Here is a 112,606-nt window from a genome sequence, read left to right as displayed (position 1 = left end):
TATACATGCCGGGCCTTTTGCGGACCGCATCCAACCCTTTGAGAACCTTGATAGAATCCGCGCCATATTCCTCGGGGATCTGTGCGTTGTCGGACATTCCGGAAATCCTTCTTTATTCTCGGATTTTATACGAAACCTTGGGGGGAATGTCACGCAGTTGCCCCAGATTTTGCGTCATATCAGCGGGATTGCGACCCCAACCAGACAGAGCAACACACCAGCCACGATATTGACCCGCTTCAACGCCGCAGGAGAAGTCAGAAGCTGGCGCGCACGATCCACACAAAGCGCCATCAGCAGGTTACCCATAAGTGGGATCGTGCATGAAATCGCAAGGATAGCCGCGATGTCCAGTGCCGTGATCCGTGTCAGATCGAAAAAGCCGGGCAGGACGCCCATATAGAACAAGACAGCCTTTGGGTTACCTACTATCACGGCCACACCCGCCAGAAACCCTGCCAGCCGTCCCGGACGTGTCAAACGGCTGTCGGTGCCTATCGTGGCTCCAGCGTGGCGGAACAGCATTACGCCCATGAACAGGAACATTCCCGCAGCAACATAGCGCATCACGGTCATGAACCCATCAAAGACAGATACGATCCAGGCCACGCCCATTATCGCCAGCATCGGCCACAGGATGTCGCCCAGCACAACACCCACGGCCAGTGGCCAGGCCGAGGAAAAGCCCCCCGACAGCGCGCGCGCTGTCAACGCCACCCAAACCGGACCAGGCGTCAGGAACAGGATCAGGATGGCGCCCGCATAGAGCAGCAGATCTGTTGCAGATACAGTCATGGATGGGGCTTTCAATACGGTCCGGGGTCGCACCACACCGACTTATTGCGCCGAAATCACCGAGGTTCCAGCCTCTTCTGTCACTTCGAACATTTGCGCCCGAGTGGTGATTGTGTCGAATAACTCCGGTCCGGTTCCGGTCATCCACGCTTGCGCCTTCAGCGCACAAATCTCGTCATAAAGCGCGGCACGCCGCCCCGCATCCAGATGCGCCGCAACCTCGTCCAGCAACAGCAGGGGCGGCGCACCGAAATCCTGCGCCAAAGCCCGTGCATTGGCGAGGATCAGCGACACCAGAAGGGCCTTCTGTTCGCCTGTCGAACAGTTACTCGCAGGCACGCCCTTGGCCGCATAAACCGCATAGAGATCGCTGCGATGTGGCCCGACCAGTGAGCGCCCCGCTGCCAGGTCGCGGAACCGGCTTTCGCGTAGGGCATCAAGAAAATTTGCCTCTGTCGCAGGCATCGTGCCTTCGGTCTGTTGCAGGTCCAGTTCAGCCACGGGAAAGGCTGTCGCTGCCTGCGCCTGCGCTGCACGCAGCATGTCAAGCGCGGCCTGCCGGTTGGACTGGATCACCGCGCCGGATCGCGCCATCTGCGCCTCCAATGCGGAATACCAATGGGCGTCGCGCACTTGATCTTTCAGCAGACGGTTGCGCTCTCGCATAGCCTTTTCATAGATCAGACTCGATTCCGCATGGTCGGGGATGAAGCTCATCGTCATGCGGTCCAGAAACCGTCGCCGCCCCTCGGCACCTTCGATCCAGAGCCTGTCCATCGCAGGGATCAACCACAGGACGCGCGCGATACGGCCCAAGGCAAGTTGCGTTGAGGCCTTTCCGTCAATCTTGACCTGGCGCGCTGCGTCATTCTCGGCCCAGATCTCGACTTCGTGCATCTGGTGCAGGCTGCGCAGAACGCCGGTGACCTTCCAGCCCAGCGCCTCGGGACGGCGGGTCATATCAGCGGCACTGGCACGGCGCAGGCCACGGCCGGGCGAGAACAGGGAAACAGCTTCAAGCAGATTGGTCTTGCCCGCCCCGTTCGGGCCAAACACTGCCACCGGACGCCCGTCAAGTTCCACTCGTCCGGCACGATGCGAGCGGAAATGCGACAGGGTCAGTTCGGTCAGAAAAAGGCCAGACACATCCCGGCCTTTCGTTGCTCAGGACAGGGTTGCGTGCGGGTCAAACCCGCATCGGCATGACGACGTAAACCGCCGACAGATCGTTGCCTTCACGCATCAAGGTCGGGTCGCCTGCCGAATTGAACAGGAACACGGCATTCTCACGATCAACCTGACTGGCGATTTCCAGCAGATATTTCGCGTTGAACCCGATTTCCAGACGCTCGTCACCATAAGCGACAGCCAGTTCCTCCTCGGCAGCTCCGCTGTCGGGTGCGTTGACGGACAGAACCAGGCGGTCTTCATCCAGCGACAGTTTCACAGCGCGCGAGCGTTCCGAGGAGACAGTCGCCACACGGTCCACGGCCGCCGCGAAATCGCGGGCATCCACCTCAAGACGACGGGTGTTGCCCTGTGGAATCACGCGGGTATAGTCGGGGAATGTGCCGTCGATCACCTTTGACGTCAGTGTGATATCAGGGGTCGCAAAGCGCACCTTGGTCTCCGACACCGACACAGCAATTTTCATATCGTCATCGTCCAGCAGCTTGCGCAACTCGCCCACGGTTTTGCGCGGCACGATCACACCGGGCATATCCTCCGCGCCCATCGGCAGTTCCGCATCAATCCGCGCCAGACGGTGACCATCCGTCGCCACGCAGCGCAGCACCTTGCCACCTTCGGATTCTGCGACATGCATGTACACGCCGTTCAGATAATAGCGCGTCTCTTCTGTAGAGATGGCGAATTTCGACTTGTCGAACAGACGTCGCAAAACACCTGCAGGCGCGCTAAAATTGCTGGAGTAATCCGACGATGCCATGACGGGGAAGTCTTCTTTGGGCAGGGTTGTCAGATTGAAATGCGACCGTCCCGCCTGCACCGTCAGCCGCCCCGCCGCGCTGTCATCCGACAGTGTCACAAGCGACCCGTCCGGCAGTTTGCGAACAATCTCGTGCAGCATCACCGCGGACACAGTTGTTGAACCTGCCCGTTCAACCTGAGCAGGGGCCTTGTCCAGCACCTCGATATCCAGATCGGTCGCGCGGAAATTCACCGTGTTACCCTCGGCTTCGATCAGAACATTCGCAAGGATCGGGATTGTATTGCGCCGCTCGACAACCGACTGTGCCTGAGACACGGCTTTCAGAAGCGTTCCACGTTCGATGCTGAGTTTCATTCCATCGCTCCTATCCGTTACCGGCCTTCTGCCCTGCCGCCAGCGGCAAACACGTCGCATGTCGGGATGGGCAAGGTATCCCAAATACCTGCCCACTCAAGGCTTTTCTGCTTCTTCAACTGGAAAATCAAACCCGTCAAGGCCGTCCTGCCGCGCAAAAGGCACAGGGACGGCCCGACATTGCCATATGCCGCGCCTTAGGCTTCCAGCGTACGGCGCAGCATCTCGATATCTTCGGCGATCTGGCCATCCTGCACGCGCAATTCTTCGATCCGGCGCACGCCATGCATTACGGTTGTGTGATCACGACCACCAAAACGCCGCCCGATTTCCGGCAACGACCGGCTGGTCAGCTGTTTGCACAGATACATCGCCACCTGACGCGGGCGGGCATAACTGCGGACACGCTTGGGACCGATCATGTCGGACAGGCGGATATTGTAATGCTCGGACACCCGACGCTGGATTTCCTCGATCGTGATCTTGCGCTCCGAAGCGCGCAGCACATCAGCCAGACAGTCTTGTGTCAGTTCCATCGTGATTTCGCGACCGACAAGGCTTGCGAAAGCATAAAGACGGGTCAGCGCGCCTTCCAGAACCCTGACATTGGTGCTGATGCGGTGTGCCAGAAACTCTAGAACCGAGTTCGATATCTCCAAACCCGGATACTGGCTGCGGTAGTAGTCCACTTTGGACTGCAGGATGCCCAAACGCAGTTCGTAATCGGTCGGGTGCAAATCTACGACCAGCCCGCATTGCAGACGCGACTTGATGCGGTCCTCAAGATCCTTGATCTCGCCGGGGGCACGGTCTGCCGAAATGATGATTTGCTTGTGACCATCGACCAGCGCATTGAACGTGTGGAAGAACTCTTCCTGTGTGCTGTCCTTGCCGGCGATGAACTGGACATCATCGACCATCAGAACATCGACAGCACGAAAAATCTGTTTGAAATCCATCATCTTGCGGTCGCGCAAGGCCTGCACGAACCGGTACATGAACTGTTCTGCCGAAAGGTAGACCACGTTCAGATCGGGGCGCTTGGTCTGCAATTCCCATGCGATAGCATGCATCAGGTGCGTCTTGCCCAAGCCGACACCACCGTAGAGGAACAGCGGGTTGAACGTCACCGGGCCGCCTTCGGCGACGCGGCGAGCGGCGGCATGGGCCAATTCGTTCGGCTTGCCCACAACGAAACTGTCAAAGGTAAAGCGCTTGTCCAGCGGCGCGCCAGGCAGTTGGTCTACTGCGGGGGCCGGACTGGCCGCAGGTTCTGGCGCAGCGACAGCTTGTACCTCAGACAAAGGGCGTTCAGCAGACGCAGCCGGAACCCTGAAATGGACACGCCGCACAGACTGCCCCGATTGCGCGAGCTGATGGAGGATCAGATCCCCGAAATTCTGTGAGACGTAGTTACCAAGAAAATTTGTCGGTACATGGAAAGTAGCAACTCCTTCCGAGATATCCGCAAACTCCAGTGGCTCGATCCAGTTGGCGTAGTTGTTTTTCCCCACAGTGCTGAGAAGTTTCCGCTGCAGCTGTCCCCATTGTTCTTGTGTCATTCGTCCCCAAGTCCCGCCTGTTCATATTCACCGAACCCACCTCACCCGGATGCATCAAGCATACCAATCCATTGCATTGCCGCAGCGGCAATGACACGGGGTCGGCAAACTCATGACCAATCGGTACAGTTTTCATCCCCCATGTTCGCGGCCCGTCCCAAAAAGGCAGCTTCCATCGTCAGGCACAAAAACTGCACAAATAGAAAGACATGGTTCACCGCTCAAACGGTGATTCCGCAAATACAGAACTGACATGCCCAATCATGCCTGAACCCGTACTCTGCGTTGCCTTCGAGCCTTTTGTATAAGGCCTGTCAGCACCCCTGTCCCTCCAAGGCGAAGTGACTCGCTAACTGAAATTACCAATTGCCGCGAAGGCTAGGCAACCGAACTATGACCTTGACTCATGCTTTTCGAAAAAGAATCTCTCGCGCCGATCAAACCGGACACAAAACAAAAAAAGCGCCGCTCGAAGCGACGCTTTTTTCTTCAATCATTTAGGCGATTCAGCCTAGTGCTTTGACCCGCGCTGCCAAGCGGGACATCTTCCGCGCGACGGTGTTTTTGTGCAACACACCTTTGGTGACGCCGCGCATCATTTCCGGCTGGGCAGCCTGAAGCGCCGCTGCTGCAACGGCTTTGTCGCCGGAAGCAATCGCCTCCTCGACTTTGCGGATGAATGTGCGGATACGCGAACGGCGTGCTTTGTTTACTTCGAAACGTGCTTCGTTCTGACGGGCGCGTTTTTTTGCCTGAGGCGAGTTAGCCATGTTTTTCCCACTTTCCGGGTCAGTTGAATATCAATAGCGCAACGAGCCCGGACCGGGTTTATTAACCGGCTGATTCTGACCAGAGCGGGTCTCACGCGCATGTAAGGGTGCCTCTTACGGCAAACCGCTCTGTTTGAAAACCCGAAAATGTCTGCACGCATCCGGCGGGCTCTGAACCCGCCGAATGCCGAGACAGGCCCGAGCCTTACCGGTCGCGGAACTGGGGCGTGCGCTTTTCAAGGAAAGCCGCCATGCCCTCTTTCTGGTCCTCGCTGGCGAACAGCGAGTGGAAAACCCTGCGCTCGAATAGCAGACCCTCGCGCAGCGATGTCTCGAAGGAACGGTTGACCGCTTCCTTGACGACCATCACCGTCACCATGCTTTTTTCGGCGATTTTCTGCGCCGCTGCCATTGTTTCTTCCATCAGCTTTTTCACAGGCACCACGCGGGACACCAGCCCCGAGCGCTCTGCCTCTTCGGCATCCATGAAACGACCCGTCAGGTTCATGTCCATCGCCTTGGCCTTGCCAATGGCGCGGGTCAGGCGCTGTGTGCCGCCAAGGCCCGCGACTACACCAAGGTTGATTTCGGGCTGGCCGAATTTCGCTGTGTCAGACGCAATGATGAAATCGCACATCATGGCCAACTCGCATCCGCCGCCCAGCGCATAGCCGGAAACAGCCGCAATGATTGGCTTGCGAACCCGCAGGATCTGTTCGGATTCGGGTGTGAAAAGATCTCCGGCGAACACATCGACGAATGTTTTTTCGGCCATCATCTTGATATCCGCACCGGCGGCAAAAGCCTTCTCCGATCCGGTGATCACGATGCAGCGCACCTTTTCGTTGTTCTGGCACCCTGTCAGTGCATCCGCAAGTTCGCCCAACAACTGGTCATTCAGCGCGTTCAGGGCATTCGGTCGGTTCAGCGTGATGAGTGCGACGTGGTCTTCAACATCAACGATGATCGTCTCATAAGCCATACATTTTGCTTTCGCTTGTTATCACCACAGCTGATTGAGTATCACCTTGCGCGCGTCGATCAAGTCATCTTTGGCAAACCGGGCAATAGAAGGATGACCGCCCCGATTGCACGATCCGCGCAATTGTCCCGTTGCAGTCCGGCCCGCGACAGGGCTCGTTCTCGCGTCCATAGGCATCGAAACGATGCTGGAAATAGCCAAGCTCGCCATCGGCTTGCCGGAAATCACGCAGGGACGAACCGCCTGCCTCGATCGCCTCGATCAGGACCTGACGGATGACCGGCACCAGCCCTGCAACTCTTGATACGGTAATCTGCCCGGCTTTGCGTTTTGGCGAGATTCCTGCCCGAAACAGGGTTTCGCAGACATAGATGTTGCCCAGTCCCGCAATGATGCGCTGATCCAGAAGCGCCGATTTGACGGGCGTGTTACGACCCTTGAACGCTGCCACAAGATGCGGTTCGCTGAAATCATTGCCCAAAGGTTCCGGCCCGATCCCCGACAGCAGTTTATGCTGATCGGCCGTGGCGGTTTCAAGCAGATCCATCGCGCCAAAACGGCGAGGATCGTTGAATGTGATGCGTGCCCCGTTCTCCATCGTCAACACGACATGGTCATGTTTTGCAGGCGCGGGATGGTCATGCACAAAGCGTCCCAACGGGTCGCCGGACACCAGCATCCGGCCTGACATGCCCAGATGAATCAGCAAAGACTCACCGCTATCCAAATCTGCGAGGATGTATTTTGACCTGCGTCGCAAGGCCAGCACACGCCGCCCCGTCAGCCTGGCCGCCATATTGGCGGGGAACGGCCATCGCAGGTCAGGACGGTTCACAAGCGCCCCTGCGATCACCTGCTCTTCCATGACAGGCGCAAGGCCGCGACGGACGGTTTCAACCTCGGGCAATTCGGGCATGGGGATTCCTGCGGATCAAGACTTTGGCACGGGCAGCGACAAGGGGCGCATTGCAGCCCCCTGCCCGCGCCCTATAAGAAGGAGTGAAACAAGGAACGGCAAGACCAGATGGACGAGCAAGATAACAGAACCACGCATTTCGGGTTTCAGGACGTACCGGAGTCGGAAAAAGCCGGTCGCGTGCGCGGGGTCTTCGGGTCTGTCGCGTCCAAATACGATGTCATGAACGATGTGATGTCGATGGGCATCCACCGCATCTGGAAAGATGCGATGATGGATTGGCTTGCCCCGCGCGCTGGCACAAGGCTACTGGACGTGGCGGGCGGCACCGGCGACATCAGTTTCCGTTATCTGAAGCGCGCGGGCTATGCCCATGCGACGGTTCTGGACCTCACCGAACCAATGCTGGTCGAAGGGCGCAAGCGCGCCGAAGCCGAACAGATGGCCGGCATGCTCGATTGGGTCGTAGGCGACGCAATGTCGCTGCCCTTCGAGGATAATAGTTTCGACGTCTACACGATCTCGTTTGGCATCCGGAACGTGACACGCCCGCAAGAAGCCCTGAACGAGGCGTACCGTGTTCTGAAACCCGGTGGTCGTCTGATGGTGCTAGAATTCAGCCAGCTCCCCAATCCCGGGATGCAATGGGCCTATGACCGCTATTCGTTCAACGTAATCCCGACGATGGGCCAAATTATCGCCAACGATCGGGACAGCTATCAATACCTTGTTGAATCCATACGTAAATTTCCGGATCAGGAGACATTTCTAGGCATGGTGCGTGACGCCGGATTCGAGCAGGCCAAATACCGCAACCTGAGCCTTGGTATTGCCGCACTGCATTCGGGCTGGAAAATCTGAAATGCGCGGACCCCACAACATCTGGCGACTGATCCGCACGGGCGCCACGTTCGAGCGGACAGGCGCAATGGAAGTGGTGCTGGACGCCCTCAGCGCGCCGCCGCTTTTGCGCGTGGTCCTGCGCGGACTGGTCTGGCCCTTCCGTTGGTTGGGGATCAAGGGCGACGTGACAATGCCCCCCGCCACCCGTGCGCTGACGGCACTGGGACCTGCCTATATCAAATTCGGTCAGGTCCTTTCGACCCGCCCCGATGTGGTGGGCGACGAGCTTGCGGTTCAACTCAGGGTTTTGCAGGACAAGCTCCCGCCCTTTTCGATCGGGCAGGCCAAAGCCAGTATCGAGGCGGAATTAGGCCTGTCTGTAGATGAGATTTTCTCTGAATTCGGGCCACCCGTCGCCGCTGCGTCTATCGCTCAAGTGCACCGCGCAAGACTGCGCGACACAGGCGAAGACGTTGCTGTCAAAGTGCTGCGTCCAGGCATCGAAAAGGCGTTCCGCAAGGATATCGACGCCTTCTATTTTGCGGCCAACGTGATCGAATCCCTGTCACCTGCATCACGCCGGCTGCGCCCCAATGATGTGATCGCCCATTTCGAAGGAGTCGTTCTGGGCGAATTGGACCTGAGACTCGAATCCTCCTCTGCCTCCGAATTTGCAGCCAATACAGCACAGGACAAAGGATTCGGGCTACCCAGCATCCAGTGGATGTTCTCTGCCCGCCGTGTGATGACCATGAGTTGGGTCGAAGGCCAGCCCCTGGGTGACAACGACGCCATCGACGCCGCGGGGCATAACCGGCGCGAGTTGGGTGAACGGGTGTTGCAACTGTTCCTGAACCACGCGCTGCGCGACGGTTTTTTCCATGCCGACATGCATCAGGGGAACCTGAAAGTCGCTGCGAATGGCGATATCATCGCCTATGATTTCGGGATCATGGGGCATATCGACGAATATACCCGCCGCGTCTACGCCGAGATCCTCTATGGATTCATCCGCAAGGACTACAAACGTGTTGCTGAAGTCCATTTTGAAGCCGGCTATGTTCCTGCAGATCGGGATGTGGATGAATTTGCCCGCGCGTTGCGCGCTGTCGGCGAACCGATCTTCGGGATGGATGCCACTCAGATTTCGATGGGACGGCTGCTCAGCTATCTCTTCGATGTGACCGAGCGGTTCGGCATGGAAACACGGACCGAGTTGATCTTGCTACAGCGTACCATGGTCGTGGTCGAAGGCGTCGCCCGGAGCCTCTATCCCCAGATCAACATCTGGGAAGTCGCAAAACCCATTGTCGAGGACTACATCAAGCAAAGTATTGGCCCACGTGCGGTTCTGCGTGATCTAGGCAAGACAGCGCAGGTCTTGGCCCGTTTCGGACCCCGCTTGCCGGGACTGGTCGAGGCTGCATTGATCCGACAGGCCAGTGCAGGTGATCCTCCGCCACGACAGAATCCGTGGTGGACGATCCTTTGGTTGGTTTTGGGCGCAACTGCAGGTGCTGGCGGGACAATTCTGGCCGTGATGTTGGTCTGACTGCTTAGGCGTGGACGTGTTTCAACGCCGCAAGTTCTGCTTCTAGCGCAGCGGCATAGGCGTGATCGGGTTTATCCCTTGTGATCTTCCAAAGGCAGTAAGCCGCCATGCGCCAATGGAGAAAAGGTAGCAATGCCTTGAGACGGGCTTCGGTTGCCCGATCGTTATAGGCGTCAAGAAAGCGGCGGCACTCTTGCTCCGACAGGGCTGTGCCCCGCGTGACATGTTGCATTGCAGGTGACAGAAACAAGGCCAGATCCAGAACCGGATCGCCCAGCGCCGGACATTGCCAGTCAATCAGAACGGGGACGGACAGGGCATCACGTGGTGAACAGACAAAATTGTCCGGAACCGGATCACCGTGCAAAATCTGGCGAATTCCGGAGGGTGGAACACTCCCGACGGGGCGCAGTTTCTGAATGTCGGCGGCAAGATCGACAGGTATCATCTTCAATATGGCAAACGTCTGATCCAGTAACGCCCGGGAGCCATCCGGTGCACCTGGAAGAGTCCGCAATCCGGATGGCACCGAGAGTTGATGCAGGGTCTTCAACACCTTAGCCGGCTGTTCCGGTCCTGCCCGCCAGTTCAACCCATCCTGATAGGCGTAGATCAGGATGGAACCCGAGGACAGGCTTCCATTATGGACGGGCGCAGGAGCAAGGCCTGTGTCTTTCAAATGCGCCAGGACCTTTGCTTCGGCGCCGGCATCATTCGCGAATAGCGGCGTTGCCGTCCCAGCGATATAGAGTTTGACGACAATATCCCCGGACGATCTTTGAACCCGCCAAAGCCTGTTGGAACGCCCGCCTTCCAGAGGGGTCCATTCCGCGCATTCCGGAACAAGACGCATCTCGACAAGCTGTCGCTTCAATGCAGGCAGAGGACCACTGTTCAAGATATCTCGCACAGGTTCGATGTCTCAGCCTCCTTATTTGGCAAAGCGACCGTAGCACCGGCTTTTCCCTATGGACATGACATATTGTCAGCGTCCACAGCCCTGTTCGTCACAGTCGCTGACGAACCTCATTGCAGTCGTTTTGTTCTCTGCTACCGCACGGCAGTGACTTTATCCGCAGCGATAACCGCGCCGCCCTCCATAAGCAGAACGGTTGCCCCATTTTCAATACGTGCCTCTATCACGCGCCCGTAGACTTCAGGAATAGATGTTTGTTGAAGTGTATCCTGAAGATAACTTTCCACCTCGAACTGGTAGAGACCTGACGGAAGGCTTTGCCCGGCGCCGTCCCGTCCGCTCCACTCGGCACTGTCATCAGTCAGGGAAAGGGGTCGGCTATCGACGACCTCGCCCCTGTCATTCCGAACAACCAAAATCGCCGAATCTGCAGTCGGCTCCGGCCTGACTTGAAGTGTCACGGGAAATCCGTCGAATCGCGCCGGCATGGGCGCCCGCGCATCCATACCGACCCAAGGCGCAAGCTGCGCCATACCGGCCTGCCCCATCTGCGTAGAAAGACCCTTGAGAAGATCATTCGTCAAAACTTGCTGCTCTACCGAGGAGAACGTTGCGAGTTGAACGGCAAAGTCCGAAGAATCCATGGGATTCAAAGGGTCCTGATTCTTCATTTGCGTGGTGAGCATTTTCAGAAACGTCTCGAAATCCGAATCGATCACTGGTTTCTGTGCTGCATTCACTGGTCGTGCTGCAACATTCGCACCCACTGCCTCCACAGTTGTCATTCTCTTTTCCTCTAGACTCGAATATCCAGACCGGCGTCCCGCTGGTTTGCGCCCTGCCCCTCTTGTGACGGCACACCAACCACGGTTGATGCGGCGACCTCAGGCGCGCCGGTCCATGCCTGCGCGCTATCGCGACCCCGATTGTGTTGCCCGAAAGTGAAACCGATTGTGCCATATCCGATCTGGCGCAGTTCATGCGCCAAATGGTCTATGTGGCGACGGATAAGGTCCAGCGTTTCCGGTCGCTCAGCGAGAATACTGATCGTGATTCCATTCTCGGCCATCACCATACTGATACGAACCTTTCCCAACTCTTGCGGGTCCAGAATCAGGTCAACCGGACGCTCGACTGCACGCAGCGTCGCATCGAATATCTGGTGCACAATCATTCGGGGCATCACGGAAGGGTTGGCTGAGAATTCACCACGCATTGCTGGCGCGGATTGCCCGCCCACAACCTCCAAAGCCGCCTCGGCAGCCATACCCAACGGTTCAACAGAGGAGGCGTCCAAGGCCGGAGTGGTAGAGGCAAGTTTCTCGGCCAGCCCGACTATGTCTGCTGGCACAGGGGTTATTGTCACAGGCAGCGCCAATCGCGCGTTTTGCGCTGGGGGCAAAACTGCCTGCTCAAACGTCTTGCCGGAATGGTCCACGACCGGTTCAGTTGCTTCAACTTGGACTACTGGCTGGGCTTCCAGACCTTTAGGGAACGGCAAAGGGATGACCTGAGGCAAGGCAATTGGGCCCGAAACAGGCAGTTGCACGACACCTGCCTTTCGTGTGGTGGCTGGCAAATCCTTGCCTGTCTCCATTTCAGGTGTGTTCCGCAAAACCGAACCATTTGATCGCGCCATTTGCGAAACATCCTCAAGAACTAATGTACCGTGTTTTGCTGTGTTACTTGTATGGGACGTCTTGTCCGGTTCAAAGGATACAAACCGCCCGACATCAGCCAATAAATCGCCTGCTCCCCGCGCAAGAGAGTTCGTATCCCGGGTCACTTGAATGTCAGAGGCTATGGATATTTGCTTTGCCCGATTTGTAGACGCAGACAACACAGGCCCGACCCTCAGGTTTTCAGTTATAAAACCATCGACCAACACAGAACCATCGACCAAACTGCTCTGCTGTTCAGGTAGCGGTGACGAAACAGGGACTGCTTCGGCCCGATCCGGCAAAAAGACAGCCTTGTCAGACCCCGTCATCATATTCGGGGAGGGGAAATCCGGAAGAGGTCGTGAACCGTTAGGCAAACGGACCAGTGTCCTATCATCCGGGTGACCAACGGTCCGCACGACATCCTGTTCCAAAGCAAAATCGGTGACGGGGGTCGCACCCGTGACCGTGGAACGAACAGTTTCACCAGAGACCCACGCAATTTGATCCGTGAACGAACTTTCGTCCTCCGTCCGGTTCAATGAACCAGAATCCGTTTCGGAACCAAATTCGACGCTAACAGATGCAAGCCCAATATCGGGCGCCTCTTCAATCCGGAGCACATCATTCTGCCCCGCAGGCACCGATTGAGCGGGTAGGATCACCACCTGCGCCGCTTCAAGGACATCGGAGAAATCGATCCTTTCGACCACGATTTCATGTTCGCCCACCTTGTGTCGCCCGCCAGCCGGAAGCTGACCCAAGGACAATCCCGAAATGCCCGGATGGGAACCACGCGAAGAAAGCATTTGTGGTGACAGGAACACTTTTTGACCTCCGAACGTCTCGTCTCCTTCAATATGCAGGTATCTGGTTACCGGTTCTTTACCGCTGTGTTGGCAAGATCCATAAAATTTCACAAAAGGAGCAATCCAATGTCAGACGGGCTTTCACCCTTCACCCTCAATGTTGATCCGCCTCAGAAGACGGGCAAACCTGCCAAAGATCCATTGCGGGAGACAGCAGAAAAGCTCGAAGCTAGTTTTCTTTCGGAGATGCTCAAACACGCAGGGTTGGGGAAAACCAGGCAGGAATTTGGCGGCGGCGCAGGCGAAGATCAGTTTGCGTCACTCCTGCGTGATACGCAGGCAAACGAGATGGTGAAATCGGGTGGAATCGGTTTGGCCGAGACCATTTATCTGGCTTTGAAGGATCAGCAGAATGGATGAAATACGGCCCACGAAGACTTCGCCTGCCCTGGTCAATACGCTGCTTTGTGCCTTGGGCGACCTGCTGGATCAAGAGCGAGAATCACTGCTGGCTGGCGATCTCGACGCGATTTCCCATAGCCTTCATGAAAAAGAGCGGCTGATTGAAGTCTTGAACGCCAAGGGAATGGAGCGGAGTCTGGAATTGTCGCGGTTGAGCGAAAAACTGGCGCGAAATCAGGCGCTTCTGGACGGGGCCCTGGAAGGGATCCGCACAGTGGCAGAGCGTATTTCAACCTTGCGCCGGATCCGGTCCACGCTTGAAACTTATGACAAAAGTGGTCGGAAAATGACAATCGAAGCCACGCGTGCGACGCAAGTCGAGAAACGGGCATGAGACCGGATTTGGTTCAAATCCCGCGTAATTCAAAGGGTCAGATTAGGAAACATTTAGGAGTTGGACTGCAATTGTCCTGAGGCATCCGGAAGGGTGGCGCGAAACACCGGCACGGGTCGGAATTTGCACATGTCAGAAGGCAGAGAGTCGACCCTGATTGGGCGACATCATCACTTGGCGCAAAAGCGTCGCGCATGTCAAAAGGAACACAGACCATGTCCAGCATTCTGACCAACAACGGCGCCATGGTGGCGCTGCAAACACTGAAATCCATCAATACCAATCTCGGCAAGACACAAGATATGATCTCGACAGGCAAGTCTGTCGGAAACGCTAAGGACAATGCCGCACTATGGGCCATCTCGAAGGTGATGGAGTCTGATCTGAGAGGGTTCAAGGCTATCAGTTCAAGCCTTGCATTGGGTCAGTCGACCGTTTCAGTCGCGCGGCAGGCTTCCGAGCGCGTGACCGATTTGCTGACCCAGATGAAAGAAAAGATCGTTGCGTCGCAAGAAGACAATGTAGACCGCGTCAAAATCCAGTCGGATATCGATGCCTTGCGCGAGCAGATCACCGGCATCACGACGGCTTCACAGTTCAACGGCCTTAATCTTCTATCGAACCGGAGCACGACTGCGGGTTCGGGCAGCGTAGACATACTTGCTTCTCTCGACCGTTCCGGCAGCGGTGTCTCGGCAAGCGATATTTCTGTCCGCAAACAGGATCTTGGTACGACAGCAAGCGCTATCAACGGTGCCACATGGACCATTGGAACCGCAGTCGACAGCGGGACGCTGAATGGCACGCAGACCGATACACTCACGCTTGCAGCACCTTCGGCAGCAGGACAGGTCTTTGGCCTCAGCATTTTCGGGACGGACGCCGACGACAGCGCTTTCGTGCAGGCTGACTATCGCACCGGTGCGGCCGCGACACCTGCGTCCATCGCGGAAGCAACCGAGATCCGCTACATCTCCAGAGAAGGCGATACTGCAGCAGATGTGGCGAAAGGGCTGGCAAACGCCTTCAAAATCTATGCCGCTGCAAATGATCTGGACGCGGACGTCCTGAGCATTGACGCCAGTGGAGGAACACTTGCTGTCGCATCGACTGTAACAAGCGCGACCGATACGATCTCGGTCGGGATTTTCAATCCGCAAGCAGGAGCAGGGTCGTCCGCAACAATTGGGGGAGGTCTTGAAGCGCTCAACCAGATCAATGTCGGTAGCGCCTCTGGGGCAGCATCTGCCTTGACCTCTATCGAGTTCATGATCGAGACAGCGATTACATCTGCCGCAGCTTTCGGTTCTGCACAGGGACGGGTCGACACGCAAGCTGCATTCGTCAGCCAGATCAGTGACGCATTGCGTTCGGGGATCGGCACACTCGTGGATGCCGATATGGAAGAGGCGTCCGCACGCCTGCAGGCCCTGCAGGTACAGCAGCAGTTGGGTATCCAGTCTTTGTCGATTGCCAATCAGGCCCCGCAGTCGATCCTCTCGCTGTTCCGGTAAGCACGTCCGGCACGGAAGCGTTCGCGGACGCCTCCGTGCCGTCTTTCTGACCTTCAAAAACCTGGAAAGGAAACGACGTGAGCACATCAAGCCTCGCACAGACCGCTTATCAGCAAATCGCAGCCCCGATAAGAACAGCACGCGGCACCGAATACGAGATTCTGGCACGTATCACACATAGTCTGAAGAAGGCGAACCTGTCCGGCAAAGCTGGGTTTCCCGATCTGGTTTCGGCGCTTCATGACAACAGACAGCTATGGTCGACCTTTGCTGTGGACGTTGCCGACCCCCAGAATGGGCTGCCGCAGGACTTACGGGCCAAGATCTTCTTTCTCGCGGAGTTCACCATCGCCCATACAAGCAAAATACTGTCCGGATCCGCCAAAGTGGCACCGCTGATTGAAATCAATACCGCGATCATGGCTGGATTGCGTGGGCAGGGTCAGGGGCACAAACCATGAGCGGTCTCGTTCTCAAGTTGAGTCCCAAAGAACGTGTGTTGATCAATGGTGCTGTGATCGAGAACGGCGATCGGCGCAGTCGGTTGTCGATTATGACGCCGAATGCCCATGTACTCAGGCTTCGTGATGCCATCCATCCGGACGAAGTGACAACTCCGGTCCGCCGTGTTTGCTTTGTTGCGCAACTGGTCCTGTCAGGCGACGCAGATCCCGCAGACCAGCGCTTGCCAATGCTACGGCGGATTGAAGAATTGAGCAGGATCATGACGGACACAGATAGCCGCAACCATCTTGCCGCGGCTACTGATGCGATCATTGCGGGTCAGTACTATACCTGCCTTAAAGCTTTGCGATCTCTTATTCCAAGAGAAGAGCGCTTACTGGCCGTTGCACGGATATGAGTTTTCAGCCGGTCATCCCGCAAACCGGTCTGGCCGGTTGGCGCTTTCTTGAAAGGACGATCGAACGTCAGACAGGTGTATTCGATACCAAACCCGAATTGATCCGCGATACGGCCTATTTTGAGGCGAATATAGGCAAGATATCATCGCCAGAGCAGCTTGTCGCCGACAGACGTCTCTTACGGGTAGCACTTGGGGCGTTCGGCTTGCAGGACGATATCAACAACCGGTTCTTCATTCGAAAGGTGTTGGAAGGCGGGGTTCTGAACGAGACATCATTGGCAAACAGACTCGGCGATGAAAGGTACCGCGAACTCACACGCGCTTTCGGTTTTGGCGATCTCGCGATCCCCAGCAGTAAACTGTCTGACTTTGGGCCGAAGATCACAGAACGGTTCCGTCGTCAGCAATTTGAACTTGCGGTTGGCGAACAGAACGAAGCGCTGCGATTGGCTTTGAACGCTGCGCGCGAATTACCGTCGCTTGCGGCAAGTCCCGACAGTGACAAGACAAAGTGGTTCCGCGTGATGGGACGCCCGCCCCTGCGAACCTTGTTCGAAACGGCCCTTGGTCTTCCCAAAAGCTTCGGGACTCTGGATCTGGATCGGCAGCTATCTGTCTTTCAGGATCGCGCCCGTAGCCAGCTTGGACTTTCGGGTTTGAGCGAACTCGGCGACCAGAAAATGCAGGACAAACTGATACAGCGCTTTCTTCTGCGTGCCGATGGCGGGAACGCATTTTCGAACAGTTCTGCCTCTGTTGCTCTTGATTTGTTGATGGCGAAGCGCCGTTAGCGGACCGCGTGCCCTACCAATCATGCCGATAATGACCTTAGGGCAAAGCCCGTGGTCGCGGGTCTGCAACTCCGCCGCTCTTGGATGCCACACGTGAAAGCTGGGCAGGCAAGACTGGTGCTGCGGGATGCACGACATTGCTATGCAACGGTTTCGCACGACGCAGGATCAAACCCAAACGCGCAAAGCTGTTCGCGGAGTCGAACCGCTCCTCCTCCGCCAGAAATGAATCGATATCTGACCACACCCCGATTGCCCTATCCAGAAGCGGATCGCTGCCTTCGACATACAACCCTGCGCGTATCATCAATTCCGATTGCTGATAGGCTCCAAGCAAACGGCGCACATCTGCAATCAGGCCGTTTTCACCATCCGAAGCCGCGGCAGGCAAACTTCTGGAAATGGAGCGCAACACGTCAATTGCAGGATAGCGCCCGCGTTCTGCAATTTTCCGGTCCAGAACCACATGCCCGTCAAGAACGCCGCGCAGGATATCCGCAACAGGCTCGTCCATATCTGATCCGGCCACCAAAACGCTGAAGACAGCGGTTATATCTCCGCTTTCGTCGGCTCCGGGACCCGCGCGTTCACACAAGGACATAATTGAATGGGCCAATGACGCGGGATATCCGCGCAGCGTTGCGGGTTCCCCAACTGCTACCGCAACCTCACGATGAGCTTCGGCAAATCGTGTGATGGAATCCGCCAGCATCAAGACATGCAGCCCCTGATCACGAAAATGCTCTGCCACAGCCATCGCTGTCCACGCACAGCGGCGTCGCACAGCAGCAGATCTGTCGGATGTTGCCGCCACAACAACGCTGCGCGCCATACCTTCGACGCCAAGCACGTTCTGAACAAACTCGCGCAGTTCCCGTCCACGCTCGCCGATCAAGGCAACGACAACGACATCAGCTTGCACATGGCGCGCGAGATGTCCCAGCAAACTGGATTTACCAACACCAGAGCCCGCAAAAAGCCCGATCCTCTGACCGCGCACGATGGGCAACAGCGTGTTCAGAACCGCCATCCCTGTCTCAAGCCGCTCACCGAAACCGCGCCGGCGCCCCGGCGGCGGCGGGTCCGCCAAAAGGGGGCGACCATGCAAGCCGGGCCAAAGTGGTCGCCCGTCAAGCGGGGCACCCAAAGGGTCGATCACACGTCCCAACCATGCGTTAGTCGGCGCGATGTCGGCAGCGTCCAGAAGAAGAACGCGATCATTCAGTGCTACTCCGTCTGTTCCACTGTCGGGCAACATCAACAGATCTTCGCGAGTCAATTGGACAACCTCGCCTTCCAGCGGCGCATATGCCCCGCGCAAGACATGCAATCTGTCACCAATCCGTGCCATACGGCCCAAACCTGTGACCCGCAGATGCGCAGCCCCGACAGCACTGACCCGTCCTATGTGACGCATCGCCTTCAGGCGCGCAATCTGGACGCGCAGGTTTTCCAGTTCAATGTTGCTCATCTGCGATTCCGATTTTGCTTCTGAAAACAATTTCTAAAGGAATCAGGGTTAAGCCTTGGTTTCAGAAACCCGAGGGAGAAGCCCGGATGCACCAAAAAATCACTCTTTTCCGAATGGCGCACGCTATGGCAAGCCATGCTGGTGCAAGACAAGCCGTGATCGCGCAGAACATCGCAAATGCGGACACACCAGGATATCGGCCGCGTGATTTAGTCCCTTTCGCCGATATGGTCACCGGCCGCGGTGATCTGGCGCCGCGCGCGACCCGCGCCAAACATTTTGATGCAGAAACCCAGCGCAACGGTCCGAAGATCATTAATTCCAAAGTGACAGGACAAACCAATCCAAACGGCAACGGGGTCTCGCTTGAGGAACAGATGCTTCATGCCGTCGATGTGAAACGTCAGCATGATCGCGCTCTTGCGATCTACAAATTCTCCCTTGGCGTGCTGCGCAGCAGCATTGGCCAACGCTAGAAAGACGCACGATGACGGAATTCAATCACTCTCTTGCCGTATCTGCCAGCGGACTGAAAGCTCAGGCCGCGCGGTTGCGCCACCTGTCCGAGAATATCGCAAACGCCGACACGCCAGGCTACCGGCGCAAGACGATCCCTTTCCAGACCGCTTTTACACCGCGTGACGGGGTTAATCGCGTCACCACAGGTCAGGTAAAACTTGACCCCACGAAGCTGGAGCAGATTTTCGACCCCTCCCATCCGCTTGCGGATGAAACGGGTCACTTTGATGGATCAAACGTCAATCTCGTGGTCGAGATTGCAGACGCCCGCGAAGCACAGCGCAGCTATGAGGCGAATCTCAAAATGTTTGATCAGGCACGCGAGATGTCCTCGGGCCTGATGGACCTGCTGCGTCGCTAACCTCTCATTGATCAAGGAGAAACCTGATGGATATCAAAACCGGATTTGCCGCATCCCAATACGCAGCCTTGCGCCCCGCAACCGAACCAGCGCCTGATATGTCGGCATCGGCCTTCGGGCTGGCGCGGGATTTTGCAGCAACCCTAAAGGAAGGCGAAACCGTCGCGCGCGCCGCGATGACAGGAAATGCGGACCCGCATGCCTTGGTGCAGGCTCTGGCACAAACGGAACTCGCCGTGGAAACGGCTGTCACTCTGCGCAACAAGGTTGTCGAAGCCTATCAGGAAATCCTGAGGATGCCGGTCTAAGACATATGGACGAGTCTGTTTTCTTTGACACCCTGCGGCAAGGCCTCTGGATTGCGCTGGTCATCTCTGTCCCGATCCTGGCGGTTGCCCTGATTGCCGGCCTAACAATCGGCCTGTTTCAGGCGCTGACATCCATTCAGGAAATGACCCTGACTTTCGTTCCAAAACTGGCTGCGATCGTTGCGGTGTTCTGGGTCTCAATGGGGTTCATGTCCCAGACCCTAGTCTCGTTCTTTCAGGACCAGATCATTCCCTTAATCGTCGGAGGCTAGAATGGACAATGCGATCTACACAAACCTGACGCGCCAGACAGGCCTTCTGCGGGAAATGCAGGTTGTTGCGAACAACATCGCGAATACGGCAACCACCGGCTTTCGCCAAGACAATCTGATTTTCTCGGAACACGTCAAGCACATTGACGGCGGGGCGTCCCTCTCGATGGCAACGGCCTCTGTGCGGAATACGTCCTTCCTGCAGGGCGCTCTGACACAAACCAGTGGACCTCTCGATCTGGCTATCGAAGGGGACGGGTTCTTTCTGATCGAGACACCGCAAGGACAAAGACTGACACGGTCCGGACATTTCTCCTCTTCCCCGCAGGGAGAGTTGGTCACCTCCGACGGGAACCGCGTTCTGGACACTGGCGGCGCACCTGTGTTCCTGCCGCCCGATGCCATAGATGTTGCGGTTGCGGCAGACGGAACTCTCAGCGCCGCCGGTGTTCCCCTGGCACAGATTGGTCTGATGCAACCAGTGGATCCCGAGAACATGCTCAGGGAAACGGGTGTTCTGTTCCGTGCGGATGCGGGCTTCGAGCCTGCGGATTCAGGGCGTATCGTTCAGGGCTTTCTTGAATCTTCCAATGTAGACCCGATCAATCAGATCGCCCGGATGATCGAAGTTCAACGCGCCTATGAAATGGGTCAAAGCCTGCTTGAACGCGAAGACGAGCGTATCCGAGCTGCTCTTAATACCTTCATCCGATAGCGGATTTCCCGCTGAATTAACCGGCACAGGAGTTGCAGAATGCGCGCCCTCAAAATTGCTGCTACTGGAATGGCGGCCCAACAGATGCGGGTCGAAACGATTTCGAACAACCTCGCGAATATGTCCACCACCGGCTACAACGCACGGCGCGCCGAATTCTCGGACCTGCATTACCAGCAGATGACGCGTGCTGGAACGATCAATGCCGCAGACGGAACCGTTTTGCCAACCGGGGTGCAGCTTGGACTTGGAGTCCGGCCAGCTTCCGTGTCGATGCAGATGGCGCAGGGCGCGCTTTCGGAAACCGGCGGTGATCTTGACCTCGCAATCGAAGGGCGCGGCTATCTTGAAGTATCGCTACCGTCCGGTCAGGCCGCCTTTACCCGCGACGGCGGACTGAAGCGATCAGCCGAGGGTCTGATCGTTACGTCGGACGGCTTTCCTGTCGTACCGGAAATCGTTGTGCCCGAGGACGCGCGAAGTCTGTCCATCAACGCGTCGGGCGAAGTATACGCCTATTTTGCTGAAGCCACAGAAGCACAGTTGCTTGGACAGCTCACTCTTGCGAGCTTCACGAACCCCAAGGGGCTTGAAGCGATCGGCGGCAATTTGTTCGTGGAAACCGAAGCCTCGGGGCCTTCTCTCGTCGCAGAGCCGGGTCTGGATGGTCTGGGCACATTGCGCCAAGGCTATCTTGAGGACAGTTCCGTCGATCCGGTGCGCGAGATTACCGAACTTATCGAAGCACAACGCGGCTATGAACTAAACGCCAAGGTGATCTCGGCGGCCGATCAGATGCTTGGCGCGACGACACAGGTGCGATGATGCGAACAATCGCAGCTCTTTTCTTCATGGCGGTTTATTCGCCTACGCTCGCTGACACCGTGGTTGCGACAAGGGCGATCCGCGCCCAGACAATTCTGACGGAACAGGATCTCGCCATCCGGCCGCTTGAAACCGCCGGGGCCTATACAGACCCAGGCCTGCTGGTCGGATTGGAAACCAGACTGGCGCTGTATCCTGACAAACCTGTTCGACCGGGCGACGTGGGGCCGGCCGCGATCGTTGATCGAAACCAGACCGTTCTGTTGGTCTATACCTCCGGCGGGCTCAAGATCACCACCGAGGCCCGTGCCCTTGGGCGTGGGGGGGTAGGCGAGCATCTGCGCGTTCTCAATCTTGCGTCGCGCATGACAGTCGCAGGCAAGATCCAACCTGACGGCAGCGTTCTGGTTAAGTAAAGAGGAAAAACCCATGTTCCGCCTGATCAGTGTCTGCTGTTGTGTCGCCATTCTTGCTGCCGCCTGTGGCCGTGAAGCGCATATGGGTAGGGTTCCGCCATTCACACCCAGCATCAGCAGCATCGAGCACAGCGCCATGCTATCACCGGGTTTGCCCCTCTTGACTGTTGTCGAAGCACCAGTGTCGCGGGCTTCGCTTTGGACAGGCGGCAGACAGTCACTGCTGGGCGACCGTCGCGCTATGCAGCGTGGTGATATCCTGACCGTTGTCGTCGAAATCGACGAAAAGGCCGAAATTTCCAACACAAGTGCAAGATCCAGAAGCGGGTCTGAAAGCCTCGGAATACCGCAATTGTTCGGTATCCCCCAACGCCTGAACGAAAGACTGCCCGACGGGGCCACAATGGCAGGGGCAGTATCAATTGATTCTGACAGCGACTCGCGCGGAACAGGGTCGGTTCGCCGCAACGAAAAGCTGACATTGCGGATCGCGGCCACAATCCTCGATGTGCTGCCGAACGGCGTGCTATCGATCCAGGGATCGCAAGAGGTCAGGGTCAATTTCGAGATGCGCGAGCTCTTTGTGACAGGCTTTGTGCGTCCTGCTGACATAAGCCGACAGAATGAGATTACATATGACAAGATCGCTTCGGCCCGCGTGTCTTATGGTGGCAGGGGGCAGATCAGCGACATGCAGCAGCCCCGATACGGACAACAGTTATTGGACGCGCTTTTGCCGTTTTAAGGAACTCCGATGAAAAAGTTACTGCCGGTTTTTCTTGCCATGTTCGGAATTGGCGCGGGTATCGCCGCCGGAGTTGTCTTGAAGCCTGATCTACCGGCTGACACCGTTGCTTTGGAGGAGGGAAACCCCTGCGGGCAAATCCCAACCGAGCCCGAAAGCATTTTTGAATCAATATCGTACCGCGATCCGGCAAACCAGGAATATGTGAAGATGAACAACCAGTTCATCATCCCTGTCGTTGTTGAAGAACGGGTCCGTGCTCTTGTTATTCTGTCTTTAAGTGTCGACATCGAGAAGGGGCATTCCCAAACCGTTTTTGATCGCGAACCAAAGCTGCGTGACGCTTTTCTGCAGGTTTTGTTCAATCACGCCAATATCGGTGGATTTCAGGGTTCTTTTACGGAAAACGCAAACATGGCCATTTTGCGCCGCGCCTTAAAAGACGCAGGGCAGAGTGTTTTGGGTAAGGTTGTAAACGATGTTCTGATTACCGACCTTGCGCGTCAGGATGTATGATCGGAACATTCGGTCAGTTTGCGTTGTCACGCCTCTGGCGGTTCAGCTTTGCTTCTACCTGAAACTGATCCCTGATTGCATCCGCTGCCTGTGACCGCCCGAAAGCCTTGCGCAACGCGGTCGAGGATATCTCCTTTCTTGCAAGTACATTTGCGAGCCGCGTGTTCATTTCGATCTTATGGCGGGTCAGCCAGGCTTGCCACAACAGATCCGCGCCGACCGCGCGCATGCCGTGATGCTCTGTTTTGCATGATGTGTTGGCAAAATCTGCATTGCCCAAACGCACCAAAGCGTGGCGAAGCGTGGCTTCTTCTTGGACGAGTTTCTGGTTGAATGAAAGCCTCTGCTGAAAAACCAAGTCCATAAGCTGCGCGATCTCATCTGGTTGTTTCTCTATCATTTCGATCTTTTAACCTTCCGCCTCATGGTTTCAGCAAAGCGGACCGCAGCAGCAACAGCCTTGTAGTGTTCGGGTGCGATTTCCGATCCGATCTCTGTCATCGCGAAAAGGGCGCGGGCCGTCGCAGGATCACGATGCAAAGGGACGCCGTGCTCTGCTGCAAGTTCACGAATTCTGGCCGCAATCTCGTCGGCACCCTTTGCGACGCAAACCGGTGCCTCACCCTTTTTGCGGCTCCAGTGCAGGGCAACGGCGTAGTGGGTCGGGTTCACGATCACCACATCAGCCTTGGGCACGTCCAGCAGCATCCGGTTGCTTGCGATGTCATTCGCACGGCGCCGCCGTTCCTGCTTAAGGTGCGGATCGCCTTCCGATTCCCTGGCTTCATCACGCATCTCCTGAAAAGACATCCGGTTCTTGCGGATGTGATCCTGTCGCTGCCAGATCAAATCTCCCAACCCGATAGCGAGGGCGACCAGAACAACGACAGTCACGAAAGCCACCAGAAGATCGGACAAGGTAATCATTGCGATCTTTGGCTCTGTCCAGATGGATAGAGCCATCTTTTCCAAGTTTGCCTGAACAAGGAACCATAGCGCACCCGCATAGATCGACAGTTTGAGCAGACTTTTTGCAAACTCGAACAACCCGCTTCGGCCCAGTTTCTGTGCGGCATTTGCAATGGGCGAAACGCGTGACATCTTGGGAACAAGGCGCGACGGGGTAAAAACAAACCCGTTCTGTACAAAAACACTGGCGAGTGAAAAGGCCGCTGGCAAAAGCACCCAAGGCGCCAGAAAATACAGAACGCCCTCCAAAAGCCGGTTCACGGAAGAGGCCCCTGACGCGTCGAACATCAGGGGCGCCAACTGGTCTGGCCATTCCAAAAAGGAGGACAGCAAAGCACCCAAGTCTGAAAACGAACCGGCTGATACAACAAGGCATGCGATCAAGAAACCGGCATAGCCCGCTGCAGTCGTCAGGTCGTTGGACCGCGCAACGTCCCCTTTGCTGCGGGCCTGTTCCAGTTTTCGTTGGGTTGGTTCCAGTGATTTTTCGCTGGCGTCTTCTGTGGATGCGGCCATTGGCTTGACCTACAACGACGCGCTGAATGGATTGGTGGCAAATACCTGCAACGCCCTGATCCAAACTGCCAGCATCAAGGGCACGAACAACAACAAAAGTATCAAGCCGACCAATGTAATGGCGGGCGCGCCAATGAAGGTGACCATGAGCTGCGGCATCGCGCGATTTATGACACCGAGCGTCAGATTGTACAAAACTGAAATGATCAGAAAAGGTGCGGCAAGGCTGAAGGCAAGGGCGGTGCTGTGGGCGATCTGATCGAGACCCCAACGCGCCAGATCCGACGGCACTGGTAGCTGCCCCGCAGGCAGAGCGTCATAAGACAAGATCAATGCTTCTGCAACCTGTACGTGCAATCCCGACATCGTGGCCAAGGCAAGACCGGCCACAAGCAGGACCTGACCCACGGCGGGCATCGGGTCTACACCCGCCCCCCCAAGGATCTGCGAAAGCGACAGCGCCTGCGCCGCAATCACGCCGGCCATCTGCAGAGCCATGACAAAAAGGCGAAACCCAATACCGAGGATCAAGCCGTTGACTGGCTCGGCCACAAGATAGGGAATAAAAGAGGTCATCAAGCGATCGGCTGGCAGGTTCTCGATTGGCATAGCTGCAGCAACGATCATTGTGAAACACAGCCCCACAGCCAGTTTGACCCGTACCGGCACGGTCTGTTCCCCGAACGCGGGAAGCACCATCACTACACTCCCGACGCGTAAGAACACTAAAAACCCGTACCACAATGCCAACTGGCCATTCGCGAGCAGCAATGGAAGATGACTTGTCACGCCGCGACCACGCCGACCAAAGAGGGTCGCGCCTCCAGACCGATTTCCTCAAAGGACAGCACAGGATTGGAGATACCGCGCGCTTTCAAGACAGTTCGCAAGAAGCGCCGGCGTTGTGTCGAAGTGACCAAAGCGGGAAAGATACCACGATCTACCGCTGCGTTTACCTGATCACTTACAGCCGAAGCCAATCGGTTGAAAACTTCCGGCGGCAGCGCAATATCCACGGCACCTCTCTCACCGTCTATCTGATAGGTCGCGAATACATCCTCCCATTCAGATGCCAGTTGAAGCAAGGGGATACTACCATCCTCGCGACGCAGTTCAGCCACCAGTTGAAATCCGAGGCGGGCGCGCACATGGTCACATATCGAGCCGGCAGTCGAAGACTGTCGCCGACCCTCTGCTGTGGCCTCAAGAATGAGCGGCAGATTCCGGATGGATACCTGCTCTTCCAACAGCAACCGCAATACGGCGTGTAGCATATCGATAGAAACATGGTCGGGTATCATTTCGTCCAAAAGCCTGCGGTTCGCCTCGGCACGGATGGGATCGGATAAACGGGTCATCTCGTCCAGAATACGCCGGAGGGACTTCAGGCTAAGCAGTCTGCCAAGGTTCCGCTTTATTACCTCCAGAAGATGTGTAGCAAGGACCTCTGCAGGAGTCACAACTGTGATGCCTGACAACGCCATCGCGTCTTGCGCGTCGGAGGCAATCCACCTTGCCGGCGCATTATAGACAGGTTCGCGGACATCTTTCCCGACTGGCAACAGGTCAATACCTCCATGATGCAAGGCAAGAACCTCCTCGGGATAGATACGTGCGCGCACCACCTCAACACCTTGCAACCGGATCACATAGTAGCCAGGCGGAATGGTGTGGTCGTCAGTCAACCGTATCTCAGAAAGGATGAGGCCAAAGGTTTTGGCGACGTGCAGTCGCATATTTGTAATACGCGCATCAAGACCTGTTCCCGGGTCAAGCACCATACTGACCAGATCGGGCGCAAACTCGACATGGATGTCGTCGACATCAAGAACATCACCCATGGCGGAGACAGGACTTTGGGTTTGGTGTGGTTCAGGTAAATCGGCCTGCTTGCGACCATCTATCTTGTTGCGTTGGATAAAAACCGCGCTAAGTCCCAAGATTACGCTTCCAACTATGAAAGGGCCAAACGGGAGCCCAGGAAGAAACGCAAAAAGCCCCAGCAGAAGACAAACCGTGCCTAAAGCGGCCGGATGACGCCCCAATTGAGCCGTAAGCGCCAGATCGGTGGAGCCCGAGGCTCCGCCACGCGCCAAAAGCAAGGCAGCCGCGATCGAAATGATAACGGCCGGGATTTGCGTGACCAGACCATCGCCGACTGTAAGGATCGCATAGGTTTCAAATGCCGTTGACACGGGCATATCGTGAATGACGGTACCCATGACCAACCCCATGACCAAGTTCAAAATAGTGATCAGAAGCCCTGCAATGGCATCACCCTTCACGAATTTTGACGCACCATCAAGCGATCCGAAAAATGTTGTCTCTTGTTGCTCGCGCTCACGTCTAGCTTTCGCCTCTGTATGGTCGATGGCACCAGCGGCCAGATCGCTATCTATGGCCATTTGCTTTCCGGGCATCGCATCAAGTGCAAAGCGGGCACCCACTTCAGCCATACGGGCTGCCCCTTTGGTAATGACCAGAAAGTTCACAATCAACAGAACGCAAAATACCACTAGGCCCAGAAAGATACTGCCGCCCATGATAAAATTGGCAAAACCTTCTATGACATCCCCGGCCGCGTCTGTTCCCGTGTGTCCTTCCCCAATAATCAGCTTTGTTGAGGAAATGTTCAGCGACAGCCGCAACATCAAAGTCGCCAACAGGACGGTTGGAAAAGCCGAAAAATCCAGAGGGCGCTCTATGAACAACGTGACTGTGAATATTAGGACAGCCAGTGCGAAAGAAAGCGCGAGGCCGATGTCCAGAATTATCGAGGGAACAGGCAAGATCATCATGATGATGATCCCCATAAGCGCGAGCGCTAAAAGAACGGTAGGTCGCACCAAGACCTCAACCCACATAGGCTTATCCCTCGGGCAAGGACTGCAGATTGATGACAGGTGTCACAGCAGTCGCATTTGGAAGCGGCACAAGGGAAGCCAGACCAGAAATCGGGCCATCTTGAATTAACGGAAAACGGTTCTGGCGCGGCTCACGCGCAGTCGGTAGAGAAGGAACGAATACAGGAGACTTGCTTGAGTCAACTTCGGCAAACGACGACCGAAATTTGACCATATACCGGTCCGCATATTCCTTCGTTCTTGAGTGATACGCACCAACGGCCTTTGTCCAGTCCCCACTCTTGGCATAAAGGGATTTGAGAAAGGAGGCTGCGTAGCGGGCATTTTCTATAGGATCAAACATCTGTTCAATCGAAGTAAAGGCCGCGCCGTGCCACCTGTAACTGATCTGGAAGCAACCTACATCGAAATTTCTTGATCCGGTTTTGAAATGGTCAAACACAAATGTCAGCGCTTCGTTTTCAGTATCAAACCATAAGCTGCGACCCTCCATGTTCACTGCCCACGGCCACGGGTATGTATTACCCTGTGCGCTACGCCCTGTTTCTGTTCGCGCAATTGCCAGCAAAACTCGCTCAGGAATACCAAAATCTTTCGAAGCTATCCTAGAAGCTTCATCGCAAAGATTGGATACGTGGCTGTTGTGTGGTCCGATTGTTTTGCTTTGCAGAGCCGACGGCGTAAAGACCAAGAAAACGGAAGCATTTACCAAGCTTCCGAAAACTACGGCTAAAGCCAGTTGAATTTTACAATATCGTCGAATTCGAAGCAATACGATACTCACTATTTATTCTTCATTCTGGGAAGCAGCTACAACTCTCTAAAGTTCTTCTTTCTCTTACCAAATGAGCAATACACTTAATGTCTTAACGATAGGTCACTGTAATTTACTCTTCGCGGGCATACTAACGTGATTTTTTTCTACTGGACTATTTGAAAATTATCCAAAAACTCCTTAAGTTTTTGCCGCGTTGAGTTACTTTCAGTAATAAGGTCTTTGGCTTGACCAAGGGTGACAAGCTGCCTTCGCTTGTTTTCATCAGAATCCAACCCTTCTGACGGTTCCGTCTGTCCAAACATCAATTCAGCAAGTTCCGAGACATTCGCGACACCAAGCTCACGAGATCCATCACTCTGATTTATTACGGGTAGAAAACGTTGCTCGTCTTCGAAAGCCCTAGAATGAAAACTCTCGAGGGTTTTATTCTCAGCAGTGGTCAAACCAAGATCGCCCCTCCGATCACGAGAAAAGGTGTTGCCTTCATTTTGTAAAGGAAGTTCCACCTGTTCATTTACTAGATACCTGGAAGCTGAATTAGCTAAATCATGGGAAAATTCTTGATTTACCTCTATTGTTGATTCTCCAGAAAGTAAATCGTCTCGCTGTGCTAAGTCTTTAAATCCCAATGACAGCAACCTTTCCACTAATACACTTCGAGCCTGAATTGACATATCAGGTAAGCCCGCCTGCGCTGCTATAGCCAGAAAATCTACGTCTGATGCGTGACTAACCAGTCGCTCAATAACTTGTGACATCGCTTCAAGTCGGCCTTGATGCGATATAGTATCTTTTGTTTCAATCAGATAATCTATAGCGGTCTGAAATTGATCGGAATATGCAAGAGCAATTATGTGAGTATAATTGAGATCCTTCTCGATGTCTGTACCTCTATACTCAAAGATATATGACTCGAGAACTTCTATTAGTTCTCTCTCAACACTGTGACTCTGATTTATTTTTGATTTAATCAGGTCGATAAGGGCGATCGGAGCTAGCTCTGAGTTTAGTCGAGAAACTTGCTCCAAACGAATTTGAGCCTCGGGCTGATTAGACAAATCCAGACTTAGCTTTGCTTTGGACAACTCAATATAAGGTGAAATTTCAGAATTGTTACTAGATATGCTGGCAAGTATAGCATCAGCTGCTACTGTCTCTCCAGCTTTCGAAAGTCGTGCGGCAAGTTGGGGGCCGATATTTTCTTTCAGATTTCGTGGCAACGCCTCGAATGCCAGACGAACAGCACGCGTATTTATCCCTGACGCTTTGGGTAAAAATTCTAGGGACATGGCTGACCAAAGGGAAGCTGGACCCTCACATTGGAGCATCCCTTGGAAAGTTGTATTCTCGGCATCCCAACCCTGGTCCAAAATCTGCGACAAGCTGAAGATAACTGGGGAGGCCTGTTTAAGATCCGGCACCAACGACAAGGCGGCCATAGCTTCAACTCCAAATCCAAAATAAATATAGTGCCTAGCCAAGGCCAAAACGCTCGCTGAATCCAGCTTGTCTAAATCTTGAACTAAACTGCGGTTCCAAAGGGCTAATCCATCGGAAAAATTTTGACTTGCAGACCACTCACCAATGTTCAGATCGCTTTCTGCCAAACAATTGGTATCTTCGCCCGCAGAGCGGTCTATTGCTCGACCATCAGGATTTTGACCTTCATCCATATGTGTTTGGATGTTTTCGACCCGCTTCAGGCGGTGAATGACGTCAGGTTTTTTTGCGTCCGCATTACCTACCTGGTCAACATTCAGAATGCCACGTCTTGTAGCTAGTTTGATCGCGTTCAATAATGAAACATCTACACCTTCTACGCGACTATCCATGTCACTTTGATTTGACCGTTCTTGAAGGTTCTCTCGAAAAATTGCTGCACTGGTAGGTGCGCTGAGCGATGCTTCAGTTCGATTATCAAAGAATTGCGATAATTCTGGATCATCCTGCTGACTGATGAAAAAGAGTGGTAATATCTGTGATGTTTGCAAGGGTTCACTCCTGCGTATTCCAGTCATTATCCGATCGGATACATCCGCAGTAAGTTCAAATGGGAAAGTTTCTCCAACATCGATCACAAGAAATTCTCTGTCTTGTGTGAAGGTTCGAAACCCGCATTCACATGCAAATTCCACGCGAATAGTTCTTTGATCTGACTGAATCGAAATATTCGCGATGCGTTCACGATCAATCCGTGCAAAAGTATTTGTAACATCGATTTCGTCAGGCTCTGTTGGAAACTGGATTTCCAACCCATAAGCCGTGGGTATGACCCTTGGGCTCATGTCATCTGGAAGGTTGGCTACAATTCTCGTGAACTCACCGTGTTCTCCTGTTCGTACAATTAGCGTTTGTGCCGTTGCAACATCCGCAGCCGCCAACAGGAAGAAGAGCGAAGCAATCAACCGGATCATGCTGCTTCCTGTTTGATAGTTTTGAGAGCTTCTTCAAGGTCATTGAAGCTGGGCCGACAGTGAGATGGCGTATTCTGACGTCCGACTTCGATGCAAATGTTAGTTGGATGATTGTAAAGATTGGCGACAAGAACCTCTCGGATCAGTTGATAGAAATGGGCGTCTTCCTCGACTACATTCTTCAACTTTGAGGCGAATGGGTCAACCAACCCGTAGGCTAGGAATACGCCAAGAAAAGTTCCAACAAGAGCGCCGCCGATCATCTTTCCCAGCACCTCAGGTGGCTGGTCAATTGAACCCATTGTTTTAATCACACCAAGCACTGCAGCCACAATACCAAGCGCTGGAAGACCGTCTGCCACGGTCTGAAGTGCGTGACTTGAATGCATCGCGTGATGGAGGTTTTCATCTATTCTTTTTTCAAGCACCTCTTCGACCTGATGCGGGTCATCATAGCTCAGCGACGCTGACCGCAATGTGTCACAGATAAGGTGCACAGCTTCCCTATCCGCAAGAATTCGGGGATATCTCAAGAAGATTGCGGAGATTTCCGGGGCTTCAGTATGCTCTTCAATCGCGACCGGACTTTGCCTTGCAAGGCGGATAAGTTCATAGAGCAGGCACAACAAATCGCGGTAGTCTTGCGATGACCATTTCGGCCCTTTGAACACTTTACCCAGATCTTTCAAAGTGTGTTTCACTGCGGATGAATCATTGCTGATCAGGAACGCTCCTACAGCCGCGCCCCCAATCATCATCATTTCGAAGGGCAGGGATTTCAGGATGATTCCCAACTTTCCTCCAGCCAGAAGGTAGCCCCCAAAAACCATCACAAAAATCAGAACAACACCGACAATCCCCAACATCTTAGAATCTCCGATCAGGTCACTTTTCGAAAACTAAAGACCTCAGGTTAATTTTCTCCGAAATGTACTGGTCAATCCTGAGGGACCAAGGCATTTCGGCCCGCAAGTCTGATGCTAAGGGCATAGGCGACCTCGGGGCTCAAGCCACTCAGAACGCCCGCCGCCGATTCAGGCCGCATGCGGGCCAGAAAGCCAGCCGCAAATTCCGGCGCCATCTCCTCGAAAAGCAGTGCTGCATCTTTGGGTTTCATCGCTTCGTAAACTGAAACAAGCCGCGAAATGTCGTCCTCCGCAGCGGAATCGGCCAGCGCAATCGTATTGCGAAGTTTTTCCTCAACATCCGTCAAGCGTGCCAGTTTGGCCTCGACTTCCTGGTCGGCGAAAGCAAGCGCCTGCAAGCGTGCCCGCATCTGATCTTCTTTCTCGACAAGCGCTTGTTCACGGCTTTGAAATGCCGCCAGCAACCCCGCGAGCTCGGGTCGGGACGTGCATTCCTGCTCGGAAGGTTCACTGCCCAACTCTATGCCATCCGCATTTGCAAATGCCTTGCCCGCGCCAATACTGAAACGCATGAGTGCCGAGCTGATCAAAAGCACAGCAATAATTGAAAGAACTCCAAGCGTTCGATGGCCGAGACTTTCTTTTCTTGAAACAGGCTTCACAATCATCACCCGCGGCTTACGCTTCCATGGCGCATGAATACTGGCTCCGGCGCCCGCACAGGTTTCGAGGATCTCTCAAACTCAGATATTGTCGGTTCTGGGGATGGGTCCGTTGGTAAATCATGCATTGTTGCGACCAAAAGCTCCAGCTTCCGAGCAACGTTATCGGCACGCTCCGTCAAACTCTCCAATGTGCCTGAAGAAGCCGTCGCCGTTTTTTGCGCCATCGAAAGTGCGCGAGTCAAATCATCGACCTGCGCGGACAAGGTGGCCACCGCCCCACCCATTCCGTTCTCAAGGTCATTGAAGCGGGCAAGGCGTCGCGCAAGAACAAAGCAATAGAAACCTGCCCCCAAGGCACCAGCAACGAGCAAGATATCCGCGATCATTTCCATAAGGCTTTCCAGTCAGTTGAGAACAAATTCCATGATCAACAAATCGCGGACGCGCCCTTCGCCAGTGACGATCTGGATCCGTCGCAGCATTTGCGCGCGCAGTTTCGAAAGGATTGCGGGATTTTCAATATCCCCAGTTTCGACAGCACGAAGGTAGCTGTTCAGCACATCTACGACCCTTGGCAGGATCTTCTGAACTTCGGATAGCGATGCACTTGGCACTTCCAACTGCGCCGTAAAACGCAGATGCCTGTTGTTCGATTTTGGACCCAGAGAAATCAACATGGGGTCAAGGGCCACAAATCGCACATCCGGTAAAGAAGGGTCCGAGGCAGCTTTCGCTACCGGCTTTGATTCGCCGTTCAAAATCAGTCCTGCCGACACCAGATAAAACCCACCTGCGGCACCCGCCAAGGCCAGCAGAACACCAACTATCAAAGGCCAACGTGCGGATTTCCCGTCAACTGCATCGGCCGAGGCTTCTGCGCTTGCCATTGTTGCAACTCCCCATTTTCGACTGCTCTCTTCTAACCGCTGAGGAGCTAACCGATTGTTAATTAGGGTCACCCTATAAGGGCGGGAGAGAGTGAAATTCTCCGATAGCCTGGAGGTGTGAATGCCACAAATACTGAATGTTTGGTCTGCTCTGGATCTCCGAAAGCGCATTGTCGTCGGTATTGTGTCTTTGATCATGTTCTTGGCGATTCTAGGGCTGGGCAAACTGGCCTCGGCGCCGTCGATGTCTTTGTTATACGCCGGACTGGACGCACGAGCTGCAGGTGAAGTATTGCAAGCACTGGAGCAGCGCAGCGTTGTGCATGATGTCCGCGGCGCTGCGATTTATGTGGACGCGCTTCAGCGCGACAGTTTGCGGATGTCGCTCGCGGGTGAAGGTCTACCGGCCATCAATGCTCAAGGCTATGAATTACTGGATTCCCTCACTGGCTTCGGCACGACAGCACAGATGTTCGATGCCACCTATTGGCGCGCCAAAGAAGGTGAACTGGGTCGTACCATCATTACCAGCCCAGCAATCCAGTCAGCGCGCGTCCACATAGCCCGCGCGGGCAGCACACCATTTCTGCGCGAGACAAAACCCTCTGCCTCGGTCACGGTCACCACATTGAATGGTGCTCTCACGCAGGAACAGGCTCAAGCCATCAGATACCTTGTTTCAGCCGCAGTCGCTTCACTGAAGCCCGATGATGTTGCAATCATCGACAGTGTATCAGGCCTGATCACACCTCTTGACCCCAACGGATCAACCCTGCGTGGCGATGAGCGCATCAACTTGATCCGTGAGCGCGTAACCCGCCTTCTTGAGGCGAGAGTTGGTCTTGGAAACGCAATGGTCGAGGTGAATATAACAGCTGAAACAGACACCGAAACGATACGAGAGCGGTCATTCGATCCCAACAGCCGCGTTGCTATTAGTACGGACACCGAAGAGGAGAACAACAGTTCCACAAATATGGCTGGTGGCACGGTGACTGTCGCCTCCAATCTTCCCGACGGCGATGCGCAAGCCGGTAGTGGCGCGCGGAGTTCGAACAACCAATCCCGCGAGAGAGTTAACTACGAAGTCTCGGAAACCTCCCGCGAACTGATGAAGCTACCAGGAGCAATCAAAAGGATGACTGTTGCGGTCCTTGTGAACGGCGTCGCTTTTGCTGAACCCGGCGGTGAAGCAAGGTTTGAGCCAAGGTCTGACGAAGAACTGGAAACCCTCCGCGATCTTGTGGCATCTGCGGTCGGCTTTGATGAAAGTCGCGGCGATGTCATCACGTTGAAATCTATGGAGTTCCTTCAGAATGAACCATTAGGAACAGAGTCGTCATCGACCTTACTAGGAGGTCTTCAACTGGATGCGATTTCACTGATTCAGTTTACAGTACTGACCGTGGTTATTCTCATACTCGGATTGTTCGTTTTGCGGCCGATCCTACGTGGCAATGGTCTCCGCGATGAGATGACCGCTCCAAGTTTCGCTACAACCAAGGAAGTCGAGAACTCCGATAGTCTAACGCCTCTAACCGGCGAGATAGCAGATGATGATTTCAATCCCATTGGTCTACAAATGGCACCCACTCCGGCAAAATTCGAATCCAAGGATGTTTCGGTGGTCGGCGACTCGGTCGAGCGCCTCCGTTTCCTGATTGCCGAACGTCAGGACGAAACCGTCGAAATTCTTCGTGGCTGGCTTGAAGACAGAAGAGGGCAAGTGTGATGGCCATAGCCCGACTTCTTGAAGATTTTGAACACGCTCAAACCGATCAAACGCATATCTATCTTTCTGAAGACATGGTTGAGGATGCACGTCTTGGCGCCTTCGAGAAAGGATATCAAGCTGGTTGGGACGATGCGAGTAGTGCCCTTTTGACCGAGCAAACGCATATTTCATCAGAGTTTGCGAGAAACCTCCAAGAAATGACTATCACCTATCAAGATGCATACAGCCATGTACTAGAGGTGATGAAGCCGTTACTCACAACGCTTGTCAAATCCACACTGCCTTCTTTAGCTGCTGACACAATAGGAAGTAGAGTAGTAGAAGAAATTATCAGTATAATGCAAAAATATAATGACGCTCGAATTTTATTAATTACTTCGCCGGCCAATCGACCAAAAATAGAGCCGCTTGTTGAGTCGAGTATTCGTAATTGTGTTGATTTTATTGAAGACCCGTCTCTAGGCGATGGACAGGTTTATCTTCGTTTTTCTGAAGAAGAACGCAGTATTAACCTTGAGTCCCTCTTTTCTGAAATGACCCTATCACTTGCAGGATTTTACGCAAGCAGCAGGAAAGAAAATGTATATGATTGATTCGAACGCCTTCAACGAAAATGTAAAAAACACGACACTGCTTGCACATGTTCCAATCGAGATAACAGTGTCAGTTGGTCGCGCAAATCCCCTAATTCGGGATCTGTTATTAATGGGCTCCGATACCGTTCTGCCATTAGATCGAGGGGTCAATGATCCAGTAGAGCTCTACATCGGCGATACGTTAATCGCGCGTGGAGAGTTGGAGGAGTTGGATGGCGAGAACAAGGGCCAACTTGCGGTAAGGCTTACACATGTGTCTGACCTGCAAAGTGACTTTAGTTGAACTTGACGTCGGGTGCGGGAATGCAACAGCTATTCTATTCAGTAGTTTTAGTGTTTCTTTCAGTTGATCCGGCTGTCGCCCAAGACCTCCCGTTTTCAATTGTAAATGAAGAGGCTTTGACAGCTAGAACCATACAATTGATTGCACTTGTGACACTGCTAAGCTTGGCGCCTGGCATAGCGATCATGGTGACTTGCTTTCCTTTTCTAGTGACTGTGTTCTCTATCCTGCGTCAGGCATTGGGAATGCAACAATCTCCACCAAATATGCTTATCATCAGCCTGGCTCTGTTCCTGACCTATTTCATAATGGATCCCGTTTTCACTGCTGCATGGGAGAACGGCCTACAACCATTGCTGAACGACAGTATGGAACTCGAAGAGGGTGTTGAAAGAACACTTCTACCGTTTCGGAACTTTATGGCGGTGCAAGTGGATGTCGATACGTTCATGTCAATGGCATCCATGCGACCGGACACTATTCCCATTCCGCCAGGACCTGATGCACCATTGTCTCTGCTGATCCCAAGTTTTCTTCTTTCCGAGATTTCACGCGCCTTCCAGATAGGTTTTTTGATATTCCTGCCGTTTTTGATCATCGATCTTGTTGTTGCTGCGGTGTTGATGTCCATGGGAATGATGATGGTACCTCCAGCAATCGTATCACTGCCATTCAAGCTAGCGTTCTTCGTGGTTGCAGACGGATGGTCTCTGATCTCAGGGGCACTTGTGCGAAGCTATATTTGAAGTACGAATGCTGGTATTATCCAGATTTAAGTTTCGAAACGCGTATTTACAATTCGGACATACACCCAGGTCAAATTTCTCAAAATCAGATCGGCCATTGATCCGTTGGCGCAACCGCGCCAATCTCAAGCTCCGAACCTGGTCTCAGCCAGATGAGCATCTGAGGTCACAGCACATGAACCACAGAGGCTACTGCCATTATGTCAACTCGATTTAATGTTGTTTGCTTAAAAGCAGTATATACGCACCTATCGGACAATAAATTCTGCATGTAGGGCACCTGCGGCTTTTATACTTTTTAGTATGTCGATCATGTCACGCGGAGCGACGCCCAGCGCGTTCAAGCCGGCAATGACCTCGGAAAGCGAAGTTCCGGACGGTATCTCTGCCAAGCCTGTTCCTACGTCTTCTTCCATGCTGACATTCGTGCGGGGTACGATGACAGTCTCTCCCGGCGAGAATGGATTGGGCTGTATTGCCAATGGCTCTTCCTGTATCCGAAGTGTCAGATTTCCCTGCGAAACGGCGACCCTTGCTATACGGACGTCTTCGCCCATGACAATCGTTCCGGACCTCTGGTCAATCACCACACGCGCTTTGCCCGCAGGCTCGACGATGATGTTTTCAATGCGACCAAGCGCGTGTGCTGTTGAGGCCATTCGAGTTGAAGATACGTCGATCTGCACAGTACCGGAATCGAGCATAACGGCGACAGATCGTCTGAAATTCTCGTTGATTGCTTTCTCGATCCGTCCGGCTGTCGTGAAGTCAGGTTCACGCAAGGCCAACCTAAGCGAAGAAAGACTGGATAGCTGAAAGTCGATCTCGCGCTCGACATTTGCACCCGCCGGAATTGATCCTGATGTCGGCACACCTTTGATAATGGTGCCCCCTTCACCCTCTGCTGCCGCACCGCCAGCAATCACGGTACCTTGCGCAACCGCATAGATTTGCCCGTCGGCGGCAGTCAGCGGCGTCATTATCAATGTACCACCAAGCAGGCTTTTGGCATCACCAATTGCGGAAACCGTGACATCAATCCGCCCCCCCGCCCGCGAGAAGGGTGGCAAGCTGGCAGTCACAAATACGGCTGCAACATTTTTCGGGCGAATCTGTTCTCCCGCCATATTGGCGCCCAAACGCTCAAGAACATTTGACATGATCTCTTCTGTGAAAGGGGCATTGCGAATGCCGTCGCCGGTTCCATTGAGGCCAACAATAAGTCCGTATCCGATAAGATCGTTGTTTCTGACACCGTCGAACTCCACAAGGTCCTTTATTCTGACAGGATTGGCGCCGGCCAAGTCGGGCAGCAACAAGGTTGCCAAAAGCAAGATTGGGGCGGGCACAAGCCGGAACAACTTCATCGCATGAAATCCGAAAGCGAAAGGCGCGAGAGACGGACGGTTACGGCGTAGAGGCTTTCCAGACGCGTCTGTGCATCTTCAAGTTTCGTCGCTGACTCGTAGGAATCTACCGACAGGAGAGTGTTTCGTGTCAATTCAAGTGACGTTTTCTCGCTTGCTTGCCGGACCTGACCTTCCTCAATCCGCGCTTGTGCAAAGCCGAGATCTGCCCGCAAACCCGTCAAGCCCGCTTGCGCATTCATCAGTTCAATCGCGCTGGACCGAGCCATTGCCTGACGGTCTGTAGCAGAAATTGGTGTTGTCGGATCGGTCACCACCGCAGCCAATGCAATTTGTTTGAGGACAGAGCGCAACGCAGCGGAATCGGCACGCAGATCCAGATCCACGCTGACTCCGTGATCCAGCCTATAGGGCGAAAGACCGGTAGAAGAACCCAGATAGGCAGTTTCTTCGAACCCAGCCGATGGAGAATCAAACCAAGCCGCCACAGCCAATTGGATGTCGGACACCGAGTCGAGACCCGAAATCGCCATTCTGATTTCAGACATGATGTTGTCTGCACTGGCCAAAGCGGGACGATCTGTAGCATCCCCAGCAAAAAGACTGCGCCCCGCGATCCGAATATTCAGCAGAGCTACCATCTGATCCAAGGCGTCTGAACCGGTATTCGACAGCCCCGAGCTCTGTATCGGCAGGCCGCTGTCAGCCAAACTCAAAATGTTGGTTGAGAGATCAGTGCTGATATCTTGTACTTGCCCCAGTACCTTTTGCATTCCGTCCGTGAAAAGGCCCGCTTCGGCAATAGAAGTCTTGAAGCCTTTCAGCACCTCGAGACCACGCTCGATATCAGACAGCAATGAAAAGTCACCTGATAGATGGCTCGATAGTGTTGATGTTCGTCCGGTTGCAACTTCTTCCGCCAAACGCGTGATGTCCTGCCGAATTTGCAGGTTTTGGCGGCGCATCACCAATGATTGCGCGAGGTCGCCCAATGAAACCATAGACATGTTCAGATCCTCAACAAACTGTCGATCATGTCATTCACCGTCTGAATGACGCGGGCATTGGCCGAGTATGCCTGCTCGATAAGCATTAGCCTTTGGAGTTGATCGTCGGTATCAACTCCGTTCTCGAGTTCAGCGATTTGGAGCGCCGAAACCCGAATACTCGCCGAACTTTGATGCTGCTCGGCTTGCTGGCGCAGAGAACCGACATTGGACAGGACCCGCGCAGTCAATTCGGAAAAAGATAAAGAGCCCGCATTGAACATCTCAGAAGACGGGGCGCGCGCTGTAGCCAAAGTGTCCAGCATACGGTTCAACAGAGCGCCATCACCGGCATTTCCCGACGCAGATGCGGCAATTCCTTCTTTCAGACGCCAAAGCGCGCCACCTTGTGACGGGTCTACGCTTGCGTTCAAGGAGATGCGTCCAGAAAGTCCGACTTCTTGTGCTGGATCGAATGGAGTGCCGGCATCGGTGAACAACCCCGCCTGTCCGACGACCAACGTTGGATCAAGGCTTGGCGAAGCAAATCGCTCCAAAAGATCGCGCGCAGTAGCATCCAGTTGGGTTTGGGCCTCCGTTGCCACCTCGTCCCGTATCTGGAATGCGGCACCAAGGCTTCCACCCTGCATTGGACCAAGCCTTCGGTCAGTGCTGATTGGTACGGAATTCAGGGTCAATCCCGAGAGAAACCCCGCTGACTGCGTCATATGTGGAGCCACTTGGTTCGCAGGCTCGAAGGCGATCCGCGCTGCGGGACCGTCAAGCAAGACGGAACCGCCCGGGGTGAACAAAGCAATCGCCCCGCGGTCGCGGGGCACTTCAATCACAGGGACGATCTGTCCGATCCGGTTGATAAGAGTTTGCCGCTCGTCAAGAAGCGGGGCCGTCTCAACGCCTTGCGCTTCGAAAGACACAATCCTTTGATTGATCTGTTGCACCTGTTCAAGATCGCGGTTCAACCGCGCCACCTGATCGGCAATGCTGCGGTCTGCTTCCGTTCTGATTGATTGCAGGCCATCGGATATCTCGTTCATCTTCTGAACAAGAGCGGTTGCATTAAACACTACACCGGCAAGTCTCTCAGGAGACTCAGGGCGACTCGCTGCCTCGACCAGTGACGTTTCCAAAACAGCCGCTCGCATGACGAGCGACGAATCCTCAAGCGGGGAACCAAAAAGCGCCGCGACCCTTTTGAAAGTCTGAGACAGTGCCTTGCTGTGTTCATGGTCTGCATCGGCTAGCCGGCGTTCCGCGAGAAGGGCCTTATCTACGAAACGCTGGATATCGTCTATCCGGACCCCGCCGGTCGTGCCTTGACGGGATGAAAGCGAAACGGAGCGTGTAGCGTATCCTTCGGTAGCAGCGTTGGCTATGTTGGACGCGACCACCTCCGCAGATCGCGAAGCCGCTGTAAGACCGCTGAGCGCATTGGAAAGGGCACCGGAAATGCTCATCTTCTATCTTCCTCGACTGTTTGAGGTATTCTTCGATCAAACCTGCGGTCAACGTTTGATGTTTGTCGTCTCCTGCAACATCTCGTCCACAGTCTGAATAACTTTCGCATTCGAGGAGTAGGCGCGCTGCGTTTGGATCATATCGGTCAATTCTCCGGCAACGTCGGTGGCGGATTCCTCTCGCGCAAAGGCGACGATATCTCCGGTCGGTCCATCCCCTGCATCCCAGAGAAAATAGGTTCCGCTTTCGGGCGAGGGCAGATATGTTTGTTCGTCCAATGCGACCATCCCGTTCGGGTTCGGCATGTCGACCAGCGGGATCTGGTAGATGCGCCGCGTTATCCCGGTGTCGAAAAAGGCGTGGACGAAACCATTCGCATCCACTTGAACCGATGTCATATTGCCGACGGGCGAGCCGTCTTTCGAGATCGAGACCGGCGCGAAACTGTTGGATAGTTGTGTGATCCCGTCAGAGGCGCCGATCCGCCCGATATTCACCTCCATCGGGCCCCCGGCGACGTTGACGATCAATGAGCCAAGTGCCGGATCATAAGCACCGCCTGACACTGTCGTGACAGCCGATAGCGTGCCACCCGCACTTCGCCCATCATTGAAGTCCAAGATGTATTCGCCAATCACGACCCCCGGTGAAGCGGTGTCGCGGATCAGCATTGTCCATTGATTCGAGGAGCCTGTCGTTGGAACGGTCGGAGCATATTCGATCAGAAGGCTTTCTGATGTTCCAAGGTTGCCGAAGTATTCGACTGACAACTCCCGCGATGCCCCTGTCTCACCCGCACCTGTTTCCGTAGCCGGCAGGTTGACGCCAAGGCTCATGCGTGTCGTCGGATCGCCGGTGAACTGGTTGACATTGATCTGGACGGGCTGCAGCCCTGCACTTGTGTCGCGCGGATAGGTGGGGATGCTGCCATCCGGCAAAGCAGGCCAGCCAAGAAGAACAAGATTGGATTCCGTGCGAAGATAGCCATCAGCATCAGTCCGGAATGACCCTGTTGTAGTCAGCATCATCTGCTTGCCATTTCCGACCGTGACTTCGGACGCGGCCGCCACCGGAAGGAACCCCCGCCCCCGCACGGCAAGATCGGTCGGATTGCTTGTGGACACCAATGGCCCGCGTTGATCGATCAAGCGGTGAGAGGTCACCCTGACACCGCCAGCAGAATAGGTGCCACCGTTCGGCGAAATGACCATCGAGTGAAAATCCGCCTCCATCCGTTTGTAGCCAAAGGTCGCGGAGTTCGCGATGTTGTCCGAAATGGCCGCAAGCCGGCTGGCATTGACCGACAGCCCGGCTACACCGGCATTCAAGGAGGAGGAGATCGTCATGGACACGCCTTTCTGCTGCATCTGTCACCGTGCCATCAGCATTACAGGCAACCGTTTAACAGCAGGCTAACGACTAAAATCCAATATAGTTCAAACCCGCATCCTGCACCTCTCGGGTCACTCGGGGATCATCAGAAGGATCAGTTCCAGCCGGTTGTTTCTTGTGGCCAGCGGATTTGCCTCTGCCAGCTTGCGATCCGCATGCCCGACAACCCTGACGATCCGTTCCTCTTCAAAGCCCTGCCTAGCAAGTAATTCTCGCATACGGTTGGCCCGCGCTGTCGAAAGACCCCACACCGGTCTGTCGCGCAGCACTACCGGAAACGAATGCACATGACCTTCAATCGCCAGCGGGTTCACGACCAGCGCAAAAGCTTGCTGAACCATGAATGCCAATTCCTCAAGCAGTGGCGTTGGTTCATCAGTCCGGAGATTGAACAGAACAGCATCCGGCAAATCAAAAAGTTCGACCACCAGACCCTCATCCGAAAGGCGCGTTGTCACATGTGCAAGTGCCGCGCTTTGGATAGCACTTAGTCCGGCACGGTCGAAAAGCGCCTGATTGATCTTTTCAAGCGCGTCTTTGCGCACCCCATCATCTGCGGATTCACCTCTGGCCTTGTCGCTTTCCGTAGGCCGCAGGCTGGTGGCCCCTGTTCCCATCCGCGGCAACACCTCTTCCGAGAAAATACTGTCACCACCGAATGCGCCATCACTACCGCCTGACACACGGCTGATTGCCACTGTAGGCGCGAAATAGTCCGCAAGACCCTTGCGCTGTTTTTCCGTTGTCGCGTTCAACAGCCACATCAACATGAAGAAAGCCATCATTGCCGTGACAAAATCGGCGTAGGCAACTTTCCACGCACCACCGTGGTGTCCGCCGCCTTCAATGACCTTCTTTCGTTTGATGATGACTGGCGCCGCATTTGGCTGCGTGCCCATCTCCACCACCTTCCAACTCACCCATCAAAGGGTTTAGCGGCTGATGTGTTGCGAAGGGATTAACGGATCAAATTGAAGGCAAGTTGCCAGAGCCTAACCCTGGCCGGTAGTCAATGTCGGAACATGCCGATGCACAGGTCTGCGTTGCTTTCCATCGACGCACAGCGTGTTACATCTTCAAAAGCGGAGGAAACAGAATGCTGCTGCGCTTGACAGATGTGACCAAAAATTATGCCGGCAATGAAAAGGCGGTGCTTGACCATGTGTCGCTTGATCTTGAACAGGGCGACATGCTTGCCCTGACCGGCGAGTCCGGATCGGGTAAAAGCACGCTGCTGCACCTGATCGGCGGCCTCGACAGCGCTGATAGTGGTAGGGTTGTTTTTGATGGTATTGATCTAACACCAATGAACGATTCAGGTCGTGCAGCCCTGCGGCGCGGGTCGCTGGGCGTGATATTCCAACAGTTCAATCTGATCCCTTCGCTATCGATCGCGCACAACATTGCTTTTCAGGCACGCCTTGCGGGGCGGCATGACCCGTCAATGGTCAGGGTGCTCGTAGAGCGTCTCGGGTTAGACGACCACTTGAACAAATACCCTGAACAACTGTCGGGCGGTCAGCAACAACGCGTCGCCATAGCACGCACATTGGCCGCGCGCCCGCAACTGGTGCTGGCGGATGAACCTACCGGCAATCTTGACGAAGCTACTGCGGATAATGTGCTGGCGCTGCTGCAGGATCTTGTCATCGAGAACGGCGCAAGCCTGATCCTTGTGACACATTCCGAGAGGCTTGCCGCGCGTCTGCCGCGACGGGCATATCTGCGGGCGGGGCGTTTGACGTGACAGCGGCCATCCTGTCGGCGCTACTTGGGCACTGGCGCCGCAACCCTTTGCAACTGCTAACACTGATGGTCGGGCTGGCCCTTGCCACGGCCTTGTGGTCCGGCGTGCAGGCCATCAACGAACAGGCGCGCAGCAGCTATGACGCTGCCGCTGCAACGATTGGCGAGGCCAGTTACAGCCAGATCACCGCGCAAGATGGCGGGCCGATCCCGCAGCAAACCTATATCGCGCTGCGTCGCGCAGGCTGGGCGGTTTCGCCTGTTGTCGAAGGGCGGTTGGACACAATCCGCATCGTCGGGTTGGAGCCCCTGACAGCCCCCCGCGATCTTGGTCCGGTCCGTTTGGGAAATGGCGTTGATCTGGGGGATTTCCTGTCGGGCGCGGGCCAGATCTTTGCGCGTCCCGATACGCTGGCCAGACTGCCGCAAACAGGTGCGGCGTTGCAGCCAACACCGGACGTGGCCCCCAATACCGCGCTCACAGATATCGGGGTGGCACAGCTTTTGCTGGAACGATTCGACCAGATTGACCGGCTGATCGTCCTGCCGGACCAGCCAATCACGCAACAGCCTTTGGCACAGATTGCGCCCGAACTGATCCAGACCGATCCACAACAGGGCGGTGAGGTGGCGCAATTGACGGAAAGCTTTCACCTGAACCTGACAGCCTTTGGTTTGCTATCCTTTGCGGTCGGATTGTTTATAGTTCACGGGGCCATAGGTCTTGCCTTTGAGCAGCGCAGGCCGATGGTGAGGACATTACGGGCCTTGGGTGCGCCACTGGTCAGGCTGATTGCGCTGATGGCTGTCGAACTGGCGGCTCTGGCCTTGATCGCGGGCGCGCTGGGCGTAGCCTTGGGCTATCTCATCGCTGCGGCGCTATTGCCGGATGTCGCGGCCACCCTGCGCGGGCTATATGGGGCCGATCTGTCAGGAGAGCTCAGCCTGCGGCCGTCCTGGTGGTTGTCCGGCCTGGCTATTGCCTTGGGCGGCACGGCTGTCGCAGCCTTTGGCGCATTATGGTCATTAGCGCGGATGCCATTGCTCAGCGGCGCGCAACCGCGCGCTTGGGTCATGGCACGGCAGGGTAGCGGTATGGCTTTTGCCGCGATCATGCTTCTGGGACTGGCTGCAGCACTAGGCATCTGGGGCACAGGTATTGTGGCAGGTTTCGTGATGTTGGGGGCGCTTCTGATTGGCGGCGCGTTGGTTTTGCCACCATTCCTGTCACTGCTGTTGCGACTGGCGGAAGGGCAGGCGCGTGCCCCGATAACCCAATGGTTCTGGGCTGACACACGCCAACAGCTTCCGGGTCTTTCGCTGGCGCTTATGGCACTCTTGCTCGCAATGTCCGCGAATGTGGGCGTATCGACGATGGTATCGTCTTTCAGGCTGACCTTTGTCGGCTTTCTGGATCAGCGCCTGGCCTCCGAACTCTATGTCAGTGCCGAGAGCGCAGCACAGGCCGATGCCATCCTCGCCGTAGCAGAAGACAAAGCCGATGTAGTCCTGCCGCTCCTTTGGGTGGACAGACTGGTCGCAGGCCAACCCGCTCAGATCTATGCCGCCCGTGATCATGCCACCTATCGCGAAAACTGGAAGTTTCTCCACGCCGTGCCGGATGCATGGGACAGACTGGCCCGCGGTGACGGCGTGCTGATCAACGAACAACTCTACCGGCGCACCGAACTAGATCTTGGCTCCGAGATCACGATCATTCCGGGAAGAACTTTGCCTGTTCTTGGGGTCTATGGCGATTACGGAAACCCGATCGGACAGGTTATCGTAACCGAACCACTGTTCAGCGAAGCCTATCCAGAAGTTAGAGCTTTGCGTTTCGGTCTGCGGGTCGGCCCCGACAAGGTCGCGCCGTTGCGCGATGCCTTGCGCACAGATGCAGGCCTTGGCGATGCCGCCATTACGGACCAGTCAACAATCAAGGCCATGTCCCTTGCGGTCTTCGAGCGGACTTTCACCGTAACTGCAGCATTGAATGCTCTCACTCTAGCAGTGGCAGGTTTTGCGATCCTGATGAGCCTTCTGACACTTGCAGCCATGCGGCTTCCGCAGTTGGCACCTGTCTGGGCTTTGGGTCTCACGCGACGCAAGCTTGCCTTGCTGGACCTTTTGCGGGCGGTTGTTCTGGCAGCACTGACCGCAACGCTTGCGCTACCGCTGGGGCTTGCACTGTCATGGGCACTACTGGCCGTGGTGAATGTAGAAGCGTTCGGTTGGAAGCTGCCGATGTATCTGTTTCCCCTGGATTACCTGCGTCTGGGCGGTCTGACACTGGTCGCTGCCGCGCTGGCCGCCCTCTGGCCGGCATGGAAGTTGGCGCGCACACCACCCACCCAGTTGTTAGGAGTGTTCCGCAATGAGCGCTAGATTGCTGGCCTTTCTGCTTTTGCTTCCAGTCCAAGCTGTGGCGCAGGGCTTTGCTGGGCTTGGTACCACGGCGGACGGATTCACAAATCCGGTACGCGGCACAGCTCTGGAATTCCCTGCGGATCATGGGGCGCATCCGTCCTACCGGATTGAATGGTGGTATCTGACGGCCAATATGACAGGGCCCGACAACATAACCTACGGGCTGCAATGGACCCTGTTCCGCTCCGCCCTTGCCCCCGAGGACGGTCAGGGTTGGGATACACCGCAACTCTGGATGGGACATGCCGCGATAACCACACCCGACGCTCATTATGTTGCAGAGCGTCTGGCCCGCGGGGGTGTCGGGCAGGCTGGTGTCGAAGTATCCCCGTTCAGGGCGTGGATCGACGACTGGATCATGCAGGGGCCCAATCTCGACCAGTTGAAGGTGACTGCTTCCGGCACGGATTTTGCCTTCGATATGGGCTTGCGCGCGCAAGGGCCATTGGTGTTGCACGGGCAAGGCGGCTATTCCGTGAAATCCGCTGCCGGACAAGCCAGCTACTACTACTCGCAGCCTTTCTTTGATCTTTCCGGCACACTCACCTTGCCCGAGGGCGATGTCGCAGTAACAGGTCAGGCTTGGCTCGACAGGGAATGGTCGTCGCAACCTTTGGCCGAGGACCAACAGGGTTGGGACTGGTTCTCGCTGTCCTTCGACAGCGGCGACAAGTTGATGGGGTTTGTTCTTCGCGGATCAAGCAACTTCACTGCCGGAACGTGGATCACAGCAACCGGCCAGACCACAGCCTTACCAGACGGTGCATTTACCGCGGCCCCGCTAGGCTGGCATGGGGTCGCTGGACGCGATGTGCCGATTATCTGGCAAGTAACGCTTCCCGAACGCAATTTGGATGTCGTTGTTTCGGCAATGAATCCCGATGCCTGGATGACAACCTCGGTGCCTTATTGGGAAGGACCGGTTACGGTCACCGGCAGTCACAGCGGTATTGGCTATCTCGAAATGACAGGCTACGAAAACGATTGACCCGGGATAGACCTCGTCCAAGATCGCTGGATTGCAGCACAGCCTTTGCGTTTAGGGCCACAACACAGCAGAGATACGCATGCCAAGGTAAGAAAAATCAGGGAAACGAAACTCGCCGAGACACACAAACCAAATATGTTCGGATTTTGTTGAGCATTTCGGTGTTTACAAGTGGTGCCGCTGAAGGGACTCGAACCCCCGACCCCATCATTACGAATGACGTGCTCTACCAGCTGAGCTACAGCGGCCACTGCGAGAGGCGCTATAGCACCGTGATTATTGCTGGAAAAGACCTATTTTCGTGCGACATCCCCTTCAGTGACCGCAGCATCAATAGGCCTGTGAAGAGTCTCCTCATCCGGTAGGATTTCGGCGTCCCGAACCTCCTCCGTGTTGGTTCCCGACTGGTCCTCGATCGTTCCCACGATACGCGGCAGCATCTCGCCTCCGGCGGCGGGTGTGGTCACACCAGCAGGCGGAGCAGTCCAGGACAGCGTATCGAACCCCTTGCAGTTCTCGCAGATCGGCACCCATTCGGCATGGATGTTGTGACATTTGTCGCAAACCCATTGCGGTCCGCGAGGTGCAGTCAGGGCGCGGGCAAGCCAGCCTTTGACCACAACCTCCGAGGCACCCTCGCCACGCGCAATGGCGGCCATGTCCGTCAGAACACGGGCATCGGGCGCTTTGTCGACCAGATCACCCAAAGCGCGGCGAGCTTCGGGGAAATCCTCGTTCGCGATGTGTAGTTCGGCCAATAAAAGACGCGATTCCACATGGTCCGGATGCTGCGCGATCAGCGGCTTGAAACGCTTGAGGCGGGCCACCGGTGTTTCGTCCGGCGCAATGGCAGCAAAGGCGGCGGCAAGATCGGGATGAGGTTGGGCGGCCCATGCTTTCTTGACGACGCGGGTCGCATATTTCGCATTGCCCTGTTCGATATAGCCCCGCGCAGCGAAGGCTGCGGCAGGGATCAGATCGGGCGACAGCTTGTTAGCCTCGATCGCTGCCTCGCGCGCGGCAATATCGCTGCCATCACTCAGGACTTCCTTTGCTTCAGAAAGCGCGAGAACTGCATCGCGACGCTTGTGCACATCGCGGGGCAGGCTTCCATGCTTCAACTTCGCACCCAAGGTCCGGCGGGCACCGGCCCAGTCATGCGCGCTGGCCTGAAGGCGCAGCAGAACATCCTGAGTTTCTTCGTGTTTCGGGCGCAGGTTCAATGCCTTCTCTGCAAGTTTCAGCGCCGTTGCATTGTCACCGTCAGCCAGCTTCTGTTTCATGATCCCGCGCACGCCGACAAAGCGGGTCGCGTCGTTTTTGAGCAACCGCTTGTAAACCTCTTCGGCTTTCCGGCGATCGCCGCACATCTCGGCGGCCTGTGCCGTCAGCAAGTTTGTCAGCTCGGGTTTGTGCAGATAGCGCTCTGCCTTGCTCGCTTTAGCCATGGCCAGACGACCTTCACCCGCAGCCAGTGCCAGCATTCCTTCGGACAGGGCCTGGTAGCCTTTGCGCTCGCGGTTGCGGTTGAAATAGCGGGTGATCGCAGTTTCATCGCCGTTGATGAATTTGAGAATGGCGATCAGCAACGCAACCAGACGCAAAGTCAGCCAGACCGCAAAGACCAAAGCGACGAGCAGAATGACCGCATAGAGCGGCGTAAGGTTCACCTCGTATCCAGCGGCCGCAATTCGAACCCCGCCTTCTAGCTCCATCAGATAGGCGGCACCGAGGGTTGCGGCGGCAACAAGTACGACGAACAGGATAATCTTGAGTAGCGACCAGAGCATTCTGTTATCCTTCAGTTCGTATTCAAAGTTTGTGAAAGGTCTTGCACTGCTGCAACCGCGGCAAGACGCGTTTCAGCCTGTGACTGCCAACCGTCCAGAACTGCCATCGCAGGCTCGGACAGAGCTTCAAGCTCTGCAAGTGTGTCTGCCACCCGACCATCGCGCAAGGCAGCTTCGGCGCGTGAAAGGATCGCGTCGGGATCATTGCCTGCGCGTGGTTCCAGCGACCGCAGACCGAGTTGGGTTTGCAGGAAGTCCGTGACACCGCCTCCGCTGTCTTGCTGGCGTGCCGCACGCAAGGCGTCTCGCGCCACTTCTGGAAAGGACGATTGCAAATCGGCAAGCGTGGGAACCCCATCTTCGGCCTGTTCCAGCAAAGCTTGCGGAACGTCCATGTCTGTTTCCTGCAGATCTGTCAAAGCCTGTGCATATCCTGTGCCTGTATCAACCGCAGTCTGGATACGGGTCAGAGCAGCGCGCTGCATGGCGGTACGGGCCGACAATTGCGCGGCTTCTTCTTCCCGCGCGGCTTCTTCAGTCAGCAAGGCAAGCTCTTCGCGTTGGCCCGCCAATGCCTGACGGATTTCATCCAACTCTTGCTGTGTCTGCTCCAAGGCCGCTTGTGCGCCTTCATCAATTACACCCGAACCACCGACAGGACGGGCTTCCAATGCATCAAGTCGCTGCGCCAGCACCCCGATCTGGGTCGCTATATCCTCGATCATCGGGGTCATGTCCGGTATTTCCGGAACCTCTAGTGCGGGTGCTTCCTCCAAGGCGGCGACACGTCCCGACAGATCGGACAGAGCATTATCTTGCGCACCCACACGCTGGGAAAAGTTGTCCATGCTGTCCTGCACAGACCCGCTGCGAGGAAGCGGTACGCCTTCCAAAAGACCGCTATGGGCAAGACCGAACCCGATCCCCGCCGCGACCAGCCCGCCAAGCACCATCGGGACAAAGCCGCCTTTGCGAACAACAACCTGTTCAGATGTGGCGGGCGGTGTATCAGAAGCCGCTTCCGCAGCGGGTTCGGGGCTTTGCTCTGTCTGCGGTGCTTCTTCGGCTTCCGGCTTTTCAGACTCTGAATCCCCAGAAGCCGAGACCTCAGGCGCGGATACATCCGGATCAGGAATAGCGTTCGCCTCATCTGTAGCGGGTACATCAGCCGAAGTTTCCGGTGGATTCTTATTCGTAGTCTCTTCGGTCGTCCCGTCTACGACAATCGCATCTTCGATATCATCTGGCAGATCCTGCTTGTTGGAAGTCTTCTTCTTGTCTGCCACGTCCAGCCACCCTTTCGAATCTCAATACATCGTTCCGTCCTCAATAGGGTAAGCCTACTGCGCAAGAACAGATGCCTCAAGCTATGCATCGCCGCCTAGTGCAAGTTGCGCCGCCACGGTTGGTTTTCCAGAAGCAGATTGATTTCTGACGCGACGCTCTCGAAATCGGGCTTCGCCGCAATGACACAACTTTCAACATTCAGATGCAGTGACGCCGCAACCGCATCGCTCATCGCAACAATATAGAGCTTTGCGCGGACCGGCCCAGACCCAAGCAGCGTCGCACTGCGCGGCGAGAAAACGGGCAGTATCACAGGCCCGTCACCACCGAGCAGATCCCTGGCCTCTTCCGACAGCGGTATAGCGTTCTGCGTATAGACAATCGCCTGCGAGACCGGACAGCCCAGCGCGCTGAGCCTTTCGGCTACTTCACCGCGCGCGTGCGTGCCGCGTAGGTGCAACATAGGGCCGGTGACATCATCCTCGAGAATACGTGCGATCAAGGCTTCCGCATTGCCACCAGCGGAAATCGCACGAAGTCCCGCATCCCGCGCCGCCTGCGCTGTTGCTTCACCGACGGTATAGCAGGCCAATGACATGGGTCCCTTTGCCGCAACATAAGCGGCAACGCCGTTTGCCGATGTAAATATAAGGGTCTTAATCCCGTCAAGCGATGGCAGTCGCGGATCAAGGCGGATTTCCATGAGTGGCGAGATGCAGATTCCTGCCCTGTCGCCACATCTGGCAAACAAAATCCCCGCCATCCTGCGCGACGACGCTTCTGGTCGGGTCAGCAGGATCACAGGCCGTGTCATCGTTGCCCCGGGATTGTTTGCATCCTTGTCTGGTGTTACCTCGCAACGCATGGTCTTGCAACGGAAAGGACCGTGGATGGTAGGGATGGCAGGTCAATGGTCGCGACTTTGAAGATATTGGGGCTGGAAAGCAGTTGTGACGATACGGCCGCCTCGATTGTGCGTCAAACAGGCACTGATCCGGCAGAAATCATGTCATCCGTCGTTCTCGGCCAGACTGACCTCCACAGTGCCTTTGGCGGCGTCGTTCCGGAAATCGCCGCACGCGCCCATACCGAAAAGCTGGATCTCTGCGTTGAACAGGCATTGTCACAAGCTGGCCTTGCCCTTTCCGACATGGATGCAATTGCGGTTACCGCAGGCCCGGGCCTTATCGGTGGGGTGCTGGCGGGGGTCATGTGCGCCAAGGGGCTTGCTATGGGTGCAGGGCTGCCACTGATCGGGGTAAACCATCTGGCGGGGCACGCCCTGACCCCGCGACTGACAGATCAAGTGGAGTATCCTTATCTGATGCTTCTGGCTTCAGGCGGTCATTGCCAGTTTTTGTTGGTGCGCGGCACTGACGATTTCATCCGCCTTGGTGGCACGATCGACGACGCCCCGGGTGAGGCTTTCGACAAAACCGCCAGACTTCTGGGATTGCCGCAACCGGGAGGGCCGGCTGTCGAGGCGGAAGCCCTCGGGGGCGATCCGGACCACTATACCTTTCCCCGTCCGCTGCTGGACAGGGAAGGGTGTGACATGTCGTTCTCTGGTTTGAAAACCGCTCTCCTGCGGATGCGCGACAAGGTGATAGCCGGGAAGGGCGGCCTGACACGGCGCGACCGTGCAGATCTCTGCGCGGGCTTCCAGATGGCTGTCGCCGATGTACTGGCCGAGAAAACACGCCGCGCGCTGGATATCTATCTTGCCGAGAACCCTGATCAACCCGTTCTGGCGGTGGCAGGCGGTGTTGCTGCAAACCGTATGATCCGGCTGAAACTAGAGTCTGTTGCAGCCCAAAAAAATGTCTGCTTTGTCGCCCCGCCCCTTGCGTTATGTACCGACAATGCCGCGATGATCGCCTATGCTGGATTGGAAAGGTTCCGATCAGGGTTCAGTGACGACATGACTCTTGCAGCAAGACCACGCTGGCCTTTGGACCGGACCAGCCCCACATTGCTGGGAAGTGGAAAGAAGGGAGCCAAGGCATGATTACCGTTCTGGGTTCAGGCGCGTTCGGCACTGCTTTGGCTATTTCACTGGCGGAAGCCGGCAAAGAGGTGTCCCTGTGGTCTCGTGATCCGGCGCAAGTGCAGACCATGCAAAACACGCGCGAGAACGCTTTGCGCTTGCCGGGTGTCGTTTTTCCCGAAAACCTTCTGGTCACTGCCAAGATTTCGCAAAACTCCGGCCCTGTTCTGCTGGCTGTTCCTATGCAAAAACTGCGTGATCTGCTGAACACCGAGACAGACGCCTTGTATCGCCGTGATCTGGTGGCTTGCTGCAAGGGGATCGAGCTTTCTACGACACTTGGCCCTGTGGCAATCATACGGGAATTGATGCCAGACAATGTTGCAGCGATCCTGACAGGCCCAAGCTTTGCCAGTGACATTGCAAGAGGTCTTCCAACCGCGCTGACGCTGGCTTGCGCAGATGCCGAAAAGGGCAAGACCCTGCAAGCGACACTAACAACGGGCAATTTGCGAATTTATCGTTCTACAGACACGATCGGGGCTGAGCTTGGTGGAGCGCTGAAGAACGTGATCGCCATCGCGGCTGGTGCTGTCATTGGCGCAGGGCTGGGCGACAGCGCCCGCGCGGCCCTGATGACCCGTGGCTATGCAGAAATGCAACGGCTCGCGCAGGCACTGGGTGCACGACCGGAAACACTGTCCGGGCTGTCTGGTTTTGGAGATCTGGTCCTGACATGCAACAGTCCCCAAAGCCGCAACATGCGTTTCGGCTTGTCGCTCGGGCGAAACGAGGCTTTCGATCCTGCCATCACGGTCGAGGGTGCGGCTACGGCGCGGGCAGCTTTGAAGCAGGCCGAGACTTTGGGATTGGACATGCCGATTACCGCTGCAGTAGTGGCCCTGCTTGACGGAAAGGTCCAGCTACGCCAAGCCATGGAAATGCTATTGTCCCGTCCCTTGAAGGAGGAATGAATGTTTGTTGCCCTGATCGCCCGCGATAAGTCCGGCGCCCTCGAGACACGGATGGCCAATCGCGCTGCCCATCTCGACTACGTCAAACAAACCGGCGTTGTCCGTCAGGCCGGACCATTGCTGGACAAGGAGGAGCAGATGATCGGCTCCCTGCTAATCCTTGAGGTCGCGGATATGGAACAGGCCATGCAATGGGCCGCCGGCGACCCCTATTCAAAAGCAGGTCTGTTTCAGGGCGTCGAGTTGATACCGTGGAAGAAAGTAATCGGGTGATGCGCTACTGGCTGTTCAAAACAGAACCAACTGTCTGGGGCTGGGAAGATCAGGTTGCACGGGGCGACAAGGGCGAGGAATGGGACGGTGTCCGCAACTATCAGGCACGCAATTTCATGCGCGAGATGGAAATCGGGGACTTCGGTTTCTTCTATCATTCGCAAACAGAAAAGGCGGTCGTCGGTATCGTCGAGGTAATCAAAAAAGCCCATCCTGACAGCACGACGGACGATTCCCGATGGGAATGTGTCGACATCAAGGCAGTAAAGCCGGTTGTCACACCTGTGACACTTGATCAGATCAAGTCGGATAACCGACTCGGCGACATGATGCTTGTCCGCAACTCGCGCCTGTCGGTGCAGCCTGTAACCGCAGAAGAATGGCGCATTGTCTGCGCTCTTGCAGGTCTGTCTGACTGAACAAAGGAAACGCGGGGAGAACAGGCCAACAGCCAGAACCCCCCGCTACCCCACGTGCTCCCTACACACCACACGTGATCTCTGGATTAGGTTCCGGCCATACTGGCCCGATAGGTTCGAGAATAGGACGGTCAAAGCCCCGGCACAAACGCCAAGTTCTTGCAATTTGTGTAAAACGATAAACACCCGCCCTGAGGCGGGTGTTTAGCACATAATATCAGTGTGTTATTTGTAGATGGCTTCCTTGCCGAAATGCTTTGTCAGCATGTAATACACGACGGCACGGTATTTGTTCCGCTCGGATTTGCCGTAGGTATCCAAGACAGAATGCAGCGCTTCCATCAGTTTGGGGCTGTCAGGCAGACCCAGTTTCTTCATCAGGAAATTGGCCTTTACCGTTTCCAGTTCGCTCTCTTGTGTTGCGGCCACAGTCGACGAATCCGGATTGTAAATTGCCGGACCACAGCCGATTGTTACCTTGGTCAAAAGGTCCATATCTGGCTGCATGCCGCATTTGTTTTTCAGATCGTCTGCATATTTGGCGATCAAATCGTCACGCTTTCCCATTTCAAACTCCCTCGTCAGTCTTCAATTCTGTCCTAAGGACGGCGCGGCCGGTCGGCCCCAGCCTGACGTTAGCGAGTCTTCTGCAACACTCAACGGTTTTGTGGCGACGCAAGATAGGAAAAGGCCCGCCAATGGCGGGCCTTTTAGCTGAAAGGCAGGTCGAAGTATCAGTAGCGATAGTGTTCCGACTTGAAAGGGCCCTCGGGTGTCACACCGATATAGGCCGCCTGATCCGCATCCAGCTTCGTCAGTTTCACACCGATCCGGTCCAGATGCAGGCGCGCCACTTTCTCGTCCAGCGCCTTGGGCAGGATATAGACACCGGGTTTGTAGTCCTCGCCCTTGGTCCACAACTCGATCTGCGCGAGCACCTGGTTGGTAAAGCTTGCTGACATCACGAAAGACGGATGGCCAGTGGCATTTCCAAGGTTCAGCAAACGCCCCTCGGACAGAAGGATGATCCGGTTGCCCGAAGGCATTTCGATCATGTCCACCTGTTCCTTGATATTGGTCCATTTGTGGTTCTTGAGCGAGGCCACCTGAATCTCGTTGTCGAAATGGCCGATATTCCCGACGATCGCCATGTCCTTCATCTCGCGCATATGCTCGATGCGGATCACGTCCTTGTTGCCTGTTGTCGTGATGAAGATATCCGCGCTGTTAACTACGTCTTCCAGCAACACTACCTCGAATCCGTCCATCGCAGCCTGAAGCGCGCAGATCGGATCAACCTCCGTCACCTTGACGCGCGCACCGGCACCCTGAAGCGACGCAGCCGAGCCTTTGCCAACATCACCGTAACCGCAAACGACTGCCACTTTACCTGCCATCATGGTGTCAGTTGCACGGCGAATACCGTCGACCAGCGATTCCTTGCAGCCGTATTTATTGTCGAATTTGGATTTGGTGACCGAGTCGTTGACGTTGATCGCAGGGAACGGCAGCAGGCCTTTCTTGTGCAAATCATACAGGCGGTGAACGCCGGTTGTCGTTTCCTCAGATACGCCCTTGATCGCATCGCGAGTCTTAGTGAACCAGCCCGGACTTGCTGCCATGCGCTTTTTGATCTGCGCCTTGATGACTTCTTCCTCTTCGGACTGCGGAACCGGAATGATGTCCTCGCCGGCTTCGGCGCGCGCACCCAGCAGAACATAAAGCGTCGCATCGCCGCCATCATCAAGGATCATGTTCGCGCCTTCAGGGAACATGAAGGACTTGTCGAGGTAATCCCAATGCTCTTCCAGTGTCTGACCCTTGATCGCGAAGACAGGTGTTCCACCCGCAGCAATCGCCGCCGCCGCGTGATCCTGCGTCGAGAAAATATTGCACGAGGCCCAACGTACATCCGCGCCCAGCGCCACCAGTGTTTCGATCAGAACTGCGGTCTGGATCGTCATGTGCAACGACCCGACAATCCGCGCGCCTTTCAGAGGTTTGCTTTCGCCGAACTCGGCGCGGCAGGCCATCAGGCCCGGCATTTCAGTTTCCGCGATATCCAACTCTTTGCGGCCGTAAGCTGCAAGAGCGATATCTTTGATGATATAATCATTGGCCATCTTGGCACCCTTCATGAAACTATTTGGCGCTGCGCCTATCATTATTCGCTCCACGCCACAACGCTGCACAGAATAGGTCGCAATCCGGTTTTGTCATGCCGCGCGGTACAGGTTATTGCAGCATGATCTCAGGATGGTCATACATCACTCAATCCACCCTTTCCGGAGAACCAGAATGCCCAAACCAGCCCGCGCATGGCAAAGGATGCTATCCGGTCGCCGTCTTGATCTGCTTGACCCGACGCCGGTTGATATCGAGATCGAGGATATCGCGCATGGACTGGCTTTTGTGGCGCGCTGGAACGGCCAGACCCATGGTGACCATGCCTATTCAGTCGCAGAACATTCGCTTCTGGTTGAAACCCTGTTCAGTCGTATGGTTCCTGCTGTAGGAGCCAAATGGCAACTGGCCGCCTTGCTGCATGATGCGCCCGAATATGTGATCGGCGATATGATCAGCCCGGTAAAATCCGCTGTAGGTCCCGGCTATGAAGATTTGGACGCCCGCCTGACCGCAGCAATCCATATCCGTTTCGGGCTACCGGCAACGATACCTGCTGCGATCAAGAAGCAGATCAAGCAAGCCGACCGCATCAGCGCATGGATGGAGGCTGTCGAGATTGCAGGTTTCGGCACAACAGAGGCCGACAAACTTTTCGGCAAACCCGATCAGGCGCTGATCCGCGGGCTGTCGATCCGTTTGCGATCACCTGTTGAAGTGCGCGCCGACTATACAGCGCGGCATCATTCGCTTTTGAACTTGATGATGTGATCTGGCACCAGATCAGATCAGGAACTCGGCCAATGTCTCGTCATTGGTGATGTCGCGGTAGGTGAAGCCCGCCTTGTCAAGCTTGGCCAGAAAAGAGACGAAATTCTGCGCCTTGGTCGTTTCAATGCCGATCAGAACCGATCCGAAATTCCTTGCCGATTTTTTGAGATACTCAAAGCGGGCAATGTCGTCTTCGGGTCCAAGAATGTTCAGAAACTCTTTCAACGCACCTGGCCGTTGCGGCATCCGGAGGATGAAGTACTTCTTCACGCCCGAATAGCGTTGGGCCCTTTCTTTGACCTCGGGCAGGCGTTCGAAATCAAAGTTGCCGCCTGACGTGATGCAGACGACCGTTTTACCTTTGATCTGATCCGCCACATCCACAAGCGCATCTACCGCTAGCGCGCCTGCGGGCTCCAGCACGATACCTTCGACATTCAGCATCTCAAGGATCGTGGTACAGATCCTGTCTTCTGCTGCGGTGACGACATCTTTGGGCTCAACATCCTTGAGACGGGCGAATGTCTGGCTTCCGATCATCGCAACGGCGGCGCCATCGACAAAAGTATTCACCTTGGGCAGTTTGACAGGGTGACCCGCCGCCAGCGCTGCCTGAAAACTTGCGCCACCCGCAGGCTCTACAAAGGTATAATGGAGCGTAGTCCCGAAAAAACTGCGCACCCCTGCGGACAAACCGCCGCCACCCACAGGCAGCAGTATATGGTCCGGCACATGTCCCAATTCATCAAGAATTTCCACGGCAACCGAAGCTTGTCCCTCGATCACATCAGGATCGTCGAAAGGTGACAGGAAATGTCCGCGCTGCTCGGCACAAAACGCCTGAGCCGAGGCCAGAGTATCGTCAAAATAGTCGCCTTTCAGCCGTATCTCGACAGCGTCACCACCAAATATCCCTGTTTTCTGGATTTTCTGCTGCGGTGTCGTGACCGGCATGAAGATCACGCCCTTGACCCCAAAGTAGCGGCACATGAATGCGACGCCCTGTGCATGATTGCCCGCAGACGCACAAACAAAGAGCCGCCTGTCGGGATCGGCTGCCATCACCTTGCGCATAGCATTGAAGGCGCCGCGCAATTTGTAGGATCGAACCGGCGACAGGTCTTCACGCTTCAACCAGATATCGGCTTCAAACCGTTCAGACAGATGTGCGTTTCGCTGGAGCGGCGTCGCGGGAAAAACCTCGCGCATGGCGCGTTCGGCAGCGCGGGCCTTGTCTTGGAAGTCGGTCATTCCCGATCTCTGGCGCAGCTTGAGACCTTTCGCAAGACAAAGCTGTAGCATGCCCTTCGCCTTGCCCTGCGTCACAAAACCCGATAATCGCCGCAAAACGCATTCAGTGGGGAAAAACACATGTCCGCGCCCAAAAAAGTCGTGCTCGCCTATTCAGGCGGCCTTGATACCTCGATCATCCTGAAATGGCTGCAAACCGAATATGGTTGCGAGGTGGTAACCTTCACTGCCGATCTGGGACAGGGCGAGGAACTGGAACCCGCCCGCGCGAAGGCCGAACTGTTGGGGATCGCGCCTGAAAACATCTATATCGAGGATGTACGCGAAGAATTTGTGCGCGACTTCGTGTTCCCCATGTTCCGCGCCAACGCGCTTTATGAGGGTCTGTATTTGCTGGGCACGTCGATAGCGCGGCCGCTGATCTCGAAACGTCTGGTCGAGATTGCCGCCGAAACCGGTGCCGATGCGGTCGCGCATGGCGCAACCGGCAAAGGCAATGATCAGGTGCGGTTCGAACTTTCTGCCTATGCGCTCAACCCCGATATCAAGGTGATCGCACCTTGGCGTATCTGGGACCTGACCAGCCGCACCAAGCTGATCGAGTTTGCCGAGGCGAACCAAATCCCGATTGCCAAGGATAAACGCGGTGAAGCGCCGTTTAGCGTGGATGCAAACCTGCTGCACACCTCGTCCGAGGGCAAAGCATTGGAAGATCCGGCCGTTCAAGCACCGGAATATGTCTATCAGCGCACTGTGGCCCCCGAAGATGCGCCCGATGCGCCCGAATGTATCGAAGTAAGCTTCGAGCGCGGCGATGCGACCGCGATCAATGGCGAAGCGATGAGCCCGGCGACGATCCTGACCAAACTGAACGAACTGGGCGGAAAACACGGTATCGGGCGGCTTGATTTCGTTGAGAACCGCTTTGTCGGGATGAAGTCCCGCGGGATTTACGAAACACCCGGCGGAACTGTTCTGCTTGAAGCGCATCGCGGGATCGAACAGATCACCCTGGATGCCGGCGCTGGCCACCTCAAAGACAGCATCATGCCCCGCTATGCCGAACTGATCTACAACGGTTTCTGGTTCTCGCCCGAGCGCGAGATGCTGCAAGCCCTGATCGACAAAAGTCAGGAGCATGTGACAGGAACCGTGCGCCTGAAACTCTACAAAGGTTCAGCGACTTGCGTTGGTCGTTGGTCCGATCACAGTCTCTATTCCGAGGCGCATGTGACATTTGAGGATGACGCAGGCGCTTATGACCAGAAAGATGCACAGGGCTTCATCCGTCTAAATGCGCTGCGTCTGAAGTTGATTGCAACGCGGGATCGGCGTCTTAAAGGCTAAACAGAGCCTGAAGCGATTTGTAAAGGGTGGCCGGTGGCCGCCCGTTCTTCATTGCTAAAGTTTATGCGCCTCTAGCCGCCTGTAATGCGGCAACGCCGCTTCGACCAACGCACCAGATGCCCCTTTGAGATCTGGCAATTCCCCCTCGGCTGGTGCAAAACCAGTCGACGCATGGACAGACCCATACCAGTGCGAGGCCCAGACGCCGTCGGATGGATGCCCGCCGGCTGCCCAGTTCAGCATTGCTGGATCGAAATCCAGATCCAGTACCCCGCAAAGCTGGGTCAGCATTTCTTCGGGTGCGCGCCGGATATCGGCGGAATCGATCACGACGGGCGCATCGCCTTGGGCCGTCAGCCACTCGAACAAGTCCGTCTGCTGCGAAAACCCTATATCGGACAACGTCGGATTGTCATACTTCGCCCCGAAACTGGCGATCACCCGTGCCGGATGCCGGATCAGGAAAACGTGCCGCACCTGATCCATCCAGTCGCGCGGGATTGCGTCGATCATGTGCTGGGTCATGTGCTTCTGATAAAAATGCGGTTTATTGTCCGGAACAGGACCCGTGAGCATCGTAACCACCTCAGCCGGATCAGTGGGTTGCGAGGCGATGATTGCGTCGCGCATCGGGTGCTCCAATCCTGTGCGCGTCAGATATGCCGCATAGAACGGCTCGTCCACGACAGCAAAATCACGTCGTGCGCCGAAGGAATACATCATCGCCGTCGACAGGTTGCGCGGTCCAGACCACATCGCAATCCGCATGATCAGGCCGTTTCCCGCTGGATCAGTGACTGATAAAGCATTCTGATCTGTTTTGTTAAAAGCCCCATTTCACCCTCCCCGATCCTGCGACCATCAATACTGCCAACCGGAGTTTGCGCGCCAAAAGTCCCCGTCAGGAACGCTTCGTCCGCCCCGTAGGTATCCACCAACGAGAAATTGCGTTCAAACACCGGAATCTCGTTTTCGCGGCAAAGATTGATCACCTTTTGCCGCGTGATTCCGTTCATGCAATAGTCGCCCGTGCTGGTCCAAACCTCGCCCTTACGGACGATGAAGAAGTTGCAGGCATTGGTCGTGTTCACAAACCCATGCACATCCAGCATCAAAGCCTCATCTGCGCCCGCTTTTTCTGCTGCGATACAGGCCAGAATACAGTTCAACTTGGAATGGCTGTTCAGTTTCGGATCTTGCGTCATCGGTAGGCCGCGCAGATGCGGCACTGTCGCCAAACGGATCGGACGCGGAATGCTGGGCTTTGAATGCTCCATTATGATGGCAATGGTTGGCCCCTGACGCGACAACGACGGGTGCTGGAAAGGCCGAGTCTTGATTCCGCGCGTCACCATAAGACGCGCATGGGCGTCATCAGACATCTTATTGGCTGATTGTGTGTCTATTATGGCCTGAATTACCTGATGTCGGGTCATCCTGATGTCCAGATCAATCGCTTTTGCCGCCTCGAACAGCCGGTCCATATGCTCTTCGAGAAAGGCCCAGACGCCGTTGTAGAGCCGTATCCCCTCCCACACGCCATCACCCAGCATGAAGCCGCTGTCGTAGACGCTGACCAAAGCCTCGGACTTTGGCACGATGCGACCATTAAGCCAGATCTTTACGGTCTCGTTGCGGGCGTCTTCTGCGGCTTGGTGCGTGGTTACATGGTCAGTCATCCGGCCCTCCTGTCATTGCGACGACGGTAGACCGGAACAAGATCCAAGAAAAGCTGTCACGCTTTTTCACCGTTGCGTGACAAGACAATTCGGTTCTTTGCACGGGCCCTTTGCGCATGCAGTCTTGTGCCACATGGTGGAGATGGATGATGAACTTACGATTGAGCGATGTAAAACTGGCCTTTCTGGTACTGGCGATCGTGGCGGGCTTTTCCTTGAAGGGAAGACAGGCCCATGCTGCTGAATCAGAGATCCTGACCGTGGCGGGCGGGTGCTTCTGGTGCGTCGAAGCAGATTTCGAAAGGGTCGCCGGCGTGAGCGAGGTTGTTTCCGGCTACACCGGCGGCACAACAACAAACCCGACCTACAAACAGGTGACCCGCGGCGGCACTGGCCACTACGAGGCGGTGCAGATCATTTTCGATCCAGACCGTGTCAGTCGCGCGGATTTACTGTCGCTGTTCCTGCGTTCGGTTGATCCGACGGATGCGGACGGGCAGTTCTGTGATCGCGGCGAAAGCTATCGGACAGCGATTTTTGTCTCTGATCAGGCAGAAAGACAGCTTGCCGAAGCCGCCATAGCCGAGGCACGCGCCGTCCTGGGACAGAAGATTGTCACGCCGGTTCTAGCAGAAGCGCAGTTCTACGAGGCCGAGGACTATCATCAGGACTATTACAAAGGTACAAACCGCGTGATCACGCGTTTCGGGGCGATTGCACAAACGGATGCCTATAAACGCTACCGCGAAGGGTGTGGTCGTGATCAACGCGTGCGCCAGCTTTGGGGCAATCAAGCGCCTTTTGTCGGCGGTTGACCCATTTGCTGGATCTCCAGAAGATCGGGGATCACATCTGCGGTGCCGACACGCGTGACCATCAAGGCAGCTGCTTTTGTTGCAAGCGCTATCGCCTGTTCCATCGGCATGCCACGATCAAGCCCTGCCAATAGATATCCGGTAAAGGTATCGCCCGCACCGGTCGTGTCGATGGGTTTGACCTTGATCGCAGGAAAATCACGTATTTTTCCGGTTGGCCGATGGTACCAGCGACAACCTTCTGACCCTAACGTGACAATTATATCCGGCACGTTCAGAGCATCCGGGCCCTTGCCGGTCGCGGCCTGCAACTGCTCTGCCTCGATTGCATTCAGAATCAGCATATTCAGAAAAGGCAGAACCGCGGCTACCGCGTCGGCCGAGAATGGCGCGGCCGCATAGACAACCCGCAAGCCCAGATCAGACCCCATTCGGGCACAAAACACCTGATTATTAGTCTCGTTCTGTATCAACAGGATCTCTTGCGGCGATGCCTCGGCAAGCGCCATGCCAATTTGGTCCATAGTGATCTGCTGGTTCGCGCCGGGATGAATAACGATCGAATTCTCTCCTTCCGGCTCCAACAGGATGATGGCGTGGCCTGTTTCGGCATCTGTAGTGACGATGTGGCGGGTATCGACACCATACTCGGTCAACAGATCGCGCGCCCAGCGCCCGTCAGGCCCGACCGCGCCAATATGCACCACCCGCGACGCCCCGCGTGCCGCCGCGACAGACATGTTGGCCCCCTTGCCGCCCAAGCCACGCCGAAACCCAACGGCCTCGACTGTTTCGCCATGACCGGGCAAATGCGGGACAGAATAGAGCAGATCTGCATTGATAGAGCCGAGATTGTATATCGCCACGCCGACGCCCTTCCTGTCCTGTGGTCAACCTACCTTGCAGGCCGCCAGCATCGCCATGTTGAGAATGTCATTCGCCGTCGAGTTGGTTGAACAGATCTGGATGGATTGATCGACACCGGACAGGATCGGGCCAATAACTGTCGCCCCCGCCATTTCCTGCATCAACTTGACCGAGATCGAGGCCGAATGACGGGCAGGCACCACAAGAATATTGGCAGGCCCTGTCAGCCGTTGGAACGGATAGACAGCTTGCGCCTTGGGGTTCAGGGCGACATCAACGGTCATCTCGCCTTCAAATTCGAAATCGACGCCCCGCGCCTCAAGAACCTTGGGGGCACGGTGCATTTTCTCTGCCCTCTCCGACCGTGGATAGCCAAAAGTCGAGAAGCTGACAAAGGCGACGCGCGGCTCAAGCCCGAGGTCGCGGGCCACATCCGCGGCGCGCTGGGCGATCGTGGCCAGATCATTCTCGTCCGGCCATTCATGCACCAATGTATCAGCAATCAGCACGATCCGACCCTTGTGGAGCAGTGCTGTAATGCCCGCTGCACCATGCGCGGCATCAGCGTCGAACACGTGATTGATCAACTCCATCACATGCGCGGCTTTGCGTGTCGCTCCTGTTACCAACCCGTCGCCATGCCCGTGGGCCAGCATCAGGGCTGAAAACACATGGCGATCACGGGCTGCCAGACGGTGAATATCGTGCCGGTCAAAGCCCTTGCGCTGAAGGCGCTGGTACAGAAACTCTTTATAAGGCTCAAGATGCGGGGTGTTCGCCGCGTTGAACACCTCAAGCTCGGAAAAGGCATCGCCCATGCCTGCTGCTTCCAGCTTGGCTTTGACGTCATAATCGCGGCCCACGATCAAAGCTTTGCCCAGACCAGACCGTTGATAGCTGACCGCAGCGCGCAACACGCGCGGGTCGTCGCCTTCTGCAAAGATCATGCGCGCCTGATTGGCACGCGCGCGGGCATGAATGCCGCGCAGGATGTTTGCCGTCGGGTCCATCCGCCCCTTGAGGCTGGCCTCATAGGCTTCCATGTCGATAATCGGACGGCGTGCGGCGCCCGTTTTCATCCCTGCACGCGCCACTGCGGGAGGAATCCGGAAGATCAGCCGAGGATCGAAGGGGGTCGGGATGATATAGTCCCGCCCGAAGCTGAGGTTCTTGCCATAGGCCATGGCAACCTCGTCTGGCACATCCTCACGGGCAAGTTCAGCCAGCGCTTCTGCGCAGGCGATCTTCATCTCGTCATTGATCGCCCGTGCGTGGATATCCAGCGCACCGCGGAACAGGTAGGGAAAGCCCAGCACGTTGTTCACCTGATTGGGATAATCAGACCGTCCCGTGGCCACAATAGCATCAGGTCGCACGGCATGGGCTTCTTCCGGTGTGATCTCAGGATCAGGGTTCGCCATCGCAAAAATCACAGGATCAGGTGCCATCGAGGCGACCATTGCCTCGGTCACCGCACCCTTTGCGGATACTCCGAGAAAAACATCCGCGCCCCGCATCGCTTCTTCCAGGGTCCGCAGATCGGTGCGCGCCGCATGTGCCGATTTCCACTGGTTCATCCCGTCGGTACGGCCTTGATAGATTACGCCTTTGGTGTCGCACATGATGCAATTGTCATGTTTTGCGCCCATAGATTTGAGCAGTTCCAGACAGGCAATTCCCGCAGCCCCTGCGCCGTTCAACACGATCCGCACATCTTCGATCTTTTTGCCCGAGATATGCAGCGCGTTAATCAAACCGGCGGCGCAAATCACAGCCGTTCCGTGCTGGTCGTCATGAAAGACGGGGATATCCATCACTTCTTTCAGCCGCTGCTCGATGATGAAACATTCCGGCGCCTTAATGTCTTCAAGGTTGATTCCGCCAAAGGTCGGACCCATCAGGCGAACAGCATTGATAAAGGCTTCAGGGTCTTCGGTATCCAGTTCGATGTCGATGCTGTTCACATCAGCGAAGCGCTTGAACAGGACAGACTTGCCTTCCATCACCGGCTTCGACGCCAGCGCACCCAGATTGCCAAGGCCCAGAACCGCTGTGCCGTTGGAAATGACCGCAACAAGGTTTCCCTTGTTTGTATAGTCATAGGCCGTTTCGGGCGCGGCTGCGATTTCTTCGCATGGGACCGCAACACCAGGCGAGTAGGCCAAGGACAGATCACGCTGCGTTGCCATCGGCACTGTTGCCGTGATCTCGAATTTGCCGGGCGTCGGCTCCATGTGAAAGGCCAGCGCCTCTTCACGGGTCAATCTTGTTTTTGTCATAAGCGTCAGCCTGTTCCTTGAGCGGGTCAGGGCGTCATATCCTGCCGCTGCGCTTGCCTCAACGATTTTGCGTTTTTGCTTTCACCTGATCTGATGGATTTGTAAGGTCTGGCCCAGCAAACAAGGAGACGCCGTGACAGTCCAACACGCCGCCGCAACGCCAATGATGGCGCAATTTCTGGGTATCAAAGCGCAATATCCCGGTGCGCTTTTATTCTACCGCATGGGCGACTTTTACGAAATGTTCTTTGACGATGCGGTCGCCGCGTCGCAAGCGCTGGATATCGCGCTGACAAAGCGCGGCCAGCACGAGGGAAAGGACATCCCGATGTGCGGTGTCCCTGTCCACTCTGCCGAAGGCTATTTGCTGACATTGATCCGCAAGGGTTTTCGCGTGGCGGTATGCGAGCAGATGGAAGATCCTGCCGAAGCGAAGAAACGCGGCGCGAAATCCGTGGTCAAGCGCGATGTGGTCCGGCTTGTCACGCCCGGAACCCTTACCGAGGATTCCCTGCTTGAGGCCCGCCGGAACAACTACCTTTGTGCCTATTCGCTTGTGCGCGAGGACGCTGCGCTGGCTTGGGTCGATATTTCTACAGGTGAATGCCACGTTATGCCGTTGGCTCCCGTCCGGCTTGGGCCGGAACTGGCGCGGCTTGTGCCCTCCGAAGTCGTCATTTCCGAAGCGCTGGAACGCGATCTGGCTGGAATAGTCGCTGAATCTGGGGCGTCAATAACACCCTTGGGCCGTACCGCCTTTGACAGCACGGCAGCCGAAAAAAGGCTTTGCTCGCTCTACAGCGTAGGATCGCTTGACGCCTTCGGCAGTTTCGGTCGGGTCGAAGTATCCGCGCTGGGTGCGTTGGTCGCGTATCTGGAAATCACACAAAAAGGGAAGCTTCCCTTGTTACGCCCACCGCAGCGCGAGGCCGAGGCTGGCGTCATGCAAATCGACGCAGCGACACGGCGCAATCTTGAACTGACGCATGCGCTGTCTGGCGGTCGGGCCGGTTCGCTTTTGTCTGCGATCGACCGAACCGTTACAGCAGGCGGCGCGCGACTGCTTGAGCGTCGGCTTTCCAGCCCGTCACGGGATCTGAATATAGTAGAACAAAGGCTCGAATCTGTCGCGTTAGCCGTTGAACAGACCCGCCTTTGTACAGAAATACGTGACGCCCTGCGCCGCGTTCCCGACCTTGATCGTGCGCTATCCCGACTTGCACTGGATCGGGGTGGGCCGCGCGATATGGCCGCTATCCGCAACGGGCTGGAACAAGCCGAAAGCATCGCAAAGGTACTGCAAGACCGCGAACTTGCGCCCTTGCTTGAGTCCGCCTTGGCGGATTTGTCCGGACATCAGCAACTGGTTGCGCTGCTCGCGCAAGCGCTTGTGGCCGAACCGCCTTTGCAGCTGCGCGACGGCGGCTTCATAGCCACTGGGTATGACAGCGAGTTGGACGAAATGCGAAGCCTGCGCGACGAAGGCAGGTCTGTTATCGCGCGGATGCAGACAGAGTATAGCAATGTCACGGGAATTCCCTCGCTGAAGATCAAGCATAACAATGTCTTGGGCTACTTTATCGAGGTCACCGCGACCCACGCCGAAAGGATGTTGTCCGAACCCCTATCCGACGCCTTCCGGCACAGGCAAACGACAGCAAATCAACTGCGCTTTACGACGCCGGACCTGACAGAGATGGAAACCCGCATTCTTAACGCTGGCGGGCATGCTCTTGAGATCGAAAAACGGCTCTATTCCAGCCTCAAGGACAATATCTCGGGCTGTGCCGCCAAAATCTATGCAACAGCGCGCGCATTGTCGGAATTGGATCTGTGTTGTGCTTTGGCTGATCTGGCGCGCGGCGAGAACTGGACAAGACCGGTTGTAAATACCTCGCGCACCCTGAGGATCGAAGGCGGGCGCCATCCGGTGGTGGAGCAAGCCCTCAGAAAACAGGGCGGCGCCCCCTTTGTGGCCAATGACTGCGATCTGGGCGACGGGTCCGACATATGGCTTTTGACCGGCCCGAACATGGCCGGCAAATCCACGTATTTAAGACAGAACGCGTTGATCGCACTTCTGGCACAAACCGGCAGCTTTGTTCCTGCAACGGACGCCACAATCGGGCTTGTCAGCCAGTTGTTCAGCCGTGTCGGTGCCTCTGACGATCTGGCGCGCGGGCGGTCAACCTTCATGGTAGAGATGGTCGAAACCGCGGCCATTCTTAATCAGGCCGATGATCATGCATTGGTCATCCTGGACGAAATCGGACGCGGGACTGCAACTTATGACGGACTGTCGATCGCGTGGGCGACCCTAGAGCATCTGCATGATGCAAACCGCTGTCGCGCGCTGTTCGCAACACATTATCACGAACTGACCGCTTTGGCCGGCAAGCTTGAACGTGTTGAGAACGCCACCGTAACCGTTAAAGAGTATGAAGGGGACGTGATTTTCCTGCACGAAGTTCGCAAAGGTGCAGCGGACAGGTCTTACGGGGTTCAGGTTGCCAAACTGGCTGGCCTTCCCGAAGCCGTGGTCAACCGCGCCCGCGTTGTGTTGGATGCACTAGAAAAGGGCGAGCGTGAAGGGGCTGGAAAGCAAAAGGCGATAATTGACGATTTACCGCTTTTCTCGATGGCCGCACCAGCTCTACAGCCCACCGCAACAGTGAAACCATCGAAAGTCGAGGAGCGCTTGAAGGACGTACATCCCGACGAACTGTCACCCCGCGATGCGCTGCGCCTTGTCTACGAATTGAAAGAGGCGTCACAGTCCAGACCGTAACGCCTGCGTTTTCTTGAAGCCTGTCGGAAAGTCAGCTTGCAGGCATCGAAGACACGCCAACCTGCGCAGGGCGCAGAAGGCGGTCATGCAGCATGAAACCATCCGCTGACACCTGAATAATCTCACCGGATTTTGTGCCCGGAACAGGCGCTTCGAACATGGCCTGGTGGTTCTGCGGATCAAAACGGTCACCGACCTGCGGGCTGATGACTTTGACGCCGTGCTTTGCAAACACACTTAGCAATTCGCGCAGGGTCAATTCAACGCCTTCCAGCAAAGGGCCAAAAGCCTGCCGCTGTTCATCTGTCACAACTTCAAGCGCGCGCTTGAGGTTGTCATGTACTGGCAACAAGTCACGCGCCAGTTTCGAGCCACCATATTGTTCCGCTTCACGGCGATCCTTGTCGGACCGTTTGCGCGCGTTTTCGGCGTCGGCCAATGCGCGCATGAAGCGGTCTTTCAACTCGTCACGCTCTGCCCGCAAACTATCAAGCTCGATGGCCTCATCGCTGTATTCTACATTGTCCTCGGCATATTCTTCAGCCTCGGCGGCTTCGATATCGTCAAGGAAATCGTCTTTCTTCGGCTCTGCCATACTTCACCTCTAGCTCCGGTCGGAGATCATCCTGCCAACCAGCTGCGCCGTGTAATCCACGATCGGCACAATCCGTCCATAGTTCAGACGGGTGGGTCCGATGACGCCAACCGCCCCGATGATCTTACGATCAGCGTTCATATATGGACTGACCACCAAAGAGGAACCCGAAAGTGAGAAAAGTTTGTTCTCGGAGCCAATAAAAATGCGAACACCCTCTCCTTCCTGCGCCAGATCGAGGAATTCTGCGATGTCTTTTTTCCGCTCCAGATCGTCGAACAGCTTGCGGATACGCTCGAGTTCCTCGTCACTGCCTTCGCCATTCAACAGATTCGCGCGCCCGCGAACGATCAGCCTTTCGGGCGCTTCGCCCTCTCCGGCCCAGACAGCAATACCGCTTTCTACCAAAGCATGCGCAAGGCTGTCGATCTCCTGACGGCGTGAGTCGATCTCGTGCCGGATGGCCGTTTGCAAATCGGACAGGGTCTTGCCCTCGATCAGTGCATTCAGGAAATTGGCGGCCTCCCGCATCGAGGATGGTGTTTGCCCCGCAGGTGGTGTGAAAATCCTGTTCTCGACATGGCCATCAGCGAAGACAAGAACCACCAATGCGCGCTCATGTCCAAGATTCACAAACTCGACATGCTTTATCGGGGCTTCGTGTTTTGGGGCCAGTACAAGGGATGCGCCGCGCGTCACACCGGACAAGGCCGTACTGATACGGTCCAGAATTCCGGTCACATCCGAGGTGTTGTTCCCCATCGTATCGTCGATTTTCTGCCGGTCCTGTGCGTTCAGGTCACCGACTTCAAGAAGACCGTCGACAAACATGCGAAGGCCCCGTTGCGTCGGAATGCGTCCCGCGCTGACATGGGGGCTACCCAGAAGGCCCAGATACTCCAGATCCTGCATTACATTGCGGATCGTCGCGGCACTGACCTTCTCGTTCATCGTACGCGTCAGGGTACGACTGCCAACAGGATCGCCACTTTCAAGATAGCCTTCCACGACGCGGCGAAACACTTCGCGCGATCGCTCGTTCAACTCATCGAATATGGCCATTCCTTCTTTCATTTACAAAGTCCCCTATGGAAGCCCATTAAAGAGCTTGGGTGCGAAAGGTCAATCAAGCTTGCGTTTTCGGCGCTTTGGACTGTATCCCCGACGATAAATCAGGAAAGGTCCGAAAATGCGCCCCTCAGGTCGAAAACTAAGCGAAATGCGCCCGATTTCAATTGAAACGGGCGTGACCAAACATGCCGAAGGGTCGTGCATGATCCGTATGGGCGACACACATGTTCTGTGCACCGCAACGATCGAGGACCGTGTACCGCCCTTCATCAAGGGCAGCGGTCTGGGATGGGTGACAGCAGAATACGGAATGCTGCCGCGCTCGACCACCAGTCGCATGCGTCGTGAAGCAGCCAGCGGCAAACAAGGCGGTCGTACGGTTGAAATCCAGCGCCTGATCGGGCGTTCGCTGCGGGCGGGCGTTGACCGCGTCGCCTTGGGAGAGCGTCAGATCACCGTCGATTGCGATGTGATTCAGGCCGATGGCGGCACGCGTTGCGCGTCGATCACCGGCGGATGGGTTGCCCTGCGTCTGGCTGTGGACAAACTGATGAAGACCGGCGCGGTTACCGGCAATCCCTTGATAGAGCCCGTTGCGGCCGTTTCCTGCGGGATCTACGCGGGTCAGCCGGTTCTGGATCTGGACTATCCCGAGGACAGCGAGGCCGGCGTTGACGGAAATTTCATCATGCTCTCCAGCGGTCAGCTGATCGAGGTGCAGATGTCAGCCGAGGGTTCGACATATTCCCGCGCGCAAATGAACGAACTTCTGGATCTGGCAGAGCATGGCGTCAAGGATCTGGTCAAGGCGCAGCTGGCGGCTGTTGATGCGTAGGTTTTCAGGCGACCGTCTTCTTGTAGCAACCCACAACAAGGGCAAGCTAGAGGAGATTGCTGATCTTCTGGTGCCTTTCGGCGTGGCAGTCGTAGGCGCCGCCGAGATGGCCCTGCCAGAACCGGACGAGACCGAAAGCACCTTTATCGGTAATGCAAGGATCAAAGCCCATGCAGCGTCTATGGCAACAGGCCTTCCCGCTTTGGCCGATGATTCCGGTATCGCGATCGATGCACTTGATGGCGCTCCCGGCGTTTATACTGCTGATTGGGCAGAAACTCCGAACGGGCGGGACTTTAGCTTGGCCATGAGGCGTGCACATGACGCGCTTGAAGCTGCAAAAGCCCCTATTCCGCGGACTGCGCGATTTTGCTGCACACTGGTTCTGGCTTGGCCCGACGGACATGACGAAGTGTTCGAAGGCGTGATGGAAGGCCAGGTTGTCTGGCCCATGCGCGGCGATCAGGGCCACGGTTACGATCCGATATTTCAACCGAACGGCTATGACATCACCTTCGGAGAGATGGATCGCTGGGAAAAGAACCGTATCAGCCACCGTGCCGAAGCTTTCAAAAAACTCGTTGCGGGCTGCTTTGACTGAGGATTGGCAAAACGGTGGTTTCGCCATTTATCTGCATTGGCCCTTCTGCCAGGCCAAATGCCCCTATTGCGACTTTAACAGCCATGTCGCCCGCGAGATTGATCAATCCCGCTGGAAACAAGCCTATCTGGCCGAGATCGACCGCTATGCCGAACAGACCCAAGGGCGGGTGTTGACCTCGGTATTCTTTGGCGGTGGCACGCCCAGCCTGATGCAACCGGATGTGGTTCATGCAGTGCTTGAGCGGATCAAACAACGCTGGCCTCAAGCAAATGATTTGGAAGTCACGCTGGAGGCCAACCCGGGATCAGTCGAGGCAGGGCGCTTCAAAGCCTATGCCGATGGCGGCGTGAACCGGATATCCATGGGAATTCAAGCGCTTAACGATACTGACCTGCAAAAACTGGGACGCATCCACACCACGAAAGAGGCCCTGGCCGCCTTTGACGTGGCGCGCGCTCGGTTCGAACGGGTCAGCTTTGACTTGATCTACGCAAGACAGAACCAGTCATTAGATTCTTGGAAAACCGAGCTAAAACAGGCGCTCGCGATGGCTGTTGATCATCTTTCGCTTTATCAACTGACAATCGAGGATGGAACAGCTTTTGGGGATCGCTATGCGCGCGGAAAGCTGACGGGGCTTCCGCCAGATGATCTGTCTGCCGACATGTACAAAGCGACACAGGATATCTGCGAGGATGCAGGCTATCTCGGGTATGAGATTTCCAATCACGCCAGATCAGGCGCGGAATCGCGGCATAATAGGGTCTATTGGCGCTATGGTGACTATGTAGGCATCGGACCCGGCGCGCATGGGCGGCTGTCTTTTGGCGGTCAGCGTTACGCAACCGAGGCGTGGAGCAATCCGAACAAATGGCTTGATCTTGTCGGGCAGGAACAGAGCGAGAAGGAAAGATCCTCCCTGACGGGCGCGGATCAGGCAAGCGAGTTCCTGATGATGGGCCTTCGATTGACAGAAGGTGTTGATCAAAGACGGTTTGAGGCGCTGTCCGGCCAACCCTTGCCTGTTGACCGGATCGAGTATCTTTCAGACCTCGGCATGATCAACGTTCAAGCCTCAAACCTGACGGTGACGCCCCAAGGACGTATGGTTCTGAACGCGATCCTTGCAGAGTTACTTGCCGGTTAACGGCGTCAGGAGCCAAGCTTCTGGCACAGTTCATCTAGCTCGTCCAACGATGTGTAACGAATAGAAACCAGACCCGACTCCTGCCCATTATCGTGCTGGATTGACACTTTCATCCGCAGGTTTGCCGACAGATCAGCCTCTAGTGCGCGCGTATCGGCATCCTTGTCTTTTGGCTGGCGAGTCTTGGTCTGTGATGCATCTTTCGTTGCAGATGACTGGTCTGGTGCCTTTGCCAGCCGCTCTGTCTCCCGCACGGACAAACCATTCTCGATGACTTTTCGTGCCAAAGACACCGGATCCTGCGATGTTATCAAGGCACGCGCATGACCGGCAGACAACTGACCATCCCGTAGATATGTCTGAACCTCTTCCGGCAACTGCAACAGACGCACGAGGTTGGCGATGTGACTTCTGCTCTTTCCAAGAACGGCTGATAGCTTCTCTTGTGTGTGGCCAAACTTTTCCATCAACTGCTTGTAGCCAACGGCTTCTTCCACAGGATTGAGATCTGCCCTTTGGATATTCTCAATAATGGCGATTTCCAAAACTTCGGTATCGTTGAAGTCCCGCACCAGAACCGGAAGCTCGTGAAGCTGGGCCATCTGGGCAGCTCGCCAGCGCCGCTCGCCAGCGACTATTTCGAATGTCCCTTCTGCCATCTCGCGACGGCGCACGATCAATGGCTGAATCACCCCCTTTTCGCGGATCGAAGCCGCGAGATCCTCAAGCTGCTCGTTCTCAAAACGGCGTCGTGGCTGATGCGGGTTAGGAAAAATCTTTTCGATCGCAATCAGAAAGTCGGACTTTCTTGGCTGTCCTGCATCAGCAGCGCGCTCTTCTTGCGGCGCAACATCAGCCATCAGCGCGGATAGACCCCGCCCCAAACCGCGGGTCTTGGGTTTCTTGTCGCTCATGTCGCGGCCCCTTCTTCAACTGAAATACGCCCGTGATTTGTCAAAAGTTCCTCTGCCAGCGCCACATAGGCACGAGCGCCCTTGGATTCAGGATCGTAATCCAACACCGATTTAGCAAAAGACGGCGCTTCCGACAGCCTCACATTTCGCGGAATAACTGTCTTGAAGACCAGTTCACCCAGATTGTCGCGTGCATCTGCCTCAACCTGCTGGGACAAGTTGTTGCGTATGTCATACATCGTCAACACAACACCTTCGATTCTCAGTGTCGGATTTGCTGTTTGCCGCACCTCGCGGATCGTCAACATCAACTGCGACAATCCCTCCAGCGCAAAAAACTCTGATTGCAGCGGCACCAGAACCGAATGGGCAGCCACCATGGCGTTTACAGTCAGCAGGTTCAGGGATGGCGGGCAATCAATCAAAACGTAGTCATATTCCAACGCATCCATCGCAAACTGACGAAGCGCATCATGGAGAAGGAAACTGCGCTTCTCATTCGATACAAGCTCGACATCCGCAGAGCTAAGATCAACAGTCGCCGGGACGATATGAAGACCTGTTGTCTCGGTTGGCTTGATCACGTCGGACAGTCCGACATCATCCAGCAGCAACTCATAAGTCGTATATTCACGATCTTCTGTCTCGATCCCAAGACCGGTTGATGCATTACCCTGCGGATCAAGATCGACGATCAGAACCTTGCAATCCAGTCTTGCAAGCGCCGCGCCCAGATTGATCGTGGTCGTTGTTTTACCGACCCCGCCTTTTTGGTTGGCGATTGCTATAATTCTCGGGCCTGTAGGTCTCAGCGGATCAGACACGCGCAATATCTCCGATTCTCAGGATCACAGACCCCTCTTCCGTGTTGCTCTTCAGTGCTTCATAGCTGAAAGACCAATCATTGCGCGCCATAGCAAGCTCTTTTTCCCACGACATGCCCTTCGCGAACAAGGCGATCCCTCCCTTTGCAAGATGACGGTCGGCATAGCCAAGCAGCGTTCCCAGTTCCGCCAGTGCACGTGCCGAAACAGCATCAGCATTCTGGGGCGGCAATACTTCGATTCTTTCACAGATTACGGTGCCGGCTACACCCGCCTCGCGAATGGCGGCACGCAGAAATGCTGCCTTTCGACTGTCGCTTTCAACCAGACAAACGTTTTGCTGATTGTCATTCTCTGCCGCCATGATCGCGACAACGATACCTGGAAGACCGCCACCGCTTCCAAGATCAAGCCAGCGCCCGAACTGATTTGGTCCAGCCCGATAGACCTCAACGGAATCAAGAATATGGCGCGTCCAGATATCGGAAACACTTGATTTCGAAACCAGATTTATCTTGGCGGTCCATTTCTCGATCAGAGCGACATACCGTTCAAGGCGATGAAATGTTTCACGTGAAACATTCAGGTCCTCTGCCGTCAATTTTGTCACGCCAACCTCCGGCGACGCGCCTGGCGTAGCTTGGCGAGTATCAGCGTCAACGCAGCAGGCGTCATCCCGTCTATCCGCGAGGCCTGTAAAAGGTTGGCAGGCTGTGCGCGATCAAGCTTGAGCTTCAATTCGTTGGAAAGACCTTCGATCCCCGAGAACAGGAAATCAGCAGGAATTTCTTGCATCTCATCACGGCGCATCGCATCCACGTCGCGCTGTTGGCGTTGGATGTAGTTCGCGTAAAGCGCATCGCGCGACAACTGTTCACGCGTGTCCAAATCGACATCAGACAGATCTGGATCAAGGGCCAACAAATGGTCGAAAGTCACATCAGGAAAAGCCAAAAGCTGGAAGGCAGTCCGGCGCGATCCGTCCTGATTAAAGGTGAGGCCAAGCGCAGACAGATCCTTAGGTGTGTAGCTTTTCTCGTCTAGACGCGTTCGACCGGACGACAGCGCCTCCATCTTGGTCGTAAAAACCTGTGCACGAGCAGGCCCAATACAACCCAACTCCATTGCCTTGGGCGTCAATCTTTGATCGGCGTTATCTGCTCGCAGTGAAAGACGGAATTCCGCGCGCGATGTGAACATCCTGTAGGGTTCGGTGACTCCACGCGACACAAGATCGTCCAGCATGACACCAATATAACTGTCTGCGCGGCTGAACAGAACGGGCGCCTTATCCAAGGCTTCCGATGCGGCATTCAAGCCGGCAACCAACCCTTGGGCCGCAGCTTCTTCATATCCGGTAGTGCCGTTGATCTGACCCGCAAGGAAAAGTCCTGGAACGGATTTGACAGACAAACGCAGGTCAAGCGCCCGCGGATCAACGTAATCATACTCGATCGCATAGCCCGGTTGGAGAATTACAGCTTCTTCCAGCCCGAGGATTGAATGAACATAATCATTCTGCACATCTTCGGGCAGAGATGTCGAAATCCCGTTTGGATAAACCGTATGATCATCCAGACCTTCAGGTTCCAGAAATATCTGGTGCGAGGGCTTGTCTGAGAACCGGACAACCTTATCCTCGATCGAAGGGCAATAACGCGGTCCTACGCCTTCGATATGGCCTCCGTACATTGCAGATCGGGACAAGTTGTTCTGAATGATATCATGCGTCTTTTGGTTGGTATGCGTGATACCGCACGAAATCTGTCGCAGTGGCGGGGACTTTGAGAGGAAAGAAAACAAGACGGGTTCAGCATCGCCCGGCTGAGATTCAAGCTTGTCCCAAGCTATTGTACGACCATCAAGCCGCGGCGGAGTCCCCGTTTTCAGGCGCCCCAAAGGTAAGCCGAAACTGTCCATGCGCTGCGCGAGCGGGACGGACGGCCTGTCGCCCATTCGTCCACCAGGTCTTGCTACATCGCCAATATGGATCACACCACGCAAAAATGTGCCAGTGGTCAATATAACAGATCTGGCCGCAAGTTGGGACCCGTCAGCCAAGGTTACACCTGACACACGGCGGTCTTGCATGATCAGGTCAACAACCTCACCCTCTATAACGGTAAGGTTCTCACGACCCGACAACTCGACCTGCATCGCCTCTCGGTACACTTTTCGGTCTGATTGAGCCCTCGGCCCTTGCACGGCCGGACCTTTCCGGCGGTTCAACAGCCGAAACTGGATACCAGACTTGTCCGCAACACGCCCCATAACGCCGTCCATGGCATCAATCTCGCGTACAAGATGGCCTTTCCCAAGTCCTCCGATCGCAGGATTACAGGACATGATGCCGATACTCGCGCAGGTAAGGGTGACCAATGCGGTTCTTGCACCCATACGCGCAGCCGCATGCGCGGCCTCTGCGCCTGCATGACCACCTCCAACAACGATCACATCGAAATCAGATTGTTTCACGTGAAACATTCCTCACTTGCCTACACAAAAACTGGAGAAAATCTCATCCAGCAGGTTCTCGACATCCACCCGACCGACAAGAGATTCCAGCGCGCGAATTGCCTGTCGCATATCATCTGCCGCAAGGTCATACATATCCGGACCCAGCCGCAATTGTTCCTCCGCCTCACCCAAGGCAGCTAGTGCCCTGACCATGGCCACCCGATGCCGTTCTCGCGTAGCAACACCCAAGGTAGCAAGCCGACCGGATAGACGAGTCGAGATTTTCTCTACCAGAGATTCGACCCCTTCGCCACTCATCCCAGACACAGCACCTGTCTTGTCGTCGAGAAGGTCAGCCTTTGCACGAACAACAATATCGTCATCCTCGGGTAAAAAATCCGGTAAAGCGCCCTCATCCAGAAGAAACACACGCAAATCCGCAAGCGCCGCCCGTTCTTTCGCACGCTGAATACCAATTCCCTCAACTACATCCGTGGTTTCGCGCATACCTGCGGTATCCAGCAAAGTTACTGGCAACCCTGAAAGGTCCATCCGTACCTCGATCACATCACGCGTCGTCCCTGCGAACTCGGACGTAATCGCCGCCTCGCGCCCTGCCAAAGCGTTCAGCAAAGTTGACTTGCCCACGTTCGGCGGTCCGACAATCGCAACCTCGAAACCTGACCGGACACGCTCGGCTGTTTCAACGCCCGCGCATTCGCGTGACAATTCCGACTTTACGCCAGCCAACAACTCCGTCACCTCAGGGGTAACATCTACAGGCACTTCCTCATCGGCGAAGTCGATCGTTGCTTCAAGAAGCGCTGCCGCCCTTATCAAATCGCGTCTCCACCCTTCCGCGACTTTTCCAAGATCACCCGAAAGAACCCGCAACGCCTGACGCCTCTGGGCTTCGGTTTCCGCTTCAATCAGATCCGCCAGCCCTTCGACTTGCGCGAGGTCCAGTCGTCCGTTCTCTAAAGCGCGGCGTGTGAATTCCCCCGCTTCTGCTGTGCGACAGTCAGGAAGTTCCGACAGCACGCGCAAGACCGCATTTACAACCGCAATACTTCCATGCAGATGAAATTCGACCACATCCTCGCCAGTGAAGCTGGCGCCTTGCGAGAAAACGACAACCAGTGCCTCATCCAGCCGCACACCGGAGGCATCACGCAGCACGCGGACCGATGCAATCCTCGGATCGGGAAGATCACCGCAAAGCATCAGACAAGCCGCATGCGCCTGCGGGCCAGATATACGAATGACCGCAACTCCGGCACGACCCGAAGCGGTCGCCAGTGCGAAAACGGTATCCATGAACGATATAACCTTCTGTTTTAAAACATAAAGTTAAGAATTCATCGAATCAAAGAACTCGCCGTTCGTCTTGGTCTGTTTCAACTTCGAAATCAGGAATTCGATCGCATCGGTGGTGCCCATCGGGTTCAGGATACGGCGCAGGACGAAGGTTTTATGCAGATCTTTTGCATCTACAAGAAGGTCTTCCTTCCGCGTACCGGACTTGAGGATATCCATTGCCGGGAAGACGCGCTTGTCGGCAACCTTGCGATCAAGCACGATTTCCGAGTTGCCCGTGCCTTTGAATTCTTCAAAAATCACCTCATCCATCCGGCTTCCCGTATCGACCAGTGCTGTCGCGATGATCGTCAGCGAACCGCCTTCTTCAACATTCCGGGCAGCACCAAAGAAGCGTTTTGGACGCTGCAGAGCGTTCGCGTCCACACCGCCGGTCAGAACTTTACCCGAGGATGGAACCACCGTGTTAAAGGCCCTGCCCAGGCGTGTGATGCTGTCAAGAAGGATGACCACGTCGCGCTTGTGCTCGACCAGACGCTTTGCCTTCTCGATCACCATTTCCGACACTGCAACGTGACGGGTTGCAGGCTCATCAAACGTAGAGGAAATAACCTCGCCTTTGACTGAACGCTGCATATCCGTCACTTCCTCGGGGCGTTCATCAATCAACAGGACGATAAGATAGCATTCTGGATGGTTGCGTTCGATGGAATGCGCGATGTTCTGCAGCAGAACCGTCTTACCTGTTCGCGGCGGCGCCACGATCAGCGAGCGCTGACCTTTCCCGATCGGCGCAACCAGATCTATGATCCGCGCTGAACGGTCTTTGATCGTCGGGTCCTCGATCTCCATCTTCAAACGCTCGTCGGGATAAAGCGGAGTCAGGTTCTCGAAAGCGATCTTGTGACGTGCCCTGTCGGGATCTTCGAAATTGATCGTGTTCACGCTGGTCAGCGCAAAGTATCGCTCTGTCTCTTCCGGTGCTTTCATAACACCTTCAATCGAGTCGCCGGTCCGCAACGCGTATTGGCGGATCATCTCGGGCGAGACATAGATGTCATCCGGACCAGGAAGATAGTTCGCCTCCGGCGAACGCAAGAACCCGAAACCGTCCTGAAGAACCTCCAGCACGCCATCACCACCAATTTCCCAGCCTTCTTCGGCCATCTCCTTGAGAATGGCGAACATCATATCACCCTTCCGCATGGTCGAGGCATTCTCGATCTCGAGTTCCTCTGCCATGGCAAGCAGGTCTTTCGGGCTTTTCGCCTTCAACTCTGCAAGGTTCAGGCGTTCGATGGGTTCAGCAACGTCGTCATTCATGGGAATATCCTGATGACCGGCACAAGCGCGGCGCATGGTCTTTTCTGAGATGGAAACCTCCATCCGGACGGATGGCTTGTCAGACCCGTAGTTAAAATCATTCGTCGAGTCAATTCAGATCAGAATTTGACCACCACAGAGATCACGATCAAGAACATCAAAATCGTCGGGACTTCGTTCATCATCCGGTAATTGCGACCTGACAGCGTATTGCGACCAGATGCAAAAGCCTTGCGATGCCGACCCAGCCACATATGAAACCAAGTCATTCCCAGAACAGAAACCGCCTTGGTCCAAGGCCAGACGAAAGACCAGTCAACGATCCCCGGCGTCATCACAAGCGCCAGACCGAACAGCCAGACCACTATGATCGAAGGGTTCATAATGAAGCGGTAAAGCTTGTACTCCATTACCGTGAACACCTGATCGCGGCTGTCACCAGGTTTGGATTGTTCAGCATGGTAGACGAAGAGCCGCGGCAGATAGAACAGCCCAGCCATCCACGTGATAACAGCCATGATATGGAACGCTTTGATCCATGGATATGCCAAAGCCAGAAAATCGGTCATGTGATCCCCTTGATCGCTGAACCCTCTTAAAAAATAAATATATAAGAGAAAAGGATGATGTTTATGTAGTGTGCCATTCTGCCTGTGGATTACGTGTTTACACCGGAACGACAAGCCATAGGCAAGACCTGTAGATAAAACCTTGATATCTTGTGCAACGTGAAGCTTTTTGATATATAATATAATACTATCAATAACTTATATCTTAGATCCTCAAAGTGTTTCTGTGGAGAAAATGGCCGATACTTCTTTGATGGTCGAAAACGTCCACAGCGTGCTTTTCATCCTTTACACATGTTGAGAAAAACGCTGGAGGAAACGACTTATCCCTCGGCCAACGACACCTTGCACCTGATGGGTTAATTTCGCAGTAATCATCCCTAACAACTCCTTGCACCGCTCCACTGGGTTATTCACATGCCGCAACCGATCATCCTTGCATCTGGCTCTTCAATCCGTGCACAGCTTCTGACCCAAGCAGGGCTGGTTTTCGAGGTTCGGAACCCACGCGTAGATGAAGAAATGCTGCGCGACGCCATGCTTGCGGAGGGTTCAAGCTCACGCGATCTCGCCGATGCTTTGGCCGAGATGAAATCCCTTCGCATCAGCGAGAAACACCCAGAAGCTTTGGTCATAGGATGCGATCAGGTGCTGGATCTGCAAGGTAAAGTGCTGAACAAACCCCGCTCGCGTGACGAGGCGCGCGCGCAACTGATTCAGTTGAGAGGGACACGGCACAACTTGCTCTCTGCAGTAGTGATCTGCGAAGCAGGAAAGCCGATCTGGCGCCATATCGGTCAGGTCCGTCTGTTTGTGCGGGATTTCAGTGAAAGCTGGCTGGACGGTTATCTGGACAGGAACTGGCCGGATATCGGGGACGCTGTCGGGTCCTACAAGCTTGAAAAAGAAGGCGTGCGCCTGTTCTCGCGTGTTGACGGAGACTATTTTACCGTTCTTGGTCTGCCCTTGTTAGACCTTTTGTCTTATTTGTCATTGAGGGGGGATATAGAGGCATGACAACTGATAGCGCTCCACTGCCCAGAATTCCTTTGGCGGGTGTCATCGGTTCGCCAATTGCGCATTCCAAATCGCCGGCCTTGCATGGTCACTGGCTCAAGACGCTCGGACTATCTGGTTTTTATATTCCTATGGATGTAAGCCCCGACAGTCTTGCAGACGTTCTGCAAGCCCTGCCGAAAGCCGGTTTTGTAGGGGTCAATGTCACCGTTCCCCATAAGGTTGCTGCGCTGGAATTGGCGGATCTTGTCACGGATCGTGCGACACTGATCGGTGCCGCGAATACGCTTATCTTTCGCAAGGATGGCAAGATCCATGCTGATAACACTGATGGCTACGGATTTATCGAAAATCTGCGTCAGAATGCTCCCTCTTGGAATCCGTCTGCCGGTCCCGCCGCAGTCTTGGGCGCAGGAGGTGCTGCACGGGCCGTAATCGCATCACTACTTGATGTCGGCGTGCCCGAGATCCTGATTTCCAACCGGACCCGCATCAGGGCCGAAGGGCTGCAACACGACTTTGGCCACCGGTTGAAGGTGGTAGACTGGGTGCAGGCAGGCAATATGCTTGAGGATGCCGCAACCGTTGTAAACACCACATCGCTTGGCATGATGGGAAAGCCGGAATTGCGGGTGCCGCTCGACGGGTTGCAGAAGAACGCATTGGTGACCGATCTTGTCTATGCACCGCTGCAGACGCGCCTGCTGCGCGTGGCGCATGAGATGGGCTGCCAGACCGTTGATGGACTTGGCATGCTTCTGCATCAGGCTGTTCCGGGATTTGAGCGTTGGTTCGGGCAAAGACCTCCGGTTGACACGGAAACACGGGCGGCTGTCTTGAAATGACCTTTGTGATCGGATTGACCGGCTCGATCGGGATGGGCAAATCCACGACCGCCCGACAGTTCGCCGAGCAGGGTTGCGCGGTCTGGGATGCGGATGCGGCTGTGCACCGGCTTTATACTGCGGGCGGGGCAGCCGTTGCACCGCTCGCAGCGATATTTCCTGATGCAGTCATAGACGGTGCAATATCGCGCAATGTGCTGAAATCCATCATTGGGCAAAACCCGCAAGCTTTGATGAAAATCGAGAAAATCGTGCATCCGCTGGTGGCCAAGGATCGCGCAGACTTCATAGCGAGCACAGAATCCGACATTATCGTGCTGGATATTCCCTTACTTTTCGAAACGGGAGGTGAGGCACGCGTTGACGCAACTGTCTGCGTGTCCATTGATGTTGAAACCCAAAAAGCGCGGGTGATGGCGCGCGGAACGATGACAGAAGAGCAGTTCAACACAATCCTCGCAAAACAGATGCCTGATGCTGACAAGCGTGCCCGTGCCGACTACGTTATTGTCACGGATACAATTGATCACGGTGCCGAACAGGTCAAATCTGTTCTGGCCGATATCAGAAAGCGGATGACCCATGCGTGAGATCGTTCTGGATACCGAAACAACAGGCTTCGAGCCCGCAGAAGGTGACCGGATCGTAGAAATTGGTGCGGTCGAGCTTTTCAACCACATGCCCACGGGGCGCACATTCCACGAATATATCAACCCGCAACGCACGATGCCGCAAGCCGCGTTCGAAGTGCACGGCTTGGGCGACGATTTCCTGCGCGACAAGCCGCTATTTGCAGAAATCGGGCCCAAGTTTCTGAACTTTGTGGGCAACGCGAAACTTGTCATTCACAACGCCGCATTTGATATGAAGTTCCTGAATGCAGAATTGGGCTGGATAAAGCTTCCGTTGCTTCCGATGGATCAGGCCATTGATACGCTGATGATCGCGCGCAAGAAGTTTCCCGGATCGCCCGCATCCCTTGATGCTTTGTGCCGTCGTTTCGGGATCGAAACAGCGCGTACGCTGCACGGTGCCTTGCTGGACAGCCAGATCCTTGCAGAGGTCTATCTTGAACTGATCGGTGGGCGGCAGCCCGATTTCGCTCTGTCCACGGCGTCATCGTCGGATGTCAGTGTCACAACCAATAAGCAGTGGCGTGCAAAGCCGCGACCCTCGCCCTTGCCTGCACGCATCACGCAAGAAGAAGCCGCCGCCCATGACGCTTTTATTGAAGCGATGGGCGACGGCGCATTGTGGAAGAAACTAGGATAGTTTCAGAAATTTAGGCGTTCGGGGTCGGTGCCTGCTCTGCCTGACGGCGCGACAGTTCGCTCCGGTAAAGCTGAACGAAATCAATTATATCCATGTTAAGCGGCGGGAAGCCACCGTCACGTGTCACGTCGGACACGATACGTCGCACAAACGGGAATAGCATACGGGGGCATTCGATCAGCAGGAAAGGATGCATCTGCTCGGTCGGCACGCCTTCGATATGGAATACCCCAGCATATTCCAGCTCCAGCAGAAACAGTTTCGAAGTGCTGTCCTTGACCGAGCTGTCAACGACAAGCTTCAAAGTCACTTCATACTGGTGCTCTGTGGTGCGCTTCTTCGCATCCAGATTCACTTGTACTTTGACGTCTGGCTGAACCTCGCCGCTGACGCCTTTTTGCGCCAGCACATTCTCAAAGGACATATCCTTGATGAACTGGCTCAGGATGCTCATTTTCATCTGCGGAGCTTGCGCTGCAGGTTGAGCGGATGTGTCGGCTACGCCATTCTCGGCCATGGGAAGTCTCCGGATGAATTAAATATTGTGAGGCTGTCTATCAGGCGCTTGGTCCAGCCTCAATGCCTGGTCCAACCGGAAGGACGATGGGTTGGACGTTTCCCGGGATCAACCTCCTGAAACTCTCCATCAATGATGTCGGGCCTATGCGACGATTGACCGCGCGACCGGAACGGGTCCCTGTCCGGCGATTGGAAAGGTTCGTTTCGACCCATCTCGAACCGCGCCACCTTCACCCTTGCCTTCAGAAAACGGAAAACGGCTGTCCGGATTGCAGGAACCAGCAGGGCAAAGCCCATGGCGTCAGTGAAAAACCCCGGTGTCAGCAGAAGCACGCCTGCAATCAGAACCATTGCGCCATGGGCCAACGGCTCCGTCGGATCGTTCAGTTCGGAAAAGGACCGTTGCAGGTTCATCAGGGCCAGACGGCCCTGTGTCTTGACAAGAAAAGTCCCGATAATGGCCGTCAGAACCACGATACCCAAGGTTGGCCACAAGCCGATCAAACCGCCCAATTGTATAAAAAGGGCGATCTCGAGGATCGGTATTGCGACAAATGCAACGAAAAGCCACATCTGCATCTTCCTTTCATTCTCGGCCATGGTGGACTTGGCCTATCCCAGCCCCTACATAAGGACCAAGTTATCTCCTTTCCATGCCTGACCCCTCGAGAGGTTAAAATGAATTCGCCCATACTTCAGCTTCTGGTTCTGGCCGGCATCGCTGTTTTCTTGATCTTGCGCCTTAGGAACGTCTTGGGCACACGCGAAGGCTTCGAAAAGCCTGCAGTTCCCCGCGACGCGCCCGAGCCTGCGCGCAAGCGTGGCTTCGAGGTGATCGAAGGCGGGCCGGATCATGATATTATCGACAATGTCGAACCCGACAGCGAAGCCGCAAAAACTCTGGCAGCGATGAAGCGCGTAGAGCCCTCGTTCAATGTGGCTGAGTTTCTGCAGGGCGCGCGCTACGCCTACGAAATGATCCTGATGGGTTTCGAGCGCGGCGATATGGACAGTATCAAGCCATTCCTCGCTGATGATGTTTACGATACCTTCGCCGAAGTTGTTGCCGTGCGCGAACAACAGGGCCTGAGCATCGAGGCCGAGTTTATCGGCATCCGTGAAATGACCCTGAGCCATGCTACTTTCGACAAGGACAGCAATCTTGCCGAAGTGTCGGTCAAGTTTGTGGGCGAATTGACATCGGTCGTGCGCGATAGCAATGGCGAGATCGTTGAAGGCAAACCGAACGAGATCAAGCGTCAGAAGGACATCTGGACCTTTGCCCGCGTTCTGGGCACGGATGATCCGAACTGGCAGCTTGTCGCCACGGGCGAATGATCCGTACGCTGAAAGCTCTGGCCATAGGTTGGCTGACAATGACGGCTTCTACCGCACAGTCTGAACCAACCTATACGGTCCTTGATTTCAGCCAGTTGGACGGCTGGGCTGCGGATGATCATGCCGCAGCCCTTCGTGCATTTCTGAACACCTGCGCCGACATGAAAGACCCCGACTGGTCCAGCCTTTGCGCCGTTGCGCAGGCAGAAGCGCGGCTTCATTCAAATGCCGCGTCTTTTTTCGAGCTATTCTTCAGGCCGGTTCTGATCGAAGACGATGCACCGGGTCTTTTCACCGGCTATTTTGAACCCGAACTGACCGGCTCGCTGACGCCTAGCGCGCGTTACCGGTTTCCGATCTACCGCATGCCACCCGAGGCGAGGGACGCGTCGGTCTGGCTGTCACGCGCCGAGATAGAAACCAGTGAACTGATGAAGGGTCGCGGGTTGGAAATTGCTTGGGTTGATGACCCAGTCGAGCTGTTTTTTCTGCAAATTCAAGGCTCGGGCCGTGTAAAACTGCCCAACGGGCGAAATATACGCGTCGGCTATGCCGGTGCGAACGGACATACCTACCGCTCGGTCGGGGCAGAGCTTGTCAGACGCGGCACTTTCCAGCCGCATCAGGTCTCTGCCGAGGTCATCAAGAACTGGGTGCGCCGGAATGCCGAAGAAGGGTTGGAGCTTTTGCGCCATAACCCGTCTTTCGTGTTCTTCCGCGAAGTCAGCCATGTTCCAGCGGACAAAGGCCCTTTGGGTGCAATGAACCGCTCCGTTACGGATATGCGCACGATTGCTGTAGACCCTGCATTTACCCCCTTGGGCGCTCCTGTATGGATCGAGAAAGATGGCGCCAACCCGATGCGCCGCCTGATGATCGCGCAGGATACAGGATCCGCGATCAAGGGCGCGCAACGGGCCGATATATTCTTTGGCACAGGCGATGCGGCGGGTCGGGAAGCGGGACAGTTGAAAGACCCCGGACGGATGGTGGTGTTGATGCCAATCCAGCGGGCTTATGCGCTTGCGACGGTGGACGGGCCCGAATGACCCGGCGTCGCCTTCGGCCAGACGAAGTCGAACTTTGGCGGCAGATCGCCGCGACGACCGACAGGATTCACCCCGAACTCCCGCGCGCTGATGATCTGACCCCAAGACCCAAGCCAAAACCACATAAAACAGCCAAGCCGCGCTTGCCGGAATTCGCCATCGGGCAGGCAGCGCGGACATCCGCGGCGCCGCATGATTTAAAGCCAAATCTGATAGACAGGCTGCGATCGGCACCCGTCAGCATGGATAGCAAAGCATTTGGTCGCATGAAGCGCGGCAAGCTTGTGCCCGAGGCTCGCATCGACCTGCATGGGATGACCATCGACCGCGCCCATCCTACATTGACGTCGTTCATCCTGCGCGCTCAGGCCAGCGGCAAACGGCTTGTGCTCGTGATCACCGGCAAGGGCCGTGACCGGGACGAAGGCGGACCGATCCCTGTGCCGCGGGGTATTCTGAAGCATCAGGTTCCGAACTGGTTGTCGATGCCCCCGCTGGCGCAGGCAGTGCTGCAGATCACCGAAGCGCATGTGTCGCATGGTGGTGCCGGGGCCTATTACGTCTATTTGCGGCGTCACCGTTAACCGGGGCGTTGATCGTATTGCAGGACGAGAGCGGGTGATAGGATCAACTGCGTGGCATTGCGCACTGTCAGAACCGTTCCGGGCAACAGGCCGGTCTGTCCGGCAGTGTCGCGCTGAAAGGCCGAGTTCAGATCATCGCTCTGGCTGAGCAGACGGATCAGCAACGGGGACGATCCCAAGGTGAAGTGACGTGCCCCATCCCCGTCTGCGAAGCTGCTGACATCAATGATGCTGACCGGGTATTCTGCCAGACGGGATGGATCGGTCAGCGTGCCCAGCCGTTCGGCATCGCCATTGATCCGCGCGGATAGCATCAGCGCCCTGTCGTGGCGGGAGACAAAAATCGCGAAGGGTTCGGGAAGCGCGGCTATACGGTCAGCCTGCGTCTTGAACAGATCGACATCCAGATCCGGCGAGACCAGAACGACCCCGGCGAGTGCCTGTTTGCTCCATTCCGGAGTGCGGATTTCGATCTGGCGCAGGCTTTCCATCACAAGCATCGTACCCAGTGAATGGCCGACAAGGACAATCCTGTTGGCACCGGATGCAGCGAGGTCGCGCAGCACCTTTTCCAGCCCGTCCCGCGCAAAAAGGACGCTGTCGCGGTCATAGGTATATCCCAAAGGGTTGGCGGCGCTGGGCCATGAGAAATGTAGCGCGACGCCGGGCAGGTCGTAGTCGTGCTTCATCTGTGCCGCGCGGAATACGCCGTCGAAAAAGCTGTTGTTATAGCCGTGGACGTAAAGAAGAACCTCGCGCTGGTCTGGTGGTAAGGCGGCGAGGGTGGCTTTGATATCCGCCTGGAAGGGCGCTGCGGTGGCGTAGTCCTGCTTGGTAGCGACCGTGAAATCAGTGCGGGGATTGGGGGCAGTGTAGCCATAGGTGATACGTCCCGGCACATGTGCGGGCGGGATGACCACTTGCAGTTTTGTATAGCTGAGGTCGCTGGCGCGTTCGCCGCTGTACCACCCGACCTCGTCGGCTTTACGATGCGTCGCGACATAGATGGCATGCGGCGTGCCGATCGCTGCCGCCTGTGGCGTCAAAGGGACAAAGCCCCTGTCGGCGCACGCGGACAGCGTCACGAAAACGGACAAGACCAAAAGCCAACGCATGAAAACCACCCCGCGTTTTACAGGGTCAGGTTTAGCGTTGCTTCGTCATCAAAGCTAGAGCATGTAGCGACTGATATCAGCAGAACGCATCAATTCGCCAAGGTTTGCATCCACGAAGGCGGCGTCCACGGTGACGCTTTGGCCAGCCTTGTCGGGGGCGGTGAAGGACAGCTCTTCGAATACCCGCTCCATCACCGTATATAGCCGCCGGGCGCCGATGTTTTCGACGGTGTGGTTCACCTCGGCCGCGATTTTTGCCAGCGCGGCGATCCCTTCATCGGTGAAGGTGACTGTCACCTCTTCCGTCGCCATCAGGGCGGAATATTGCAGTGTCAGGGCGTTTTCGGTTTCCGTCAGGATACGGACGAAGTCACCCTCGGTAAGGGCGCGCAATTCGACCCGGATCGGCAGACGGCCCTGCAATTCGGGCAACAGGTCCGAAGGTTTGGCGATGTGGAATGCGCCAGAGGCGATGAAGAGGACATGGTCCGTTTTCACCGGGCCGTATTTGGTGCTGACCGTCGTACCTTCGATCAGGGGCAGAAGGTCGCGCTGCACACCTTCCCGGCTGACATCTGCACCACGCGCGTCCGAACGGGCGCAGACTTTGTCGATCTCGTCCAGAAAGACGATACCGTTCTGCTCGACCGCTTCAATCGCACTGCGATTTACGGTCTCGTCATCCAGCAGCTTATCGGCCTCTTCGCCAATCAGAATGTCATAGCTTTCTGCAACCCGCAGTTTCTTGCGTTGCTTGCGGCCGCCAAATGCTTTCCCGAACAGGTCGCCCAGATTCATCATCCCCATCTGGCTACCCGGCTGTCCGGGAATATCCATGGTGGGAAAGGGGCTTGACGTATCAGCCACGTCCAGTTCGATGATTGTGTCATCCAGCTCGCCCGCTTTCAGCTTCTTGCGGAACATCTCGCGGGTACCTTCGCGCGCATCCTCGCCGGCAATTGCGGTGATCACCCTTTCCTCTGCGGCTTGATGCGCCTTGGATTTCACATCCTCACGCATATGCTCGCGGGTCATCGCGATCGAGATATCCACCAGATCGCGAATGATCTGTTCCACGTCGCGCCCGACATAGCCCACTTCGGTGAATTTCGTCGCTTCGACCTTGAGGAAGGGCGCGCGGGCCAGTTTGGCCAGGCGGCGGCTGATCTCGGTTTTGCCGACACCAGTGGGCCCGATCATCAGGATATTCTTGGGATAAACCTCGTCGCGCAGATCATCGCCAAGCTGCTTGCGCCGCCAGCGGTTCCGCAATGCCACGGCGACAGCGCGTTTTGCATCTTTCTGGCCGATGATGAACCGGTCCAGCTCGGACACGATCTCGCGGGGGGTAAGGTCTGTCATGATATTCCTTCCGGTGAACGGGACTACTTCCGGATCTTCTCAACCGTCAGATTTCCATTCGTGTAAACGCAAATGTCCGAGGCAATCGCCATCGCCTTGCGCGCAATGTCTTCCGCGCTCAGGTCGCTATCCATCAGGGCGCGGGCGGCGGCCAGGGCATAGTTCCCGCCTGATCCGATGGCGGTGACATTATGCTCGGGCTCCAGAACATCGCCTGCGCCGGTGATCACATAGATGTCAGCACCGTCGCTCACGATCAGCATCGCTTCCAGCTTCTGGAGATATTTGTCTGTGCGCCAATCCTTGGCCAGTTCGACCGAAGCGCGCGCCAGTTGTCCGGGAGTCGCCTCCAGTTTCGCTTCCAGCCGCTCCAGCAGAGTGAAGGCATCCGCCGTTGATCCGGCAAACCCCGCAACAACGTCAAACCCACCGGGTGACAACCGCCGAACCTTGCGCGCTGTGCCCTTGATGACTGTCTGCCCAAGGCTGACCTGTCCGTCACCTGCAATCACCACTTCGCCGTCTTTCTTGACGCCGATGATTGTCGTGCCGTGCCAGCCGGGAAAGTCCTTGTCTGCCATTGAGGTCTCCTGTTCCTGCCCGCTATATGTAACCTGAGGCCGCAAGGCACAAGAGCGGTGCTTGCTCTGTGATCGGTGCTCTTTTACCGTCAGCAGATCATGATCGACCGGACCGTCACTTTCTATCTGGATGAAAGCCTGCGCAAAAGCGCCATGGCAGGGACGCATAATTTTATCGGCAAAGTCGTGTCTGTTCTGGTTGAGGCAGGGCTTACCGCTGAGTATCGCGCCAATTCAAGCGCAGCGCGCCTGTCCTCTGCCCTGCGATCCGGCTATGCCCTGTTTCACATGGATCAGCCGACGCATGGCCGCGCATTGACGATGCGGCGCGTCTATCACTATCCGTTCTGGCAGATCGAACCCACGACAGAGCGTTGGGATTGGCATGTTGCAAGAACAGAGTTCGACCCCGCCCAAGTTGATCCGATCGAGGCGCGACGCTTCCATACATTCTGGCGCAAGCGGCTGTTTCCTGAGGTGGCAGAGGTCACGCGCGACGGATTTGTGTATGTGCCGCTGCAGGGAAGGCTTCTTCAGCAAAGATCGTTTCAGACAGCCTCGCCGATCGAGATGCTCAGGTCTGTGATGGATCATGACCCTGACCGGCGGGTGATCACCACATTTCATCCGGGCGAAAGCTATACCGATGCCGAACGTCAGGCGGTCTATGATCTGGTCGACGAAAACCCGCGCCTTGGTATCAAAACAGGCGCGATGGACAGTCTTCTGCCCGCCTGCGATTATATCGTAACGCAGAATTCATCTGTTGCCTTCAACGGGCTTTTCTTCGCAAAACCCTTTGTCCTTTTCGCGCGCAGCGACTTTCACCATGTTGCGGCAAATGTGCGGACACTGGGCATTGAAGAGGCGTTCCGCGCGGTTCACGAAATACGGCCGGATCATGCAGCCTATTTATGGTGGTTCTGGCAAAAAATGGCGATCAATGCCGGACGCCCTGAAGCAGAAACACAAATCCGTGCGGCGCTGAAACGGTCGGGCTGGCCCGTCTGATCCACACAAAAAAGGGCGCCGCAAAGGGCGCCCTGTTCCAGTCGGCAGCGATCCTGTCAGATCGAGCCTTCGATCCAGCTTTGCAGCGCGGCTTTTGGCGCCGCTCCGGCGCGGTTCGACACAACCTGACCGTCCTTGAAGATAAACAGCGCAGGAATACCGCGCACACCCATCGCAGCGGCGGCATTGGGATTGCTGTCCACATCCACTTTTGCAATCTTTACGCGGCCTTCAAACTCGGCTGACAGCTCCTCCAGAGCGGGTCCGATCTGTTTGCAGGGGCCGCACCATTCGGCCCAGAAATCTACCACAACGGGGATATCGGAATTTTTGACTTCGGCGTCGAAGGTCTCGTCTGTTACAGCAACAGTCGCCATTGGCTTTCTCCTGTAGGAATGGTTGGCCGCAAACCTATGGACGCAGCGCGTCAGCGTCAAGGGATGGTGCTGCGCTGCAGCGCCTGCATCACAAGTTCGGGGGGCAGTTTCATCAAAGAGGTCGTGCTGGTCCACACTATCGCGGTCTCGATCTCCCTTTCTGGAAAAATCTGCGTCAACGCAGCTGCATAAGCACCCATCTGGCGCAGGATACCTTCGGGGCAGGACGCAGGCGAATGCGGAACAACGGCGTTTGTCTTGAAGTCGATTGCAAGAACCCGCTGATCGGAAATAATCAACCTGTCGATCACCCCACTGATGCGTCGTCCGCCAAGCGCCTCGATGCTGGCAGAAACGGGCACTTCGGTCAGGGAATCAGAGGTGAAAAGCCAGTCGAGATGCGGCGCAGACAGCACTTTTCTGGCTTCTTCTACCAATAATGGGATGTCTTCGGGCAGGGCGGGCTCTTCTCCTGCCACTAGGATCTGGGACGCAAGATCATCCCAGTCAGCAGGGTTTATTGCGGGCAATATTTCCAGCAGCAGATGGATCTGATGCCCACGCTCTTTGGCGGCGTCTTCGGTCAGACCACCTTCGCCGGGCAATGCCTTGTCCCCTCCCAGATCCGAGGGGCTTAGCGTTCCGGCTTTAGCCGCTGCATTCGGGGACGCATACTGAAAGAACACCTCAAGCGTAGCAGGAACCGGCTTTTCCTCGGCCTCCTGCTGGCTTTCAGGCAAAAACCAGTCGCCACTATCCAACCGCATGCCAGCGCCGAACCCGAAATCATGGGTGACCGCACCTGTCGCCTGCATCGCGCTTTCCACGCGGTGGAACCAGCTATTGCCATCCTTGCCAAGATCGCCTCCGGCCGCAACGACCAGCCACTTTTCCGCGCGCGTCATCGCGACATAAAGCAAACGGTCTCTTTCCGCCTCTTGCGCCGCCTTCTGTTTCTCCTGCGCGGCAAGCAGGGGGCCGGGCGCTGAATCGCTAGCTGCTTTCCACAGAGCATTGCCATTGTGAAGCACCATCATGTCGCGGATCGTGTTGTCCCGCCGACCTGAATCAGGAAGGATCACCAAAGGGGCCTCCAACCCTTTGGCACCATGAACTGTCATCACGCGAATCCGGTTCCCTGCACTATCCATCTGGCGTTTGATTTCCAGATCGTCGGTCTGCATCCAGACAAGAAACCCTGTCAGACTGGGGATATTGCCGCGCTCATAAGCCAGCGCCTGCGCCAAAAAGGCGTCTATCCCGTCTTCCGCCTCTTGCCCCAGCCGCCCCAACAGTTTGCGCCGCCCGTCATGGCGTGTCAGGACGCGTTCGATCAGATCGTAGGGGCGTAGAAAGTCGGTTTGATTTCTCAGGTCGTCAAGAATCGCCAGCGTCGCCGAATGCTGATCTGTTTGACGGCGCAGCGCCTCCCATAGATACCCTTTTCGGCCCTGTGCCAGCGTGAAAAGCTGTTGTTCGCCCCATCCGAACAGCGGCGATTTCAGCGCTACCGCCAGTGAAAGATCATCCTCGGGTGTTGCCAGAAACGACAGCAAGGCGGCCAGGTCGCGCACGGCAAGCTCAGCGCCAACCTTCAGACGATCTGCGCCCGCGACCTCAAGCCCGTTTTCCTTGCAGGCGCGGATGACCTCATGAAACAACGACGAGCGTCGCTGCACCAGTATCATGATGTCGCCCTCGCGGATGGGCCGCATTTTGTAAGTGCCGGTATTGCCTATCTCGACAGGGATCATCTGACCTTGATCCATCATCCGGCGGATCTCGCGCGCGATGCGCTCTGCCAGAAGCACCATGTGATCACGCTCTCCGCGCTGATCAACCGGATCATGCCACGCCCCTTTGTCGGGATTGTCGGGTTTCTCGATCGCTGGCCAAAGATCGACACGACCCGGCATGTCGGCTTTGAAGGCCCTGTGAAGAGAGTCCGCAGCAAAGCCCGAAACTTCGCGACCGCGGAATGTCTGATCCACCAATCGCAAGATCGCATCGGCCGAGCGAAAGGAAAACTCCAATTCCATCGCGGAAAGCGGTTGATTGGTATTCCCAAGGCGCTGGGCAAATTCCGCCTGCATTCTATCGAATTCCCGTGGATCAGCGCCTTGAAAAGAATAGATCGACTGTTTCTTGTCACCGACGACAAAGATCGTGCGGGCGACATCGGCGCGCGCACCCGCACCGCTGGTGAACTCTTGCGCCAGACGCTCGATGACTTGCCATTGAACAGGGCTGGTATCTTGCGCCTCGTCCACCAGAATGTGGTCGATACCGCCATCCAGCCGGTACAAGACCCAGGACGCTACTGCTGGATCTGTCAGCAAATCACGGGCCTTCACGATCAGATCGTCAAAATCCAGCCATCCGCGCAGCAGTTTCTGACGCTCGTAAGCCGGAAGAAAGGCGCGGGCAAAGCGGTGCAGAGCCAAGGTTTTTTCAGCGGCATCCAAGGCAATCCGCATTTCCCGCGCTTGTTCAACCCGTTCCATCCACGCATCCAGGGCTGGCATGATCTCGGACAGGGACTCGCGGCATGATTTAGTAGGGAAAGACCCTATCTTGGCGCTAAATGGCTCTTTTGCGGAGGGACCGGTCAGAAAGATGCTTTCCAGCTCGGGCAGTTCGGAAATGTCTGTACCTCTCAAAGCGGCAAGGCGAACACCCGCCTTGTTGTCATTTGTACCGCTATCCAGAAGTGCGGGAACAATCTGGCGCAATATCTCCGGCTCGTCACGATTGAACACTTGCCCCATAAGATCCGACTTCTGGAAGCCTGCCGGAAGATCGAACCATTCCAGTATTGTGTCGCGCGTGACGTCCGGCGGAAAGGCCGTGCGCTGGGCGGCAATGCCCCGCGTCAGATCGTCGAAATCCTGCCCAGAATAGACATGCGCCATGGCTTCGACCAGATCGGCTTGTTGACCATCGGCCATGTCCTGCACGATCTCAGCCCGCAACCGCTTGGCAGTCTGATCTTCCATCTCGGTGAACTGGGGCGTGACGCCTGCCTCCAACGGAAAGCGCCGCAGCACCGAGGCGCAGAACGAGTGGATCGTTTGAATCTTCAGTCCGCCCGGTGTTTCGATGGCCCGCGCGAACAGGGTTCGCGCCTGCCGCAGATCGTTAAACGCAACCGCACCCTCTATGCCGAGATCCTGAAGCGCCGCCCGCAATTCTGTATCCGGCAACATCGCCCAGCTTCCCAGCCGCTTGAACAGGCGGTTCTGCATCTCGCTTGCGGCGGCTTTGGTATAGGTCAGGCACAGGATATGCTGTGGTTCCACCCCTGACAGAAGCAATCGCGCCACCCTGTCTGTGAGCACGCGGGTTTTGCCAGACCCTGCATTTGCCGACAGCCATGTCGAACTGTCAGGACGGGCAGCCTGAACCTGCCGTTCTGTTGCGTCATCCCGCCTCATACCAGATCCTCCGGTATGGGATCTTGCGTTGCATCCCATTCGCCAAAGCGGGCAAGCTGGTCGTAATCGCCTGCCTCGCCTTCTTTGAACATGGCGCGCCGCGAGGTGTATCCGCGACTCTGATCCGAATAGGCGCGGATCAGCGCCGAGAATTCCTGCCAGACTTTTTCGGGCGGTTCGTCCTCTAGCGGGGCGGGTTGTTCTTTGCGGGCGCTTCCAACCCCGATATACGCGGCTTTTGCGACTGGTGCGGGATCAATCCCCTCGAATGCACCACGTTCAGCCATCGCGGCTTCCAGCAGCAACTGCTTTTCAAAGAATGTCTGCTCGTCCTTGGTCGGTAGGCGACCGGTTTTATAGTCATAGATATGCAAGGCACCATCTGCGTCGCGGTCGATGCGGTCTGCCTTGACGGTCAGGGTAAAGCCGAGGTCTTCAAGACGAGCCGCCCCCTTCCGTTCAAAAGCTTCCGGAAGCGCCTGTGCACGGCGGTCTTTTTCTGTGGCCACAAACCAACCCGCGGCACGTGACAGTCGCGCTTTCCATAGAACGCGCATTTCAGGCCAGGGCACGCAACGAGCAAGCACAGCATCTGCCAGCGTCATCAACACTTCTTCGGTCAGGCCGTTGGGATCATCATGCAGCCCTTTGATAAAGGCCTCCAGAATATCATGCGTTACGATCCCGCGCAGTAAGGCGTCAGGTGCCTGCATCAGGCTGTCCAGTGGCCGCAGTTTCAGGACATGCCGCGCATAGATTGCATAGGGATCACGGATCAGCCGCTTGATCTCGGTCACTGATAGTTGCTTGGGGCGCAGATCAACGGGCGGGCGTGGGGAGGGCCGCGATACAGGCTCTTGCCGGACGGGGGTTTCCAGAAGCTCGGTTTTTCTGATCCATTCGGCACCCTTTGCGCGCATGCGTCTCACAGCGTCCGGCCCGCCTTGATCGGGTAAACCTTCCAGCAGGTTCAACGCACGGCTCAGCCAGCGGGACGGCACGGTCTGTGCGTCGTCGGACCGGATCGACCGCGTCAACCAAACCTCGGGTGCTGCGATGGCCTGTTGGAAATCATGGGCTGAAAGACCGATCCGCCGTTCTGGCAGAAGAAGGCCCGCATCGTGGCGCATCTTGCGGTTCAGCCAGGGGTCGGGGCTTGGCATCTCAGGCCAGCTTCCCTCATTCAGCCCGCCGAGAATCACAAGATCCGCGCCCTGAACGCGAGCTTCCAATGTGCCCCAGATCAATATGTCGGGATGCGGCGCGTCACGGTCGCGCACTTCGGCACCTGACAGGATCGAGGTGAACAGATCGGCATAATCCGTCGCGTCCATGACGCCGCCAAATCCAGCTTCACGTTCCAACATATCTATGACGCGTCGCGCTTCCCGGCCCGCCTTTTCCAGCCACAGCTTGCCCTGCCCTTCGCCGGTCACACCCTGTGCGATCCGTCCTGCAAGGTCCAGATGGGCGGCTAACCTGTCGGATAGCGGCTGGTCGCCAGAACTGCATCTGTCGACGAAACAGGATATGATCCAGTCGACCCACTCTGTTGCATCCTGTTGCTTGCGCGACTTTGCCCAATCCTTAAGGCTTGCGGCATCGGGGAACGGCGGCCCTTTCCGGCGCATATACAATTCCAGCTCGCGGCTGAGCAACAGGTGATGACCGCGATCAGACCCTGAATGCGCCAGCGGATGGTTCAAGAGCGTAATTAGCGCCTCGGCGGTCAGTTTATGCTGGAACAGAGCCGCAACATGGCGCAAAAACCGACCTGGAGGCGACAAGTTCAAGGGCGTGCCTGCACTGTCATCGGGAAGGATATTCCAGCGATCCAGCGCTGCCGTCACCTGTCTCGACAACATCCGGTCTGGCGTAATCAGGGCTGCTGTTACCCCCTCCTCCGCGGCCTGCCTCAGCCGCATGGCGATCGCCATTGCTTCGGCGCGCAGCGAAGGTGCCTCGACCAGAGTGACATCTGCCACGGCATCAGGGATATCGCGCAGCTTCGGGCCTTCCGACAGCCATTGATCGGTGACAGGTGCAGGCCGCAGCGCCAGCGACATAAAAGCATTGCGCGGAGGGCTTGGTGCTGCCGTGTCCGACCAAAGGCGGACTCCGGACGGCGCAACCCCCATCTCCTGCGTCAGCAGGCGAAACCTGTATTGCGGATGATCCTCGGCAATCAGAGCGCTGTTCAGGTCGGACCACGCCTTTTCGGGCATGTCGAAATCGAAACCTGGCAACACGATTGCGCCCTGCGGCAGATGTGCCACAGCGGACATGAGCAACCTCGTCGTGCGGCGCGACCCGGTCGATCCGGCAAGTATGACAGGATGCTCGGGCGGTCTGTTTTTCCAACCGGCGATCAGGGTTTCAATCACGCGTCTTTGCCGAGATTCACGATCGGGCGCGTTGCTGTCGCCGTCGAAAAACTGTTGCACGATGCCCAGAAACTGCTGTGCGCGTGCCCAGTGTCCGGACTGATCCGTCACATCCAGATTGCGAATTATGTCAGGGCTGACCCCTTCACCCTGCATTTCATCAAGCAACTGCGCCAGACTGTCAGACAGATCGTAAAGCGAGGCGCGGGGCGCTAGGTCCGGCTGACTATCCAGAAGCCGCGAGACAAGCTGCGAGATTTCCAGCCTGCGCCGCAGGGGTGAAACGGCAGGCGGAATCCGCGAAAGCTCGGCATAGTCCCCCAGATCGGTGACAAGCTGGATACGCGGTAATAGACATGCAGGGCCTCGATCAAACAGATCGCGGATGCGCCTTGCCATGCGCCGCGTGTTGACGATCAACTGGACCTGCGCCAACGCCTCCGGCGGCTTTCCGGACATTCTGGCTCTAAAGCCCTCGACCACGGCCAAGGGAAAATCGGCGCCCGGCGGCAAGCCGAAAAGGCGAACCTTGTCTTTAGGGTCAAACATGCGGGTATCCGATCATCTGCTCGGCCAAGGTGATACCTTCCGGTCGCCCGACGTCGCACCATCTTCCCGGATAGCACAGCCCGAAAAGGCGCCTCTTCTCCAACATCCGGTCCCACAGGATATTCAAAGAGAATGCTGACTGTGCAATCGACCCCAGCCCGTCAGTCTTGATGATTTGCACGCCGCCATAGATCAAGCCCCGTCCGCGGGTCAAGCGACCGTCGTCAGCCAGCAGAAAATCACCCTTTCCTGTATGCCCCACGGCTTTGTCGGGCCGGATACAAACCAGAAGGCCGTCCATCTCTTGCGGGTTCCATACGTTCTTTGCCAAGGTCAGTGGATTTGGCCCATCCCAGACAGCATCCGTGTTCATGGTAAACACTGGTCGGCTGCCAAGTAAGGGTAGCGCATGGCGAAGACCGCCGCCGGTTTCCAGTATGTCCGGTTCCTCGATCGATGTCTGCACGCCCTTGCCGTCCAGATGTGCAACCAGCATCTCCGCCTTGTAGTGAAGATTAGCCACTTTTTGCGGCAGACCTGCATCGGTCACCAAGTCCAAAGCATGATCAATCAATGGCCGCCCCGCAACGCGGATCAAAGGTTTGGGCCTGTCTGCGGTCAGGGCACCCATACGGGTGCCGAAACCGGCGGCAAACAGCATTACGGCATGGGGATCGTCGCACATCTGTCCTTGAGACCTTTCAGGATGTCGTCGCTGGGTGCAGGAAGCGCGTCACGGATCAGGTCCGCGACAGATAAAAGCGCGGGATGTTCCAGATCCCGCAGCAATAGGCCCCAGACCCGCGGGATAAGGTCGATGTAATGGGGTTTGCCACCCATGATGCAAAGCCTGCCGAATACACCAAGAATACGTAGATTGCGCTGCACACCCAAGACCGCATAAGCGGCGCGGAATATTGGCTCATCCTGCCCCGTTGCCGCGACATAGCGCCCAATCATGGCAGCTTCGACCTCGGACGGCACATCGCGGCGGGCGTCTTGAAGAACGGACACCAGATCGTAGGCGGGGTGACCCGCCATCGCATCCTGAAAATCCAGCAGGCCAACGCGGGCTGGTCCTATCCTGTCCGGCAACCAGATCAGGTTTTCGGCATGATAGTCGCGTTGGATGAGAACCGAGGTCTCACTGGCATGTTGGTGTAAAACCGGACCGAAGGCCGCGCGAAAGGCTTGTTCGGATGCACCATCCGCAGGCTTTGACCCCGCAAGATACCACTTCCACGCAAGGGCGGCCATTTCCAGCATCACAACAGGATCATAGGCAGCCAGACCCTGAGGCGGGGGCGCGCGGTGCAGGTGCACCAGCGCATCGGTCGCTGCTTCGTAAAGCGGGTATTCCAAAGCAGGATCACGCGAGATCACGCGAGCAAAAAGGTCGTCGCCAAGATCTTCCAGAAGCAGAAACCCGTGCACATCATCCTCTGCCAGAATGCGGGGCGCGCTGAGACCCAGATCACATAGAAACCGCGCAATATGGACGAAAGGCCTGATATCCTCGCCTTTTTCACGAGGCGCATCCATCAGGACGGCGCTTTGCCCCTGCAGATGTAACCGCTCATACCGCCGGTTCGAGGCATCCCCCGCAAGTGGTTTACGGACAGACCCTGACCAATCGGTTCGCGCAATGAATTGATCAGCAAGAGTAGAGCGATCAGTCATGTGATAGTCCTTTCAGGCGGGCGTCCCATGACGGCGCATCCCAAGTCAATATCAACTCGCGCATGTCATTGGTTTCGCCTTGCGACAGCGTCAAGGTCAGCGCCTTCGCCGGTTTCAGCGCGCCCAGACGATCCGGCCATTCGACAAGGCAGATTGCGGTGTCGAACGCGTCCGACAGGCCAAGCTCGCCAACCTCTTGCGGACCTGAAAGACGATAAAGGTCGGCATGCCAGATCTCTGTGTCGGGCAGGTCATAGGTCTGCACAAGCGTGAAAGTCGGGGAGGGCACATCCTCAACCACCTCCATGCGCGACTGGATCAGGCTGCGCGCGAAATGCGTTTTTCCAGCGCCGATCGGCCCCTCCAGCAGCAGTGTATCACCGTCATGCAAAAGCATCCCAAGCCGCGCGGCAAGAGCGGCGGTCTGGTCAGGTGAGGTCAGGGTGAACTTGAGAAGGTGCTGCGACATTGGCCCAGACTAACCCGACCAGAATCGCCTGCAAGAGCGATACTGCAAATGGCTATGCGGAACTGTGCAAAACGGCGTCCAATACGGGCACCGGACACTGGTCTTTCGGCGCGAACAGAACCAGCGTTGCGCCGCCCGCCATCGGTGTCACCTGACATGTGATGGTGCGCCCGTCCCGTAACAATACATCGGCATCCCAACTTGTCCGCTCGCCGAACTGGACGACAAAATCACGCAAGTCACCCCAAACCGGAGTAGGCTTGCTGGCGGCTTGCCAGTGTCGCGAGGCATCCATGACCGAGATATCGGCAAATCCGGCCTCCGCGTCCAAGCCCCACATGGTGCAGTAGGCTGTATTCGAGAAAGCCAGAACGCCCGATGACGAAAAGACCGCGATCGATTGTTCAAGCGTGTTAAGTGCGGATTGCGCTAATTCCAGATTCGAGCGGAACCGCCGGGTCAGTGAAATCTCTGCGCTGATATCCTCGAACAGAAACGCCACCGCGCCGTCGGGATGGGGCCTGCCACTGATCCGATATGTCAGACCAGAGGGGAGGGTCCATGTCTCGCTGTACTGGTCATTATCAGCCGCCGCCACCAGATCGGTAATCTGGTCGCGCCAGGACCTGTAGTTCTTGGGTTCAGGCATCATCCGCCGGTCGCGCAACTGGTCGAAAAAGGACAGCAGATTGGGCCGCGAGCTAAGGAATTCGGCACTGAGGTAGGTCAGGTCGATCAATGCCGGGTTGAACAGGGCCAACTGGCGTTTACGATCGAAAATCGCCAGCCCGATGGATAGTTGAGCGAAGGTCTTTGTGAGCGTTTGCACAAAGTTGCGCTGTGCTATCTCGGCATTAACGACAGCATTTACGTCTGTCGCATAGTTCATCCAGCCCGATTCAAGTCGTATCGAACGAATATCGAACCAGTAGGGCTGAACCGATCCGTCAGGTGTAATGGAGACCCTGCAGGATGAGGTGGCATTTTCCGTTTCGAATGGCGGATCGAACAATGGCTTGTCTGACGATCCCTCTGGCAGTCCGCCCGAGAAACGCTCGACAAGGGCCTTATAGGCTGTGTTGGCCCATTGCACCTTACCGCTGTAGTCGGATTGCCAGATCGGATAGGGCGCGCCCGTCACGGCTTGCCGCAACCATCCTGCCTCATCCTTTTCGGGAATGAACGATTCTGGTGCGGGTTCTATCAACGACAGTCTTGCGTGGTTGTCCCACCAGTCCAGCACCAGCAGCGCACCATCATCGGGATGATGTGCGGGCAAATTGACCTGTCCGCTGCCATCCTGCCACAACGGGGATTCAGGTAGCGCGGCAAACCTTTGCGAGAGGGCGTTCCTGACGCGATCCCAGTCATCCAGACCAACACCATCGGGTGTTTCAGTGTCGCTGGTATCTTCAAAAACCTCGGAAGCGCCGTCGGTCATTTCAATCAGGACGCGGTCCTTGAAAAGAAAGGCGATGTTGCACGCGGCGTCGGCGGGCCAGTGTTCGGTTGGTTTGTCAGGCGATACCTTCTGCCTGCGCCAGTCCACCGTGACCAGAAGCGCCAACAGCAGAACGCCTGACAACAATCCAGCAACAACAGCCATTACATTCTGTGGCTGGTCCAACAGGCCCATTGCATATCCCCCGAAAACAGCGCGCGAGGCAGCTTGAAGGCGAAACTGTTAAAGACCGGTTAACGATAATCGCGGAGCAGGCGTGATCATGTCGATGGCCACCGGCAAGCGGCGCAGTCTCAAATTTCCAAGCGTTTGTTTTTTCGCATCGGCACGGAATTCGCAGCATTCTGTGCGTCGATCTTGGCGCGTGGCCAGACCACCTCGACAATAGCGCCGCATTTCTGCGGTTGCTCTGTGGTGGCAAGATAGGGATCGCGCCCGTTCGCAAAACTCAACTCGGCACCGGACCGTTCCAGCAAAGTCTTGGCGATAAACAGTCCAAGGCCCATACCCTCGTATCCGGGGCGCTGGGCACGATCCTGACCGCTCCGTCGCAAGCGCATGAACGGATCTCCGATCCGCCCCATGATATTTGAAGGATATCCCAAACCATCATCCATGATCCGAACCGAAACGGTATCATCGTCCCAAGTCGTCTCGACCCAGACATTCGCGCGGGCAAAATCGACACCGTTTTGCAGCAGGTTCCTGAGCCCGTGCACAAGATCAGGCCGACGTAGTACAAGTGGCTGGTTCTGGCCGTCTTCGACGCTTTGACCATCCTTGAAATGTATCTCCTTGCCACGGTTAAGATGAGGCGCCGCAGCCTCACGGATCACAGTGCCCAAGGGGGCTTGACGCAGCATCAAGTCATCCTTGCCTGCGCGACCCATGGATTGCAGGATATCGCGGCAGCGATTGGCCTGATCACGGATCAACTTGGCATCATCCTGAAGTTCGGGAAACGCGTTCAGCTCTTCGATCAACTCGGCACTGGTCAGTTTGATCGTCGCCAGAGGCGTTCCCAGTTCATGCGCCGCTGCGGCCACCACACCACCCAGATCGGTCAGCTTCTGCTCGCGCGCCAAAGCCATCTGCGTTGCCTGCAAAGCATCCGACATCGAATGCATTTCCTGTGTCACACGCCGCGAATAGATGCTGAGGAAAACGACCGCAATTGTGATCGCAACCCAGTTTCCGAACACAAAGATGTCAGGGACGCGCAGCAAAAAACCCTGCTCTGTCAGCAAGGGTAGATGGAACTCTGCCAGCAGGGTTACGGCAAGGATCGCTGTGATACCCAAAAAAACCGTGGATCGCAGGGTCAGAACCAACGCCGACACCGTGACCGGTCCAAGGATCAGGATGTAAAACGGGTTATGCAGGCCGCCGGTCAGATACAACAACAGAGAAAGTTGCAGCAGATCAAACAGGACCATAAGCAAATTTTCTGTCTCGGACAGGCGCTTATTTTCGGGGAAAATGAACATGGCGATCAGGTTGCCCATCACGGACACGCTGACCACCAAAAGGCACAAACCCATCTGGATTTGCAGGCTGTAAGCTTGCTGCGCTACAAACAGCGCAATGAGCTGCCCGCAGACCGCGCCCCAGCGCAAAAGGATAATTGTGCGCAGGCGCACCCAGTTCCCGCGCTCGCGGCCCTTGAGAACGCCAAGTTCCATATCGGTCATCTGCGCGCCTTCGTCCCGTTGCATGTCCGGCCCAAGTCGTAAATATGAGCCTCGACCGGATGAAAAGCCAGTCCTGTCCGGAAAAAGGAGAATGCCATGCTTCGTGTCTATGCTATTGCAGCCGCCGTATTTGTGTTGGCCATAACAGGTGGGATTTTCGCCTATACACAATTTGCAGGGACACCCGACAAATACGCCCAATGCCGCTCGACCGCGATAGCGGGCGGAGCGTCGCAGATTGGCGGTCCGTTCACACTGATCGACGAGACAGGGGCAACGGTGACAGATGCCGATGTGATCGACCAGCCGAGTCTGATCTATTTCGGGTATACATTTTGCCCCGATGTCTGTCCGCTGGACACGGCACGCAATGCCGAAGCGATCGACATTCTGGAAGAGCGCGGCTTGATGGTAAAACCGGTCTTTATCTCGGTCGACCCCGAGCGTGATACCCCCGAGGTCGTCAATGACTTTACCGCCAACCTGCACGAAAGGATGCTGGGTCTGACAGGCACACCGGAACAGGTGCGTGCTGCAAGTCGCGCATACCGGACGTTCTATCAAAAGCAGGAGCCGGCGGTGGGCGACGAGGACTACTATCTCGTCGACCACTCGACCATGAGCTATCTGGTTTTTCCACAAGAAGGCTTCATCGAGGTTTTCCAGCGTGCGCTGCGCGCGGATGACGTTGCCGACAGAATTCAGTGCTTTCTGGAGGCACGTTGATCTAGGTCACGGGCTTCACGGTTGCGGCAGCACAGTTTGACGCCTGCGGGGACGCGCTATAATAGCTGTAAGCAATCGTTTATTGATCGGGGGAAATCCGTGTGGCTGAAGACCTGAACGATATCGGGGAAGACAGAACACTTCTTCTGGTGGACGACGACGACGCTTTTCTGAAACGTCTTGCTAAGGCGATGGAAAAGCGCGGATTCGAGGTTGAAATGGCGGGATCGGTGGCTGCTGGTAAAGCCATCGCGACAGCCCGTCCGCCGGCATTTGCAGTGTGTGACCTGCGACTAGAGGATGGCAACGGGCTCGACGTGGTCGAAGTGCTGCGCGAGAAGCGTCCTGACTGCCGGATTGTGGTGCTAACCGGTTATGGTGCGATCGCAACTGCTGTTGCTGCGGTCAAGATCGGCGCGACAGATTATCTGAGCAAGCCCGCCGATGCGACCGATATCACCAATGCGCTTCTGGCAACCGGAGCAGAATTGCCGCCACCGCCCGAAAACCCGATGAGCGCGGATCGCGTCCGCTGGGAACACATCCAGCGCGTTTACGAACTGTGTGACCGCAATGTTTCCGAGACAGCCCGCCGCTTGAACATGCACCGCAGGACGCTTCAACGGATATTGGCGAAACGATCACCCCGCTGAGGAATGGCAAGACAACTGACCTGGTAGTTCAGCCAGAAAAGACGCTTGTGCGATTTCGTAGGCTTGGATGATTTCTGCAATATCGACATCTAGCGCCTGCCCTTTGGCTGCGACGCTTTCACCATGCTGGCAAAGCGCCGCGACCTGCGTGAAGCCGAGGTTCAGAACACCGCCTTTCAGAAAGTGCAGATCATTTTCCAGCCCGCTTTGATCGGGGTTGTCGTGCAACCGGCTGACGACATGTCCGGTTTCCGCAAGAAATAGGTCGACGACTTCGGCAAAACCGTCGCTACCGATTTCATCATGCAGATCGCGCACACGCTGCCAGTCAATCATCGACTTCTCCAGTCTTCGGGGTCCAGCATAGACCACAGCCGATTAAAGCATTGTAAATGAATACAATTCTAACATTCAAAATCTGTTAAACCCTTGTGGGCTAGACAGCCTTTTCAGGTCGCGAAAGGGGCGGGCAAAGGTGGCGGGTCAGACGCAACTTCCACATGAAAACCGACAGGATTTAGCTGACGCCGCGGCGACCCCGCTGCACGTTCTTGTTGTGGACGATAGCAGTCTTCAAAGGCGGATACTCGCGGCCTCGTTGAACCGTTGGGGTTTTCGTGTGACCGAAGCCGCCAGCGGACAGGACGCGCTGCGGGCATGCGTGATTGATCCGCCCGATCTTGTACTAAGCGACTGGATGATGCCCGGGATGGACGGGCTGGGGTTCTGTCGGGCGTTCCGCAAACTACCGCGCGACGACTACGGCTATTTCATCCTTCTGACATCAAAAAGCGAAAAGGACGAAGTTGCACTTGGGCTTGATTGCGGCGCGGATGATTTTCTGACCAAACCGGTCAATCCCGCCGAACTGCGTGCGCGCATCAGTGCCGGAAAGCGGATCATCGACATGCAGCGGCAGGTGACCGAGAAGAACCGCCTTCTGGCCGACGCGCTGCAAGAGTTACAGGGCCTCTACGATGCGCTGGATAGCGATTTGATCGAGGCGAAGAAGCTGCAACAATCGCTTATCCGTGACCGGTTCAAAGATTTCGGCAATGCGCGCATGTCTCTTCTTCTGCGTTCCTCGGGGCATGTGGGCGGGGATCTGGTGGGTTTCTATCCCGCGGGTGAGGCGCATATCGGTCTGTTCGCACTGGATGTTTCGGGTCACGGTATCAGTTCAGCACTGATGACAGCACGATTGGCCGGCTACCTGTCGTCATCCTCGCCAGAGCATAACATCGCTTTGTCCCGCACGGCAGAGGGCAGCTACGCCGCTTTGCCGCCTGCCCATGTCGTTGAGATGCTGAACAAACTTGTTCTGCAAGAGCTGCAGACAGAGCACTACTTTACCCTTCTACTTGCAGATGTGGATCTTGTCAGCGGTCGTGTAGTGATGGTGCAGGCAGGTCATCCGCATCCCGTTGTGCAACGCAGAAATGGCCAGCAGGAGGTTTTGGGGAAGGGTGGTTTGCCTGTCGGCTTGATACAGGATGCCGTATTCGAAGAGTTTGAATGCACTCTGACAGCAGGGGACAGGCTTTTGATCCTGTCGGATGGCGTCGTTGAATGCCCCGATCCACAGCATGCAGAATTGGGTCCGGAAGGTGTGGCCGCGATGCTGGACCGCTTGCGCGATCTGTCGGGCACCGCACTGCTTGAGGCGATGATATGGCATTTGACGGATCACGCCAAAGGGGAAGATTTTCCGGATGATATCTCGGCAATCCTACTGGAGTTTGAGGAAGGAAAGGTTCTAGCCCCTTGAGAAACGGTCAAGTGCCAGCGCTACGAAATGCCGGTCTCCGGCATTGCCCAGTTTTTGCGCCGCAAGGCTTGGAGGCATCCAAACGGCCATATGACCGGCTTCGGTCGGGGGTCCGATGCGGCGGACTGCGCGGGCGAGATAAATCATACACAGCTTTTCAGCCCATAGATCGTATTCCGGCATATAGGTGAACCGCCGGAACGCCCCTATCCTGCGCGGCGCGGCGATGCTCCAGCCGGTTTCTTCGTAGACTTCCCTGTGTAGGGCGGCCACAGGCGACTCGCCCTGATCAATCCCGCCACCTGGCAACTGGAACTCCGGTAAAGGTTCCGACTGATGGGTCAGCAGCAAATCGGCTCCCCTTGTCAGGATGGCATAGGCTCCTGGCCTGCGCTTGTAGACTTTGTCTTGCCGTGGTGTTTCGCCAAAACGTCTGATCATCTTGCCCATCCATGCGTCTGCGGTCTGGCAGCCATGCCCTTGGCCCCTGTCTTGCCCCGCCTATATAGTCGCGGTATGCCAAGACAAGGCGCTTAAGGAAACCCCATGACACTTGGATCAAAAATCGCCTGGGACGACACGGTATTGCCGTTCCAGCTGGACATGTCTGATATTCGCGGCCGTGTTGCCCGACTGGACGGGGTGCTTGACGGCATCCTGAAACAGCACAACTACCCGTCGCAGGTCGAAGCACTTGTGGCCGAAATGGCCTTGCTGACCGCTTTGATCGGCCAGACAGTCAAACTGCGCTGGAAGCTGCAATTGCAGGTCCAGTCGAACGGTCCGGTGCGGATGATCGCCACCGATTATTATGGCCCCACCGAAGACGGGGAAGCGGCGCGCATTCGCGCTTATGCCAGCTTTGACGCTGACAGGCTGACGGATGGCCCAGCCTTTGACCAGATCGGCAAAGGTTACTTTGCCATTATGATTGATCAGGGCGAAGGCATGGCCCCCTATCAGGGCATCACCCCGCTGGCAGGCGGCTCGCTTGCCGCATGCGCCGAGGCCTATTTTGCACAGTCCGAGCAGTTGCCGACCCGCTTCGCGCTCAGCTTTGGAAAATCCACCGAACGCGGCGTGCGAGAATACTGGCGCGCCGGTGGCGTCATGCTGCAGCATATGCCAAAAGCATCGCCTTTCGCGAAAGGGCCGGAAGCCACTGGCGATGACGGATTGCTGCATGCCCGTGATCTTGTGGACGGTGAGGAAGGCGAGAACTGGAATCGTGCGAATGTGTTGCTGGACACGGTCGAGGATCTGGAATTGGTGGGCCCGCGTATCGCTCCGACAGACCTTCTGGTGCGGTTGTTCCATGAAGAGGCACCGCGGGTTTTCGAGGCGCAGCCGGTCCGGTTTGGCTGTTCCTGCTCGGAAGACAAGGTGCGTCAAAGCCTGTCGATCTACTCGGCCAAGGATATCGCAACGATGACCACGGATGAGGGGCAGGTAACGGCAGACTGCCAGTTTTGCGGGGCACATTATGTGCTTGATCCGGCAACGCTGGGTTTCGAAGCCAAAGGGTCGGATGGGAATGAGCAGTGATCCACTCTCCCATGTGATCGCGGCTTTGGGTCGGACTGGCCGTACATCCTCGGATTTCGATCTCAATCCGGATGTGGTTTTGCCCGCAGACCGCCGTTTACGACCTGCGGGCGTTCTGGTCCCGTTGATCGAGCGTCCGTCCGGTGTGCAGGTGATTTTGACCAAACGGTCCTCGGCGCTCAAACATCATCCGGGGCAGATCGCCTTCCCGGGTGGCAAGCAGGACGAGGGCGACCATGATGTGATCGCTGCAGCCCTGCGCGAGGCCGAGGAAGAGATCGCGTTGCAACGCAGCAATGTCGAGGTCCTTGGCACGCTTCCTGCGCATGAAACGGTGACTGGTTTTATCGTGACCCCCGTTCTGGCACGCGTCAGGGCCCATTTCGACCCTTTCGCCGAACCGGGCGAGGTTGCCGAGGTTTTTGAAGCCCCGCTTGCCCATGTCACGGACCCCGCCCGTTTTGTTGTCCAGTCGCGGCGCTGGCGCGGACAGCGGCGGCACTACTTCACAGTGCCTTATGGTCCTTATTACATCTGGGGCGCCACGGCGCGTATTCTGCGTGCCTTGGCTGACAGGATGGACCCCTGATGCGGATTGCTGCGGACTGGATTGCCCGACCCGAAACCCGCGCTGTCTGCGACATGCTGCGCGATGCGGGCCATAAGGCGTTGTTTGTCGGCGGCTGCGTCCGCAATGCGATCATCGGCGCCCCCGTGACCGATATCGACATCGCCACAGATGCAAGGCCGGAAACGGTCATGGAACTGGCCAAGGATGCGGGTCTTCGACCCGTGCCTACCGGCATTGATCATGGCACGATTACAGTGATTTCAGGGGGCGTTCCGCACGAGGTCACGACCTTCCGGCGCGATGTCGAAACCGACGGACGGCGTGCCATCGTCGCATTCTCGACGCGGGTTGAAGATGACGCGCTGCGGCGCGATTTCACTATGAACGCGCTATACGCCACGACCGAGGGCGAAGTGCTGGACCCTCTGGGTGGTCTGCCCGACCTGATGGCACGGCGCGTACGGTTCATCGAAGATGCAGAGGCCCGCATCTCCGAGGATTACCTGCGTATCCTGCGATTTTTCAGGTTTCACGCATGGTATGGTGACACAGCCGAAGGCCTTGATCCGGTGGCCCTTGCAGCGATCGCCGCGGCAACAGACGGGTTGTCGCAGCTATCGCGTGAAAGGGTTGGTGCTGAAATCGGCAAGCTGCTTTCGGCGCCTGATCCGGCACCCTCTGTCGCCGCGATGCGTGCTTGCGGTGTCTTGTCCCGTATCTTGCCAGGTGCCGATGACAGGGCCTTGGCACCGCTTGTGCATCTGGAATTGCAGATCGGAGGCGCACTTGACTGGCTTGTCCGGCTGGCGGCGATAACCGGACCCGAGGCCGCAAACCGTCTGCGCCTCAGCCGTTCGGAGGAGGTGCGTCTTTGCACCTTGCGCGACGAGCTGGGGTCGATGCGCGGTGCTGGCGAATTGGGTTTTCGGCATGGGGCAGACAATGCGATGGCGATTCTGCTCCTGCGCTGTGCCGTCATGGAAACCCCGCTGGAGAACGGCGCGCTGGACGCGGCGAAAAATGGAGCACGTGCTGTTTTTCCCCTACGAGCAGCCGACTTGATGCCCGCGCGCACAGGTCCGGCGCTGGGCCGCGAGCTTGAACGGCTCAAGTCAATTTGGATCGCCTCGGATTTCGCATTGACGCGCGAGGAATTGCTGGAGGCGCGCTGATCCACGTGCCGGTCTTGCAGTCCGGAACGATCAGGGCTTTCTTGACCGCTGGCGGCACGGGCTAGTTTCAGCAGTAGAAATTGATCAAAGCAGAAAGACCATTGATGCAATCTGCCACCCATATCGACCCTTTCCGGTTTGCCGAAGGCCCGCCACCCCAAACCCTGGGTGCGTTCTTTCGCTGGGCATTGGCAGGCTCATGGCCAGCGCTTTGGCTGGCAGGCTTTCTGTCGGCGGCAGCCGGCGCTCTTGAGGCAGCGACCGCGCTGATCCTCGGGATGGTCATTGACGGGGCCATTGCCAGCGGACCCGACATGTTCTTCAGCGCAACGAATATTGTGATGATCCTTGTTGCTATCGGGTTCTTTCTGATCCTTCGGCCATTGGCCTTCGGGCTTTCCTCGGCAGCAAACTCGATCATTGTGCAGCCGAATGTGAACCCGCTTGTTCTCAGCCGCCTTCATCGCTGGACGCTGGGCCAGTCGGTCAAGTTTTTCGATGATGATTTTGCCGGTCGCATCGCGCAAAAACAGATGCAGACGGCAAGGGCTGTGACTGATGTCGCAGTTGAAATGATCAACGTAGTCGCATTTGCGCTGGCATCGCTGATCGGGTCGATCTTCCTGCTGATGGCGATCAATGTTCAGGTTGCATTGGTCTTTGTGGTCTGGCTGGTGTCGTATTTCTTGCTGATCCGCTGGTTCCTGCCGCGCATTCGCGAACGTGCAGGCAAGCGGGCGGGTGCGCGCGCGATGGTGTCAGGTCAGGTCGTTGATACAATCACCAACATCAAGACTGTCAAACTCTTCGCACATGCGGATCACGAGGATCGCGCCGCATTGGGCGCTATGCAGAAGTTTCGGGATACATCGCTGCATTTCGGCAAGCTGGCGGCCCTGTTCCGCGTGGCGCTCATGACACTGGCAGGCATCCTGCCGATTCTCCTGATTGGTGGGACGCTTGTCTTCTGGTCGCAAGGCACGGCAACCGAGGGCGATATTGTTGCCGCCGGGGCCGTGTCGATCCGGATCGCACAGATGACCGGATGGGTCAGTTTTACTCTGATGGCGATCTATTCGAATATTGGAGAGATCGAAGATGGCATTCACACGCTCACCCCGCGCACACGTGTCGACAATGCGGCCAAGGCCACCGACCTAGAAGTCACCGAGGGCCGCATCAGGTTCGAGGGTCTGGGTTTTGCCTATGGGCGGGACAAAGGCGGAATCGCCGATATCGACCTTGACGTCAAACCGGGCGAGAAACTGGGCATCGTTGGCGCATCGGGCGCCGGTAAGTCCACACTCGTTGCGCTGTTGCTGCGTCTTTACGATCCCGAACAGGGTCGCGTGACAATCGACGGGCAGGATATCCGTAACATCACGCAAGAAAGCCTGCGCCGCCAGATCGGGATGGTCACGCAGGAAACCGCGATGTTCAACCGCTCTGCCCGTGACAACATCCTCTATGGCCGCCCCGATGCCACGCAAGACGAGGTGATCGCCGCCGCCGAGAAGGCCGAGGCGCATGAGTTCATAGCGAATATGCAGGATCACAAAGGCAGGCTTGGCTATGATGCGCATCTGGGCGAACGGGGTGTGAAGCTGTCGGGCGGTCAACGCCAGCGGATCGCCTTGGCGCGCGCTATCCTCAAGGATGCACCGATCCTTGTGCTGGACGAGGCGACAAGCGCATTGGATAGCGAAGTTGAAGCGTCGATCCAGACCGCATTGGAGCGCGTGATGGTCGGAAAGACCGTTCTGGCCGTGGCGCATAGGCTGTCCACGATAAGCCAGATGGACCGTATCATTGTGTTGGATCAGGGACGGATCGTCGAGCAGGGTACGCATGACGACCTGCTTGCCAGTGGCGGGCTTTATGCGCGCTACTGGAACCGGCAGTCCGGTGGTTTCATCGGACTGAAGGATGCAGCCGAATAGGGCTTTATGCAGGGCATGGCGCAGGCTATGCCCGCAGCATGACAGAATATCGCATTACACGACTAGGCCATCAGGGTGACGGGATTGCCGCAGGTCCGGTTTTCGCCCCCATGACCCTGCCCGGTGAGGTGGTGACCGGTGTGCAAACCGGTGACCGTCTTCATGATGTGCGGATTGTCAAACCCTCCGCCGACAGGGTCAGTCCGGTCTGTCGTCACTACAAAGCCTGTGGCGGCTGTCAGGTGATGCATGCCTCGGACGCTTTTGTGGCAGAGTGGAAGACAGGTGTAGTACGCGCCGCACTGACCGCGCAGGGGATAGAGGCCGCTTTTCGCCCGATCCTGACCTCGCCACCAAGATCGCGCCGCCGCGCTGCTGTTTCGGTCAGGCGCACCAAGAAGGGCGCATTGGCAGGCTTCCATGCGCGTGCGTCCGATACGGTGATCCAGATACCGGATTGCCAACTGCTTCTTCCGGAACTGCTTGACGCCCTGCCGCTAGCCGAGGCATTGGCGACTTCAGGTGCAAGCCGCAAGGGTGAACTGACTGTTCAGGTCACCCACAGTGATGGCGGGCTTGATGTTCTGGTGACAGACGGCAAGCCGCTGGATGGTCCTTTGCGTGTGGCGCTGGCAGCCGAAGTAGAGCGTTTCCGTCTGGCTCGTCTGGTCTGGGGCGATGAACTGGTCGGTCAGCGTCAGCCCCCGTTCCAGCAATTCGGCCAGACCCGCATCGTCCCGCCGCCCGGTGCCTTCATGCAAGCGACAGCCGAAGGCGAGGCAGCACTTCTATCCGCAGTAAAAGAGGCCGTGGCAGGCGCCACCCGAATCGTCGATCTTTTTGCCGGATGCGGCACCTTTGCGTTGCCACTGGCGCAGGATGCGGAGGTCCACGCCGTTGAAGGCGAAGCTGATATGCTGAAAGCGCTGGATCAGGGCTGGCGTCAGACAAGCGGTTCAAAGCGGGTTTCGACAGAAACACGCGATCTTTTCCGCCGCCCGCTTCTGCCAGATGAACTTAAAGGCTTTGATGCTGCTGTGATCGACCCGCCACGCGCGGGCGCCGAGGCGCAGGTCCACGAGATTGCAAAGGCAGGTATTGGCAGAATCGCCTTTGTTTCGTGCAATCCCGTGACCTTCGCTAGAGATGCAAAAACGCTTCTATCAGCGGGCTATCGCCTTGAATGGGTGCAGGTTGTCGATCAATTCCGGTGGTCCACACATGTAGAGCTTGCAGCCGCCTTTACCGCCCCACATATCTGACGTCGCGCAGGACCTGTTCGGAGTACCAAATGACCTATCAGACCCGACTGGCCGATTGGCTGGCCAGCCCACATGTGACCAATTTCGTGATTAGTGTCATCCTCGTCAACGCGGTCACACTTGGCCTTGAGACTTCGGATACAGCCATGAACGCGGCGGGCTCTCTGATCCTAATGATAGACCGCATCTGTCTATCCATTTTCGTGACTGAAATCGTCCTGAAACTGATTGCTCACGGGAGGAACTTTTTCCGGTCGGCATGGAACCTGTTTGACTTCGTCATCGTCGGGATTGCGCTGGTACCCGGGGCGCAAGGCATGTCGGTTTTGCGCGCCCTGCGGATCCTGCGCGTGCTGCGCGTTATCTCGGTGGCACCCCGTTTGCGCCGCGTGGTTGAGGGTTTCATCACCGCCTTGCCGGGCATGGGCAGTGTCTTTCTGCTGATGGCGATCATTTTCTATATCGGCTCTGTTATGGCGACAAAGCTGTTCAGCGACCTCTTCCCCGAATGGTTTGGAACCTTGGGGCGCAGTGCCTATTCGCTGTTCCAGATCATGACGCTTGAAAGCTGGTCGATGGGAATCGTCCGGCCTGTGATGGAAGTCTATCCCTACGCATGGGCCTTCTTTGTGCCGTTCATTCTGGTCACCACATTTGCTGTGGTAAACCTGTTGGTGGGTCTGGTCGTGAACTCGATGCAGGACGCGCACCAGGAAGAGACCAACGAAAGAACAGACGCGTATCGTGACGAAGTCCTGTCGCGCCTGGCATCCATCGAGCAGCGTTTGAACAGCGGCGACAAAGAGTAGCGTTGTTTGCCGACTTGACGATTTTACCTAGGTAAACAGCCTGTTTCAGTGTAACCAGTAACAAAAAAGCATGATCGAGCGGACATGATAAACAGGCGTTTCATCCTTATATCGCTGCCATTTTGGGCGGCTGCCTGCTCGCGTGGACCGAGCAAGTTCAAAGTCTACAAGGGTCCACCCGTGACCCG

General features: G+C 56.2%; 114 protein-coding genes and 1 tRNA gene (2 of these 115 only partly in view). 53 read left to right on the top strand and 62 right to left on the bottom strand.

Going from position 1 to position 112,606, the window contains the following annotated elements; translation table 11 throughout:
* The 8 genes from gyrB to mutM all read right to left on the bottom strand — a co-directional run.
* Positions 1-97, bottom strand: the 5' end (the start) of a protein-coding gene (gene gyrB / locus K7H22_RS03540; protein WP_230799346.1) for a DNA topoisomerase (ATP-hydrolyzing) subunit B. The gene continues 2,321 nt to the left of window position 1, outside the view; 97 of the gene's 2,418 nt are visible here — the first part of the coding sequence; it begins with the start codon at positions 95-97; the stop codon falls past the left edge of the window.
* 77 nt (positions 98-174) lie between these two features.
* On the bottom strand, positions 175-795 hold the full coding sequence (locus K7H22_RS03535) for a LysE family translocator (RefSeq protein ID WP_230799345.1): 621 nt from the start codon (positions 793-795) through the stop codon (positions 175-177).
* Between the two features lie 42 nt (positions 796-837).
* On the bottom strand, positions 838-1,941 hold the full coding sequence (gene recF / locus K7H22_RS03530) for a DNA replication/repair protein RecF (RefSeq protein WP_230799344.1): 1,104 nt from the start codon (positions 1,939-1,941) through the stop codon (positions 838-840).
* Between the two features lie 40 nt (positions 1,942-1,981).
* Positions 1,982-3,100 carry a DNA polymerase III subunit beta gene (dnaN, locus tag K7H22_RS03525; protein ID WP_230799343.1) on the bottom strand — a complete coding sequence of 373 codons (1,119 nt, stop codon included), beginning with the start codon at positions 3,098-3,100 and terminating at the stop codon, positions 1,982-1,984.
* 197 nt (positions 3,101-3,297) lie between these two features.
* Entirely contained in the window at positions 3,298-4,662 is a 1,365-nt protein-coding gene (dnaA, locus tag K7H22_RS03520) for a chromosomal replication initiator protein DnaA (RefSeq protein ID WP_230799342.1), read from the bottom strand.
* Between the two features lie 506 nt (positions 4,663-5,168).
* The gene (gene rpsT / locus K7H22_RS03515; RefSeq protein WP_230799341.1) at positions 5,169-5,432 is read right to left on the bottom strand and encodes a 30S ribosomal protein S20; all 264 of its coding nucleotides are present in this window, start codon (positions 5,430-5,432) and stop codon (positions 5,169-5,171) included.
* Positions 5,433-5,637: 205 nt separating this feature from the next.
* Positions 5,638-6,414 (bottom strand): enoyl-CoA hydratase, encoded by a 777-nt coding sequence (locus tag K7H22_RS03510; RefSeq protein WP_230799340.1) that lies wholly within the window; start codon positions 6,412-6,414, stop codon positions 5,638-5,640.
* A gap of 64 nt (positions 6,415-6,478) precedes the next feature.
* Entirely contained in the window at positions 6,479-7,330 is an 852-nt protein-coding gene (gene mutM, locus K7H22_RS03505; RefSeq protein ID WP_230799339.1) for a bifunctional DNA-formamidopyrimidine glycosylase/DNA-(apurinic or apyrimidinic site) lyase, read from the bottom strand.
* A gap of 108 nt (positions 7,331-7,438) precedes the next feature.
* Between mutM and ubiE the strand changes: the two genes are divergently transcribed.
* Both ubiE and ubiB read left to right on the top strand, forming a co-directional pair.
* On the top strand, positions 7,439-8,191 hold the full coding sequence (ubiE, locus tag K7H22_RS03500; protein ID WP_230799338.1) for a bifunctional demethylmenaquinone methyltransferase/2-methoxy-6-polyprenyl-1,4-benzoquinol methylase UbiE: 753 nt from the start codon (positions 7,439-7,441) through the stop codon (positions 8,189-8,191).
* 1 nt (position 8,192) lies between these two features.
* Positions 8,193-9,725 (top strand): 2-polyprenylphenol 6-hydroxylase, encoded by a 1,533-nt coding sequence (ubiB, locus tag K7H22_RS03495; RefSeq protein WP_230799337.1) that lies wholly within the window; start codon positions 8,193-8,195, stop codon positions 9,723-9,725.
* A 4-nt stretch (positions 9,726-9,729) separates the two neighbouring features.
* On the opposite strand, the gene K7H22_RS03490 is transcribed toward ubiB, so the two are convergent.
* From K7H22_RS03490 to K7H22_RS20135, 3 genes are all read right to left on the bottom strand, one after another.
* The gene (locus K7H22_RS03490; protein ID WP_230799336.1) at positions 9,730-10,578 is read right to left on the bottom strand and encodes an aminoglycoside phosphotransferase family protein; all 849 of its coding nucleotides are present in this window, start codon (positions 10,576-10,578) and stop codon (positions 9,730-9,732) included.
* Between the two features lie 197 nt (positions 10,579-10,775).
* Entirely contained in the window at positions 10,776-11,426 is a 651-nt protein-coding gene (locus K7H22_RS03485) for a flagellar hook capping FlgD N-terminal domain-containing protein (RefSeq protein WP_230799335.1), read from the bottom strand.
* 11 nt (positions 11,427-11,437) lie between these two features.
* Positions 11,438-13,222, bottom strand: coding sequence for a flagellar hook-length control protein FliK (locus tag K7H22_RS20135; RefSeq protein WP_230799334.1), 1,785 nt, complete (start codon positions 13,220-13,222; stop codon positions 11,438-11,440).
* A 15-nt stretch (positions 13,223-13,237) separates the two neighbouring features.
* Here K7H22_RS20135 and K7H22_RS03475 point away from each other — a divergent pair, with 15 nt between their 5' ends.
* The 6 genes from K7H22_RS03475 (at position 13,238) to K7H22_RS03450 (ending at position 17,077) form a co-directional block, all read left to right on the top strand.
* Positions 13,238-13,531 (top strand): rod-binding protein, encoded by a 294-nt coding sequence (locus K7H22_RS03475; protein ID WP_230799333.1) that lies wholly within the window; start codon positions 13,238-13,240, stop codon positions 13,529-13,531.
* The gene (locus K7H22_RS03470) at positions 13,524-13,907 is read left to right on the top strand and encodes a hypothetical protein (RefSeq protein WP_230799332.1); all 384 of its coding nucleotides are present in this window, start codon (positions 13,524-13,526) and stop codon (positions 13,905-13,907) included. The genes K7H22_RS03475 and K7H22_RS03470 overlap by 8 nt, the downstream gene beginning before the upstream one ends.
* Before the next feature lie 215 nt (positions 13,908-14,122).
* Positions 14,123-15,421 (top strand): flagellin, encoded by a 1,299-nt coding sequence (locus K7H22_RS03465; protein WP_230799331.1) that lies wholly within the window; start codon positions 14,123-14,125, stop codon positions 15,419-15,421.
* A 77-nt stretch (positions 15,422-15,498) separates the two neighbouring features.
* Complete coding sequence (gene flaF, locus K7H22_RS03460; RefSeq protein ID WP_230799330.1) at positions 15,499-15,882, top strand: flagellar biosynthesis regulator FlaF; 384 nt, start codon at positions 15,499-15,501, stop codon at positions 15,880-15,882.
* Complete coding sequence (flbT, locus tag K7H22_RS03455; protein ID WP_230799329.1) at positions 15,879-16,283, top strand: flagellar biosynthesis repressor FlbT; 405 nt, start codon at positions 15,879-15,881, stop codon at positions 16,281-16,283. Before flaF ends, flbT begins: the two co-directional genes overlap by 4 nt.
* The gene (locus K7H22_RS03450; protein WP_230799328.1) at positions 16,280-17,077 is read left to right on the top strand and encodes a DUF1217 domain-containing protein; all 798 of its coding nucleotides are present in this window, start codon (positions 16,280-16,282) and stop codon (positions 17,075-17,077) included. Before flbT ends, K7H22_RS03450 begins: the two co-directional genes overlap by 4 nt.
* A 37-nt stretch (positions 17,078-17,114) precedes the next feature.
* Here K7H22_RS03450 and K7H22_RS03445 read toward each other — a convergent pair whose 3' ends face one another.
* Entirely contained in the window at positions 17,115-18,548 is a 1,434-nt protein-coding gene (locus K7H22_RS03445) for a FliI/YscN family ATPase (RefSeq protein WP_230799327.1), read from the bottom strand.
* Positions 18,549-18,634: 86 nt separating this feature from the next.
* Here K7H22_RS03445 and K7H22_RS03440 point away from each other — a divergent pair, with 86 nt between their 5' ends.
* The 9 genes from K7H22_RS03440 to K7H22_RS03400 are packed head-to-tail and all read left to right on the top strand — an operon-like array spanning position 18,635 to position 23,225.
* Positions 18,635-19,024: a FlgB family protein gene (locus K7H22_RS03440; RefSeq protein WP_230799326.1), complete on the top strand. Its 390-nt coding sequence runs from the start codon at positions 18,635-18,637 to the stop codon at positions 19,022-19,024.
* 11 nt (positions 19,025-19,035) lie between these two features.
* Entirely contained in the window at positions 19,036-19,428 is a 393-nt protein-coding gene (gene flgC, locus K7H22_RS03435) for a flagellar basal body rod protein FlgC (protein WP_230799325.1), read from the top strand.
* A gap of 26 nt (positions 19,429-19,454) precedes the next feature.
* Positions 19,455-19,736, top strand: coding sequence for a flagellar hook-basal body complex protein FliE (gene fliE / locus K7H22_RS03430; protein ID WP_230799324.1), 282 nt, complete (start codon positions 19,455-19,457; stop codon positions 19,734-19,736).
* Positions 19,737-19,741: 5 nt separating this feature from the next.
* Entirely contained in the window at positions 19,742-20,008 is a 267-nt protein-coding gene (locus tag K7H22_RS03425; protein WP_230799323.1) for a flagellar biosynthetic protein FliQ, read from the top strand.
* 1 nt (position 20,009) lies between these two features.
* The gene (locus tag K7H22_RS03420) at positions 20,010-20,723 is read left to right on the top strand and encodes a flagellar hook-basal body complex protein (RefSeq protein WP_230799322.1); all 714 of its coding nucleotides are present in this window, start codon (positions 20,010-20,012) and stop codon (positions 20,721-20,723) included.
* A 39-nt stretch (positions 20,724-20,762) separates the two neighbouring features.
* Positions 20,763-21,548 carry a flagellar basal-body rod protein FlgG gene (gene flgG, locus K7H22_RS03415; RefSeq protein WP_230799321.1) on the top strand — a complete coding sequence of 262 codons (786 nt, stop codon included), beginning with the start codon at positions 20,763-20,765 and terminating at the stop codon, positions 21,546-21,548.
* On the top strand, positions 21,548-21,964 hold the full coding sequence (gene flgA, locus K7H22_RS03410; protein WP_230799320.1) for a flagellar basal body P-ring formation chaperone FlgA: 417 nt from the start codon (positions 21,548-21,550) through the stop codon (positions 21,962-21,964). The genes flgG and flgA overlap by 1 nt, the downstream gene beginning before the upstream one ends.
* 13 nt (positions 21,965-21,977) lie before the next feature.
* Positions 21,978-22,709, top strand: a complete 732-nt coding sequence (gene flgH, locus K7H22_RS03405; protein WP_230799319.1) for a flagellar basal body L-ring protein FlgH — start codon at positions 21,978-21,980, stop codon at positions 22,707-22,709.
* Positions 22,710-22,718: 9 nt separating this feature from the next.
* Positions 22,719-23,225: a flagellar basal body-associated FliL family protein gene (locus tag K7H22_RS03400; RefSeq protein WP_230799318.1), complete on the top strand. Its 507-nt coding sequence runs from the start codon at positions 22,719-22,721 to the stop codon at positions 23,223-23,225.
* 13 nt (positions 23,226-23,238) lie between these two features.
* On the opposite strand, the gene K7H22_RS03395 is transcribed toward K7H22_RS03400, so the two are convergent.
* The 10 genes from K7H22_RS03395 to K7H22_RS03350 all read right to left on the bottom strand — a co-directional run bounded on the left by K7H22_RS03395 (position 23,239) and on the right by K7H22_RS03350 (position 33,184).
* Positions 23,239-23,625 (bottom strand): hypothetical protein, encoded by a 387-nt coding sequence (locus K7H22_RS03395; RefSeq protein WP_230799317.1) that lies wholly within the window; start codon positions 23,623-23,625, stop codon positions 23,239-23,241.
* Positions 23,622-24,710, bottom strand: coding sequence for an EscU/YscU/HrcU family type III secretion system export apparatus switch protein (locus K7H22_RS03390; RefSeq protein ID WP_230799316.1), 1,089 nt, complete (start codon positions 24,708-24,710; stop codon positions 23,622-23,624). Before K7H22_RS03390 ends, K7H22_RS03395 begins: the two co-directional genes overlap by 4 nt.
* A gap of 9 nt (positions 24,711-24,719) precedes the next feature.
* Positions 24,720-25,499 (bottom strand): flagellar biosynthetic protein FliR, encoded by a 780-nt coding sequence (locus tag K7H22_RS03385; protein WP_330165828.1) that lies wholly within the window; start codon positions 25,497-25,499, stop codon positions 24,720-24,722.
* The gene (gene flhA, locus K7H22_RS03380; protein WP_230799314.1) at positions 25,496-27,574 is read right to left on the bottom strand and encodes a flagellar biosynthesis protein FlhA; all 2,079 of its coding nucleotides are present in this window, start codon (positions 27,572-27,574) and stop codon (positions 25,496-25,498) included. The genes K7H22_RS03385 and flhA overlap by 4 nt, the downstream gene beginning before the upstream one ends.
* A 4-nt stretch (positions 27,575-27,578) precedes the next feature.
* Positions 27,579-28,358 carry a lytic transglycosylase domain-containing protein gene (locus tag K7H22_RS03375; RefSeq protein WP_230799313.1) on the bottom strand — a complete coding sequence of 260 codons (780 nt, stop codon included), beginning with the start codon at positions 28,356-28,358 and terminating at the stop codon, positions 27,579-27,581.
* 137 nt (positions 28,359-28,495) lie between these two features.
* Positions 28,496-30,766: a hypothetical protein gene (locus K7H22_RS03370; protein ID WP_230799312.1), complete on the bottom strand. Its 2,271-nt coding sequence runs from the start codon at positions 30,764-30,766 to the stop codon at positions 28,496-28,498.
* Positions 30,763-31,632 carry a flagellar motor stator protein MotA gene (gene motA, locus K7H22_RS03365; protein ID WP_230799311.1) on the bottom strand — a complete coding sequence of 290 codons (870 nt, stop codon included), beginning with the start codon at positions 31,630-31,632 and terminating at the stop codon, positions 30,763-30,765. Before motA ends, K7H22_RS03370 begins: the two co-directional genes overlap by 4 nt.
* A gap of 71 nt (positions 31,633-31,703) precedes the next feature.
* Positions 31,704-32,300 (bottom strand): MotE family protein, encoded by a 597-nt coding sequence (locus tag K7H22_RS03360; protein WP_230799310.1) that lies wholly within the window; start codon positions 32,298-32,300, stop codon positions 31,704-31,706.
* Complete coding sequence (locus tag K7H22_RS03355) at positions 32,300-32,689, bottom strand: hypothetical protein (RefSeq protein WP_230799309.1); 390 nt, start codon at positions 32,687-32,689, stop codon at positions 32,300-32,302. The genes K7H22_RS03360 and K7H22_RS03355 overlap by 1 nt, the downstream gene beginning before the upstream one ends.
* A 12-nt stretch (positions 32,690-32,701) precedes the next feature.
* The gene (locus K7H22_RS03350; protein WP_230799308.1) at positions 32,702-33,184 is read right to left on the bottom strand and encodes a flagellar basal body-associated FliL family protein; all 483 of its coding nucleotides are present in this window, start codon (positions 33,182-33,184) and stop codon (positions 32,702-32,704) included.
* 121 nt (positions 33,185-33,305) lie between these two features.
* On the opposite strand from K7H22_RS03350, the gene fliF reads away from it, so the two are divergent.
* From fliF to fliP, 4 genes are read left to right on the top strand one after another with little or no spacing between them, the layout of a single operon-like run.
* On the top strand, positions 33,306-34,916 hold the full coding sequence (gene fliF / locus K7H22_RS03345) for a flagellar basal-body MS-ring/collar protein FliF (protein ID WP_230799307.1): 1,611 nt from the start codon (positions 33,306-33,308) through the stop codon (positions 34,914-34,916).
* A complete protein-coding gene (locus tag K7H22_RS03340; RefSeq protein ID WP_230799306.1) occupies positions 34,916-35,512 on the top strand; it encodes a hypothetical protein in 597 nt (198 codons plus the stop codon). Before fliF ends, K7H22_RS03340 begins: the two co-directional genes overlap by 1 nt.
* Entirely contained in the window at positions 35,505-35,798 is a 294-nt protein-coding gene (locus K7H22_RS03335) for a FliM/FliN family flagellar motor switch protein (RefSeq protein WP_230799365.1), read from the top strand. The genes K7H22_RS03340 and K7H22_RS03335 overlap by 8 nt, the downstream gene beginning before the upstream one ends.
* Positions 35,799-35,818: 20 nt before the next feature.
* Positions 35,819-36,544, top strand: coding sequence for a flagellar type III secretion system pore protein FliP (gene fliP, locus K7H22_RS03330; RefSeq protein WP_230799305.1), 726 nt, complete (start codon positions 35,819-35,821; stop codon positions 36,542-36,544).
* 248 nt (positions 36,545-36,792) lie between these two features.
* On the opposite strand, the gene K7H22_RS03325 is transcribed toward fliP, so the two are convergent.
* From K7H22_RS03325 to K7H22_RS03305, 5 genes are all read right to left on the bottom strand, one after another.
* Entirely contained in the window at positions 36,793-37,911 is a 1,119-nt protein-coding gene (locus K7H22_RS03325; RefSeq protein WP_230799304.1) for a flagellar basal body P-ring protein FlgI, read from the bottom strand.
* Positions 37,908-38,918 carry a flagellin gene (locus K7H22_RS03320; RefSeq protein WP_230799303.1) on the bottom strand — a complete coding sequence of 337 codons (1,011 nt, stop codon included), beginning with the start codon at positions 38,916-38,918 and terminating at the stop codon, positions 37,908-37,910. The genes K7H22_RS03325 and K7H22_RS03320 overlap by 4 nt, the downstream gene beginning before the upstream one ends.
* Positions 38,919-38,920: 2 nt before the next feature.
* Positions 38,921-40,372: a flagellar hook-associated protein FlgK gene (flgK, locus tag K7H22_RS03315; protein ID WP_230799302.1), complete on the bottom strand. Its 1,452-nt coding sequence runs from the start codon at positions 40,370-40,372 to the stop codon at positions 38,921-38,923.
* A gap of 48 nt (positions 40,373-40,420) precedes the next feature.
* Positions 40,421-41,719, bottom strand: coding sequence for a flagellar hook protein FlgE (locus K7H22_RS03310; protein WP_230799301.1), 1,299 nt, complete (start codon positions 41,717-41,719; stop codon positions 40,421-40,423).
* A gap of 117 nt (positions 41,720-41,836) precedes the next feature.
* The gene (locus tag K7H22_RS03305) at positions 41,837-42,664 is read right to left on the bottom strand and encodes a flagellar motor protein MotB (protein ID WP_230799300.1); all 828 of its coding nucleotides are present in this window, start codon (positions 42,662-42,664) and stop codon (positions 41,837-41,839) included.
* Between the two features lie 197 nt (positions 42,665-42,861).
* Here K7H22_RS03305 and K7H22_RS03300 point away from each other — a divergent pair, with 197 nt between their 5' ends.
* The 3 genes from K7H22_RS03300 to K7H22_RS03290 are packed head-to-tail and all read left to right on the top strand — an operon-like array spanning position 42,862 to position 46,926.
* Positions 42,862-43,512 carry an ABC transporter ATP-binding protein gene (locus K7H22_RS03300; RefSeq protein WP_230799299.1) on the top strand — a complete coding sequence of 217 codons (651 nt, stop codon included), beginning with the start codon at positions 42,862-42,864 and terminating at the stop codon, positions 43,510-43,512.
* Positions 43,509-45,896, top strand: coding sequence for an FtsX-like permease family protein (locus tag K7H22_RS03295; RefSeq protein WP_230799298.1), 2,388 nt, complete (start codon positions 43,509-43,511; stop codon positions 45,894-45,896). The genes K7H22_RS03300 and K7H22_RS03295 overlap by 4 nt, the downstream gene beginning before the upstream one ends.
* The gene (locus K7H22_RS03290) at positions 45,886-46,926 is read left to right on the top strand and encodes a lipocalin-like domain-containing protein (protein WP_230799297.1); all 1,041 of its coding nucleotides are present in this window, start codon (positions 45,886-45,888) and stop codon (positions 46,924-46,926) included. The genes K7H22_RS03295 and K7H22_RS03290 overlap by 11 nt, the downstream gene beginning before the upstream one ends.
* Before the next feature lie 172 nt (positions 46,927-47,098).
* Here K7H22_RS03290 and K7H22_RS03285 read toward each other — a convergent pair.
* The 4 genes from K7H22_RS03285 to K7H22_RS03270 all read right to left on the bottom strand — a co-directional run bounded on the left by K7H22_RS03285 (position 47,099) and on the right by K7H22_RS03270 (position 50,817).
* A tRNA-Thr gene (locus K7H22_RS03285) sits at positions 47,099-47,174 on the bottom strand.
* Between the two features lie 45 nt (positions 47,175-47,219).
* A complete protein-coding gene (locus tag K7H22_RS03280) occupies positions 47,220-48,716 on the bottom strand; it encodes a heme biosynthesis protein HemY (protein ID WP_230799296.1) in 1,497 nt (498 codons plus the stop codon).
* Between the two features lie 11 nt (positions 48,717-48,727).
* A complete protein-coding gene (locus K7H22_RS03275; protein WP_230799295.1) occupies positions 48,728-50,002 on the bottom strand; it encodes a COG4223 family protein in 1,275 nt (424 codons plus the stop codon).
* A gap of 95 nt (positions 50,003-50,097) precedes the next feature.
* Positions 50,098-50,817: a uroporphyrinogen-III synthase gene (locus tag K7H22_RS03270; protein ID WP_230799294.1), complete on the bottom strand. Its 720-nt coding sequence runs from the start codon at positions 50,815-50,817 to the stop codon at positions 50,098-50,100.
* Between the two features lie 96 nt (positions 50,818-50,913).
* Here K7H22_RS03270 and tsaD point away from each other — a divergent pair, with 96 nt between their 5' ends.
* The 4 genes from tsaD to K7H22_RS03250 are packed head-to-tail and all read left to right on the top strand — an operon-like array spanning position 50,914 to position 53,656.
* Entirely contained in the window at positions 50,914-52,011 is a 1,098-nt protein-coding gene (gene tsaD / locus K7H22_RS03265; RefSeq protein WP_230799293.1) for a tRNA (adenosine(37)-N6)-threonylcarbamoyltransferase complex transferase subunit TsaD, read from the top strand.
* Complete coding sequence (locus K7H22_RS03260) at positions 52,008-52,964, top strand: NAD(P)H-dependent glycerol-3-phosphate dehydrogenase (RefSeq protein ID WP_230799292.1); 957 nt, start codon at positions 52,008-52,010, stop codon at positions 52,962-52,964. Before tsaD ends, K7H22_RS03260 begins: the two co-directional genes overlap by 4 nt.
* Entirely contained in the window at positions 52,965-53,237 is a 273-nt protein-coding gene (locus tag K7H22_RS03255; RefSeq protein WP_230799291.1) for a YciI family protein, read from the top strand.
* Positions 53,237-53,656: an EVE domain-containing protein gene (locus K7H22_RS03250; RefSeq protein ID WP_230799290.1), complete on the top strand. Its 420-nt coding sequence runs from the start codon at positions 53,237-53,239 to the stop codon at positions 53,654-53,656. The genes K7H22_RS03255 and K7H22_RS03250 overlap by 1 nt, the downstream gene beginning before the upstream one ends.
* Before the next feature lie 225 nt (positions 53,657-53,881).
* Here K7H22_RS03250 and K7H22_RS03245 read toward each other — a convergent pair whose 3' ends face one another.
* Positions 53,882-54,223 (bottom strand): DUF2853 family protein, encoded by a 342-nt coding sequence (locus K7H22_RS03245; RefSeq protein ID WP_230799289.1) that lies wholly within the window; start codon positions 54,221-54,223, stop codon positions 53,882-53,884.
* A 167-nt stretch (positions 54,224-54,390) separates the two neighbouring features.
* Positions 54,391-55,779, bottom strand: coding sequence for an adenosylhomocysteinase (gene ahcY, locus K7H22_RS03240; protein WP_230799288.1), 1,389 nt, complete (start codon positions 55,777-55,779; stop codon positions 54,391-54,393).
* 175 nt (positions 55,780-55,954) lie between these two features.
* On the opposite strand from ahcY, the gene K7H22_RS03235 reads away from it, so the two are divergent.
* On the top strand, positions 55,955-56,551 hold the full coding sequence (locus K7H22_RS03235) for an HD domain-containing protein (RefSeq protein ID WP_230799287.1): 597 nt from the start codon (positions 55,955-55,957) through the stop codon (positions 56,549-56,551).
* A gap of 12 nt (positions 56,552-56,563) precedes the next feature.
* On the opposite strand, the gene ilvA is transcribed toward K7H22_RS03235, so the two are convergent.
* Positions 56,564-57,802: a threonine ammonia-lyase IlvA gene (ilvA, locus tag K7H22_RS03230; RefSeq protein WP_230799286.1), complete on the bottom strand. Its 1,239-nt coding sequence runs from the start codon at positions 57,800-57,802 to the stop codon at positions 56,564-56,566.
* A 120-nt stretch (positions 57,803-57,922) separates the two neighbouring features.
* Here ilvA and K7H22_RS03225 point away from each other — a divergent pair, with 120 nt between their 5' ends.
* Positions 57,923-59,149: an argininosuccinate synthase gene (locus K7H22_RS03225; protein ID WP_230799285.1), complete on the top strand. Its 1,227-nt coding sequence runs from the start codon at positions 57,923-57,925 to the stop codon at positions 59,147-59,149.
* Positions 59,150-59,203: 54 nt separating this feature from the next.
* Here the strand turns inward: K7H22_RS03225 and K7H22_RS03220 are convergent, their stop codons facing one another.
* Positions 59,204-59,917, bottom strand: a complete 714-nt coding sequence (locus K7H22_RS03220; protein ID WP_230799284.1) for an HAD family hydrolase — start codon at positions 59,915-59,917, stop codon at positions 59,204-59,206.
* Positions 59,918-59,919: 2 nt separating this feature from the next.
* Entirely contained in the window at positions 59,920-60,828 is a 909-nt protein-coding gene (locus K7H22_RS03215; protein WP_230799283.1) for a D-amino acid aminotransferase, read from the bottom strand.
* Positions 60,829-60,977: 149 nt separating this feature from the next.
* On the opposite strand from K7H22_RS03215, the gene msrA reads away from it, so the two are divergent.
* The gene (msrA, locus tag K7H22_RS03210; RefSeq protein WP_230799364.1) at positions 60,978-61,643 is read left to right on the top strand and encodes a peptide-methionine (S)-S-oxide reductase MsrA; all 666 of its coding nucleotides are present in this window, start codon (positions 60,978-60,980) and stop codon (positions 61,641-61,643) included.
* On the opposite strand, the gene K7H22_RS03205 is transcribed toward msrA, so the two are convergent.
* Complete coding sequence (locus K7H22_RS03205; RefSeq protein WP_230799282.1) at positions 61,619-62,509, bottom strand: ribokinase; 891 nt, start codon at positions 62,507-62,509, stop codon at positions 61,619-61,621. The two genes, msrA and K7H22_RS03205, sit on opposite strands and share 25 nt — an antisense overlap.
* Positions 62,510-62,533: 24 nt before the next feature.
* Positions 62,534-64,789 (bottom strand): NADP-dependent malic enzyme, encoded by a 2,256-nt coding sequence (locus tag K7H22_RS03200; protein ID WP_230799281.1) that lies wholly within the window; start codon positions 64,787-64,789, stop codon positions 62,534-62,536.
* Positions 64,790-64,952: 163 nt separating this feature from the next.
* On the opposite strand from K7H22_RS03200, the gene mutS reads away from it, so the two are divergent.
* Entirely contained in the window at positions 64,953-67,577 is a 2,625-nt protein-coding gene (gene mutS, locus K7H22_RS03195; RefSeq protein ID WP_230799363.1) for a DNA mismatch repair protein MutS, read from the top strand.
* 31 nt (positions 67,578-67,608) lie between these two features.
* Here mutS and K7H22_RS03190 read toward each other — a convergent pair whose 3' ends face one another.
* Complete coding sequence (locus K7H22_RS03190; RefSeq protein ID WP_230799280.1) at positions 67,609-68,172, bottom strand: nucleotide exchange factor GrpE; 564 nt, start codon at positions 68,170-68,172, stop codon at positions 67,609-67,611.
* A gap of 9 nt (positions 68,173-68,181) precedes the next feature.
* Positions 68,182-69,234: a heat-inducible transcriptional repressor HrcA gene (gene hrcA / locus K7H22_RS03185; protein WP_419248138.1), complete on the bottom strand. Its 1,053-nt coding sequence runs from the start codon at positions 69,232-69,234 to the stop codon at positions 68,182-68,184.
* Positions 69,235-69,361: 127 nt separating this feature from the next.
* Here hrcA and rph point away from each other — a divergent pair, with 127 nt between their 5' ends.
* The 3 genes from rph to hemW are packed head-to-tail and all read left to right on the top strand — an operon-like array spanning position 69,362 to position 71,829.
* The gene (gene rph / locus K7H22_RS03180) at positions 69,362-70,078 is read left to right on the top strand and encodes a ribonuclease PH (protein WP_230799278.1); all 717 of its coding nucleotides are present in this window, start codon (positions 69,362-69,364) and stop codon (positions 70,076-70,078) included.
* On the top strand, positions 70,071-70,679 hold the full coding sequence (rdgB, locus tag K7H22_RS03175; protein ID WP_230799277.1) for an RdgB/HAM1 family non-canonical purine NTP pyrophosphatase: 609 nt from the start codon (positions 70,071-70,073) through the stop codon (positions 70,677-70,679). The genes rph and rdgB overlap by 8 nt, the downstream gene beginning before the upstream one ends.
* Entirely contained in the window at positions 70,672-71,829 is a 1,158-nt protein-coding gene (hemW, locus tag K7H22_RS03170) for a radical SAM family heme chaperone HemW (protein WP_230799276.1), read from the top strand. Before rdgB ends, hemW begins: the two co-directional genes overlap by 8 nt.
* A 5-nt stretch (positions 71,830-71,834) precedes the next feature.
* Here hemW and K7H22_RS03165 read toward each other — a convergent pair whose 3' ends face one another.
* The 7 genes from K7H22_RS03165 to hemJ form a co-directional block, all read right to left on the bottom strand.
* A complete protein-coding gene (locus tag K7H22_RS03165; protein ID WP_230799275.1) occupies positions 71,835-72,743 on the bottom strand; it encodes a ParB/RepB/Spo0J family partition protein in 909 nt (302 codons plus the stop codon).
* Positions 72,740-73,567, bottom strand: coding sequence for a ParA family protein (locus K7H22_RS03160; RefSeq protein ID WP_230799274.1), 828 nt, complete (start codon positions 73,565-73,567; stop codon positions 72,740-72,742). Before K7H22_RS03160 ends, K7H22_RS03165 begins: the two co-directional genes overlap by 4 nt.
* Positions 73,560-74,177: a 16S rRNA (guanine(527)-N(7))-methyltransferase RsmG gene (rsmG, locus tag K7H22_RS03155; RefSeq protein WP_230799273.1), complete on the bottom strand. Its 618-nt coding sequence runs from the start codon at positions 74,175-74,177 to the stop codon at positions 73,560-73,562. The genes K7H22_RS03160 and rsmG overlap by 8 nt, the downstream gene beginning before the upstream one ends.
* A complete protein-coding gene (mnmG, locus tag K7H22_RS03150) occupies positions 74,174-76,051 on the bottom strand; it encodes a tRNA uridine-5-carboxymethylaminomethyl(34) synthesis enzyme MnmG (RefSeq protein ID WP_230799272.1) in 1,878 nt (625 codons plus the stop codon). The genes rsmG and mnmG overlap by 4 nt, the downstream gene beginning before the upstream one ends.
* A gap of 3 nt (positions 76,052-76,054) precedes the next feature.
* Complete coding sequence (gene mnmE / locus K7H22_RS03145; RefSeq protein WP_230799271.1) at positions 76,055-77,341, bottom strand: tRNA uridine-5-carboxymethylaminomethyl(34) synthesis GTPase MnmE; 1,287 nt, start codon at positions 77,339-77,341, stop codon at positions 76,055-76,057.
* Between the two features lie 33 nt (positions 77,342-77,374).
* Positions 77,375-78,664, bottom strand: coding sequence for a transcription termination factor Rho (rho, locus tag K7H22_RS03140; RefSeq protein ID WP_230799270.1), 1,290 nt, complete (start codon positions 78,662-78,664; stop codon positions 77,375-77,377).
* A gap of 119 nt (positions 78,665-78,783) precedes the next feature.
* Positions 78,784-79,233, bottom strand: coding sequence for a protoporphyrinogen oxidase HemJ (gene hemJ / locus K7H22_RS03135; protein WP_230799269.1), 450 nt, complete (start codon positions 79,231-79,233; stop codon positions 78,784-78,786).
* Positions 79,234-79,650: 417 nt separating this feature from the next.
* On the opposite strand from hemJ, the gene K7H22_RS03130 reads away from it, so the two are divergent.
* Genes K7H22_RS03130 through dnaQ form a run of 4 tightly spaced genes read left to right on the top strand, consistent with a single transcriptional unit; the run spans position 79,651 to position 82,367 of the window.
* On the top strand, positions 79,651-80,250 hold the full coding sequence (locus K7H22_RS03130) for a Maf family protein (RefSeq protein ID WP_230799268.1): 600 nt from the start codon (positions 79,651-79,653) through the stop codon (positions 80,248-80,250).
* Positions 80,247-81,095 (top strand): shikimate dehydrogenase, encoded by an 849-nt coding sequence (locus tag K7H22_RS03125; protein ID WP_230799267.1) that lies wholly within the window; start codon positions 80,247-80,249, stop codon positions 81,093-81,095. Before K7H22_RS03130 ends, K7H22_RS03125 begins: the two co-directional genes overlap by 4 nt.
* Positions 81,092-81,685, top strand: coding sequence for a dephospho-CoA kinase (gene coaE, locus K7H22_RS03120; protein WP_230799266.1), 594 nt, complete (start codon positions 81,092-81,094; stop codon positions 81,683-81,685). Before K7H22_RS03125 ends, coaE begins: the two co-directional genes overlap by 4 nt.
* Positions 81,678-82,367 (top strand): DNA polymerase III subunit epsilon, encoded by a 690-nt coding sequence (dnaQ, locus tag K7H22_RS03115; RefSeq protein ID WP_230799265.1) that lies wholly within the window; start codon positions 81,678-81,680, stop codon positions 82,365-82,367. Before coaE ends, dnaQ begins: the two co-directional genes overlap by 8 nt.
* Before the next feature lie 10 nt (positions 82,368-82,377).
* Here the strand turns inward: dnaQ and secB are convergent, their stop codons facing one another.
* Both secB and K7H22_RS03105 read right to left on the bottom strand, forming a co-directional pair.
* Positions 82,378-82,884 (bottom strand): protein-export chaperone SecB, encoded by a 507-nt coding sequence (secB, locus tag K7H22_RS03110; protein WP_230799264.1) that lies wholly within the window; start codon positions 82,882-82,884, stop codon positions 82,378-82,380.
* Between the two features lie 59 nt (positions 82,885-82,943).
* Entirely contained in the window at positions 82,944-83,459 is a 516-nt protein-coding gene (locus K7H22_RS03105; protein ID WP_230799263.1) for an FxsA family protein, read from the bottom strand.
* Positions 83,460-83,564: 105 nt separating this feature from the next.
* Between K7H22_RS03105 and K7H22_RS03100 the strand changes: the two genes are divergently transcribed.
* The 3 genes from K7H22_RS03100 to K7H22_RS03090 are packed head-to-tail and all read left to right on the top strand — an operon-like array spanning position 83,565 to position 85,857.
* Entirely contained in the window at positions 83,565-84,224 is a 660-nt protein-coding gene (locus tag K7H22_RS03100) for a Tim44/TimA family putative adaptor protein (RefSeq protein WP_230799262.1), read from the top strand.
* A complete protein-coding gene (locus K7H22_RS03095; RefSeq protein ID WP_230799261.1) occupies positions 84,221-85,273 on the top strand; it encodes a murein transglycosylase A in 1,053 nt (350 codons plus the stop codon). The genes K7H22_RS03100 and K7H22_RS03095 overlap by 4 nt, the downstream gene beginning before the upstream one ends.
* Positions 85,270-85,857, top strand: a complete 588-nt coding sequence (locus tag K7H22_RS03090) for a Smr/MutS family protein (protein ID WP_230799260.1) — start codon at positions 85,270-85,272, stop codon at positions 85,855-85,857. Before K7H22_RS03095 ends, K7H22_RS03090 begins: the two co-directional genes overlap by 4 nt.
* Here K7H22_RS03090 and K7H22_RS03085 read toward each other — a convergent pair.
* The 3 genes from K7H22_RS03085 to hslV are packed head-to-tail and all read right to left on the bottom strand — an operon-like array spanning position 85,854 to position 88,915.
* Positions 85,854-86,972 carry an alpha/beta hydrolase gene (locus tag K7H22_RS03085; RefSeq protein WP_230799259.1) on the bottom strand — a complete coding sequence of 373 codons (1,119 nt, stop codon included), beginning with the start codon at positions 86,970-86,972 and terminating at the stop codon, positions 85,854-85,856. The two genes, K7H22_RS03090 and K7H22_RS03085, sit on opposite strands and share 4 nt — an antisense overlap.
* Positions 86,973-87,026: 54 nt before the next feature.
* Complete coding sequence (gene hslU, locus K7H22_RS03080; protein ID WP_230799258.1) at positions 87,027-88,334, bottom strand: ATP-dependent protease ATPase subunit HslU; 1,308 nt, start codon at positions 88,332-88,334, stop codon at positions 87,027-87,029.
* A 23-nt stretch (positions 88,335-88,357) separates the two neighbouring features.
* Positions 88,358-88,915, bottom strand: coding sequence for an ATP-dependent protease subunit HslV (gene hslV, locus K7H22_RS03075; RefSeq protein ID WP_230799257.1), 558 nt, complete (start codon positions 88,913-88,915; stop codon positions 88,358-88,360).
* A 99-nt stretch (positions 88,916-89,014) separates the two neighbouring features.
* Between hslV and K7H22_RS03070 the strand changes: the two genes are divergently transcribed.
* On the top strand, positions 89,015-89,926 hold the full coding sequence (locus tag K7H22_RS03070; protein WP_230799256.1) for a hypothetical protein: 912 nt from the start codon (positions 89,015-89,017) through the stop codon (positions 89,924-89,926).
* 56 nt (positions 89,927-89,982) lie between these two features.
* Here the strand turns inward: K7H22_RS03070 and trxA are convergent, their stop codons facing one another.
* The 8 genes from trxA to regB all read right to left on the bottom strand — a co-directional run bounded on the left by trxA (position 89,983) and on the right by regB (position 101,972).
* Positions 89,983-90,303, bottom strand: coding sequence for a thioredoxin (gene trxA / locus K7H22_RS03065; RefSeq protein ID WP_230799255.1), 321 nt, complete (start codon positions 90,301-90,303; stop codon positions 89,983-89,985).
* Between the two features lie 56 nt (positions 90,304-90,359).
* Entirely contained in the window at positions 90,360-93,737 is a 3,378-nt protein-coding gene (addA, locus tag K7H22_RS03060) for a double-strand break repair helicase AddA (protein ID WP_230799254.1), read from the bottom strand.
* Positions 93,734-96,670 (bottom strand): double-strand break repair protein AddB, encoded by a 2,937-nt coding sequence (gene addB / locus K7H22_RS03055; protein ID WP_230799253.1) that lies wholly within the window; start codon positions 96,668-96,670, stop codon positions 93,734-93,736. Before addB ends, addA begins: the two co-directional genes overlap by 4 nt.
* Entirely contained in the window at positions 96,663-97,355 is a 693-nt protein-coding gene (locus K7H22_RS03050; RefSeq protein ID WP_230799252.1) for a nucleotidyltransferase family protein, read from the bottom strand. Before K7H22_RS03050 ends, addB begins: the two co-directional genes overlap by 8 nt.
* Positions 97,331-98,350, bottom strand: coding sequence for an aminoglycoside phosphotransferase family protein (locus K7H22_RS03045; RefSeq protein ID WP_230799251.1), 1,020 nt, complete (start codon positions 98,348-98,350; stop codon positions 97,331-97,333). Before K7H22_RS03045 ends, K7H22_RS03050 begins: the two co-directional genes overlap by 25 nt.
* A complete protein-coding gene (gene tsaE, locus K7H22_RS03040) occupies positions 98,343-98,819 on the bottom strand; it encodes a tRNA (adenosine(37)-N6)-threonylcarbamoyltransferase complex ATPase subunit type 1 TsaE (RefSeq protein ID WP_230799250.1) in 477 nt (158 codons plus the stop codon). Before tsaE ends, K7H22_RS03045 begins: the two co-directional genes overlap by 8 nt.
* A gap of 52 nt (positions 98,820-98,871) precedes the next feature.
* The gene (locus K7H22_RS03035; protein WP_230799249.1) at positions 98,872-100,455 is read right to left on the bottom strand and encodes a PAS-domain containing protein; all 1,584 of its coding nucleotides are present in this window, start codon (positions 100,453-100,455) and stop codon (positions 98,872-98,874) included.
* A gap of 119 nt (positions 100,456-100,574) precedes the next feature.
* A complete protein-coding gene (regB, locus tag K7H22_RS03030) occupies positions 100,575-101,972 on the bottom strand; it encodes a sensor histidine kinase RegB (RefSeq protein WP_230799248.1) in 1,398 nt (465 codons plus the stop codon).
* 96 nt (positions 101,973-102,068) lie between these two features.
* On the opposite strand from regB, the gene K7H22_RS03025 reads away from it, so the two are divergent.
* On the top strand, positions 102,069-102,698 hold the full coding sequence (locus K7H22_RS03025) for an SCO family protein (protein ID WP_230799247.1): 630 nt from the start codon (positions 102,069-102,071) through the stop codon (positions 102,696-102,698).
* Positions 102,699-102,799: 101 nt separating this feature from the next.
* Positions 102,800-103,351, top strand: coding sequence for an ActR/PrrA/RegA family redox response regulator transcription factor (locus K7H22_RS03020; protein WP_230799246.1), 552 nt, complete (start codon positions 102,800-102,802; stop codon positions 103,349-103,351).
* Here the strand turns inward: K7H22_RS03020 and K7H22_RS03015 are convergent.
* Positions 103,340-103,687, bottom strand: coding sequence for an Hpt domain-containing protein (locus tag K7H22_RS03015; RefSeq protein ID WP_230799245.1), 348 nt, complete (start codon positions 103,685-103,687; stop codon positions 103,340-103,342). The two genes, K7H22_RS03020 and K7H22_RS03015, sit on opposite strands and share 12 nt — an antisense overlap.
* 139 nt (positions 103,688-103,826) lie before the next feature.
* On the opposite strand from K7H22_RS03015, the gene K7H22_RS03010 reads away from it, so the two are divergent.
* Entirely contained in the window at positions 103,827-105,119 is a 1,293-nt protein-coding gene (locus tag K7H22_RS03010; protein ID WP_330165827.1) for a PP2C family protein-serine/threonine phosphatase, read from the top strand.
* Here K7H22_RS03010 and K7H22_RS03005 read toward each other — a convergent pair.
* On the bottom strand, positions 105,108-105,560 hold the full coding sequence (locus K7H22_RS03005) for an NUDIX hydrolase (RefSeq protein WP_230799244.1): 453 nt from the start codon (positions 105,558-105,560) through the stop codon (positions 105,108-105,110). The genes K7H22_RS03010 and K7H22_RS03005 overlap by 12 nt on opposite strands.
* A 105-nt stretch (positions 105,561-105,665) precedes the next feature.
* Here K7H22_RS03005 and K7H22_RS03000 point away from each other — a divergent pair, with 105 nt between their 5' ends.
* From K7H22_RS03000 to K7H22_RS02970, 7 genes are all read left to right on the top strand, one after another.
* Complete coding sequence (locus tag K7H22_RS03000) at positions 105,666-106,664, top strand: Hsp33 family molecular chaperone HslO (protein WP_230799243.1); 999 nt, start codon at positions 105,666-105,668, stop codon at positions 106,662-106,664.
* Positions 106,654-107,253 carry a CoA pyrophosphatase gene (locus tag K7H22_RS02995; protein ID WP_230799242.1) on the top strand — a complete coding sequence of 200 codons (600 nt, stop codon included), beginning with the start codon at positions 106,654-106,656 and terminating at the stop codon, positions 107,251-107,253. The genes K7H22_RS03000 and K7H22_RS02995 overlap by 11 nt, the downstream gene beginning before the upstream one ends.
* The gene (locus K7H22_RS02990) at positions 107,253-108,407 is read left to right on the top strand and encodes a CCA tRNA nucleotidyltransferase (RefSeq protein WP_230799241.1); all 1,155 of its coding nucleotides are present in this window, start codon (positions 107,253-107,255) and stop codon (positions 108,405-108,407) included. Before K7H22_RS02995 ends, K7H22_RS02990 begins: the two co-directional genes overlap by 1 nt.
* A 104-nt stretch (positions 108,408-108,511) precedes the next feature.
* Positions 108,512-110,347 (top strand): ABC transporter ATP-binding protein, encoded by a 1,836-nt coding sequence (locus K7H22_RS02985; RefSeq protein WP_230799240.1) that lies wholly within the window; start codon positions 108,512-108,514, stop codon positions 110,345-110,347.
* Positions 110,348-110,385: 38 nt separating this feature from the next.
* Complete coding sequence (locus tag K7H22_RS02980) at positions 110,386-111,609, top strand: class I SAM-dependent RNA methyltransferase (RefSeq protein ID WP_230799239.1); 1,224 nt, start codon at positions 110,386-110,388, stop codon at positions 111,607-111,609.
* A 29-nt stretch (positions 111,610-111,638) separates the two neighbouring features.
* Positions 111,639-112,418: an ion transporter gene (locus K7H22_RS02975; protein ID WP_230799238.1), complete on the top strand. Its 780-nt coding sequence runs from the start codon at positions 111,639-111,641 to the stop codon at positions 112,416-112,418.
* An 84-nt stretch (positions 112,419-112,502) separates the two neighbouring features.
* On the top strand, positions 112,503-112,606 hold the 5' end (the start) of the coding sequence (locus tag K7H22_RS02970) for a L,D-transpeptidase family protein (RefSeq protein WP_230799237.1). It continues 397 nt past the right edge of the window; only the first 104 of its 501 coding nucleotides appear in the window; its start codon is at positions 112,503-112,505; the stop codon falls past the right edge of the window.

The organism is Seohaeicola saemankumensis, assembly GCF_021021435.1.
In the GTDB taxonomy this organism is placed as follows: Bacteria; Pseudomonadota; Alphaproteobacteria; order Rhodobacterales; family Rhodobacteraceae; genus Seohaeicola.
Note: the sequence above shows the minus strand (reverse complement) of the source record. Positions and strands in the feature narration are given on the sequence as shown.

Excerpts from the sequence above, each read along its gene's own strand:
- K7H22_RS02995 (WP_230799242.1), top strand. The coding sequence starts at position 106,654 with ATGAGCAGTGATCCACTCTCCCATGTGATCGCGGCTTTGGGTCGGACT.
- K7H22_RS03465 (WP_230799331.1), top strand. The coding sequence starts at position 14,123 with ATGTCCAGCATTCTGACCAACAACGGCGCCATGGTGGCGCTGCAAACA.
- K7H22_RS03260 (WP_230799292.1), top strand. The coding sequence starts at position 52,008 with ATGATTACCGTTCTGGGTTCAGGCGCGTTCGGCACTGCTTTGGCTATT.
- K7H22_RS03475 (WP_230799333.1), top strand. The coding sequence starts at position 13,238 with ATGTCAGACGGGCTTTCACCCTTCACCCTCAATGTTGATCCGCCTCAG.
- addB (WP_230799253.1), bottom strand. The coding sequence starts at position 96,670 with ATGTTTGACCCTAAAGACAAGGTTCGCCTTTTCGGCTTGCCGCCGGGC.
- mnmE (WP_230799271.1), bottom strand. The coding sequence starts at position 77,341 with ATGGATACCGTTTTCGCACTGGCGACCGCTTCGGGTCGTGCCGGAGTT.
- hrcA (WP_419248138.1), bottom strand. The coding sequence starts at position 69,234 with ATGGCCATATTCGATGAGTTGAACGAGCGATCGCGCGAAGTGTTTCGC.
- fliE (WP_230799324.1), top strand. The coding sequence starts at position 19,455 with ATGGATATCAAAACCGGATTTGCCGCATCCCAATACGCAGCCTTGCGC.
- K7H22_RS03350 (WP_230799308.1), bottom strand. The coding sequence starts at position 33,184 with ATGGCAAGCGCAGAAGCCTCGGCCGATGCAGTTGACGGGAAATCCGCA.
- rdgB (WP_230799277.1), top strand. The coding sequence starts at position 70,071 with ATGCGTAGGTTTTCAGGCGACCGTCTTCTTGTAGCAACCCACAACAAG.
- K7H22_RS03090 (WP_230799260.1), top strand. The coding sequence starts at position 85,270 with ATGACCCGGCGTCGCCTTCGGCCAGACGAAGTCGAACTTTGGCGGCAG.
- hemJ (WP_230799269.1), bottom strand. The coding sequence starts at position 79,233 with ATGACCGATTTTCTGGCTTTGGCATATCCATGGATCAAAGCGTTCCAT.
- fliP (WP_230799305.1), top strand. The coding sequence starts at position 35,819 with ATGCAACAGCTATTCTATTCAGTAGTTTTAGTGTTTCTTTCAGTTGAT.
- K7H22_RS03235 (WP_230799287.1), top strand. The coding sequence starts at position 55,955 with ATGCCCAAACCAGCCCGCGCATGGCAAAGGATGCTATCCGGTCGCCGT.
- K7H22_RS03215 (WP_230799283.1), bottom strand. The coding sequence starts at position 60,828 with ATGACTGACCATGTAACCACGCACCAAGCCGCAGAAGACGCCCGCAAC.
- flbT (WP_230799329.1), top strand. The coding sequence starts at position 15,879 with ATGAGCGGTCTCGTTCTCAAGTTGAGTCCCAAAGAACGTGTGTTGATC.
- K7H22_RS03130 (WP_230799268.1), top strand. The coding sequence starts at position 79,651 with ATGCCGCAACCGATCATCCTTGCATCTGGCTCTTCAATCCGTGCACAG.
- ubiE (WP_230799338.1), top strand. The coding sequence starts at position 7,439 with ATGGACGAGCAAGATAACAGAACCACGCATTTCGGGTTTCAGGACGTA.
- flgC (WP_230799325.1), top strand. The coding sequence starts at position 19,036 with ATGACGGAATTCAATCACTCTCTTGCCGTATCTGCCAGCGGACTGAAA.
- msrA (WP_230799364.1), top strand. The coding sequence starts at position 60,978 with ATGAACTTACGATTGAGCGATGTAAAACTGGCCTTTCTGGTACTGGCG.
- K7H22_RS03190 (WP_230799280.1), bottom strand. The coding sequence starts at position 68,172 with ATGGCAGAGCCGAAGAAAGACGATTTCCTTGACGATATCGAAGCCGCC.
- K7H22_RS03305 (WP_230799300.1), bottom strand. The coding sequence starts at position 42,664 with ATGGGCACGCAGCCAAATGCGGCGCCAGTCATCATCAAACGAAAGAAG.
- rpsT (WP_230799341.1), bottom strand. The coding sequence starts at position 5,432 with ATGGCTAACTCGCCTCAGGCAAAAAAACGCGCCCGTCAGAACGAAGCA.
- mutM (WP_230799339.1), bottom strand. The coding sequence starts at position 7,330 with ATGCCCGAATTGCCCGAGGTTGAAACCGTCCGTCGCGGCCTTGCGCCT.
- K7H22_RS03165 (WP_230799275.1), bottom strand. The coding sequence starts at position 72,743 with ATGAGCGACAAGAAACCCAAGACCCGCGGTTTGGGGCGGGGTCTATCC.
- K7H22_RS03340 (WP_230799306.1), top strand. The coding sequence starts at position 34,916 with ATGGCCATAGCCCGACTTCTTGAAGATTTTGAACACGCTCAAACCGAT.
- K7H22_RS02980 (WP_230799239.1), top strand. The coding sequence starts at position 110,386 with ATGACAGAATATCGCATTACACGACTAGGCCATCAGGGTGACGGGATT.
- K7H22_RS03050 (WP_230799252.1), bottom strand. The coding sequence starts at position 97,355 with ATGTGCGACGATCCCCATGCCGTAATGCTGTTTGCCGCCGGTTTCGGC.
- K7H22_RS03105 (WP_230799263.1), bottom strand. The coding sequence starts at position 83,459 with ATGTGGCTTTTCGTTGCATTTGTCGCAATACCGATCCTCGAGATCGCC.
- K7H22_RS03005 (WP_230799244.1), bottom strand. The coding sequence starts at position 105,560 with ATGATCAGACGTTTTGGCGAAACACCACGGCAAGACAAAGTCTACAAG.
- motA (WP_230799311.1), bottom strand. The coding sequence starts at position 31,632 with ATGTTGGGGATTGTCGGTGTTGTTCTGATTTTTGTGATGGTTTTTGGG.
- flgA (WP_230799320.1), top strand. The coding sequence starts at position 21,548 with ATGCGAACAATCGCAGCTCTTTTCTTCATGGCGGTTTATTCGCCTACG.
- K7H22_RS03100 (WP_230799262.1), top strand. The coding sequence starts at position 83,565 with ATGAATTCGCCCATACTTCAGCTTCTGGTTCTGGCCGGCATCGCTGTT.
- hslU (WP_230799258.1), bottom strand. The coding sequence starts at position 88,334 with ATGACAGACCTTACCCCCCGCGAGATCGTGTCCGAGCTGGACCGGTTC.
- K7H22_RS03125 (WP_230799267.1), top strand. The coding sequence starts at position 80,247 with ATGACAACTGATAGCGCTCCACTGCCCAGAATTCCTTTGGCGGGTGTC.
- rph (WP_230799278.1), top strand. The coding sequence starts at position 69,362 with ATGCGCCCCTCAGGTCGAAAACTAAGCGAAATGCGCCCGATTTCAATT.
- K7H22_RS03360 (WP_230799310.1), bottom strand. The coding sequence starts at position 32,300 with ATGATTGTGAAGCCTGTTTCAAGAAAAGAAAGTCTCGGCCATCGAACG.
- mnmG (WP_230799272.1), bottom strand. The coding sequence starts at position 76,051 with ATGTTTCACGTGAAACAATCTGATTTCGATGTGATCGTTGTTGGAGGT.
- secB (WP_230799264.1), bottom strand. The coding sequence starts at position 82,884 with ATGGCCGAGAATGGCGTAGCCGACACATCCGCTCAACCTGCAGCGCAA.
- dnaQ (WP_230799265.1), top strand. The coding sequence starts at position 81,678 with ATGCGTGAGATCGTTCTGGATACCGAAACAACAGGCTTCGAGCCCGCA.
- addA (WP_230799254.1), bottom strand. The coding sequence starts at position 93,737 with ATGAGGCGGGATGACGCAACAGAACGGCAGGTTCAGGCTGCCCGTCCT.
- K7H22_RS03510 (WP_230799340.1), bottom strand. The coding sequence starts at position 6,414 with ATGGCTTATGAGACGATCATCGTTGATGTTGAAGACCACGTCGCACTC.
- K7H22_RS03535 (WP_230799345.1), bottom strand. The coding sequence starts at position 795 with ATGACTGTATCTGCAACAGATCTGCTGCTCTATGCGGGCGCCATCCTG.
- K7H22_RS03395 (WP_230799317.1), bottom strand. The coding sequence starts at position 23,625 with ATGATAGAGAAACAACCAGATGAGATCGCGCAGCTTATGGACTTGGTT.
- ubiB (WP_230799337.1), top strand. The coding sequence starts at position 8,193 with ATGCGCGGACCCCACAACATCTGGCGACTGATCCGCACGGGCGCCACG.
- K7H22_RS03335 (WP_230799365.1), top strand. The coding sequence starts at position 35,505 with ATGATTGATTCGAACGCCTTCAACGAAAATGTAAAAAACACGACACTG.
- K7H22_RS03440 (WP_230799326.1), top strand. The coding sequence starts at position 18,635 with ATGCACCAAAAAATCACTCTTTTCCGAATGGCGCACGCTATGGCAAGC.
- K7H22_RS03095 (WP_230799261.1), top strand. The coding sequence starts at position 84,221 with ATGATCCGTACGCTGAAAGCTCTGGCCATAGGTTGGCTGACAATGACG.
- fliF (WP_230799307.1), top strand. The coding sequence starts at position 33,306 with ATGCCACAAATACTGAATGTTTGGTCTGCTCTGGATCTCCGAAAGCGC.
- K7H22_RS03045 (WP_230799251.1), bottom strand. The coding sequence starts at position 98,350 with ATGACTGATCGCTCTACTCTTGCTGATCAATTCATTGCGCGAACCGAT.
- trxA (WP_230799255.1), bottom strand. The coding sequence starts at position 90,303 with ATGGCGACTGTTGCTGTAACAGACGAGACCTTCGACGCCGAAGTCAAA.
- K7H22_RS03200 (WP_230799281.1), bottom strand. The coding sequence starts at position 64,789 with ATGACAAAAACAAGATTGACCCGTGAAGAGGCGCTGGCCTTTCACATG.
- K7H22_RS03000 (WP_230799243.1), top strand. The coding sequence starts at position 105,666 with ATGACACTTGGATCAAAAATCGCCTGGGACGACACGGTATTGCCGTTC.
- K7H22_RS03370 (WP_230799312.1), bottom strand. The coding sequence starts at position 30,766 with ATGATCCGGTTGATTGCTTCGCTCTTCTTCCTGTTGGCGGCTGCGGAT.
- mutS (WP_230799363.1), top strand. The coding sequence starts at position 64,953 with ATGATGGCGCAATTTCTGGGTATCAAAGCGCAATATCCCGGTGCGCTT.
- K7H22_RS03070 (WP_230799256.1), top strand. The coding sequence starts at position 89,015 with ATGATCGACCGGACCGTCACTTTCTATCTGGATGAAAGCCTGCGCAAA.
- K7H22_RS03250 (WP_230799290.1), top strand. The coding sequence starts at position 53,237 with ATGCGCTACTGGCTGTTCAAAACAGAACCAACTGTCTGGGGCTGGGAA.
- K7H22_RS03390 (WP_230799316.1), bottom strand. The coding sequence starts at position 24,710 with ATGGCCGCATCCACAGAAGACGCCAGCGAAAAATCACTGGAACCAACC.
- K7H22_RS03485 (WP_230799335.1), bottom strand. The coding sequence starts at position 11,426 with ATGACAACTGTGGAGGCAGTGGGTGCGAATGTTGCAGCACGACCAGTG.
- K7H22_RS02990 (WP_230799241.1), top strand. The coding sequence starts at position 107,253 with ATGCGGATTGCTGCGGACTGGATTGCCCGACCCGAAACCCGCGCTGTC.
- K7H22_RS03470 (WP_230799332.1), top strand. The coding sequence starts at position 13,524 with ATGGATGAAATACGGCCCACGAAGACTTCGCCTGCCCTGGTCAATACG.
- K7H22_RS03025 (WP_230799247.1), top strand. The coding sequence starts at position 102,069 with ATGCTTCGTGTCTATGCTATTGCAGCCGCCGTATTTGTGTTGGCCATA.
- K7H22_RS03320 (WP_230799303.1), bottom strand. The coding sequence starts at position 38,918 with ATGTCTATGGTTTCATTGGGCGACCTCGCGCAATCATTGGTGATGCGC.
- dnaN (WP_230799343.1), bottom strand. The coding sequence starts at position 3,100 with ATGAAACTCAGCATCGAACGTGGAACGCTTCTGAAAGCCGTGTCTCAG.
- K7H22_RS03425 (WP_230799323.1), top strand. The coding sequence starts at position 19,742 with ATGGACGAGTCTGTTTTCTTTGACACCCTGCGGCAAGGCCTCTGGATT.
- K7H22_RS03400 (WP_230799318.1), top strand. The coding sequence starts at position 22,719 with ATGAAAAAGTTACTGCCGGTTTTTCTTGCCATGTTCGGAATTGGCGCG.
- flgH (WP_230799319.1), top strand. The coding sequence starts at position 21,978 with ATGTTCCGCCTGATCAGTGTCTGCTGTTGTGTCGCCATTCTTGCTGCC.
- K7H22_RS03290 (WP_230799297.1), top strand. The coding sequence starts at position 45,886 with ATGAGCGCTAGATTGCTGGCCTTTCTGCTTTTGCTTCCAGTCCAAGCT.
- tsaD (WP_230799293.1), top strand. The coding sequence starts at position 50,914 with ATGGTCGCGACTTTGAAGATATTGGGGCTGGAAAGCAGTTGTGACGAT.
- K7H22_RS03300 (WP_230799299.1), top strand. The coding sequence starts at position 42,862 with ATGCTGCTGCGCTTGACAGATGTGACCAAAAATTATGCCGGCAATGAA.
- K7H22_RS03255 (WP_230799291.1), top strand. The coding sequence starts at position 52,965 with ATGTTTGTTGCCCTGATCGCCCGCGATAAGTCCGGCGCCCTCGAGACA.
- K7H22_RS03445 (WP_230799327.1), bottom strand. The coding sequence starts at position 18,548 with ATGAGCAACATTGAACTGGAAAACCTGCGCGTCCAGATTGCGCGCCTG.
- K7H22_RS03220 (WP_230799284.1), bottom strand. The coding sequence starts at position 59,917 with ATGCGGATTGCGATGTGGTCTGGACCGCGCAACCTGTCGACGGCGATG.
- K7H22_RS03420 (WP_230799322.1), top strand. The coding sequence starts at position 20,010 with ATGGACAATGCGATCTACACAAACCTGACGCGCCAGACAGGCCTTCTG.
- K7H22_RS03450 (WP_230799328.1), top strand. The coding sequence starts at position 16,280 with ATGAGTTTTCAGCCGGTCATCCCGCAAACCGGTCTGGCCGGTTGGCGC.
- rho (WP_230799270.1), bottom strand. The coding sequence starts at position 78,664 with ATGAATGACGACGTTGCTGAACCCATCGAACGCCTGAACCTTGCAGAG.
- K7H22_RS03490 (WP_230799336.1), bottom strand. The coding sequence starts at position 10,578 with ATGCGTCTTGTTCCGGAATGCGCGGAATGGACCCCTCTGGAAGGCGGG.
- ahcY (WP_230799288.1), bottom strand. The coding sequence starts at position 55,779 with ATGGCCAATGATTATATCATCAAAGATATCGCTCTTGCAGCTTACGGC.
- K7H22_RS03270 (WP_230799294.1), bottom strand. The coding sequence starts at position 50,817 with ATGACACGGCCTGTGATCCTGCTGACCCGACCAGAAGCGTCGTCGCGC.
- K7H22_RS03245 (WP_230799289.1), bottom strand. The coding sequence starts at position 54,223 with ATGGGAAAGCGTGACGATTTGATCGCCAAATATGCAGACGATCTGAAA.
- dnaA (WP_230799342.1), bottom strand. The coding sequence starts at position 4,662 with ATGACACAAGAACAATGGGGACAGCTGCAGCGGAAACTTCTCAGCACT.
- K7H22_RS02985 (WP_230799240.1), top strand. The coding sequence starts at position 108,512 with ATGCAATCTGCCACCCATATCGACCCTTTCCGGTTTGCCGAAGGCCCG.
- K7H22_RS03280 (WP_230799296.1), bottom strand. The coding sequence starts at position 48,716 with ATGCTCTGGTCGCTACTCAAGATTATCCTGTTCGTCGTACTTGTTGCC.
- flgK (WP_230799302.1), bottom strand. The coding sequence starts at position 40,372 with ATGAGCATTTCCGGTGCCCTTTCCAATGCGCTCAGCGGTCTTACAGCG.
- K7H22_RS03325 (WP_230799304.1), bottom strand. The coding sequence starts at position 37,911 with ATGAAGTTGTTCCGGCTTGTGCCCGCCCCAATCTTGCTTTTGGCAACC.
- flhA (WP_230799314.1), bottom strand. The coding sequence starts at position 27,574 with ATGTGGGTTGAGGTCTTGGTGCGACCTACCGTTCTTTTAGCGCTCGCG.
- tsaE (WP_230799250.1), bottom strand. The coding sequence starts at position 98,819 with ATGTCGCAGCACCTTCTCAAGTTCACCCTGACCTCACCTGACCAGACC.
- ilvA (WP_230799286.1), bottom strand. The coding sequence starts at position 57,802 with ATGACCGACTTCCAAGACAAGGCCCGCGCTGCCGAACGCGCCATGCGC.
- coaE (WP_230799266.1), top strand. The coding sequence starts at position 81,092 with ATGACCTTTGTGATCGGATTGACCGGCTCGATCGGGATGGGCAAATCC.
- K7H22_RS03015 (WP_230799245.1), bottom strand. The coding sequence starts at position 103,687 with ATGATTGACTGGCAGCGTGTGCGCGATCTGCATGATGAAATCGGTAGC.
- K7H22_RS03085 (WP_230799259.1), bottom strand. The coding sequence starts at position 86,972 with ATGCGTTGGCTTTTGGTCTTGTCCGTTTTCGTGACGCTGTCCGCGTGC.
- flgG (WP_230799321.1), top strand. The coding sequence starts at position 20,763 with ATGCGCGCCCTCAAAATTGCTGCTACTGGAATGGCGGCCCAACAGATG.
- K7H22_RS02975 (WP_230799238.1), top strand. The coding sequence starts at position 111,639 with ATGACCTATCAGACCCGACTGGCCGATTGGCTGGCCAGCCCACATGTG.
- K7H22_RS03035 (WP_230799249.1), bottom strand. The coding sequence starts at position 100,455 with ATGGGCCTGTTGGACCAGCCACAGAATGTAATGGCTGTTGTTGCTGGA.
- K7H22_RS03225 (WP_230799285.1), top strand. The coding sequence starts at position 57,923 with ATGTCCGCGCCCAAAAAAGTCGTGCTCGCCTATTCAGGCGGCCTTGAT.
- K7H22_RS03310 (WP_230799301.1), bottom strand. The coding sequence starts at position 41,719 with ATGACGATCTCCTCCTCCTTGAATGCCGGTGTAGCCGGGCTGTCGGTC.
- regB (WP_230799248.1), bottom strand. The coding sequence starts at position 101,972 with ATGACCGATATGGAACTTGGCGTTCTCAAGGGCCGCGAGCGCGGGAAC.
- K7H22_RS03355 (WP_230799309.1), bottom strand. The coding sequence starts at position 32,689 with ATGGAAATGATCGCGGATATCTTGCTCGTTGCTGGTGCCTTGGGGGCA.
- hslV (WP_230799257.1), bottom strand. The coding sequence starts at position 88,915 with ATGGCAGACAAGGACTTTCCCGGCTGGCACGGCACGACAATCATCGGC.